We start from the raw sequence: 95,225 nt of genomic DNA, 5'->3' as shown, positions 1-95,225 counted from the left end.
GGACGGGACACAGGGTTACGGCGGTCACAGCGTGGGGGAAACGCCCGGTCCCATCCCGAACCCGGAAGCTAAGACCCACAGCGCCGATGGTACTGCACCCGCGAGGGTGTGGGAGAGTAGGACACCGCCGGACAACACCACCAGGTCGAGCCCCCCAGCACCCGCCGGGGGGCTCCCTGCATTTAACGACACCCCACCAGAAGCCCCGCCCACAAAGGCGAACCTCCGGAGAAGAAGAGAGGGCCCCGGAGCGCACAATTGGGGGGGTATGCGCTCCGAGGCGGTTCTCTGGTGCCGCTCGCACTCCTAAGGTTCCGAAGGAAACTGAGTGTGCGCTGGCACATAAAAAACACTACATGGCAGAACTGGCCTTGGCCAGCATTCGTGCGCCCAGCGCGCCCCAACCTGCGTGCCGCGCACCCGCCGCCGGTGCGGAGAGCGCCGCCCGTCCTTGTCGGCGTCGTACGCGGGTGCTCGAATAGGCGCATGGACTCTCCCCGATACCTTCTGGCCATCGGCACGAAAAAGGGCCTGTGGCTCGCCACGAGCCAGGACCGGACGACCTGGGCCGTCGGCGCACCGCAGTTCCTCATGCAGGAGATCCCCTCCGTCGGGATCGACACGCGCGGCGGCCGTACCCGGCTGCTGGTCGGCGTCCGTTCAGAGCACTTCGGCCCGACGGTTGCACATTCCGATGACCTCGGAGCGACGTGGACGGAGCCCGAGGCGGGGTCGGTCGTGTTCCCCGAGGACACGGGCGCTGCCGTGGAGCGCATCTGGCAGATCCGCCCGGACAGTGAGGACCGCCCTGGGGTCGTCTGGGTGGGCGCCGAGCCGATCTCGGTGTGGAAGTCGACGGACGGCGGCGAGACGTTCGAGCTCAACCGCCCGCTCTGGGAGCACCCCGACAGGGACAGGTGGGGTCCGGGGGCCGGCGGCGCTGCCGTCCACACCGTGGTGCCCGATCCCGCTGACGATGACCGGATCCATCTCGCGATCAGCGCCGGCGGGGTGTACCGGAGCACCGACGGCGGAGCGAGCTGGTCGGCGCGGAACCACGGCATCTCCGCGTACTTCCTTCCCGATCCCGAGCCAGAGGTCGGCCAGTGCGTGCACAAGATCGCGAGGGATGCAGACGGCCGCCTCTACGCCCAGAACCACCGGGGCGTGTACCGCAGCGACGATGCGGGGGACACCTGGACCTCGATTGCCGACGGCCTCCCGGCGGACTTCGGCTTCGTCATGCTGACGCACCCCCGCCGCAGCGGGACTGCGTGGGTCGTGCCGCTGGTCTCCGACTGGGAGCGCGTGGCGCCCGAGGGCCGCCTCGCAGTCCACCGCACCGACGACGCCGGCTCCACATGGCGCCGGCTGGACGCAGGCCTGCCCGAGTACGACTGGAACACCGTGCTCCGCGACGCCGCGTGCGTCGACGCCGCCGACCCGGTCGGCGTCTACTTCGGCACCCGCGGCGGCTCAGTCTATGCGAGCGCCGACGAGGGCGAGAGCTTCCGTGAGGTCGTCTCGAGGCTCCCCGATGTGCTCTGCGTGCGGGCGGCCGTGCTCGACGGCGGGCAGGGCGTCTGAGCGTGGCGGTCACCGTCGTCGTGCCCTCCGTCCTCGCGGACCTGGCCGGAGGCCGCACCGAGTTCGAGGTTCCGGACGCCGAGGCGACCACCGTGCGCGCGGCCCTCGACGCCGTCGCGGTCCAGTTTCCGGTGCTCGCCCGGAGGCTGCGGGATGAACGGGGGTCGCTGCGCCGGCACGTGAACGTCTACCTCGGCGGGGAGAGCGTCCGTTCCCTCCAGGGCTTGGAGACCCGCGTGGCCGCGGGCGAGGAGGTGCTGGTCATCCAGTCGATCGCCGGCGGATGACCAGCTCGGTCCTCGTGCGACGGCGGCGGACGCTCAGGCAGCCTGCTCGCGCACGTGCCACAGGGTGAAGTCCTCGGACTGCACCGCGCGGCGCGCGTGGCTCACCTCGAGCCTGATCCAGACGAGCCCCACCCCGGGTGCCGTGTCGTAGACCGTTCCCCGCAGGATGGTCTGCCCGCTGCGGGCCTCGATGAGTTCGCCCCGACGGATGTCGGTGAGGCGGCGGATCCGGCTGTGGGTATCGGCGGTCATCGTCTGCCCCTTCTCGAACATGTGCGCTGGTGAGACCAGTGTCCCGGGGACCGGTTTCCATGCTGTTTCCGGCCCGTAATCGGGCCGTAAGCAGATCTCGGCGGCTCCGTTTCACGGTTCCCTCGGCTACGGCGGGGCGTCGAGAAAAGTCACGTACTCAGTGGTAAGGCGAAATTTCGCATTCCTGTGGCTAGTCTCGGATGCGCAGATGTCATGCGCGTCACACGCGTATGGGCCGAGAATGCAGGAGGTTGTCTGCTCATGGCAGCAAGGTTTGAAGTACGTCGCGGCGGCAAGGGTGCCGGCGCCTATCTGGTCCAGCTCTGCACCGGTGATGGTCGGGTCGTCGCTGATCTGGGGGGATTCCCGAGCCTCGACGAGGTCAAGAGGGCCATCGCGTTCCTCCGCGAGGGGGCGGCTCAGGGCCACGTCGTCGACCTGACAGGCACTGCATGACCGGCCTCGGCTGAGGGCCCGTCAGGATCGCCTGCTGGGGCGTGGAACGGGGGACCATGCCGATGCAACGTGCATGCAACCTCCGCCCACGGACGATCCGGGGGCGACCGCGATACACTTGTGAGCCACGGCACACATGAAGGGGTGGGTGGACGTGCGCACACAGGACCCAGTGGACGCCCCGGAGCGGCCCGTCGTCGCTGACTCATGGCGTCGGTCCCTCGCTGCGCACCCGCGCCGCGAGGACGCGGTCGTCACAGACGTCCTCGACGACGACGAGCTGGCCTCCTACCGGGAGAGCCACGCACTCGCGCGGGTCATGCCCGTGATCGAGGAACTCCTCGTGCAGCCCGCGCGCGACTCCGGCATCCTCGTGGCGGTCGGGGACGCCGACAGCAGGCTCCTGTGGCTCGGGGGCGACGCCTCGGTGCGCCGCCGCGCCGAGGGCATGGCGTTCCTCGAGGGCGCCGACTGGTCCGAGTCCAGCATCGGGACGTCTGCCCCCGGCACGGCGCTGGCCACCGGCGGTGCGGTCCAGATCCGCGGAGCAGAGCACTTCAGCCCCCTCGCGGAGGCCTTCTCGTGCACCGCGGTCCCGATCCGCGATCCCCGCACCGGGGACCCGATCGGCGTCGTCGACATCACGGGCGGCGAGCAGGCCGCCGCCGGACATGCGCTCCCGTGGCTCCGCGCCGCCGTCGCCGCGGCCGAGGAGAGGCTGCGCGGCCTCGCCAAGGCGGCACCGCGCACGACGCCGGGCCCTCGGGGCGGTGGCAACCGCGCCGGCGCTGGGCCCTCGGCAGGGCCAGCCGTCCTGTCGGTCACCGGTCGGGACCAGGGGATCCTCCGCGCGGGCGCACGGGAGCTGAGCCTGAGCGTGCGCCACTCCGAGATCCTCGTGCTGCTCGCCGGCAATCCGCGCGGGCTCACGGCCGAGGAGCTCGCCGAGCGCCTCTACACCCAGGCCGTGCCGCCCGTGACGCTGCGGGCCGAGCTCGTGCGGCTGCGCAAGGCGCTCGACGCCTCGGGAACCGGCGTCCGGCTCCTCTCGCGGCCATACCGCGTGGAGGGGCTCGAGGTCGACTCGATGCATGCGCTGGCCCTGCTCGAGCGGGGGTCGCACCGCCAGGCCCTCGGGTCCTACGGCGGGCAGCTCCTGCCGCGCTCGGAGGCGCCCGCCATCACCGAACTCCGCGAGGAGCTGTCCGCGACGCTGCGGGAGGCAGTGGTCGGCAGCGCCGCGGTCGACGTCGTGCTGCACTACCTGCGCCTGCCGGAGGCCGCCGACGACCTCGAGGCGTGGCGCACCGCCCTCCGGCTCCTCCCTCCGCGCTCGCCCAGGCGGGCCGCGGTGGTCGCACACCTCGAGCGCCTCGCGGGCTGAGGCGGGCGCGACCTGCCGGGGGTTCAAAGTGTCGGTCCCCGGGCGTAGGCTCACGCTCGTCAGCGAGGATCTGCGACGCAAGGAGCGACTGTGACAGCGACACTGAACCCCTACATCAGCTTCAAGGACACCACACGCGACGCCATGACGTTCTACCAGTCGGTGCTCGGCGGTGACCTCACCATCTCCACCTTCGCGGACCTCCATGCGGCCCAGGATCCCTCCGAGGCGGATCTGGTGATGCACTCCCTGCTCACGACGCCGAGCGGCTTCACGCTGATGGCCTCGGACACGCCAGCACGCATGGAGTATGCGCCCGGGAACAACTTCTCGATCTCGCTCAGCGGCGACTCCGAATCGGAGGATGAGCTCCGTGGCTACTGGGACCGGCTCTCCGACGGGGCCACCGTCTCGATGCCGCTCGAGAAGGCCATCTGGGGCGACACCTTCGGCATGCTCACGGACCGATTCGGCATCGCGTGGCTCGTGAACATCGCGGGCGACGACACGCCGACCGGTCACTCGTAGCCACCACGTCCGCCCTCGCCACTTCTGCGGAAGGATCCATCGTGCCCACGCTCCTCAATCCCTACCTCAGCTTCACGGGAGAAGCCCGCGAGGCCCTCACGTTCTACCAGTCGGTCTTCGGCGGCGACCTCACCATCAGCACGTTCGGGGAGTTCCAGCCCCCCGCGGACGCGGGCGGGGACGCCCCCGGCCTGCCGGCGTCTGAGGCGGACAAGGTCATGCACGGCATGCTCGTCACCCCCAACGGACTCGTCCTCATGGGCTCGGACACGCCCGAAGGCATGCCCCACACCGAGGGCAGCAGCGTCTCCCTCTCACTCTCCGGCGACGACGAGTCCCAGCTGCGCGGCTACTGGGACAGACTGGCTGAGGGCGGCAGGGTCACCGTGCCCATGGAGCGCGCGCCATGGGGCGACGTGTTCGGCATGCTGACGGACAGATACGGCATGGCATGGCTGATCAACGTGAACTCGGGCCAGCAAGGAGGGGCGGCGCAGGGCTGACGGCCGCCGGGGCGCCGCCCGGCGCGTCGTCCCTGAATCTGCTCCCTGCTGCAGGGGGGCCTGGCACATAGACTCGGCTCACGGGCGGCAGCGGGGCCGCCGGAGCGGAGGATGCGCGCGTGAAGGTCGGGATTGCGAGGGAACGTCTTGCCGGGGAGCAGCGCGTCGCGGCCACGCCCGAATCCGTGCGGCAGCTCGTGGGCCTCGGGCTACAGGTCATCGTCGAGTCGGGTGCGGGGACGGCGGCCGGCCACTCCGACGCCTCCTACACCGAGGCGGGGGCGGAGGTTGCCTCCTCGCTGGACCCGGCTGCCGTCGACGTTGTGGCCCACGTCCGCGCCCTCGCGCCGGGCACGGCCGCGCGGCTCAAGCCCGGTGCCGTGACCGTCGGGCTAGCGTCGCCCTCGACTGACCTTCCCACGGTCCGGGCGCTCGCCGACGCGCGGGTCACCGCGTTCGCACTCGAGCTCGTCCCGCGCATCTCCCGGGCGCAGTCGATGGACGCGCTCACCTCCCAGGCCCTCGTGACCGGCTACCGGTGCGTGCTCGAGGCCGCGATCCGCCTGCCGCGCTTCTTCCCGCTCTACATGACGGCTGCCGGGACCGTCCCGCCGGCGAAGGTCCTCGTCCTGGGCGCCGGGGTCGCCGGCCTGCAGGCCATCGGCACGGCGAAGAGGCTCGGCGCGCGCGTCTCCGCGAACGACATCCGGCCAGCTTCCGCGGACGAGGTCGCCTCCATGGGCGGCACCTTCATTCGGCTCGACGTCGAAGGGGAGGCCGCCGGCGGGTACGCTCGCGAGCTCACCGCCGACAGGGGGGCGCTCCAGCGCGAGCTCCTCGCCCCCCACGTCGCCGACGCCGACGTCCTCATCACGACCGCCGCCGTCCCCGGCCGCCGGGCCCCGCTCCTCGTCACCCGGGACATGGTCGCCCGGATGCGCCCAGGATCCGTCGTCGTGGACATGGCCGCGGAGTCGGGCGGCAACGTCGAGGGCTCCGTTCCCGGCCAGGACCTCCGCGTCCCGACGGCCGACGGCGCCGGGGAAGTCACCGTCGTCGGGCTCAAGGACGCGGCCTCCGCGATGGCCGCCGACGCCTCGCGGCTGTACGCGAAGAACGTCGCGAACTTCATCGCCCTGCTCGTGCCCGGGGCGGACGGCACGGTGGCGCCCGACTTCAGCGACGAGGTGGTCGCCGGCGCGTGCCTGACGCGCGACGGCGAGGTGCGGCACGAGCCCACGGCCGAGGCGCTCGCGGCGCTCGCCTCGGCCGAGGCCCCGCCGGGCGAGATCGACGAGACCGAGGAAGGAGCAGGCTGATGGGCGGCATCGAACTGCTGACGATCACGGTGCTGGCGGTGTTCGTCGGCTTCGAGGTGGTCTCAAAGGTCTCGAGCATCCTGCACACCCCCCTGATGTCGGGGGCGAACGCGATCCACGGCATCATCCTCGTGGGCGCGATCACCGTGGCCGGGCAGGCGGCCGACGCGTGGGTGCTCGCGGTGGCGCTGCTCGCCGTCGTGCTCGCCACGGCGAACCTCGTGGGCGGGTTCGTCGTGACGGACCGCATGCTCGAGATGTTCCGTGGACGGAATGCGCCAGCCGCCGGGGAGCCGGGCACGGGGAGCCGGGAGGCGGCCAGGTGACCCCCGTTCTGGACGCGACGTGGACGGCGCTGCTGTACCTGGTCGCGGCCGTGTGCTTCATCCTCGCCCTCAAAGGCCTGTCCTCGCCGAAGCATGCGCGGCGCGGCAACCTCGTCGGGGCGTTCGGCGCGCTCGTGGCCCTCGTGACGGTGTTCCTCTCGAGCCGGCTCGGCAACATCCCGTGGATCCTCGCGGCGATCGCGGTGGGCGCGGCCATCGCCGCACCCGTCGCGCGCCGGGTCCAGATGACCCAGATGCCTCAGCTTGTGGCCCTCTTCAACGGTGTGGGCGGCGGCGCCGCGGCGCTCGTGGCGCTGCTCGAGCTCCCGCACGCAGACGATGCGTGGGTACGCCTCGCGATCGTGTTCACCCTCCTGGTCGGGGCCGTCTCGTTCGCGGGCTCTGCCGTGACGTTCGCGAAGCTCCAGGAGCTCATGACCACCCGGCCGATCGCTTTCCCGGGCCTTCCGACGCTCATGGGCGCCGTGCTCCTCGCCGCCGTCGTCGCCGCGGGCTTCGTGGTCGTGCTGCCGCTGTCCGCCGGGTCCACCGTGGTCGCCGTCGTGCTCCTCGCGCTGGGCCTCGTGGCCGGCGTCCTGCTGGTGCTGCCCGTGGGAGGGGCAGACGTGCCGATCGTCATCTCGCTGCTCAACGCCTTCACGGGCCTGGCGGTGGCGGCGTCGGGCCTCGTCCTCGGCAACGTGCTGCTCGTCGTCGCGGGCACGCTTGTGGGAGCCTCCGGCACGATCCTGACTCGGCTCATGGCCGCGGCGATGGGCCGCAGCGTCTCCCACATCATGTTCGGCGCATTCCGGGGAGGCTCGACGGCGGGCTCCACCGCCGTCTCCGAGCGTCCGGTGCGCTCGAGCACCGCGGAAGACGTCGCGATCCTGCTCGGGTACGCGCAGAAGGTCATCATCGTGCCCGGGTACGGGCTCGCCGTCGCACAGGGCCAGCACACCGCCGCCGAGCTCGCGCAGGCCCTCGAGGCGCGCGGCACCGACGTGGAGTTCGCGATCCATCCCGTCGCCGGGCGCATGCCGGGGCACATGAACGTCCTCCTCGCCGAGGCGAACGTCCCCTACGAGTCGCTCAAGGAGATGGCGGAGGTCAACGGCGACTTCCGGCAGGCCGACGTCGCGCTCGTGGTGGGCGCGAACGACGTCGTGAATCCCGCGGCGAAGTCCACCCTCGGCTCCCCGATCTACGGCATGCCGATCCTCGAGGTCGCGGACGCGAAGCAGGTCGTGTTCCTCAAGCGGTCCATGCGGCCGGGCTTCGCCGGGATCGAGAACGAGCTCCTGTACGAGCCGCAGACCACGCTGCTCTTCGGGGACGCGAAGGATTCGCTCACGAAGGTGCTCACGGCGGTGAAGGCGCTGTGATTGCAGGCGCTGTGACGGTCACGGGAGGACTGGCATGACGGACAGGACCATCGCGGTGGTCGGCACCGGCCTCATCGGCGCGAGCTGGGCGGCGTACTACCTCGCGCGCGGGTTCCGGGTGGTCGCGAGCGATCCGGCTGGGGGCGCCGAGGAGGCGCTGCGCGAGCGGATTGACGGCTTCTGGCCCACGCTCGAGACGCTCGGACTCGACGAGGGCGCGTCCAGAGACCGGCTGGAGTTCACGCCGTCGATCGCAGACGCGGCCCGAGGAGCTGACTTCGTGCAGGAGAACGGCCCGGAACGCCTCGACATCAAGCGCTCCATCCTCGCCGAGATCGAACAAGGCGTGGGCGAGGACGTGCTGATCGCGACATCGTCCTCCGGGCTGCTCGTGTCCGAGGCGCAGAAGGGCATGCGCCACCCGCAGCGGCTCGTGCTCGGGCACCCGTTCAACCCGCCGCACCTGATCCCGCTCGTGGAGGTGCTCGGCGGGGAGCAGACCTCCCCGGAGAACGTCGAGCGGGCCGTCGCCTTCTACGCCGGGATCGGGAAGAAGCCGATCCGGATCAACCGGGAGGTGCCGGGCCACGTGGCGAACCGGCTCCAGGACGCGCTGTGGCGGGAGATGTTCCACCTCGTCAGCACCGGGGTCGCGAGCGTGGCGGACATCGACACCGCGATCTCCTACGGGCCCGGCCTCCGCTGGGCGCTCATGGGTCCCTTCCTCACGATGCACGCGGGCGGCGGCGACGGCGGGATCACCCACTTCCTCGAGCACCTCGGCCCGGCCATGCGGGACTGGGCGAGGGACCTCGGCGAGTACCCGGAGACCGACGAGTACGTCAGCACCATGGCCGAGGGCGTCGAGGACGAGCTCGCGGGACACGACTGGGCCGCGGCGCTCGCGGCACGGGACCGGCTCCTCCTGGGCCTCCTCGCGGCCAAGGCCGAGGCGCCGGAGATCCCCTGACTACCTCGGCCCGGGCCGGATCGGCACGCAGGTCGCGCAGGCCTTCGCTTCCGCTGGATCGGCCAGGGCGTCGCGCTCGAGCTTGAGCCGCGCTGACAGTGCGGCGGCCATGAGCACGACGGCGGCGACCCCCACCGCGGGCTGGACTCCCCAGTGGATCGCGTCCAGGGGCAGGCCGGCGAACATCTGCATGAGCAGGCCCGACCGGCTCTGCGTGGTAGCCAGCAGCAGCCCGATCGCACCGAACAGCGGGCCGCGGAGGTCACAGAAGGTCGCCTCGGCGCCGATCGGGGATCTCACGAGGCTGGCGATGAGCAGCCCGAGCACCCCCGAGCCGGCGAGGACGAGTGCTCTGGTCCACGCGGCACCCGGGAGGACGGCGGCGTCGAACGCCGCGCCGATGCCCCGGCGGGCCGCCGTCCACGTCGCGGCGCCCGGGCCAGCGGCCGGTCACCGGAAGGAGAGCAGCTTGTTGATGAAGCTCGCGTTGGACCCGGTGCCGGAGTCGTGGCCGGGGCAGCGGCGGTCCTGGGGGACGTTCGCGAAGACCTGGTCGATGTGCTGGCCGCAGCCAGCCCAAGTCACCTTGCCGCAGGTCGAGCACGTCGCGGGGCTGCACATGGGATTTCTCCTTCTTGTCGCTTGGATACCCATGGGGGTATTTCCAGAATAGCCGTGAGCGGCCCTTCGGGCAAGGGACGAGCCGTGCGGCCGTGCCGGTGCGAGAACCGACACGCGCCGGAGGTGCGCCGCTGAGCAGCCCTGATGTGGATACCCTTCGCGTAATCGGGGGGCCCAATTCGTTCTCTGGCAGGAGGGGACAGCCAAGGGCCTGAAGCTCCCCCGGCACGAGTGCCGGGGCATCCAGAGAGGGGGGCCAATGCCGGCCCACAGGAAGATCTCCGCCGTCGCGGCGCTGTCCGTCTCCGTACTCCTTGCGCTCACCGCGTGCAACCCGGCGGCGAACTCCGGCGGCTCGGCGGCTCCGAGCAGCTCCGGCGGCTCGGGCGCCTTCAGCAAGGACCAGTCGGGAACGCTCAAGACGAGCGGCTACAACCCCTCCGACGAGGTCGGCAAGGCCCGTTCGGACCTCGCCACCCAGGCGGTCGCGCCCGCCGAGGTGTCCATGGACACGACGAACTTCGACGCCCAGAAGTTCGCGGCGCAGGCGGCCTCCGGCCAGGTCCCCGACCTCATCCAGGTGGACCGCAGCATGGTTCCGACCCTGGCCGACAAGGGCCTGATCCAGCCGCTCGACGCGTGCTTCTCGCTCTGGGGAGTCACCCCCAACGACCAGTACTACCCGGCCGCGATCAAGAGCGTCACCTACAAGGACAAGGTGTATGCGGTTCCGCAGTTCTTCCAGACCTCCATGCTCATCGCGGACAAGACCGTCATGCAGGCCGCCGGCGTGACCGAGGACCAGCTCGACACCTCCAAGCCGGACCAGATCATCGCGGCCGCCCAGAAGATGTACAAGGCCTCGGGCGGCAAGCCCTCCGTGATCGGGTTCGATCCCGACCTCCCGGGCTCGGCCGACCTCTGGCTCCAGGTCTTCGGGGGCAACGCGATGGACGGCGACGGCAAGCCGACGCTGGACAACGGCGACAACGTCAAGGCACTCACCTGGATGAAGCAGCTCATGGACGCCCAGGGCGGCTACGCGGCCATCAAGTCGTTCAAGGACTCGATGGACGTGTTCGGCAACCAGAACCAGTACGTGAAGCACCAGGTGGGCGCCCAGACGTGGGCCCAGTGGTACATCAACGTCCTGTCCAACACGAAGGGCGACGTCAGCGTCGTCGGCGCGCCGATCAAGACGCTCCAGGGGAAGCCGATCGGCTACGCCGGCGGCGCCTCGCTCGCGATCCCGACCGCGGCGAAGAACCCCTCGGCTGCGTGCGCTTGGGCCATCAAGGCCACCTCGGTGGACGCGTGGAAGGCCGCCGGCGACGCCCGGGCCCAGACGGTCCAGAAGAAGAACTCCATCAACACCGGCCTGTTCACCGGCTCGCCCGCCGCCGACAAGGCCGTCCGGGACGCGCACGTCACCCCGTCCGGCAATGCGGACTTCGACCAGCTGATCAAGACCTCCTACTCCACGCTCGACAACACGGCCTCGTTCGGCAGCTCCGCCGCCGGCCAGACCATCAAGGACTCGCTCGCCAACGCCGTGGCCGTGGCCCTGTCCGGGGAGAAGGACCCGACCGCCGCCCTGAAGGACGCACAGGACACCGCGATGCGCGCCTGGCAGCAGACCTCGGCCGGGCAGAATCACTGATCCCTGTGGGCACGCGCATGAGCCGGCGCACCCGGTCGAGGAAGTACAACGTCCGGGAGTCCATCGCGGGGTACCTCTTCATCTCGCCGTGGATCGCCGGACTGCTGATCTTCACCGTGATCTCGATGGGCTGGAGCCTGGTGCTCTCGTTCCAGAACTACGATCTGGCGACGGGAGCCAGCTCGCCGGCCGGATTCGAGAACTACCGCCTGCTGGCCGAGGACCCCAACGTCCTCGGCTCGCTGGGCAACACCTTCGTGTACGCACTCATGGCGGTACCGCTGGACATCGCCTTCGCGCTCCTGCTCGCCTCGCTGCTGAACGGCGTCAGGCGGGGCTCCGGGTTCTTCCGGCTGGTCTACTACCTGCCGAAGATGACCCCGGGCGTGGCGACGGCGGCGGTGTTCCTGCTCCTCCTGAACGGCAACAGCGGCGCGATCAACAACTTCCTCGGGCTGTTCGGGATCGCTGGACCGCAGTGGCTCTCGGACCCCGTCTGGATGAAGCCCTCGATCGTGCTCATGAGCCTGTGGGGCGTGGGCGGCACGACCGTCATCCTGCTCGCGGCCCTGCAGGCGGTTCCGAAGGAGCTCTACGAGGCGGCTGCGACGGACGGTGCGAGCCGGCGGCAGCAGTTCTTCTACATCACCATCCCGATGATCTCGCCGACGCTGTTCTTCCTGGTCATCGTCAACACGATCGCGGCCCTGCAGATCTTCGACCAGGCGTACCTGCTGTTCTACCGCGACGGGAACTCCAGCGTCCCCGACGCTGCCCGCTTCTACGGGGTGTACCTGTACCAGCAGGCGTTCCAGCACTTCAACTTCGGCCCCGCCGCGGCCATGGCATGGCTGCTGTTCGTGATCATCATGGTCATCACCGTGATCCAGATCAGGGTCGGGAACCGTCTGGTGCACTACGAGGGAGGTGATCGCCCGTGAGCAGTGTCAACCCCGGGCTGGAACCGGGCACGACGGCGGGGCCCGCCGCCGCGCCGGCAGGGGCACCGGCGGTGCCGCTTGCGGGAGAGGGCGCGGGCGTGGCCGACAGGGCCGGGCGGCGCCCCTCGAACCCGGCCGACGTCCAGTGGGCGGGGGAGCGCCGCAGTCGGCTGGCACGGCGGGTGGGCCAGGGCGTCCGCTGGGTGCTGCTCGTCGGCTTCGCGCTGCTGTTCATGTACCCCTTCGCGTGGCTGCTCGCCGCCTCGCTCAAGCCGCGCGGAGAGGTGTTCGACAACCGGCTCATCCCCCTGACGCCCACGCCGGAGAACTACGCCGAGGTCTGGAACCAGCTGCCGCTGCTGAGCTGGGTCTTCAACTCGGTGTTCATCGCGCTGGCCTCGGCCACCATCGTGACCCTGACGAGCTCTGCCATCGCCTTCGGCTTCGCGTACTTCCGCTTCCCCGGGCAGAAGATCCTGTTCGGCATCCTCCTGGGCACGATGATGCTCCCGGGGGCCGTCACCCTCATCCCGAACTACCTCATCTGGAAGACCCTCGGCTGGCTCGGGACGACCGTGCCGCTGTGGGGCGGGACGCTGTTCGGCTCCGCGTTCTACATCTTCCTGATGCGGCAGTTCTACCTGTCCCTGCCGCGGGACCTGTTCGAGGCGGCGCGCATCGACGGGTGCTCGTTCTTCGGGCTGTTCCGCAGGATCGCCTTCCCGCTCGCGCTGCCGAGCGCGATCATCGTGTTCATCTTCGAGTTCCAGGCGTCCTGGAACAACTTCGCGGGCCCGCTCATCTACCTCAACTTCGGCGACCCGAAGGGGTACACGGTGCCGCTCGGGGTCGCCTATGCGATGACGATGTACTCGCCGACGGCGGGCGGCCACGGCGACTACCAGTTCGTGATGGTGGCGTCCCTGCTGGTGACGCTGCCGATGATGGTCATCTTCGCCGTGGGCCAGCGCTACTTCATCGAGGGCATCGCCGCGGGCTCGCTCAAGGGGTGAGTGGTCTGGATGGGCGGCCACCCCGTTCGGTTTGGGGGGCACCGAGACGGGGCGCCGCATGCGGGCTTCCCATCCCGAAGGCGGCAGGCCAGCACAATTCGAAGGTAGGGCAACGTGTCCCGGGTGGGTTAGAGGACTTCGGCCCGGGATGAGGGCCGGGGCGCCACGAGCGGGTGAGCAACAGCTGTTGCCCGGAGTGTCGGAGGGTGTCGGATCCGGGCGGCGAGACGGCCTCGAGTGTCAGTACGAGAGCAGCCTGACGAGCTCCCCGGTCTGGTCCTCGGGGAGGCTCCGGGCGATGTCGGCCTGGGACACCATGCCGACGAGGTCGTGCCCGTCGATTACGGGCAGGCGGCGGACCTTGTGCTGCTCCATGGTTTCAATGGCTTCCTCGACACTGTCGTCGGCGCCGATCGTGACGGGCTTTCCCTCGGCGAGGCTGCCAGCCGTGGTCGTGCGCGGGTCCCCGCCTTCGGCCACGCACTTCACCACGATGTCACGGTCGGTGACCATGCCCTTGAGGCGGTTGTCCTCTCCGCAGATGGGAAGGGACCCCACATCGAGCTCCTTCATCTTCCGGGCCGCCACCTCGAGGGTCTCGTTCTCCCCGACGCACTCGGCGCCGCCGGTCATGATCTCTCGTGCCTTCGTCATCGCAACCTCCCAAGTGCTGTTCTTCCTGAAGGCTGACGCCGCACCCGACCCCCCGCTCCCGCGGAGCCTCTGTGAGGATTCCGGGTGTCGGTCGTCGTCGGCATGCCTTCCAAGCCGATGCCGTCCGGTTACCCGGCCCAGCACACCGAAAACAGCAGGTCCTCAACCGTCGTGGTCCTACTCGCCCAGCCCTGCTCCAGCCGCGGCGGGGCCGGCCCCGGGTCCAGTCCCGCGTCGGCGGCGGCGAGCAGCAGGAGCGAACGGGCCAGGCGCCGACGGCGGTGCGGCGATGCCGCTCAGGGGCCGAACCAAACGGCCAGCGCTTCCGGGAGCCCCGCATCGGCGTGCCCTCCGGCCCACGCCACGTGGCCGTCGGGCCGGATGAGGACGCCCTCGGGGGCCGGGACCTCGCCGAACACCGGAAGCCGCAACGCGCCGTCGTGCGCGGCGTCCACGAGCCGGACCCGATCCGTCCAGCGTCCGGTGCGCAGGGCGCCGGGCTCGCCGAGGTTCAGCAGCACGGGCCGGGCGTCGCGGAGGAGCCCGAACACGCGGCGAGGGCCGTCGGCCGTCACGAGGTCGAGGTCAGGCATGCGGCGCCCGAGCAGCGGATGGCCTTCGCCGGCTGGGGCGCCCAGGTCGTAGCGGATGTCGAGGCCCGACTGCATGGCGGCGTACGTCCGCCTCGGCTCCTCCATGGCGAGCAGCTCCGCCACCACGGCCCGCAGGGCGTCCATGCGGGGATCGCGGCGGGTGAGGGCCGTCTGCGCCATGGTCGCCTGCAGGACGCGCGCGCCGACGGGGTGCCGCTCCGCGTGGTAGGTGTCCAGCAGGGCCTCTGGCGCGTTGCCCCTGACCACCTGGGCGAGCTTCCAGCCGAGGTTCACGGCGTCCTGCACTCCGGTGCCCAGGCCCTGGCCGCCCACCGGGTAGTGGACGTGCGCGGCGTCGCCGGCGAGCAGCACCCGGCCCCGCCGGTAGGCCTCGGCCTGCCGCGCCGCGTCCGTGAACCGCGAGATCCACGTGGGGCTGCGGGCGCCGAAGTCGGTGCCCCAGACGGAGACGAGTGCGCGGCGGACGTCGTCGAGCGTCGGCTGCCCCTGGCCCGCGTACGTCTCGGTGACGACGACGCGCACGCGCGGACCGGTGCCGATCGGCCCGATCGCCTGGGTGCCCTCCTCCGTGTAGCGGATGCTCCGCTCGGGCTGCTCTTCCACCTCCACCTCCGCGATGAGCGAGCTGACGGACGGGTCCCAGCCCGGGAACGCGATCCCCGCCGCCTTGCGCACGAGGCTGCGGCCGCCGTCGCACCCCACGAGGTAGTCCGCCCGCAGCGACCCGCCGTCGGAGAGGCGGACGACGACGCCGCCCTCCTCCTGCTCGAGGCCCGTCACCTCGCGCTCGCGGAGGGTCGGGATGCCGAGCTCGGCGACCCAGCCCGCCAGGAGGCGTTCGATCTCCGCCTGCCTCAGCGCGAGGCTGTAGCGGTGGCGGGTGGGAAGGTCGGCCATGTCCAGCGGAATCCCGGCGAATGCCGTGATCTGGACGGTCTGCCCGGCATCGAGGAACCGCTCGACGATGCCGCGCATGTCCAGGATCTCGAGGGTCCGCGCGTGCAGGCCGCCGGCCCGCGAGCCCTCGACCTCCTGGGTGGCGCGGCGCTCGACGATCACCGCCTCGGCCCCGGCGAGGGCGAGCTCCGCCGCGAGCATCATCCCCGTGGGGCCCCCGCCGGCGATCACGACCTGATGGCTGTCCGCAGTCTCCACAGCCAGCATTGTCGGCCTGCCGGGGCCCCTTGCCGGAAGCCCCGGTGCGGCCGATAGTCTGAAAGTGAGGGGACGCCATTCCGGGCGCATCGTGTGGCCGCTGGGGTAGCCTGCAGGATGACAGCCACCCTCGGCGCCCTCGGAGTGCATCATGTCCTACACCGTGGATTTCACCACCGTCTCGCCCGTCGGGCTCGAGTCCTCGCCGGTCGCGGACGCACTGGCAGGCCTGAGGGCGAATGAGGCCCGCTACTTCAAGAACAAGTACGACCATGCCTTCACAGTGGAGCCCGCGGGCGAAGCTCGGGACGTCATCGACTGGGTCCACCGGATCCTCAAGGAGGAGCGGGACATCGTCATCTCCTCCCCGCCGCTCGAGGCCACCGCCTTCGAGGTGGACGGCATCCGGATGGCCTACGTCTTCTACGAGAGCGGGCTGTCCGTCAATGTGATGTACACGCTCGACGAGGCCGGGAAGCGGGCGGTCGGATTCAAGCTCTCGGACGGGATGGAGGTCCCAGAGGAGCTTGCCTCGAGGTTCAAGTTCGCACGGCAGAAGTCGAAGCTGGCCGGGACGATCCGCGGCTCCTTCTTCGTCATCAAGGGCGAGTACTGACGCTTCCCCCCGGGCCGCGCCACACGGGTTCGCGTCTACCGCACGGCGTGGTCGTTTCCGCGCATGCGCACCGCGACAACGATGCCTGAGAGCGCCGTGAGGCCGGCGACGGCGGCGATCGCCGTCGGAAGGCCGTAGAGATCCGCGAGGACGCCGGAGACCAGCGCTCCCACGGCGAACCCGCCGTCCCGCCAGAGGCGGTAGATGCCCACGGAGCGGGCACGCCAGGCCGGATGTGCGACGTCGCCTATCGCCGCGAGCAGCGTCGGGTACACCATCGCGGTGCCGAGCCCGAGCAGGACGGCTGCGGCGAGCCAGACTGCGAAGCCGTGCCCGGCCGCGACCATCACGAGGCCGACGGCCTGCACGAGCATCCCAGCGGTGATGAGCCACTTGCGGCCCCATCGGTCGGAGGCGGCGCCCGTGACGAGCTGGCCTGCGCCCCAGACTGCGGGGTAGGCGGCGGCGAGGATGCCGATTTCGCCCAGGCTCAGTCCTGCCGAGGCGAACAGGATCGGGAAGAGGCCCCACGCGAGGCCGTCGTTGAGGTTGTTGACCAGGCCGGCCTGGCTGACCGAGGACAGGGATCGGTCGGTGAAGCTCGTGAGCCGGAAGACCTGCCCGTTCGTGAGCCCGGCGTGGGCGCCGCCATGGGAGTCCACGTGCTGCGCCGCCTCGAGCTTGACGTGGTGGTGCGTCTCGCGCACGAACAGCGCTGACATGCCGAGGCCCACGGCGATGTACGCCGCGCCGACGAGGAAGGGGCCGGGGCGCAGGCCGTAGTGCCCAGCGATGTAGCCCGTCACGAGTGCGGTGAGTGCGACGCCGAGGTACCCAGCGGCCTCGTTGAGCCCCATCGCGAGGCCCCGCTGCTGCGGGCCGACGAGGTCCATCTTCATCACGACCGCGGTGGACCAAGTGAGTCCTTGGCTGATGCCGAGGAGAACGTTCGCCGCGACGATCCAGCCCCAATCGGGCCCGAAGATCAGCAGGAGTGGCACGGGCAGCGCCACGAACCACCCGGCGACGAGCACGGGCTTGCGTCCGAAACGGTCCGAGAGGGTTCCGGCGAAGTAGTTCATCGCCGCCTTCGAGAGTCCGAACGCGAGGATGTACGTCAGCGCGCTCGTGTAGAGGCTGAGGTCGAACTCCTTCTCAGCCAGCAGCGGCAGCACTGTGCGCTCCTGCCCGAGGGTCCCCCCTACGAGTGCGTTTACGGCCACGAGAAGCATGAACTGGGAGAGGTTCTGCCGCAGTCCGAGGACAGGCGGGGCGCTGGCGGTCTTCACGAGTGGTTCTCCAAGAAAACATGGAATAGGATTGGATTCAGTATTACATGGATCTTTGGATCTTTGGATCCTTGGACGCAGATCCTTGGACGCAGATCTTTGGACAATGAGGGGAGTGCCGATGGCGGAGCTCGACATGAGGTCATCGAAGCGGGCCGACAAGGCCGCGCTGTTCGAGGAGTTCGCGCGGGTGGGGAAGGCGCTCGCGAACGGCAAGCGGCTCGAGCTCCTGGACCTCCTGACCCAGGGGGAGCGGAGCGTCGAGGCGCTCGCGGCCGCGGCGGGTCTTGGGCTCTCCACGGCGTCGGCCCACCTGCAGACGCTCCGGCAGGCGGGGCTCGTCGCCACACGCCGCGAGGGCACCAGGATCTTCTACGACGTCGCCGGCCCGGACGTCCTGCGCCTGTACGCGCTCCTGCGCGGCGTCGCCCAGGAGCGCGTGGCCGACGTCGAGCCGCGCCGTGTGGCCTACCTGAGGCTCGCGGGAGCGCGCGCGCACGAAGAGGGGCTGACGCGCGACGAGCTCGTGGCCCGTGCGGCCCAGGGAAGCGTGACGGTGCTCGACGTGCGGCCGGAGGACGAATACCGCGCCGGCCATGTGCCGGGCGCCCGGTCCGTGCCCCTGGACGAGCTCGAGGCCCGGCTGGCAGAACTCCCCCCGGGAGCCGACTTCGTGGCGTACTGCCGAGGTGCGTACTGCGTGATGGCGTACGACGCCGTCGACCTCCTCCGCGCGCATGGGCGCCGCGCGCAGCGGCTCGAGGACGGCATGCTCGAGTGGAGGCTCGCGGGGATGGCGGTCGAGTCTGGCGCCGGCCCCCGTCCCGTCTGACTGGCAGGCTCCGGGCCCTGTGGGCGCTCGGTCAGTGGCTGTAGTCTCCGCGGCTGTACTCGAAGACCCAGCCGATGAGCCCGATGGCGCCGAATGCCGCACCGATGGGAAGGATCCAGAAGGCGATGGCCAGGCCGAGGAAGGTCACGGCGCACGCGGCGCCGAGGAAGACCGGCCACCAGCTCCAGGGGCTGAAGAATCCCTGTTCGCCCGCGCCCTCGTAGATGTGGGCATGGGGCCGATCCTCGGGTCTGCTGCCCACGCGCCGCCCAGTCAGCCAGAGGTAGGTGGCGATCATGAGCGCCAGCCCGGCCACGAGGGCGAGGGGGATCCCGCCTCCGAATTCGGCGAAGTGCGTCAGGACCGCGTAGATGGCCCCTGTGACGAGCAGGAAGACGAAGAGCACCGCGAATATGAGTGTTTCGGCCTTCATGGGCTCCTCCTGGATGGTCTGTCCCCTCGCTCGCCTTATGCGTTGAGGCCGCCCCAGGGGGGCGGGCTGTCGGCGAGCCGGCGGGAGGCTTCGAGCATGGCCGCGTGGACGAAGGCCTGCGGGAAGTTGCCCCGCAGCTGGCGCTGTTCGACGTCGTACTCCTCGGTGAACAGCCCCGGGGTCCCGCAGGCCGCCCGATTCCGTTCGAACCATCGGGCCGCCTCGAGGGGCTGGTCGCTCTGGTGCAGGGCCATGGCGAGGTCGAAGCCGCAGAGGAGGAATGCTCCCTCCGACAGGTCCAGGGGGCGGCGGTCCTGCCGGAAGCGGTAGAGGTAGCCGTTGCGGGCGAGCTCCTCGCGGACGGCCCGCAGGGTTGCGATCGAGCGCGGGTCCTGCGGTGCCACGGCGCCGCGGATCACGGGGCGGAGGAGCGCGGCGTCGACCCTGCTGTCGGTGGGGGACCGCTGCCAGCGCCCGCTGGGGTGGAGGCAGTCGTTCGTGACGTCGGCGATGAGCCCGTCCGCCTGGGAGGACCAGAGGGCGCCCTGCGGCGCGGGGGCGTGGCGGCCGATAGCCCTCAGCCCGGCGGCGCAGATGAGCCGAGAGTGGGCCCACCGCTCGTTGTCGAGCTCCCACATTCCGGCGTCGGGTTCCGTGTGCCTCTGGGCGATGGCGTCCGCGGCGACCTCGGCGGCCTTCCACTGTTCGAGGTCCAGCCGGTCGTTCTCGGCTGCGGCCGAGAAGAGGAGCAGGGCCTCGCCGAACACGTCGAGCTGGAACTGGCCGTTGACCCAGTTGCCCGCCCGGCCGGACCCGCCGGGGTAGCCCGGCAGGCCGACGTCGTGCTCGTCAGGCACCATTCCCCCGTCGACGGTGTAGGCGGGGTGCAGGTTGGGCCCGTCCTCGAGAAGCCTGGCGGCGACGAAGCCGACCGCGTCGTCCATGAGCGGAAACTCCTTGCAGGAGGCCGCGGCGACGCCTACAAAGCACTGGTCGCGGATCCACGCGTAGCGGTAGTCGTAGTTGCGCTTCTGCTGCGCGCGCTCGGGCAGGCCCATGGTGGCTGCCGCGACCATCGCACCGCCAGCGCCGGTCATGCCGCGCAGGACGGCGTACGACTGGCGCGCGTCGTCCGGGGCGATGGTGTTCCCGAACTGCGGCACCTCGCGCTGCCATCCGTACTCGGTCGCAGTCCATGTCTGGTCCGGCTGGATCAGCTCGCTGGGAAGCTCGGTGTCGGAGACCTCGAGGACGAGGTCGTAGTGCTCGCCTTCGGGGACCTTCAGCGTGAACTCGACTGCCCCGTTCTGGGCCTCCGCCCCCGACGCGCCCGTGAGCCTGATCCTCAGCGGGCCGCTGCGGGCGGTCCAGACTCCGTCGTCCCTGTGCAGGCGTCCCATCCGGTGGTGCCCGAAGCCCGCGCGGACGTCGACCATGACGCGGACCTCCGCCGCGCCCTGCACGGCGCGGATCCGGCGCAGCAGGATGGCGCGGTGGTGGTCCCCGGGGTATGCGAGGGCTTCGCGGCACTCGATGATGCCGGTACTCGTGATCCAGCGGCTGACCCAGATGAGGGTCCCGTCCTCGTACTGCCCTCCCCAGACGAAGCGGGGATCGGCCGGCGTCACCGCGAAGCAGCCCGGGCCGCCGAGGAGCGTGGAGAAGACCGCGTCGTCGTGCCACTTCGGCACGCACATCCAGGAGATGTCCCCGCGTGGGCCGATCAGGGCTGCCCGCATCCCGTCGGCGAGCATCGCGTACTCCCGGAGCACATGAGGTGCAAACTGCTCGGGCATGCCAGCAGGCTAGGGCAACTATTGCGCGAGAGCAATAGAAGGACACATCATATCTTTTGTTTCAGACTATCTGTTGCGGGAATGCACTTATTGCGTGAGGTCCGTGAGTGCGTGCACGGTCGCTCGCGGGCCTCCGCCGACGGGGGCGTCAGACAGCGAACCGACCCACAGCCGAGGGGAATGAGGCCTGGAAGGAGCAGTCCAGATGGAAACAGCACGCCGGGTTGTCGTCGTCACGGGGGCAAGTGGCGGGATCGGCCGCGCCTCGGCCATCGCCTTCGGGAGGGAGGGAGACGCGGTAGCGCTGCTCGCGCGCGGCGAAGCCGGACTCGCCGGGGCGGCCGCCGAGGTCGAGGGCGCCGGCGGGAAGGCCCTCCCCATCGCCGTCGACGTCGCGGACGCCCACGCCGTGGACGACGCCGCCGAGCGCGTGGAGCGGGAACTGGGTCCCATCGACGTGTGGGTCAACGTGGCTTTCACCTCCGTCTTCTCACGCTTCGACGAGATCGAGCCCGAGGAGTACAAGCGGGTGACTGAGGTGGCCTATCTCGGGTATGTCTACGGGACGATGTCCGCTCTGAAGCGCATGAAGGCGCGGGACCGCGGGACGATCGTGCAGGTCGGCTCTGCGCTTGCCTATCGTGGGATCCCGCTGCAGACCGCGTACTGCGGTGCCAAGCACGCGATCCAGGGGTTCAATGAGTCGCTCCGCACCGAGCTCCTGCACGAGGGCAGCGGCGTCAGGACCACGATGGTCCAGATGCCGGCGGTCAACACCCCGCAGTTCTCGTGGGTGCTCTCACGCCTGGGCCACCAGGCGCAGCCCGTTCCGCCGATCTACCAGCCCGAGGTCGCGGCCCGCGGCGTCGTGTACGCGGCGGCCCACCCGCAGCGCCGCGAGTACTGGGTAGGCGGCAGCACTGCGGCCACCCTCATCGCGAACGCCATCATGCCGGGCGTCCTGGACCGCTATCTCGCGAAGACGGGATTCCAGGCCCAGCAGACCCCGGAGCCCCGCGACCCCGACCAGCCCGCCAACCTGTGGAAGCCAGCCGATCTTTCGCGAGACTTCGGAACCCACGGGATCTTCGACAGCAAGTCCTCCGGCCGCAGCTACCAGCTCACGGCCTCGCACCACCATGGCGCGGTCGCGGCGCTGGCGGGGACCGTCCTCGTCGGGGCTGCCGCCGCGGCGACTGCCCTCCTGCGGAAGGGCCTCCGGTGAAGCCCCTCGAACTGCTGCGGGCCGCCTACGGGACCGCTGAACTCCTGGCCCCCGGGACCGTCGAGGGCCTGCTCATAGGCCGTGCGCCGGACCAGCGTGCCCGGGCCGTCATCCGCATCCTGGGTGCGCGGCACCTGCTCCAGGCCGCCGTGACAGCCCGCGGAGGGCGCACCCTCCATCGCCTCGGCGGCGGGGTCGACCTCGTCCACGCCCTCACCATGGTCGCCCTGGCCGCGTTCGACCGACGACGGCGACGCCCCGCCGTCGTCAATGCCGCCGTTGCACTGGCCTTCGCCGCAGGGGAGTGGCGGTGACCGGCTCAGCGTGCATCAGCACACGTGTCCCTTCTGAACCAGGAGCCGCATCATGAGAAAGGCCCATGAGACCCCACTGGAAGGCATCGACCGGCTGCTCGAGAACGTCGAGAAGGGCCGGTTCGAGCGGTCGCTCTCGGCGCTGACCGCCGCCGGCGCCCTCGTCACCGCCGCCGAGATCTACTTCGAGCATGACAAGGCCAGCTTCGGCAATCCGTGGATGTGGGCGCCGGTCGCGCTCGGCCCTGTCGGGGCAGCCGCGGGCGTCGCCGGGTTCTTCAGCCGGCGCATGGCCAAGACGGCCCTGCCGCTGGCCAGCGCGGCGATCGTGGCCAACGGACTCCAGGGAACGTACCTCCACGCGCGGGGCATCGCCCAGAAGCCCGGCGGGTTCTCGAATCTCCGCTACAACCTCGAGATGGGGCCGCCGCTCCTGGCGCCGCTCCTGGTGACCCTCGTCGGAGGCATGGGACTGCTCGCCTCGGTGCTCAGGAGGGAGAAGTGAGCGCGCTGCCGCTCCCGTCCGGGGAGGGCGGCGGCCGCTACCCCGGCTTCAGCAGCGCCGACCAGTCGAAGCACTGGGACCGGGTGACCCAGGGCGTGGTCCTCGCCAGGCTCGGCCGCCCTGCCGACATCCGCTTCTTCACGGTGCGCGAAGAGGCGATCGCCGGCGCCCTGTTCGACCAGCTGCTCGGGCAGCACTCCGACCCGCGGGTCCCGGTGCTGAACATGGTGGACACCCGGCTGGCCGAGGCGCAGACGGACGGCTGGCGCTATGCCGACCTTCCCGAGGACGGACAGGCGTGGCGGGACACGCTCGCGGCGTTGGACGAGGACGCCAGGGAACGCTTCGGGGACGGCTTCCCCGAGGTGGGACAGGACCATCAGGCGTCGCTCCTGCGCAGGATCCAGGAGCTCGGGACCGAGACGTGGCACGGCATGGCCGCGGCCAGGGTCTGGAGCCTGTGGACGCGGTACGCGTGCACTGCCTTCTACTCCCATCCCTGGGCATGGGACGAGATCGGCTTCCCCGGACCCGCCTACCCCCGCGGCTACAAGAACCTCGGACTCGACCGGCGGGAGCCCTTCGAGGTCCGCGATGCGAGGCCCCGCGAGGACCCGGTGGAGCGGGGGAAGGGGGGCGCGCGGTGAGCGCTCTCCGCGAACGGAACGGCTCGGCGTGGCTCCTGCCGCCGCGGCCGGGGATGAACCACGGCCTCCGCAGGGACATGCGCCGCTTCGGTGACCAGGACGAGGTGGACATCGCGATCGTCGGCTGCGGCGCCGGCGGGTCCACGCTGCTCCAACGCCTGGCCACGGCCGGGTGGAAGGCCGTGGCGTTCGACGCCGGGCCGTTCTGGGACCCGGACCGGGACTGGGTCAGCGACGAGGCCGGCTCGCACCACCTCTACTGGACCGAGCCCCGCGTGATCGACGGAACCGATCCCGTGCCGCTGGGCTCGAACAACTCCGGCCGCGGGGTAGGCGGGTCGATGGTCCACTTCGCCGGGTACACCCCACGGTTCCACCCGAGCGACTTCCACACCTACAGCCTCGACGGCGTCGGGGCGGACTGGCCGCTCGAGTACTCGGACCTCAAGGGCTTCTACGAGGACATCGAGGAGGAGCTGCCCGTCGCAGGCGAACCGTGGCCGTGGGGGGACCCGCACGAGTACACCTACCGTCCCCACCCCGTGTCCGGGAACGGGGAAGTGTTCCTGCGCGGCGCGCTCGCCCGCGGGATCACCGCGAAGGTCGGGCCGGTCGCGATCGCCAACGGACGGTTCGGCAACAGGCCGCACTGCATCTACCGCGGCTTCTGCCTCCAGGGCTGCAAGGTCAACGCCAAGGCCTCGCCGCTCATCACCCACATCCCCGACGCGCTCGCGCACGGCGCGGAGGTGCGCGCCGACTCCATGGTGACCCGCATCGGCTTCGACGAGCACAGCGGACAGGCGACCGGCGTGCGCTACGTGCGCGGCGGCGTCGAACGCTTCCAGCGCGCCCGTCTGGTCGCCGTTGCCGGGTACTCGATCGAGACCCCGCGCCTGCTGCTGAATTCCGCCAACCCGCGGTTCCCCGAGGGCATGTGCAACGACTTCGACCAGGTGGGCCGCTACCTCATGGTCCAGGGCGCGCCCCAGACCGGAGGACGCTTCGCCTCGGAGGTGCGGATGTACAAGGCGCCGCCGCCGGAGGTCAGCACCGAGGACTTCTACGAGACGGACCCCTCGAAGCCGTACAAGCGCGGATTCTCCCTCCAGACAGTCTCGCCGCTGCCCATCACCTGGGCCGAGCACGTGGCCTCGCAGGGCCATTGGGGCCAGGACCTGCGCCGCTACATGAGCGACTACCCGCACTGGTCGTGCCTCGGAGCGCTGTGCGAGTTCCTCCCGCTGGCCGAGAACCGGGTGACCCTCGCGGACGAGAAGGACCGCCACGGGCTGCCGGTCGCCAAGTTCTCCTACAGCCAGTGCGAGAACGACCGGATGCTCATGGAGGCTGCACAGACCGCCATGGAGGAGATCCTGACCGAAGCCGGCGCGGAGGAGACGATGACCGTCAAGCGCTACGCCCACCTCGTCGGCGGCGCGCGGATGGCCCGGGACGAACGGCACGGCGTCGTCGACTCCACCGGCCGCAGCTTCGCCGTCCCGAACCTCTACATCACCGACGGGAGCATCCTGCCCACGCAGGGCAGCGCCAACCCTGCCCTGACCATCATGGCCCTCGCAGCCCGCACCGCCTCGATCCTCATCAACGGCAAAGGAAACTGACATGGCATCCCAGACCGTGGCCGACTACCTGCTCTCACGCCTCCGGGAATGGGACGTGGACAAGGTCTTCGCCTTCCCGGGCGACGGCATCAACGGCGTCCTCGCCGCCTTCGGCAAGGCAGACAACCAGCCGAAGTTCATCCAGGCCCGGCACGAGGAGATGGCCGCGTTCGAGGCCGTCGGCTACGCCAAGTTCAGCGGCAGGGTCGGCGTCTGCATGGCCACCTCGGGCCCCGGCGCCATCCACCTGCTCAACGGCCTCTACGACGCGAAGCTGGACCACGTGCCCGTCGTCGCCATCGTCGGCCAGACCGCCCGCAGCGCGATGGGCGGCGCCTACCAGCAGGAAGTCGACCTCCTGACCCTGTTCAAGGACGTCGCCTCCGACTACCTCCAGATGGTCACCGTTCCCGAGCAGCTTCCCAACGTGCTCGACCGCGCCATCCGGATCGCGCTCGGCAAACGGGCCCCCACCGCGATCGTGATCCCGAGCGACGTCCAGGAACTCGAGTACAGCGCTCCGACGCACGCCTTCAAGATGGTTCCCTCGAGCCTCGGGATCCGCTGGCCCCGGACGCAGCCCGACGACGAGGCCATCCTCGGCGCCGCGGACCTGCTGAACCAGGGCGAGAAGGTCGCGATGCTCATCGGCCAGGGAGCCCGAGGAGCCGCGGCCGAGGTCCGCGAGGTCGCCGACCTCCTCGGCGCCGGCGTGGCCAAGGCGCTCCTCGGCAAGGACGTGCTCGCCGATGACCTGCCCTATGTCACGGGCTCGATCGGCCTCCTGGGCACGCGCCCGAGCTACGAGATGATGATGGAGTGCGACACGCTCCTGACCGTGGGCTCGAGCTTCCCGTACACGCAGTTCATGCCCGAGGAGGGCCAGGCCCGGGGCGTCCAGATCGACATCGACCCCGGCATGATCGGGCTGCGGTACCCGTACGAGTACAACATCGTGTCCGACGCCGCCGCGGCCCTGCGCGCGCTCATCCCACACCTGCGCCGGAAGGAGGACCGGTCCTGGCGCGACGACCTCGAGTCCAAGGTCATCCGCTGGTGGGAGACGATGCGGGCCGAGGCCATGGTGGAGGCCGACCCGGTCAACCCGATGCGCGTCTTCTCCGAGCTCTCGGACCGGCTCCCCGCCGACGCCATCGTCAGCGCCGACTCCGGCTCGTCCGCGAACTGGTATGCCCGGCAGCTGAAGTTCCACGGCACCATGAGGGGGTCACTCTCGGGCAACCTCGCCACGATGGGCCCCGGCGTCCCCTACGCCATCGGGGCCAAGTTCGCCCACCCCGGACGCCCGGTGATCGCGTTCGCCGGCGACGGGGCCATGCAGATGAACGGGCTGAACGAGCTCATCACGATCACCCGCTACTGGAGGGAATGGGACGATCCGCGGCTCATCATCGCGGTCCTGCACAACGACGACCTCAACCAGGTGACGTGGGAGATGCGCGCGATGGGCGGTGCGCCGGCGTTCCGTGAATCCCAGGACCTCCCCGACGTCGACTATGCCGCCATCGCCTCCGTCCTCGGCCTCGGCAGCATCGCCGTGGGCAGCCCCGACCAGCTCGGGCCCGCGTGGGAGAAGGCCCTCGCGGCCGACCGCCCGACCCTTCTCGACGTCCGCACCGACCCGGACATCCCTCCCATCCCGCCGCACGCCACGTTCGAGCAGGCCCTCAACAGTGCCAAGGCCATGCTCAAGGGCGACAGCAGCGCCTGGGGAGTCATCCGCGAAGGGGTGAAGACGAAGGCCCAGGAGTTCCTCCCCCACCGAAGCGAGAAGCACTGAGCAGTCAGCATCACAGCCGGTACCGCAGCGGCGCCGAGGGGTCGGGGGAGAGCGCGTCGACGGCGTCCTTCGCCGCCGCGCTCTGCCCGTTCGAGGTGAAGCGCGGGACTGACCGGCTCTCCGGGTCCGGCGGCGAGATCCTGTCGCACATCTTGTTGACGTGCAGCCAGAGGTTCGTGTCGAACCAGTAGCCCGTGTGGCTGAGGATGCGCGGCAGGGCCTGCCCATAGACGTACCTGTCCGAGGGTGGGTCGAGGAGCAGCACGTCAACGCTCCCGACGGCGACCGTCTCGTCGCCGCTGTTGGCGGGCACGTCCCAGTCCGCCTCGACGTCCCCGCCGATGTAGTCGGTGAGGTAGTACAGGTTCTTCCACCGCACGGGGGCGAGGCCGCCCTTTCCCGCGGCGAGGCACCTCAGGAGCCCGTCGCTGAACAGCGCCGGGAAGGCCCACCGGTAGAGCTTCGCGAGCGGGGCACCGAACGTGACGAGGCCGATCTCGTGGTCCTTCGTGTCCTTGCGCTCCGAGCGCCGGGCCACGGTGGCGGCGGCGATCACGCTGCCCTGCGAATGCGCGCTGAGCACCACCCGGCCGCCGTTGTCGTGGATCCACCAGATGCGGCGCGTCAGGTCGGGGACGGCCCGCTCCGCGTACGCGGGCGGGGCGAAGGGGTGGAAGGCGCGGGGGAAGAACGTCCCGACGTCGAAGGGGACCATGAGGAGCCGCCGCTTCCGCTCGTCGCGGAGCGCGTACCGCACCACGAATCCGTAGGCGACCGGCAGGACGCCCACGATGCCCATCACGGCACCGGGGAGGATCACCGGAGGATCCTGGGCCATGAACAGGACCCAGAGCGGATAGGCGAACGCCCCGACCAGGCTGGGGACCGCCACCACGATGACCAGGGCCGCGGCGAGGGCGGGCGTCCTCTCGGCGATGACCCGCACCGTGGCCGTCCTCCGGACCCAGGACGTCGGCTCGCCCCGCCCTCCGGGGTCAGGATCGAGCGCCGAGTACATCCAGGCCTCCCGGTCCTTCGCCGCGGCCGCGGCGGCGGCATCCTGGACTGCGGGGGGCGAAAGCGCGGGCTCTACGCCGTCCGAAAGGCGGTAGGCCCGGCGGAGGTCCGCGGTGAGCGTCACCGCATCCTTCCGGACGCGGGCCCACAGGCGCACCCCGGCGACCATCAGGAGCCCGACCAGGACGGCGCCGAGCGCGCACACCAGGATGGTCTGGACCGAGATGACCGCCTTGGGCACGCAGAGCACGGAACCGTCGCAGCCGTCGGCCGCGCCCACGCCGTACCTGACCGGGCCGAGGCCCAGGGCGACGAGCAGCGTGGCGGACACGAGCACTCCGTTGGCGAGCACGAGCGCCACCGCGTTGAGCACCACCGGGGCCGCCCAGGGGAAGACGCCGATCCGCGTGTGCGCCTCGCGGTCGCCCGTCGTCTCCCTCCTCCGCTCGGCCCTGCGGCGGGAGGCCCACGCCGCGATCTGCTGGACGATGAGGGGGAGCAGGAGGATGACCGAGAGCCCCCAGCCAGTATTCACCGCAGCGACGATGCCGGGCAGCACGCCGTCGGGCTGCCCGGGGTCGGCGGGCAGCAGGAGGGCGGCCGCGACCGCGGCCCCGAGCGCGGCGACCGAGGCCCCCAGGAGGACCCAGGACAGCGGCCCGCGCGCCTCGTCCCCGGCAAGGGCCACGAGCACGGCCGCGAGGACCAGCACGGCAAGGACCAGTGCCGAGACGGCGAGCACTGCGACGGCGGCCCCGCCGTCCGGCGCCCCGGCGCCCTGCCCCTGTCCCGCGCCGACAGCGGCCACGCACCAGGCCAGCATCGCCGCGGCCACGCCGATCCCGGCTGCAAGGTGGAGGTTGGAGAGGTGCGAGTGCCAGAGCCGCCCGGACCAGAAGGCGGGGCTCCGCAGGCCCCCGGGCTGGGCCGCCGCGCAGCGGGTTGAGGGCTCCGGTTGGGACTCCTTGTCCGCGGGCGGCTCCACGTTCTCGTACCGGTTCCGGGAGACCCGGGCCAGGAGGTAGAACAGGACTGCGACGGCCACAGGCGGCAGAGCGCCCCACGCCAGGCGCACGCCGAGGAGGTCCCGCGGGGCCAGGGCGTCCAGCACGCCTGTGGCCCACAGGTGCTCTCGGCAGGGGACCTGCCCGAGGCACTGGAACGCCACCGTGTCGAGGCTCGGCAGCGTCACCATCACCGCCACGCTGACCGTGAGCGCCAGGGCCGCGAGCCTGGCACACCAGCGGAACGCGCGGGTGGTCGGCGGCCTCTCGGCCTCCTCCGACCCGGACATGACGCGCCGCCGTGCCATCCAGCCGGCCATGTTCGCGAGCATCGCCGGAGTGAGCAGCGTCCACAGCACGCGGACCGGCGAATGCGAGGTCAGGCCGCCCCACGCGTACGCCTCGAGGTGGCGACCGCGCGAATCGGCAGTCCGGTAGAACCCGGCGATCCGGTCACCCCAGACCCTCGTGGGCTTGAGGTCGCCGAGGAGCTCCTCCGGGGTGAAGCCGCCCACACCGTGCACGCGGATTTCTGTGAGTCCGGCCAGGGCGGCTGGTTCCGGTACCAGGCCCCCTGACCCGTTCGAGTCTCCCGTCACGCCACAAGTTGACCACCGCGGGCAGCGCGCGGGAATACGCGGCACGATCCGATGCGCGCGACTTTTCGGGCCCGCGGATGACGCAGGGCCGGGATCCGGGGTAGCAAGGAGGCATGACGCTGACTCCCGTGCGCGCAGGGGCGAAGGTGGTGCAGTCGCTCGTGGACGAGCTGCGCCGGGCCATCGAGGGCGACGTCGACGACTCCTCGCTCGCCCGGGCGCTCTACTCCTCCGACGCCGCGAACTACCGGGTGGTGCCGGGCGCCGTCGTCCTCCCGCGCTCGCGGGAGGACGTGCTCACGGCAGTGGCCGCCGCGCGCGAGCACGGCGTCCCCGTCACGGCCCGCGGCGCGGGGACCTCGATGGCGGGCAACGCCGTCGGCCCCGGCCTCGTGCTCGACTTCTCGCGCTACCTCAACCGCATCGTCTCCATCGACCCCGGCGCGCGGACCGCGGTGGTGCAGCCCGGCGTCGTGCTCAAGGACCTCCAGGCCGCCTGCGCGCCGCACGGGCTGCGGTTCGGCCCGGATCCCGCGAGCGGATCCCGGTGCACGCTCGGCGGCATGATCGGCAACAACGCCTGCGGCGCACACGCGATGTCCTACGGCCGGACCGCGGACAACGTGCTCTCCCTGACCTGGCTCACCGGCACCGGCGAGGTGGTCACCGCCTCCTCCGGGCCCGGCGCCATCGACGCCGTTCCCGGGCTCCGCGGCCTCGCCGACGCGCACCTGGCGCTGCTCCGCACGGAGTTCGGCCGATTCAGCCGGCAGGTCTCGGGATACGCCCTCGAGCACCTCCTCCCCGAGAACGGCCGCAATGTCGCCGCCGCGCTCGTCGGCACGGAGGGCACGTGCGGGGTGCTCCTCGAGGCCACCCTCCGGCTCGTCCCGCGCGCCGAATCGCCCGCGCTCGCCGTGCTCGGCTACCCCGACCTCGCTTCCGCCGCCGACGACGTCCCCCGCCTCCTGCCCTTCCACCCCCTCGCACTCGAGGGCCTCGAGACGCGCCTGCTCGACGCGGTCCGTCGCTCCAAGGGCCCGGACGCGGTGCCCGGGCTGCCCGAGGGCGGCTGCCTCCTCCTCGCCGAGGTCCCCGGGGACTCGCCCGACGACGCCCTCGACGCTGCCCGCCGCCTCGCGGATGCGGCAGCCACCGACGAGACCCAGGTGCTCCCGGGCGGCCCCGAGTCCGCCCGGCTGTGGCGCATCCGCGAGGACGGCGCGGGGCTCGCGGGCCGGACCGAGAAGGACGACCAGGCGTGGCCCGGCTGGGAGGACTCGGCCGTCCCGCCGGAGCGGCTCGGCGACTATCTCCGCGACCTCAGGGCGCTCATGGACAGCGAGGGCCTCACCGGCATGGCGTACGGGCACCTCGGCGACGGGTGCGTGCACCTCCGCATCGACTTCCCGCTCGAGCGCGACGGTGCGCTCATGCGCCGGTTCCTCGGGCACGCTGCCGAGCTGGTCGCCGCGCACGGCGGATCCCTCTCCGGCGAGCACGGCGACGGCCGCGCACGGTCCGAGCTGCTGCCCTCGATGTACAGCGCCCAGGCCCTCGCCGCGATGGCGGAGTTCAAGGCCCTCTTCGACCCGGAGGACTTCCTCAACCCGGGGATCGTGGTCCGGCCGGCGCGCCTCGACGCGCACCTCCGCCGCCCGCGCGCGGCCGAGCTCACGGTCACCGACGGCTTCGCCTTCGCGGACGACGGCGGCAGCGTCACCAAGGCGGTCCACCGGTGCGTGGGCGTGGGGAAGTGCCGCGCGGACCCGAGGGGCGAGGGCGGCTTCATGTGCCCGTCCTTCATCGCCACGAGAGAGGAGAAGGACTCGACGCGGGGGCGGGCGCGGGCGCTCCAGGAGATGCTCAACGGGGGCGTGGTCCGGCTGGGGTGGCGGTCGCCCGAGGTGCACGCCGCCCTCGACCTGTGCCTGAGCTGCAAGGCCTGCGCGACGGACTGCCCGACAGGGATCGACATGGCGGCCTACAAGTCCCAGACCCTGTTCGAGGCCTACCGCGGCCGGATCCGCCCGCGCAGCCACTACACCCTGGGCCGGCTGCCGCAGTGGCTCCGCGTCGCGGCGCCCTTCGCACTGCTCCTCAATGCCGCCGCGCGGGTCGCGCCGCTGCGGCGGGCCGCGCTCGCGCTCATGGGGGCGGACCGCCGCCGCTCGCTCCCGCGGCTGCCCGCGGCGCCCTTCCGCTGGGACCCGGCCGCGCGGCGTCGTGCGCCCTCCCCCGCGGGGGCGCCGCGCGTGCTGCTGTGGGTGGACTCGTTCTCCGACGCGCTCGACCCGGCAGTCCCGCGCGACGCTCTCGAGGTGCTGCGGGCCGCGGGGTGCGACGTCGAGGTCGCCGGCGCCGGGGCGTGCTGCGGGCTCACGTACATCTCGACCGGGCAGCTCACCGCAGCGAAGGCGCGCCTGAGGCGGACCCTCGACGTGCTCGTGCCGCACGTGAGGGGCGGACGGACGGTGGTCGGGCTCGAGCCGAGCTGCACCGCGACCCTGCGCTCCGACCTCACGGAGCTCCTCCCGGACGATCCCCGCGCCGCCGAGCTCGCGGGGGCCGTCAAGACCGTCGCCGAGTTCCTGACCGGCATCGGGTGGGACCCGCCGCACGTGGGGGAGAGGCTGCTCGTCCAGCCGCACTGCCACCACTACTCGGTGATGGGCTACGGCGCCGACCGCGCGCTCCTCGAGGCCATGGGATGCGACGCGGAGGTCTCGGCCGGGTGCTGCGGCCTCGCGGGGAACTTCGGCATGGAAGCGGGGCACTACGAGGTGTCCGAGCGGATCGCCCGGGGCGGGATCCTCGCGAAGGCCGCGGACGCGCCGGACCGGGCCATCCTCGCCGACGGCTTCTCGTGCCGCACCCAGGTCCGCGACCTCGCCGGCCTGGAGAGCAGCCACCTCGTGCAGGTCCTCGCCCAGGCGCTGCGGGCGCGGGCCTGAGCACGCACGACGGCGGGTGGGCGACGCTGCTGCGCCGCCCACCCGCCGTCGTCCGTGCGTTGCCGCTAGCGGTCGCGCCGGCGCAGGCCCTCACCTTCGACACCCTCGGTGTCGATGTGCTCCTTCGCGACGTCCTCGCTCACGGTCTCCTTGTCGGTGACGGTCTCTGTGCCGAGCTTGACGCGCTCCACAGGGACAGTCTCCTTGTCGACCACGGGCCGCTCCTCGTGGAGGGTGACCTCGTGCTCCTCCTCGGAGAGGTTCGGGCCGTCCATCGCGGCGCCGCGGTTCTCGTCCGTGATGGGCTCGCGCTCCACGCGGACCTCTTCGCGCTGGACCGGGACCGTCTTGGTGACGTTCTCGGTCGTCACGTACTTGCGCAGGCGGGCACGGCCCGTCTCCTGCCGCTCGGTGCCGACATTGAGCCGCTCCTCCGAGCGGGTCATGGCGTCGTCGGTCGTCGGGCCGGAGGTGTCGCGACCCTCGGTGCCGGTGACCTCGTCAGCGCGGCGCGTGCCGGTGCCCTCGTCGTAGCCCGGCTCCACGCCGCCGGCTGCCCGCGCGTCGGTGCGCCCGTCGCCGCGGAGGCCGTCGCCGCCAATGCCCTCGCCGGTGCCGTAGGACGGCGCGGTGCGGCCGTAGTGGGTGTAGAGCCGGTCCTCCTCGGTGCGCTCGAGGTGCCCGTCGGGATCGACCCGGGGGGCGTCCTTCACCTGGTCCTTGGTGTAGGGCACCACGATGTCCTCGCCGCGCACGCTCGCGTCGTGCAGGGGGACAAAGGACTCGTGCGTGCCGAAGAGCCCGGTCTTGACCGTGACCCAGTTCGGGCTGTTGGTGTCGTCATCGAGGTAGAGGTCCCCGATCCGTCCGATCTTCTCGCCGTCCTGGCCGATGACGTCCCCGTTGCCGGGCGTAATGGTGTCGAACTGTTCGCGTGTGACCATCGTGATTTTCTCCTTTGGTCTGCTGGATCGTGCCATACCTTCTCCGGTACCCCCGTGTCTTGAGGGAAGTGGCTGTTCTCGCGCCAGCCGCGCCGACCGTGATCATCGGCAGCCGCTGTCCGGCGCGCGAATGACTCACCAGTACCCAAGGCTTCCCCGGCCAAAACATGGCCGCCGAGGTCACCCCGTGTGCCGCCGAGGTCATCCCGTGTGGGCGCGAGGTCATCCCGTGTGCCGCCGAGGTCATCCCGTGTGCCGCCGAGGTCACGCCGTTCAGACGAGGCACGGGGTGACGTCGCGTTCACAGGGGGTGATCTCGTGCCCACAGGGGGTGACGTCGCGTTCACAGGGGGTGATCTCGCGCCCACACGGGGTGACTTCGGGCTCACAGGGGGTGACCTCGGCGGAGTGGGGGCGGGGAGCATTGTGCGGCCGTATGGTGCCGTGCTACGTTTCGGGCGATCGTGACGCATCGGCAGGAGGTGAGACCCATGAACGCAGTATCCGCAGTGGGTGCTCCCCCGCAGTCCACGATCGCGCGATTGAGCTAGTCGCCACCGGGAGCGCCCGAGAGGCACGTTCGCGAAAGGCGACTCCCATGAACACAGCACCTTTGAACACAGCACCGTCTTCACCTCGTCACGCCCCCGATGCCCCAGCCGAGAGGGCCCTGGTCCTCGGCGGCGGCGGGTCGACGGGCAACGCCTGGCTGATCGGCGTCATCGCCGGCCTGTCCGAGGCCGGACTCGACGTCACCGACGCCGACCTGATCGTCGGAACCTCCGCGGGCTCAACCGCGGCCGCCCAGATCATCGGCGCCAGCCCCGCCGAGCTCTACGCCGCCGTCCTCGCCGCCCCCGAGCACGCAAGGCCCGCAACGCCGCAGCCTGAGGGCGGGCGCGCCGCGACCGGGAGGGTGGCCGGCCAGCTCGAGAGGACCGCGGAGATCATCGCCGCCGCCCAGGATCCCGAGGACATGCGCCGCAGGATGGGCGTGTTCGCGCTCAAGAGGGACGCAGGAATGGACGGCACGGCACACGCCCGGTGGCGCGCCGTCGTCGCCGGCCGCCTCCCGAGCCAGGGCTGGCCGGACCGGCGGCTGCTGATCACCGCCGTCGACGCCGTGACGGGGGAGCCCGCCGTGTTCGACCGCGACGCCGGAGTCGAGCTGGTGGACGCCGTCGCCGCAAGCTGCTCGAGCGGCTTCGCCTACGCCGTCGGCACCAGCCGCTACATCGACGGCGGATACCGACGGAACGAGAACGCCGATCTGGCAGCCGGATACCGGCGTGTGCTGGTGCTGTCGCCGTTCGGGGGCAGGACGCGGCATCCAATGGAGTGGCGCATGCAGCTCGCGGCACAGGTCGACGAGCTCCGTGCCGGCGGCAGCAGGGTCGAGACCGTCTTCCCGGACAGCAGCGCCGAGCACCTGTTCGGGGCCAACGCCATGGACCACACCCTGCGCCCGATGGCCGCGCGTGCCGGCCACAGCCAAGGCACGGCCCTGGCCGGCCGGCTCGCGGCGTTCTGGCGCTGACCTCGGGGAAGCCCCGCGCCGCGGAACGCAACCCCGTGGTCCGGTGTTGGCAACTCTTCGGTTCCTGTCACGCCGTCACGGACCCTTGAACCTTCGTGACAGGACGCGCAATCTTGCCGTGTCCAGCGAGTGAGGCATCTGACGAACGGAGCCAGCGATGACGCAGATCACGATCAATGGCGTGTCCCTCGACCCGGCCGCCGAGGCGGCGGCCCCCGCGGCGCACGCGCGCGAGGTGACCGATGCGGCGTCGTCGGACTACATCCTCGTCCAGACGGCCGAACCGCTCACCGAGGACCAGCGCGCCCAGCTCGAGGCGACCGGCGCCGTCGTGCACGAGTACGTCCCCGACGACACGTACCTGTGCGGCTTCGAGCCCAAGGACCTCGGGCCGGTGCGGGCGCTCCCGTTCGTCACGTGGGCAGGCGTCTACCTGCGCGGCTTCAAGGTCAATCCCGCGCTCCGCGACGAGCCGCCCGCCGTGGCACGCGAGATCGTGCCGCGGGAGGTCGGACCGCGGCCCTCGCGCAAGCCGCGGACGGTCGACGTCGTGCTGCACGACGACGTCGACCCCGCCTCGGCGGGGGTGCTCGAGCAGATCGCGGCCGCGGCCAAACTGGACCCGAGCTCGCTCGAGCCTGGGCGGCACAAGGTCCGCATCACGGTCGAGCAGGGCGTGCTCGACCGCATCGCCGCCGTGGACAAGGTGCGGCACATCGAGGAGGTCCCGCAGCGCCAGCTGTTCAACAACCACTCGCGGGTGATCCTGCACGCCGACGTGCTCGTCAATGGGACCGAGTACAAGGGCGACGGCGAGGTCGTGGCGGTCGCGGACACCGGCTTCGACAAGGGCTCGACGACGGACGTCCACCCGGCGTTCACGGGGCGGGTCGAGAAGCTGTACGCGCTCGGCCGGCCGAACCCGGCCAACGCGGACGACCCGCACGGCCACGGGACCCACGTGGCCGGCTCCGTCCTCGGGGACGGCACCTCCGCCACGATGGGCGGCGCGATCCAGGGGACGGCGCCGGCCGCGAGGCTCGTCCTGCAGTCGACGCTGGACTCCGCAGGGCAGCTCGGCGGCCTCCCTGCGGACCTCCACGACCTGTTCCGGCCGCCCTATGACACCGACGGCGCCCGGGTGCACACCAACTCGTGGGGCTCGACGACGCCGGGACTACCGTACGATTCGAGCTCCCAGGAGATCGACGACTTCGTCTGGACCCACCAGGACATGGTCATCACGTTCGCCGCCGGCAACGACGGAGCCGACAAGGACCGGGACGGACTCGTGGACGGCGGCTCGATCGGGTCCCAGTCCGCGGCGAAGAACTGCATCACGGTCGGGGCGAGCGAGGGGGACCGGCCGGCGTTCGCCCCCACCTACGGCCAGTACTGGCCGGCGGACTTCCCCAGCAACCCCGTGCGCAGCGACCGGCAGGCCAACCGCACCGACGGCATGGTCGCCTTCAGCAGCCGGGGCCCGACCAAGGAGCAGCGCATCAAGCCCGACGTCGTCGCCCCCGGGACCTGCATCCTCTCCACGCTGTCGCGGCAGGTCGCGTCGCCATCGACCGACTTCGGGACCTCCACGGACCCGCTGTGGTTCTTCGACAGCGGCACCAGCATGGCCACGCCGCTCGTGGCGGGGTGCGTTGCCGTCCTCCGGGAGACGCTCGTGAAGAACGGCACGGCGACGCCCAGCGCCGCCCTGGTGAAGGCACTGCTCATCAACGGCGCGGTCGAGCTCGCCGGGCAGTATGTCCCCACCGAGGCGGGCGCCTCGCCCAACGGCAGCTCCGGCTGGGGCAGGGTGGACCTCGCCGGGTCCGTCATCATCCCGGGCCCGAGCTCGGACGGCGGCTTCGGCGAGGGCGGCCCGCTCAAGCAGGGCGAGGAGGAGAGCTTCACGGTCGACATCCCGGGAAAGGGCGACGCCGGCGCCTCGCCTGCCGCTGCCGGTTCGGCGACGTTCAAGGTCACCCTCGTCTGGTCCGACCCGCCCGGGGCGGCCCTCCAGAACGACCTCGACCTCATCGTGCGGGCTGCGGACGGCACGGAGCGGCACGGCAACATGGGCACCTCCGACGGCTTCGACCGCCGCAACAACGTCGAGCAGGTGCTCTGGCAGAACATGCCGCCGGGGAAGGCCACGGTGGTGGTCCGCGCGTTCCGCATCACGCGGTTCCCGCAGCCGTACGCCTACGCCTGGCGGATCGGCTGAGGGGCGCTGGGTGTCTCCTTCTGCCACGGCCAGCGGCCGGTGATCTCCAGCTCGAGGGAGAAGCTCAGGAACGTCCGGATGAGGACGATCACGGCGAGCACCGCAACGCTCTGGAGGGTCGGGGTCACGGCCACCGTGCGGATGATGTCCGCCGCGACCAGGAGCTCGAGCCCGAGGAGGATCGACCTGCCCAGCAGCTGCCGGTAGGAGCGGTACACGCTCTTGCCGGCCGGACCTGGCTTCCGGAGGGCCAGGGGAATCGACACCAGCGCCCCGATGACCATCACGGTCACCCCGGCGACGTCCACGTATTGGCCAATTGCCTCGATCACTGCCCGGTAGTCCACGCGCGTCTCCTCGTCGCCGTCGTCCGCTGGGACGTTGCCCGGGGCACGCAGGGCTGAAACGCCGCACTCGGCGGCGGGACGCCGGGGGTGCGGGGGCGCGCAGGAGGGCCTCACCCTGAACGGGTGAGGCCCTCCTGCAGCACGGTGGCTGGTCGGATCAGGCCGCGATTCAGCCCTCGGCGGGGTCGAGGACGAAGTCGTACACCATCTCCTCGCCCTTGCCGTCCGCAGCGGGCTTCGGGTCGAGGATGAGCTCGGGCTTGACGGCCGAGGCGATGTCGTCGTCGTTGTGGGCGTCGCCCGGGAAGTAGAGCTGCGCGGTGATGAGCTCGTGGCCCGGAGCCGAGACCTTGACGTGGATGTGCGCCGGGCGCCACGCGTGCCAGCCGGCGGCGGCGATCAGCTTGCCGCAGGCGCCGTCGGTCGGGATCTGGTACGGGGCCGGGCGCATCGTCTGGATCTCGAAGTTGCCGTTCTCGTCGGCGAGGACGGTGCCGCGGAGGTTCCACTCGGGCAGGCCCGGGGCGTACTGCGAGTAGAAGCCCGCGGCGTCGGCGTGCCAGATCTCCACCTTGCCGGGGAGGCCGTTGCCGTCGAGGTCGCGGATCTGGCCCTTCCAGGTCAGCTCGGTGCCGGGCTCGTCGTCGCGGCGCGGCAGGCGGGCCGGGGTCTTCTGGGCGGGGGAGTCCGGCACGTAGTACGGGCCCTCGATGGTGCCCTTGGAGCCCTTGCGGTTCTCCGTCGCGACCTCCTCAACGACGTGCTCGACCCACACGTCGAGGAAGAGCGGCCACTCGCCGTCCTCGCCGACGCTGATCAGCCAGTCCTTGAGGGCGTTGTACTCGGCGTACGTGACCTTGTGCTTGCGGATGGTGGCGTAGACGGCCTCGAGCACCTCGCGGGCAAGCAGCGAGACGCGTTCCTTCGGAACGTCGAGGGCGGCGCGCTTGCCGCTGGACTTGAAGCGCTCGGTGGCCTTGTTGCCGGACTCGGCAGCCTTGGCGTCGAATTCCGTGGTGGTCTGGCTCATGGTCATCCTCCTCGATGATGGGCCGGGTGGGGGCTGGCTGATCAGCCGTCGGCGTGATGGGCGGCACAGTCGGTCGCGTTGCCCTTCACGCTAGGCCTCGGTATTGCGTGCGCACAAATACCTAGTTACATCTCATTGATATTCAGTGCGTTTGAAAAGCACCCTTGGCCGACCCTAGGCAAAAGCCCAGTGTGATCGGCCTCACGGCTTGACAGGATCTTTCACAGCCCGCGACGACGACGTCGTGGAAAGCCACAGGCAAAGGGAGACAACCAATGACGGAAACCCTGGACCACGTCCGCGCCCAGCTCTCCGACGCACTGATCGAAGACGCGTCGACCGGGACCTACCGAGCCAAGCGCAGCATCTTCACCGATGAGGAGCTGTTCGAGCTCGAGATGAAGTACATCTTCGAGGGCAACTGGGTCTACCTGGCCCACGAGAGCCAGATCCCCAACGTCGGGGACTACTTCACCACCTACATCGGCCGCCAGCCGATCGTCATCTCGCGCGGCAAGGACGAGCAGCTCCACGCCCACATCAACGCCTGCAGCCACCGCGGTGCGATGCTCTGCCGCCGCAAGACGGACAACCGCACCACCTTCACCTGCCCATTCCACGGCTGGACCTTCTCGAACAACGGCAAGCTGCTCAAGGTCAAGGACCCGAAGGGCGCCGGCTACCCCGAGCAGTTCAACAAGGAGGGCTCGCACGACCTCACGAAGGTGGCCCGCTTCGAGAGCTACCGGGGCTTCCTGTTCGGCAGCATCAACCCCGACGTCAAGCCGCTGACGGAGCACCTCGGGGAGTCCACCAAGATCATCGACATGATCGTGGACCAGTCGCCCGAGGGCCTCGAGGTGCTCCGCGGCTCCTCGACCTACACGTACGACGGCAACTGGAAGGTCCAGGCCGAGAACGGCGCCGACGGCTACCACGTCTCGGCGACCCACTGGAACTACGCCGCCACCACCGCCCGCCGCGGCACCGGCGAGTCGGCCAACGAGACCAAGGCCATGGACGCCGGCACGTGGGGCAAGCAGGGCGGCGGCTACTACTCGTTCGAGCACGGCCACCTCCTGCTGTGGATGTGGTGGGGCAACCCGCAGGACCGCCCCAACTTCGACATGAAGGACGAGTGGACCGAGAAGTTCGGCGCCGAGCGCGCGGAGTTCATGATCGGCGCCTCCCGCAACCTGTGCCTCTACCCGAACGTCTACCTCATGGACCAGTTCAGCTCGCAGATCCGCCACTTCCGGCCGATCTCCGTGGACAAGACCGAGGTCACGATCTACTGCATCGCCCCCAAGGGCGAGTCCGCCGAGGCCCGCGCCAACCGCATCCGCCAGTACGAGGACTTCTTCAATGCCACCGGCATGGCCACCCCGGACGACCTCGAGGAGTTCCGCTCCTGCCAGAAGACGTACCTCGCCTCCGCCGCCCCGTGGAACGACATGAGCCGCGGCCAGACCCACCAGATCACGGGTCCGGACGAGACTGCCAAGGGCCTGGGCCTCAACCCGATCTCGAGCGGGGTCAAGACCGAGGACGAGGGCCTGTACCCGATCCAGCACGGCTACTGGCGCGAGGCGATGCGCGCAGCGGTCGCTTCCGAGGAGCGACTCGAGGGTGCCGCGCCCGACGGTGCCGCACACCCGGACGGGCACCTGCAGTCCGCGTGTTCGCACCACGCCGAGTCCAACTGATCCAGGCACGGATCCTTCGCCAGTTCCTTCAAGGAGAGAATCCCATGACCCTCATGACCACCATCGTGCCCGGGACCATCGGGCTCGAGGACGTGCGCCAATTCCTCTACCGCGAGGCCCGCTTCCTTGATGACCGCGAGTTCGACCGCTGGGTGGACTGCTACCACCCCGAAGCCGAGTTCTGGATGCCGGCCTGGGCCGACGACCACAGCCTCACCGAGGACCCCCAGCGCGAGATCTCGCTCATCTACTACCCCAACCGAGGTGGCCTCGAGGACCGCGTCTTCCGCATCAAGACGGAGCGCTCGGGTGCGACGAGCCTGCCCGACCCGCGCACGGGCCACAACATCACCAACGTCGAGATCGTGGCCCAGAACGGCGACGTCGTGGACGTCCGTTTCAACTGGTTCACCCTCTACTACCGCTACAACACGGTCGACACGTACTTCGGCGACTCCTTCTACACGATCGACTTCTCCGGCACGCAGCCGGTGATCACCAAGAAGAAGGTCGTCCTCAAGAACGACTACATCCACCATGTGGTGGACATCTACCACATCTGAGGAGATTCCTATGACCACCGCGACCGGACACAAGGTTGCCCTCGCCTTCGAAGACGGCGTCACGCAGTTCATCACCGTTCCCCCGGGGCAGACCGTCGCCGATGCGTCCTACCGGGCCCGGATCAACATCCCTCTGGACTGCCGCGACGGCGCGTGCGGGACCTGCAAGGCCTTCTGTGAGTCGGGCACGTATGACGGCGGCGACTACATCGATGAGGCGCTGACCGAGGAGGAGGCCGACGCAGGCTTCTGCCTGCCGTGCCAGATGCAGCCCGAGAGCGACCTCGTGCTTCGGATCTCGGGCACGGCGGACATGGCGAAGAGCAGCATCGGCCAGTTCACGGCCACACTCGAGAAGCTGCACTGGTACGCCGACAACACGGCCGGCCTCACGCTCGCCGTCGACGACCGCGAGAAGCTGCACTACCTGCCGGGCCAGTACATGAACGTCAAGGTGCCCGGCACGGACGAGGAGCGCAGCTACTCGTTCTCGAGCGGCCCCGGCGCGGAGAAGCTCACCTTCCTGGTCCGCACCGCGCCCGACGGCGTCATGACCACGTACCTCAAGGAGCGCGCCGCAGAGGGAGACCGCCTCGTGCTCGAGGGGCCGATCGGCAGCTTCTTCCTGCGCGATGTCAAGCGCCCGGTCCTCATGCTGGCCGGCGGCACCGGGATCGCCCCGCAGCTGGCGATGCTCGAGAAGCTCTCGGCCTCGGGCGAGGCGCCCGCGTTCCCGATCCATCTCGCGTACGGCGCCACGTGGGACAAGGACCTCGTCGAGGTCGAGGCCCTCGAGCGCTATGCCGCCTCGATCGAGGGGTTCACGTTCGACACGATCGTGGCCGACGCCGAGTCCGAGCACCCCAAGAAGGGCTACGTCACGCAGCACCTCCTGGCAGAGCACCTCAACGACGGCGACGTGGACGTCTACCTGTGCGGTCCGCCGGCGATGGTGGACGCTGTTCGGAAGTACTTCGCGGCCGAGGGCATCACGCCGACGAACTTCTACTACGAGCGGTTCGCCGTCGGTGTGCCTCACGAGCACGCCGTGCACCCCGGGCAGGCCGCATGAGCCCGGCGCAGGCCGAGACCGAGACAGCACAGCGCCCGGCGACGTTCGCCGCCCGCTTCGCGGGCAAGGCTGTGATCGTCACCGGCGCCGCCCAGGGGATCGGCCGCGCCGTCGCCGAGCGCATCGCGGCGGAGGGCGGCGAGGTGGTCCTCGCCGACCGGGCCGAGCTCGTGCACGAGGTCGCCAGCGCGCTCCGCGAGGCCGGCGGCAAGGCGCACAGCGTTACCGCAGATCTCGAGACGTACGACGGCGCCCTGGCCGCCACCGACGGCGCGCTCGCCGCGGCGGGGCGCATCGACGTCGTCGTGAACAACGTGGGCGGGACCATCTGGGCCAAGCCGTACGAGCACTACACGCCCGAGGAGATCGAGAAGGAGGTGCGCCGCTCCCTGTTCCCGACGCTGTGGATGTGCCGGGCCGCGCTGCCGCACCTCATCGCCCAGCAGTCCGGGACGATCGTGAACGTCTCCTCGGTCGCGACCCGCGGCGTCAACCGCGTCCCGTACGCTGCGTCGAAGGGCGGCGTCCGCGCCATCACCACCGCGCTCGCGCTCGAGGCCGCCCCGCACGGCGTGCGCGTCGTCGCGACCGCGCCCGGCGGGACCGAGGCGCCGCCGCGCGCCGTCCAGCGCGGGCCGCTCCCCGCCACCGAGCAGGAGAAGGCCTGGTACCAGCAGATCGTGGACCAGACCGTGGAGTCCTCGCTCCTGAAGCGCTACGGCACCCTCGACGAGCAGGCCGCCGCGATCTGCTTCCTCGCCTCGGACGAGGCGTCCTACATCACGGGCACCATCCTGCCTGTGGCCGGAGGCGACCTCGGCTGAGGCTCCTCCCCCCTCGCGTTGCCGCCCCCGGGCCTGCCAGGCCCGGGGGCGGTTTCGGATCACCCCTGTGTGATCAGCGTCACCCAGCACCACCACCAGCAGTTGTCCAGCTCCAGATCCCAGCACAGACATCGGAGTCTTGCATGTCATCTTCAGCATTGGCTGCGCCCTCGCAGCGACAGCGCACCACCCTGGTGTGGGTCGTCGCCCTCGGTGCGGCGGCCCTCACCTTCGACGGCTATGACCTCGTCGTGTACGGCACGGTCGTCTCGGGCCTCCTCCGCGACCCGAGCCAGATCGGCCAGCTCGATCCCGCCACCGCCGGCGCCCTCGGCAGCTACGCGCTCATCGGCGTCATGGTCGGCGCGCTCGCGAGCGGAGCGATCGGCGACTTCGTGGGCCGCCGCAAGGTCATGCTCCTGGCCCTCGCCTGGTTCTCGGTCGGCATGGCCGCGACCGCCCTGACCACGAGCGTCACCCTGTTCGGCGCGTTCCGGTTCTTCACCGGCATCGGCGTGGGGGCCCTCGTGGCCACTGCCGGCGCCATCGTCGCCGAATTCGCGCCCAAGAACCGGCGCAACCTCTGCAACGCCATCGTCTACTCCGGCGTCCCCGCCGGCGGCGTGCTCGCCTCACTCCTCGCACTCGGGTTCGGCAACGGGCTCGACTGGCGCCCCCTGTTCTGGATCGGGGCCGTCCCGCTCGTCACGATCCTCCCGCTCGCGCTCGCCAAGCTGCCCGAGTCGCCCATGTGGCTGCTCTCGCGGGGCCGGCGCGAGGAGGCCGAGGAGCTCAGCCGCCGGACCGGCGTCGTGCTCCCCGAGACGAGCCGGCCGCCGGCCGCCGCCGCCGGCGCCCCGCGCGAGCGCGCCGGGTTCGCCGGGCTGGCCACGCGCCGCTTCGCCCTCCCGACGGCGCTGCTCGGGCTCATGAGCTTCGCCGGGCTCCTGCTGACGTACGGGCTCAACACGTGGCTGCCCGAGATCATGGGCCAGTACGGGTTCGGGAAGGCGTACTCGCTGACGTTCCTGCTCGTGCTCAACGCGGCCGCGATCGTGGGCGGGCTCGTCGCCGCGGCGACCGTGGACCGCACCGGGCCCAAGCGGATCATCGCCGGCACGTTCGCGCTCGCCGCCCTCGCCCTCGTGCTGCTGACGTTCCACATGCCGTTCGCGGTGCTCCTGACGGCCGTCGGTGTGGCCGGGGTCGGCACGATCGGCACGCAGGTGCTCGTGTACGGGTTCGTCTCGAACTTCTACACGACGCAGACCCGCGCGGCCGGAGTCGCGTGGTGCGCCGGGTTCGGGCGGCTCGGCGGCATCCTCGGCCCGCTGGCCGGGGGGCTTCTGCTCTCGGCGGGCGTGACCGGCCAGGCCGCATTCTGGATCTTCGCGGTCGTCGCGCTGCTCGGCGCGGTGGTCACCGCCCTCGTCCCGCGGCCGGCGGCGCACGAGGAGGCGCTCGGCGCGGCCCCGGCGCACGACGGCGAGGCGGAGCCGGCGCTGCAGTGAGCTCGCCGAAGGCGGGGCAATGATGCGCGTCACGTCGGCGGGGGATACGGTCGAGGCATGCTGAATCCCCACGACGGCGTGGTCGCGCGCGCCCAGGAGCTGTCCGAACTGGATGCGCTCCTGGGCGCTGCCGCGTCCGCGGGCCCGCAGTGCGTCATCGTCGAGGGACCGTCCGGCATCGGCAAGACCGCCCTGTGCGAGGCGTTCGCCGCGCTCCACCCCGACCTCCCGGTGCGCCGCGCGGAGGGCACGCCGTGGGAGCGGGGGCTGCGAGGCGGCATCCTTGCCCAGCTCGGGGTCGCGTCGCCGCCGGGCTCCGGCCGGCTGGATGAGGAGGGCTCCGGGGCCGAGGCGTGGGGGCCCGACGGCGACCAGCCCGCGTGGCTGCCCGCCGGCCGCGCCGCGGGGGAGTGGCTCGCGGGGCTGACGGGGGACGGCGCTCCGGCGGAAGGCGGCCCCGCCCTCATCGTGCTCGACGGCCTCGAGGACGCCGACGAGCTCTCCCTCGAAGCCCTCGCCTTCGCCCTCCGCCGGCTCCGCGGCCCCGTCCTGGTCCTCGCCGCATGCGGGCCAGCCGGGACACGCCCGGCCAGCCCCGCCGCCCAGTTCGCCGGCGCCGTCCGGGCCCGGCGCCTCCGGCTCGGCCCCCTCACGCACGAGGCCCTGCGCGAACTCGCGCTCGCGCGCGCCGGCGTGGACCTGGGACCGGATGCCGTCCAGGCGCTATGGCGCGCGACGGGCGGGAACCCGGGGCTCGCCCTCGAGGCGCTCGCGGACGGAGCGGAGGCCCTCGGGGCGGAGACGCTCGCAGCAGAGGGGCCGCGCGCCGTCGTGCGCTCTGTTGCCGAGCGTGCGGAGGCCGCGCTCGCGGGGCTCCCCGCGCCGTCGCGCGCCCTGGTCGAGGCGGTGAGCGTGCTCGGGGGCACCCCGAGCGCCGCTGCGGCCGCGCAGCTCGCGCGGCTCCCCGAAGGCGATGCGGAGGCCCTGCTCGCCGCCGCCGACGCCGCGTGGGCGGCCGGGCTGCTCGAGTGCCGCACCGTCGCCGGAAGCCTCCAGGTCACGATCCGCGACCCGCTGGTCCGCGACGCGGTGCACGCCGGCCTCGGCCCGCTGCGGCGGTCGACGCTCCACGCGCGCGCCGCCGAGCTCTCCGAATCGACCCGGGACAGGGTCCGCCACCTTGTCGCCGCTGCGGCGATGCCCGACGGCGACCTCGCCGCCGCCGTGGACGCCCTCGCCGAGGCGGAGGCGGCCAAGGGCGACTGGGGGGCCGCGGCGGATGCACTCGTCGCTGCCGCACGGCTCCACGTCGACCCGGCGCTGCGCGAGGACCGTCTTGTGCGGGCGGCGGAGGCGATGATCGGGGCCGGAGACCTGACCCGGGCCGCGCCGCTCGCCCGGCAGATCGAGTCGCTGCCGCAGGGCGCCGAGCGCGACGCCGCGCTCGCCTACCACGCCATCCACACCGGGCAGGCGCGCCGGGCCGGTGCCCTCCTCGCGCGGGCCTGGGAGACGCGGCCGCCCACGGCCCCCGCCGACCTGTCCGCACGCATCGCGCAGTACCGGGTCCTTGACGCCCTCGGGAACTGGGACGGGGAGGCCATGCTGGCCTGGACGGAGACCGCCGTGCGGATTGCCGGCCCCGACAGCACCGCCGGGATCGAGGCCCGCGCGATGCTCGGGCTCGCCCTCGGCCTCATGGGGCGCCACGAGGAGGCGCGGCGGGCGTACGACGAGCTCTCGTCCTCCGCGCACCTTGGGGGACGCGACCAGCGGCTCCGCCTCGGCCGGGGATGGGTCGCGCTCGCCGTCGACGACATGGACACGGCGCGGCTCGAGCTCCGCGCCGCGATCCCGCCGGCACGGCGCCCCGGCTCGCTGCGCATCGCGCTCTGGGCGCACGCGTGGCTCGCCCGCGCCGAGTTCGCCGTGGGCCGCTGGGACGACGCGCTCGCGACGGCGCGTGCCGGGCTCGCGCTCAACGACCCCGTGGGGATCAGCCTCGTCGAGCCCGTGCTGCGCCTGACCGCCGCCCAGGTCTGCGCCCTGAGGGGCCAGGCCGCCGAGGCCGCGGAACACAGCCAGCACGCCCAGGCGGGACCCGAGGCCTACCCCGTCATGCGGCTCAGCGGCGCGATGGCGGCCGCGGCCGTGGCCGAGAGCGCCGGAGACTACGCCGCAGTGCTGCGCGCCTTCGACCCCATCGTGCACATGGACCGTACGCCGTGGGTCGACGAGCCCGGATTCTGGCCCTGGCAGGACGTCTACGCCAACGCGCTCGTGATGGCCGGCGAGCTCGACCGCGCCGACGCCTTCCTGGCGCCGCTCGAGGAGGCCGCGCGCGGCGCCGGGCACCGCAGCACGACGGCGCGGCTCGGCTCCGTCCGCGGGCGGCTGCTCGGGGCGCAGGGCCGGCTGGACGAGGCCGTGGCGGTGTTCGAGGAGTCGCTGGCCGCGATCGAGGGGCTGCCGCTGCCCTGGGGCGCCGCAAGGGTGCGGTTCGCCTACGGGCAGACGCTGCGCCGGGCCGGGCGGCGCCGTGACGCGAGCGGCGTCCTCGCCGCGGCCAGGGACGCGTTCGCCGTCCTGGGCGCGAGCGTCTACGTGGCACGGTGCGAGCGCGAGCTGCAGGCTGCCGGGACCGGAGTGTTCCGGTCCCGTGCCGGTTCCCGTGCCGACTCCGAGGAGACGCGGGTGCATGCACCGGTTCCGGCGCCCGCGGCATTCACCGCCCAGGAGGAGGCCGTCGCCCGGCTCGTGGCAGGCGGTCGCAGCAACCGGGAGGCGGCACGCGAGCTGTTCGTGTCCGTCAAGACTGTGCAGTACCACCTCACCCGGATCTACGCGAAGCTCGGGATTGGCTCACGGTCGGAGCTCGCGGCCGTGTACCGCGGGGGAGCGGCGGAGGAGGAGGCGCTGTGAGGGGAGGGGTTGGCGAGGGGAGCGGGTCGCGCAGGAGCGTCCCCGCGGTCCGACCCGCCCCGTCACGCCAGCGGGACCCGCAGCGCCAGGCCCGGATAGATCACGTCCGGGTCGAAGAGGATGTCCCGGTTCGCGGTGAAGATGAGCCCGTACTTGCCCCCGTCGCCGTAGTACTGCTGCGCGATCCCGGAGAGGGTGTCACCGTCGGCGACAGTGTGCAGCGAGAACCCGGAGTAGGTGCCGCCCATGAGCTGCCGCCCGAAGGTCACCGGCACCGTGACGGACGCGTCGTTCTCGGCCAGGCCGCTCGGGTTGGCCCCCTGGACCGTCACGGTGCCCTCCGGCGTCGTGGGCGTGCCGAGCCCGAACGCGGCGTGGAAAAGCGAGAAGCCGTTGCCTCCGCCCAAAAGGTGCGATTCGGCGACGACGTGACCGCCGGCGTCGCGCACGATCACCGAGCCATAGACCCCCTCGAAGGCGGAGCCCAGGCCCGCCACGACCACTTGGGCGCCCAGGATGTCGAAGGGGAGGGGAGTGCGGAGGCTGATCTGCGGCAGGATCGACATGGCACCAGTGTCGGCGGTCGCCCGAACGCTGTCACCGGCTTGATCTGTCGGATGTTTCCGACGTATTGTGGGCCCATGCTCACCGACGTCTTCGGTGCCCTCGCGAACTCCGCGCGGCGCACCGTCCTCGACGCGCTCCGCGCCGGGCCGAGGACGGCGGGAGAGCTCACCGGGCTGCTCGACCTCAGCCGCTCCGCCGCCTCAGAGCACCTCGCGGTCCTCCGCGACGCCGGGCTGGTCCGAGAGGAGCGTCGCGGGCGCAATCGCGTCTACCACCTCCAGGCTGCGGGCCTCCTCGAGGTGCGGGACTGGGTGGAGCATTTCGAGCACTACTGGGGCGAGCGCCTCGACGCGCTGGCCGACCTTCTGGAAGAGGAGAGAACCCCATGACCGAGACCGCTCCCGCCGAGACCGCTCCCGCCGAGAACGCGATCCGCCTCGAGCGGCGGTTCGACCACCCGCCGGCCGCCGTGTGGGCTGCGCTCACGACGCCGGAACTCCTCGCGCGCTGGTGGGCGCCGGGAGACATCGCCCCCGTCGTCGGCCACCGCTTCACCATGGACATGGCCGAATGGGGCCAGCAGAAGTGCGAGGTCCTCGCCGTCGAGCCCGGCGTGTCCATCCGCTTCACCTTCGCCGAAGGCATGCTGGACACGATCATCACGTGGAGCCTCGAAGCGGTCGACGGCGGCACCCTCCTCACGCTCGAACACGCCGGGTTCCGCCTCGACACCCCTCTGGGCGCCCGTGCGATCGAAGGCATGGGCAACGGCTGGCCGGGCGTCCTGTCCCGGATCGACCGCGTGCTGGGCGGGCAAGCGGATTAGCGCGAGGCGTCTTCCGGCTCGCTCAGCCGGATCCGCGCACGATCCGGCCGGAAGCCGTGCTCGACGCCCCACAGGATGGCCTGTGGCCGGTTCGCCGCTCCGATCCGGCGGTAGCAGCTGCGGATGAACGTCTTGACCGAGTTGATCGATAGATGGGTGAGGTCCGCGATCTCGAGGTTGCTGAGCCCCTGCGTGATGAGCGCGAGGATCTCGGCCTCGCGCTGGGTGAGCCCTTCCTCCCGGCCGGGCCAGTCCCCGCCCACCACCTTCGCCGACCCATGGGCCGCGGCGACCGCCCCGAGCTCTCCGCGGTGCACGGCGTGCAGGGCGGTCGTGAGCTCCTTCGCGGTCAGGCCCTTGGACAGGTAGGCGCTGGCGCCGTTGGCGAGTGCGGCGGAGACCAGATCGGAGTCGAGGTTCCACGAGTAGACCACCACTTTGCCTGCCAGCGGATTCGCTGCAAGCCGCCGCACATCCTCGGCATCGCCCTGGGGCGCCGCGAAGGTGTCGTAGAGCGTGATGTCGACCGGCTGGCCCACGTCCCTGTTGAGATCCAGCTCGACGACATGCAGCGAGTCGCGATAGGACCGGAGCATGGCAGCCAACCCCTGGACGACAACCTCGTAGTCGTTGACGAGAGCAACGCGCAGAGCACCCACAGGTCTACTGTAGAACCCGCCGCCTCACCCCTCCGGGTGAAGACAGGGCTGTCTACCCACCCGTAGGCTCAAGGCATGTCCTCGACATCAGCGAAATCCGAGCGCGCCACTGTGCGGGAGCTCATCGTCCAGCTTGCCCAGGTCGAAGACGCCATGCGCCACACGGGCAGCGACGCTCCGAACGGGGCAGCGGCGGCCCTCGCCGCGCAGGAACAGGCCATCGTCCAGGCGCTGCACGAACACGGCCTGCCGTTCCACGCCCAAGGCGTGGAACACGCATGAGCCGATCCGACGTGCAGATGGTCATCGTCAGGGAGCGCGGCAATGAGATCCACGGGTATGCCGTAGCGTCCGGCGGCGGCCGCGTCTACGTTGTCTGGGAGGTCGCGTCTGGCCGACGCCGCCAGCGCGGCTTCCGTGCCGAGCATGTCTTCGTGCCGGGAACCGAGCTTCCCTGGAGGGGCCTGCCGATCCCGCCCGACCAGCTCGAGGGCCCCCACCGGATCCGCCGCTGACCGCGCTCCCTTTCGTTTCACCGAGCGAACGAAAGGGTACTTTCCCAGAGACCGTGTGGCGGGGCCATGCCCGCCGCGCCGCATCAGGGACAGGAGCTCGGACACCGTGATCACCTCAGGGGGTCAAGACCAGCAGTCTTCGGCCCACGCGCCGACGGCAGTGGGCATCGGCGGACTCCTGGCCGCGCAGGAGGAGACGCCAGAGCCTGGCGCCCATCCGGTCGCCGGCGGGGGAGGCCGGGGAGGCCCGCGGCGCCGTCGTCCGCTCCGGACCGCAGCCATCGCCATGGGCGTCGTCATAGCGCTCGTGGTAGCCGGCTCAGTTCTCGTTGCGCTGGTCCTGCGCTCCGCCCTTGGGATGGACAAGGTCGCCGACTACCCGGGCCCCGGAACCGACCCGGTCACGGTCACGGTCCAACAGGGCGATGCCCTCGCCACGGTCGCCAAGGAACTGCAGGAGCAGGGCGTGGTCGCGGACGCCGACACCTTCGTCCGCGCATTCGGAGACACCGGCGGAAAGGTCCACCCCGGCGACTTCACCTTCAAGAAGGAGATGAAGGCGTCGGACGCCGCGCAGGTCCTCGCAGGCGACGGCGCTAAGGTCATGTACTTCGCGCTGAGCGCCGGACTGCGCATCAACGAGTCGCTCGACGCGATCGCCAGGTCTGCGGGCGTCGACAGGAAGGAGCTCGACTCGCTGAACAGCCAGCCTTCCCAGTTCGGGCTCCCGTCACAGGCCAAGACCCTCGAGGGCTATCTGGCACCGGGTGAGTACCGCTTCCCAGTGGGGACGCCGGCGAAGGACATCCTCGCCTCGCTCGTCTCGGCGACCCTCGACGAGCTCAAGCAGGCCGGCGTCACCGACCCGGCGAAGCAGTACGAGGTGCTGACGGTCGCGAGCATCGTCCAGGCCGAGGGCGGCCGGGCCGACTACGGGAATGTTGCCGGAGCCATTGAGAACCGCCTCAAGCCGAACGATGAGACCAAGGGCCTCATCCAGTCCGACGCCACGGTGACGTACGGTCTCGGCACGAAGACCGTCCAGCTCACCGAGGAACAGAAGGCGGACGCGAACAACCCGTACAACACCTACGTCCACGGCGGGCTCCCGCCGGGCCCCATCGGCTCGCCGGGATCGAAGGCGGTGGCCGCGGCAGCACACCCGACGGCGAACGACTACCTGTTCTGGGTGACCGTCAACCTCGACACCGGCGAGACGAAGTTCGCGAAGACGTACGCGGAGCACCAGACCTACGTGGAGCAGTACCAGCAGTGGTGCACGGCGAATCCCGGAAAGTGCAAGTGAGGCCGCCGGCGCGGCATTCCCGCGCCCGGCCCGCGCAACGCCCGCTGTGACGCCCGCCACACCCGTGCAACCAGTCCGCAACCTCCCCGCTCCTACGCTCAGTGCAACGCCGGTCCACCGGCCACCTCGGCCGGCACCACCGGCCACAGGCACAGAGACAAGGGAGTTTCGCCATGACCGTCTACGCATTCCCGGGCACGGAAGGCAGCAAGGTCACCTTCAAGGACCGCTACGAGAACTACATCGGCGGCGAATGGGTCGCTCCGGTGGGCGGCGAGTACTTCGAGAACGTCACCCCGGTCACCGGCAAGGTGTTCTGCGAGGTCGCGCGCTCGCAGGCGGCGGACATCGAGCTCGCCCTCGACGCCGCCCACAAGGCCGCCCCGGGCTGGGGCAAGACCAGCGTCGCTGAGCGCGCGCTCATCCTGCACCGCATCGCGGACCGCATCGAGGAGAACCTCGAGACCCTCGCCGTCGCCGAGACCTGGGACAACGGCAAGCCCGTCCGCGAGACCCTGGCCGCGGACCTGCCGCTCGCCGTGGACCACTTCCGCTACTACGCCGGCGCGATCCGCGCCCAGGAGGGCTCGCTCTCCCAGATCGACGAGAACACCACCGCGTACCACTTCCACGAGCCGCTCGGCGTGGTCGGGCAGATCATCCCGTGGAACTTCCCGCTCCTGATGGCCACGTGGAAGCTGGCCCCCGCGCTCGCCGCGGGCAACGCCGTCGTGCTCAAGCCCGCCGAGCAGACGCCGGCGAGCGTCCTGGTCCTGGCCGAGATCATCGGCGACCTCCTCCCGGCCGGAGTGCTGAACATCGTCAACGGCTTCGGCGTCGAGGCCGGCAAGCCGCTCGCCTCCTCCCCGCGCATCCGCAAGATCGCCTTCACCGGCGAGACCACCACGGGCCGGCTCATCATGCAGTACGCGTCCCAGAACCTCATCCCCGTCACGCTCGAGCTCGGCGGGAAGAGCCCGAACATCTTCTTCGACGACATCGCCGCCAAGGATGACGCGTTCTACGACAAGGCGCAGGAAGGCTTCACCCTCTTCGCGCTCAACCAGGGCGAGGTCTGCACCTGCCCGTCCCGCGCCCTGGTCCAGGAGGGCATCTACGAGCGATTCCTGGGCGACGTCGTCGAACGCACCAAGAAGATCAAGCAGGGCAACCCGCTCGACACCGAGACGATGATCGGCGCGCAGGCCTCCAACGACCAGCTCGAGAAGATCCTGAGCTACATCGAGATCGGCAAGGCCGAGGGTGCCAAGGTCCTCACCGGCGGCAAGCGCGCCGAGCTGCCCGGCGAGCTCGCGGGCGGCTACTACGTCGAGCCCACGGTGTTCGAGGGCAACAACAGGATGCGCATCTTCCAGGAGGAGATCTTCGGCCCGGTCGTCTCGGTCACGAGCTTCTCGGACTACGAGGAGGCCCTCGAGATCGCCAACGACACCCTCTACGGCCTCGGCGCCGGCGTCTGGTCCCGCGACGGCAACACCGCCTACCGTGCCGGCCGCGACATCCAGGCCGGGCGCGTGTGGGTGAACAACTACCACGCGTACCCCGCGCACGCCGCGTTCGGCGGGTACAAGTCCTCCGGCATCGGCCGCGAGACCCACCTCATGATGCTCGAGCACTACCAGCAGACCAAGAACCTGCTCGTCTCCTACGCGGAGTCCAAGCTCGGCTTCTTCTAGAGCGCACGGCGGTTGAGCGGAGCCCAATCCTCCGGGGTTTCGACTCCGCTCAACCACCGGCTCCGCTCAACCACCGGCTCCGCTCAACCGCCGGTTCCGCTCAACCGCCGGCTCCGCTCAACCACCGGGGTTTCGACTCCGCTCAATCACCGGGGTTTCGACTCCGCTCAACCACCGCAACATGCAAGGGAGCATGACCATGACCACGACCAGCACCTTCAAGGCCGCCGTCGTCCACACGTTCGGCGACGAGCTCACTGTCGACGAGCTGCAGATCCCCACCCCCGGCCCCGGCCAGGCGCTCGTGAAGCTCATCTCGAGCGGCGTCTGCCACACCGACCTCCACGCGGCCCAGGGCGACTGGCCCGTCAAGCCCAAGCTGCCGCTCGTCCCGGGCCACGAGGGCGTCGGCACGGTCGTCTCCGTCGGCGAGGGCGTCACGGACGTGAAGGAGGGCGACCTCATCGGCAACGCGTGGCTGTGGAGCGCCTGCGGCACCTGCGAGTACTGCCGCACCGGCTGGGAGACGCTGTGCGAGTCGCAGCAGAACGGCGGCTACGGCGTGGACGGCTCGTTCGGCGAGTACATGCTGGTGGACACGAAGTTCGCCGCCCGCATCCCCGAGGGCTCGGACCCGTACGAGGTCGCCCCGGTCCTGTGCGCCGGCGTCACCGTGTACAAGGGTCTCAAGCAGACCGAGGTCCGCCCGGGCGAGTGGGTCGTCATCTCCGGCATCGGCGGCCTCGGGCACATCGCGGTGCAGTACGCCGTCGCGATGGGCATGCGCGTCGCGGCCGTGGACGTCGCGGACGAGAAGCTCGCGCTCGCGAAGAAGCACGGCGCCGAGGTCACCGTCAACGCGTTCGCCGAGGACCCGGCCGAGGCCATCCAGAAGGCCACCGGCGGCGCCCACGGCGTCCTCGTCACCGCCGTGCACCCGGCCGCGTTCGGCCAGGCCATCGGCATGACCCGCCGCGGCGGAACCATCGTCTTCAACGGCCTGCCCCCGGGCGACTTCCCGGCCCCGATCTTCGACATCGTGCTCAAGGGCCTCACGATCCGCGGCTCGATCGTGGGCACGCGGCAGGACCTCGAGGAGGCGCTCGACTTCTACGCCCGCGGCCTCATCCACCCCACGTTCCACACGCGGGAGCTGGAGGAGATCAACCAGGTCTTCGACGAGATGCACCACGCCAAGATCGACGGCCGCGTGGTCATCAAGTACTGATGACCGGTTCCATGGGCCACGCGCTGCAGGCCCGGCCGGTGCGCCCGGGGGAGGACTTCTCCCGGGTCGCACTGACCGAGCCGGCCCTGAACCTGCTGGAGACGCTCTGGGAGCGGCACGGGCCGCTCATGTTCCACCAGTCCGGCGGGTGCTGCGACGGGTCCGCGCCCATGTGCTACCCCGCCGGTGACTTCCTCACGGGCGACGCCGACGAGCTCCTCGGGCTCTTCGACCTCCCTGGGCGGGGCGAGCTCGGGTTCTGGATGTCGAAGGAGCAGTTCTCGTACTGGTCCCACACGCACCTCACGGTGGACGTGGTGACGGGGCGGGGGAGCGGCTTCTCCCTCGAGGCACCCGAGGGGAAGCGCTTCCTGATCCGCAGCGAGATCCTGGACGTGCCGTAGGCGCGTTCCTTCCTGCTCGCATTGACTCCCACCAGGCGGCGTGTCGTACACGACACGCCGCCTGGCCGTGCCAGCCCCCGGCCAGTGTGGGCAGGATCGCACGCGCCCTCCTTTGACACCCCTCGCGGGCCGGGCGAAGCTGGCCGCGTGAGCGAGAACCATCACGGCCTGAGCGTGCATGAGGTGGTCCTGCTCCTCGAGACCGACCCGCGCGATGGCCTCGACGATTCCGAGGTCGCCCGCCGCCGCGGGCAGTTCGGCGAGAACCGCCTCCCCGGGGCCCGGGGCAACGGGACCCTGCGGCGGGTGTGGGGCCAGGTCAACAACCCGCTGATCTACGTGCTCCTGGCCGCCGGGGCGGTGACCACGTACCTCGGCGAGGCCGTGGACGCGACGGTGATCTTCGGCGTCGTGCTCGTGAACATGGTGGTGGGATTCATCCAGGAGTCCCGCGCCGAGTCCGCGCTCGACGCCCTCCGCACCATGGTGACGACCCCCGCGACCGTGGTGCGCGCGGGCCGGCGGCAGACCGTGCCCTCCGAGGACCTCGTGCCGGGCGACCTCCTCCTGCTCGAGGCGGGGGACCGCGTGCCCGCGGACGCGCGCCTCGTGGCCCACGCCGAGCTGCGCGTCGACGAGTCGGCGCTGACGGGCGAGTCCGAGCCCGTCACCAAGAACGAGACCGTCCTGCCCATCCCCACCCCGGTGGCCGACCGCAGCAACATGGTCTACAGCGGCACCCTCGTCACCGCGGGCACGGGTGCAGCGGTCACGGTCAAGACGGGCGCCGAGACGGAGATCGGCCAGATCCACCGGCTCGTCGGCTCGGTCCGCGGCGTCGAGACCCCGCTGACGCAGAAGCTCGCCCGCTTCAGCGCGTTCCTGACCGTCGCGATCCTGGCGCTCGCGGCGCTGACGTTCGTGGTCGGAGTGGTGCGCGGCGAGCATCCCGCGGACATGTTCACGGCTGCGGTCGCGCTCGCCGTGGGCGCCATCCCCGAGGGCCTGCAGGCCGCGGTCACGGTCACGCTCGCGATCGGCGTGAGCCGGATGGCCCGCCGCCGCGCAGTGGTGCGCCGACTGCCGGTCGTCGAGACGCTCGGCAGCACCACCGTGATCTGCTCCGACAAGACCGGCACCTTCACCGAGAACCAGATGACCGTGCTCCACGTCTGGACGCCCAGCGGCTCCTACGCCGCCACCGGGACGGGCTACACCCCCGAGGGCCAGCTCCTCGACGCGTCCGGGCGGCCCGTGGACCTCGCAGCGCACGACGCCGGCGGCCCGCTCCGCGCCGCACTCGTCGCCGGGGCGGTGTGCGGCGACGCGACGCTGGCCCTGCACGACGGCGGCTGGCGCGCCTCGGGCGACCCGACCGAGATCGCGATGGTGGTCGCGGCGGCGAAGGCGGGTGTCACGCGCGAGGAGTTCGAGGGAACCCACCCGCGCGCTGCGTCGGTGCCGTTCAGCTCAGAGCGGCAGTTCATGGCCACCGCCCACCACGACCCGGCCGGGGGCGGCGGCATCGTGTTCGCGAAGGGCTCCGTGGAGAGCATCCTGCGCCTGTGCTCGGGCCGGCTCGGGGCGGACGGCGCCGTCCAGCCGCTGGACCCGGAGGCAGTGCACGCCGTCGCCGCCGGGCGAGCAGGCGAGGGGCTGCGCGTCCTCGCGACCGCGGTGCGACGGCAGGGCGACGCCGTGCTCGATGAGGCCTTCCTGCCCGAATCCATGCTCCTGACCGGCATGGTGGCCATGCAGGACCCGCCCCGCACCGCCGTCGCCCCGGCCGTGCGCGCGTGCCGGGAGGCCGGGATCACGGTCAAGATGATCACCGGTGACCACGCGGCGACCGCGGCCGCCATCGCCCACCGGGTGGGCCTGCTCGACGGCGAGCCCGGCCATGCCGCCGGGCAGGGCCTTGTCCTCAACGGCCCCGCGCTCGAGGCGCTCGAGGGCGCGGACTACGACCGCGCCGTCGAGCGTGCCAGGGTCTTCGCCCGGGTGTCCCCCGAGCAGAAGCTCAGGCTCATCGCCTCGATGCAGTCCCAGGGGAACGTCGTGGCGATGACGGGCGACGGCGTCAACGACGCCCCCGCGCTGCGGCAGGCCGACATCGGGATCGCCATGGGACGCGGCGGGACCGAGGTGGCCAAGGAGGCCGCCGACATGGTGCTGACCGACGACGACTTCTCCACGATCGAGGCCGCGGTCGAGGAGGGCCGCGGGGTCTTCGACAACCTCACGAAGTTCATCGTGTGGACCCTCCCGACCAACATGGCGGAGGGCCTCGTGATCCTCGTGGCCATCCTGCTCGGGACCACGCTGCCGATCCTCCCGACCCAGATCCTGTGGATCAACATGACCACGGCCGTGGCCCTGGGGCTCATGCTCGCGTTCGAGCCCAAGGAGCCCGGCATCATGACGCGGCAGCCGCGCGAGCCGGACCGTCCGCTGCTGACGTGGCCGCTCCTGCGGCGCACCGGCCTCGTCTCGGCGCTCCTCCTCGCCGGAGCGTGGGCCGGGTTCCACTGGGCGCTGGGGCAGGGCGCCTCCGACGCCGAGGCCCGCACCCTCGCGGTGAACCTGTTCGTCGCGGTCGAGGCGGTCTACCTCTTCGGCTGCCGGTCGCTGCGCCGGTTCGGGCAGCCGGGCGGGCCGTTCAGCAACCGGTGGCTCATCCTCGGGGCCGCGGTGCAGGCCGTCGCGCAGCTCGCGCTGACGTACGTGCCGGCGATGAACACGCTCTTCCAGACCGCGCCGATCGGCTGGCAGGCCTGGCTCGCAATCCTCGCGGCCGCAGTGGCGACGGGCGTCGTGGTCGCCGCGGACAAGAGGGTGGGCTCGGGCGAGTTCTGAGACGTCGACGTCACGAACAACGCCAATGCTTGATGCCTCAACCAATCCGCCGTAGGATTGATTGAAGATTCAAGCATTGGAGAGTCCATGTCCCAGCCCGCCGCCCCGCACGGTTCCGCCGCCGCCGTCCGCACCCGCGTCCGCGTCCCACTGCGCTTCCCCGACGGCTACCAGACCACTGCCGACGTCTTCACGTTCCACGGCCTTGCCGACGGCAAGGAGCACCTGCTCCTCGGCCTCGGCGGCTGGGAGGCGCATGACGCCGCGGCCCCCGTCCCGCTCGTCCGCCCCCACAGCGAGTGCCTCACCGGGGACGTGTTCGGCTCCCAGCGCTGCGACTGCGGGCCCCAGCTCCGCGAGGCCGCCGAGCGCATCACCGAGGCCGGCGGCTTCCTCCTCTACCTCCGCCAGGAGGGCCGGGGGATCGGGCTGTACTCCAAGCTCGACGCCTATGCGCTCCAGGACGCCGGCCTCGACACCTACGAGGCCAACACTGCGCTCGGCCACGGCGAGGACGAGCGCGACTACACGGCCGCCGCCCAGATGCTCGCCGCGGTGGGAGTCGGGCAGATCCGCCTGCTCTCCAACAATCCGGACAAGGCTGACCAGCTCGAGCGGCTGGGCGTCGCGGTCGCGGAGCGTGTCCCCACGGGCGTCCACGTCTCGGCATCCAACGTCCGCTACCTCGCCGCGAAGCGGGACCACACTTCCCACAGCATCGACCTCGACGCAGCCTTCTCCCTGGGGGTGACCGCGTGACCGAGGTCCTGTCCCCGCCCGAGGCCGCGGCCGGCGTCGTGCGCTACAGCGAGGAGGAGGCGATGCGGCGCGCGCTGCAGCTCGCCGCGACCCCGGGCGTCCCGCTCGGCCCGAACCCGCGCGTGGGCTGCGTGCTGCTGACGCACGACGGCGAGCTGGTCGCCGAGGGCTTCCACCGCGGCGCCGGGACGGCCCACGCCGAGGCGGACGCGCTCGCACGGGCCGGCGAGGCGGCCCGCGGCACGATCGCACTCGTCACGCTCGAACCGTGCAACCACACCGGACGCACGGGACCCTGCGCCCAGGCGCTCATCGCGGCGGGCGTGGACCGCGTGGTGTACGCGCTCTCCGACCCGAACCCGCTCGCCCGGGGCGGTGCCCAGACGCTCCGCGCCGCCGGGATCGGCGTCGAGGGCGGCCTGCTCGAGGCCGAGGCGCGCCAGGTCAACGCGCGCTGGCTCGAGGGCATCCTGCACCCCGCTTCGGCCTGACTCGGCCGCGCCGCCTGCGCGGAGGCTGGGAATGCGTTTCACCGCACCCCACGCAGGGGAAGGCGTGAGCGTCCGCAAGAGGTGCGAGCGCGATCGTGTGCGAGGTGAATCTGGTGAAGGCATTGGGTGTGACGCCGGGCGTGAAGGACTCCCTGGAACTGCTCGAGATGGACGAGCCTGCGGAGTCGGAAGGGGAGGTCCTGGTCGAGACCCTCGCGGTCGGCCTCTGCGGGACGGACAAGGAGATCGTCTCCGCCCAGTACGGCGAGGCCCCCCCGGGGGCCAAACACCTGGTCCTCGGCCACGAGAACCTCGGCCGGGTCGTCTCGTCCCCCGAAGGCTCGGGCCTGGCCGAGGGAGACCTCGTCGTCGGGATCGTGCGGCGCCCCGACCCGGTGCCGTGCGAGGCCTGCGCCGCGGGGCAGTGGGACATGTGCCGCAACGGCAAGTACACCGAGCATGGCATCAAGGGGCTGAATGGGTTCGCGCGCGAACGCTACCGGGCCGACGCCGATGCGCTCGTGAAGCTGGACCGGGGCCTCGAGCAGATCGGCGTCCTCCTCGAGCCCACGACCATCGTCGCCAAGGCGTGGCAGCACGCCGAGGCCATCGGCAAGCGCGCGTTCTACGATCCGAAGGTCGCCGTGGTGACCGGCGCCGGGCCGGTTGGGCTGCTGGCCGCGCTGCTCGCCACACAGCGTGGGCTCGAGGTCCACGTCTACGACCGGGTGACCGACGGCCCCAAGCCGGACCTCGTCCGGGACCTCGGCGCGACCTACCACACGGACTCGCTCACGGATTCGGGCGTCCGCGCGGACGTGCTCATCGAGTGCACCGGCGTCCCCTCCGTGGTGATGGAGACGATCACGGAGCACGCGCTCGACGCCATCACGTGCCTCACCGGCGTCTCCTCGATCGGGAAGACGCTGCCCGTGGACGTAGGGGCGGCCAACCGGGAGGCCGTCCTGGGCAACGACGTCGTCTTCGGCTCGGTCAACGCGAACCGCAGCCACTACGAGGCCGCCGCCGCGGCCCTGGCGAAGGCCGACGCCGACTGGCTGGCTCGCCTGATCACGCGGCGGGTGCCGCTCGTCGACTTCGCGCAGGCCTTCGACCACCAGGAGCATGACGTCAAGGTGGTCCTGGACCTCAAGGCGGCCTGAGATGAGCCGGATCGAGGACTACGCGATCATCGGCGACCTCCACACGGCGGCCCTCGTGGGGAGGGACGGATCCATCGACTGGCTCTGCCTGCCCAACTTCGACTCCCCGGCCTGCTTCGCCGCGCTGCTCGCGGACCCCGAGGCCGGCCGCTGGCTGCTCGCCCCGAAGGGCGCCACGACGTGCGCGCGCCGGCAGTACCGGGACAGCACCCTCGTGCTGGAGACCGAGTGGGAGACGGACGACGGCGCGGTGCGGGTCCTGGACTTCATGCCACCGAGGGACGGGGTGGCCGACCTCGTGAGGATCGTCGAGGGCATCCGCGGCTCGGTGACGATGGCCCTCGAGCTCGTCCTGCGGTTCGACTACGGGCACATCGTGCCGTGGGTCCGCCGCAGCGACAGGGGCCTGCACGCGGTCGCGGGCCCGGACTCGGTCTATCTGGCGAGCGACGTCCCGGTCCACGGCGAGCACATGCGGACCGTCGGCGAGTTCACCGTGGGCGAGGGGGAGCGGGCGTCGTTCGTGCTCACGTGGGGGCCCAGCCACGCGCAGCAGCCCCGGACGGTGGATCCGGACAAGGTCCTGAAGGGGACCACCGACTACTGGACGGGGTGGTCGTCGAAGAGCAAGGCGGGGGGACCGCACCGCGATGCCGTCCAGCGCTCCCTCATCACCCTCAAGGCGCTCACCTACATGCCCACGGGCGGCATCGTCGCGGCGGCGACGACCTCGCTGCCGGAGCAGATCGGCGGCCCGAGGAACTGGGACTACCGGTACTGCTGGCTGCGGGACGCGACGTGGACCCTGCAGTCCCTCATGGCCGGCGGCTACACCGACGAGGCGGTGGCGTGGCGGAACTGGCTGCTCCGCGCCGTCGCCGGTGATCCCGCGGACCTCCAGATCATGTACTCGCTCCACGGGGCGCGCCGGCTGCCGGAGGCGGAGCTCGGCTGGCTCTCGGGCTACGAGGGGTCGAAGCCCGTCCGCACGGGCAACGCCGCCGCCGGCCAGTTCCAGCTCGACGTCTGGGGCGAGGTCCTGGACGGCCTCGCCCTGACCCGCAACACGCTCGTGGCTGACCACGACGAGTCGTGGGACCTGCAGACCGCGATCATGGAGCACCTCGAGAAGATCTGGGACCAGCCGGACAACGGCCTGTGGGAGATGCGCGGACCGCGGCGGCACTTCACCCATTCGAAGGTGATGGCGTGGGCGGGCGCGGACCGCATGGTGAAGGGGATCCGGAAGTCCGGCCTGCCCGGTCCCGCGGACCGGTGGGCCGAGCTGCGCGACCGGATCCACGACGACGTCATGCGCCACGGGTTCGACGAGAAGCGCAACACGTTCGTCCAGTCGTACGGCAGCGACGAGCTCGACGCGAGCCTGCTCCTGATCCCGCGCGTGGGCTTCCTGCCGAAGGACGACCCGAGGGTTGTCGGCACCATCGAGGCGGTCCAGCGGGAGCTCACCGAGGACGGGTTCGTGCTGCGCTACCGGCCCGAGGCCAGCGACGACGGCCTCCCCGGCCGCGAGGGCGTGTTCGTGGCGTGCTCGTTCTGGCTCGTCGAGGCGCTGATCGGCGCGGGGCGGCGCGACGAGGCCGGCGAGCTCTTCGAACGCCTCCTGAGCCTGCGCAACGACGTGGGACTCTTCAGCGAGGAGTGGGACCCCCAGGCGTCCCGCCAGCTGGGGAACACCCCGCAGGCCTTCAGCCACTTCGCCCTCATCACCACGGCCCTCCAGCTGCACCAGGGCGACGCCCGCGACAGCGACGCGCCCGTGAGGAAGAACCACGGGCAGCAACAGGCCTGACCCCCCAACGCAGGGAAATGACCCCTCAACGTTGTTGCGTTGAGGGGTCATTTCCCTGCCCTTGCGGAGTCGCGTCCCTGCTGTTGCGGGGTCAGGTCCCTACTTCGAGCCGCGGACCCGGTTGCCCAGCTCGTGGATCGGGGTCCGGTAGGTCTCCCGCGCCCAGAGGGCGCCGATGAGGGCCAGGACGGTCGAGCCGGCGACGATCCAGGCGGCGGGCCCCCAGTTGGCGGCAGTGCCACCGACGAGCGCGGTGCCGAGGAGCGGCGTGAAGCCGGCGCAGAGGATGCCGATCTGCAGGCCGATCGCCATGCCCGAGTAGCGGACGCGGACGTTGAACAGCTCGGCGAACCAGGCCGGGTAGATCGCATTGGACATCGCGTAGGTGCCGGCGGTGATGAGCGTGGAGACCACGAACACGAGGGGGATGTTCGCCGTCGAGATCGCCCAGAAGTAGACGAAGATCAGCGCGCCGGAGCCGATGATGCCTGCGATGAAGATCGGCCGGCGGCCGAACTTGTCCGCGAAGTAGGCGGACAGCGGCTGGGTGGCGATCGCGATGACGTTCCCGAGGATGCTCACCCACAGCATGGTCTGGGCGTTGATGCCCACGGAGACGGCGTAGGCGAGGCCGAAGGACTGCATGAACGTGTTCGTGACGGTCTCGAAGGACATCAGCGCGACCTGGAAGAACTGGGCCGGGTGCGTCTTGAGCATGTCCATGAAGGGCAGCTTCACGAGGTCCTTGTGCTGGGCCTTCTCCTCGAAGACCTCGGGCTCCTCGAGCGAGCGGCGCACGAGGTACGCGACGATGAGGACCACGAGCGAGGACCAGAACGGGATGCGCCAGCCCCATGCGAGCCGGTCGGCCTCGCTCATCGCGGCGACCGGGAGGAACACGAGGGAGGCCAGGACGATGCCGGTCGAGATGCCGCTCATCGCGAAGGACGGGAAGAACGCGCGGCGCCCGATCGGGGACTCCTCCATGGTCAGCGCGGAGGCACCTGCGGTCTCGGCGCCGGCGGAGAGGCCCTGCAGGAGGCGCAGCGCGACGAGGAGGACCGGGGCGAGGTACCCGGCGGCGTGGAAGTCCGGCAGGACGCCGATGAGGAAGGTCGCGGCCCCCATGAGGACCAGGGTCATGACGAGCGTGTTCTTGCGCCCGATCCGGTCGCCGAGGTGGCCGAACACGATCGCGCCGAACGGGCGGGCCACGTAGGCGAGGCCGAAGGTTGCGAACGCCGAGATCTGCGCCACGACCGGGTCTCCGGCCGGGAAGAAGATCTTGGAGAAGATGAGCGACGCCGCTGTCGCGTAGACGAAGAAGTCGTAGTACTCGAGGGCGCCGCCGAGGAACGCCGCGAGCGCGGCCTTCTTGGCGCGGCGGAGCCGGCGCTCCTGCTCCTCGGGGGTCTTGACGTCCGGGTCGACGATGCCGGACAGGTTGCCTGGCAGGTTGCTCATGTGCTCGCCTTTCATGCGGGGCGGGACGGAAGTGTGGAACGGAAGGGGGGTGGCCGGTCAGTCGAGCTGGGCCGGCGCGGGGCCAGTGCTGCCGCGGACCACGAGGTCCCCGGACAGGTGGACGGTGCTTGCCGGGCGGTCGGGGTCGCCGATCCGCTCGGTGAGCATGCGGAGGGCGACGGCGCCGCCCCGCTCGTACGGCGTGGTCACCGTGGTGAGGGTTGGCCGGGAGGCCGAGGCCAGCCAGATGTCGTCGAAGCCGACGACGCTGACTTCCTTGCCGACCTCGACGCCGCGGTCGATGAGCCGGTTCATGCACCCGAAGGCCATGAGGTCGTTGTGCGCGATCACTGCCGTGACCGGTTCTGCGAGGACGAGGTCCGCGCCCCGGACGCCGGCAGCGTAGGTCGGCTCTGCGTGGGTGAGCACGCGGAGCGTGACGCCGAGGTGGTCGGCCGCTTCCTCCGCGGCCGCCAGGCGGACGCGGGACGAGTAGTTGTCCTCCCGGCTCGCGAGGTAGGCGATCGCCCGGTGGCCGAGGGCCGCGAGGTGTTCGATCGCCTGCCGCGCACCCTCGGGCGCCGAGAGGATCACCGAGGGGAGGCCCTCGGTGACGTGGTTGATGAGCACGACGGGCGCGACGGCGTCGAGCGCGCGGAGGCGCCCGGCGTCGAGCCTCGGGGCGAAGACGATGGCCCCGTCGACGCGCCCGATGACCCGCTCGAGCTCCTCGGCGTCTGCCTCGGGGTCGTCCTCGCCGTCGACGACGATCAGCGAGAGCGCCTGCCGCTGGCACGCAGCCTGGATGGACTTCACGAGCGGGGGGTAGTAGGGGTTCGCGATGTCCGGGATGAACAGCGCGATGGTTCCGGTGGTCTCGGCCTTGGCGGGGGCGGGCCGGTAGCCCAGATCCGCCGCCACGGCCAGGATGCGCTCGCGGGTCTCGGCGTTGACCGAGTCGGGGCGCGTGAACGAGCGGGACACGGTGGACTTGGAGACGCCGGCGGCCTGCGCGATGTCGGCGATCGTCGCCATGCGAACCTCCTCGTTCGGTCACGTTCAGCTGTGGTCGCTGTCACAGCGACCTCCTAAGAGTGACATCATTTCTGCAACGCGTCAACGTGTTGCAGAAACACATTGCATCAATGCATCTCTGGGGAGCGGTAGCCGATCGCCGCGCTCGCCGCGAGGGCGGCGCGGGCCACCGCGGGGCCCAGCCACTCGACGTCGTGCGGGCCGATCCGCTGGAGCGGGAAGCCGACGCCGAGCACCGCGGCCAGATCGCCGAGGTGGTCGTAGACGGGGGCGCTGATCGAGCCGACGTCGCTGTTGCGCTCGCCGAACGCGGCGAAGAAGCCCTGCGAGCGGGCCAGCTCGACCTGCGCGTCCAGCTCCGCCCACGTGCCGGGGGTGTTCTCGGTGAACCGGGTCAGCTCGCTCGCCTCGATGGCCGCCCGCGCCTCCGGGTCGAAGGCGAGGAAGATCTTCCCCGGCGCGCCGGCATGGATCGGCATCACCTGGCCCACGTAGAACGGGCGGATGACGACGTGCCGGGTCTCGGCGACGGCGACGACCGTGCGGTGAGCGCCGTCGCGGACGTAGAGGCATGCCGTCTCCCCGGTCTCGTCCCGGAGCGCATGGAGGACCGGCCGGATGGCCCGCACGATGTCCAGCCCGATGGTCCCGGGCGCCGACCACTGCACGAAGCGGATCCCGATCCGGTACCGGTCCCCGTCCCGGTCCAGGAAGCCCTCGCGCACCATGTTCTGGACGAGCCGCTGGCACGTGCTCGCCGGCAGGCCGGTCCTGCGGATGATCTGCTGGAGCGTCGGCTCCGGGTCCTCGAGGGAGAAGCACTTGAGGATCGCGGCGACCTTGACGAGCACGAGGAGCGGCGCCGCCGCTGCCCCCGGTTCCTTGGCCATCGGCTGGATCCTCCTTGCGAAAAACCGTTGACAGCTGGTTTTCCAAATCCGGATTATGGGTACCGGAATCAGCATACGGGTTTGCGCTACCACGACGACGTGGGGGGCTGCCGACGGCAACCGCCACCTTCGACCCTGCGACGAGCAGCGGCCTTCTATCCGCATCGAGCACCCACATTTCAGGGCCCGGCAGGCCCCGCATCATGCCACTGGAGGTAGTGATGAGTGCACCAGCAGTAACCCGGGAACAGGCCGTACGGCGCGCCACCTACGCGAGCGTCGTCGGCACCACGATCGAGTGGTACGACTTCTTCCTCTACGGCACCGCGGCCGCCCTGGTCTTCCCGCAGCTGTTCTTCCCCGGGCAGGACAGCTTCGCCGGCGTCATCGCCGCCTTCGGCACCCAGTTCGTCGGCTTCGTGGCCCGGCCCGTCGGCGCGGCCATCTTCGGGCACTACGGCGACAGGATCGGGCGCAAGACGACGCTCATGGTCACCCTGTTCCTCATGGCCTTCGGCACGGTCCTGATCGGCCTCCTTCCGACGTACCAGAACATCGGCGTCTGGGCTCCCATCCTCCTCACGCTGCTGCGCATCATCCAGGGCATCGGCGTCGGCGGAGAATGGGGCGGCTCGGTGCTCATCGCCATGGAATGGGGCCAGCAGCACCGCCGCGGCCTCTCTGCCAGCTGGCCCCAGATGGGCGTGCCGCTCGGCCTGATCCTCTCGACTGGCCTGGTGCGCATCACGTCCGGCGCCACCGGGGCCGACTTCATCACCTACGGCTGGCGCATCCCGTTCCTGCTGAGCATCGTGCTCGTGGGCGTTGGCCTCTTCGTCCGCCTGCGCGTGGTCGAGAGCCCCGAGTTCGAAGCCGTGCAGAAGGCCGACAAGGTCGTCAAGGTCCCGCTGATCGAGGCCATCCGCCGCCAGCCCAAGGAGATCCTCCTCTCCGCCCTCGTGCGGACCTCCGAGCAGGCGCCGTTCTACCTGTTCATCACGTTCGTCATCACCTATGCGACCAGGCAGCTCAAGTTCAGCAGCGACGCGATCCTCGTCGACACGCTCATCGCCGCGTCGCTGGGGCTCATCAGCATTCCCGTCTTCGGCATCCTGTCGGACCGGTTCGGACGGAAGCTCGTCTACGGCATCGGCGTCGTCCTGACGGCGCTGTACGCCTTCCCGTACTTCGGCCTGCTCAACACGGGCGACGCCCTGCTCATCGGCGTCGCGGTGGTCGTGAGCCTCATCTTCCATGACATCCAGTACGGGCCCCAGGCCGCGCTCATCGCGGAGAGCTTCGACCCGGACATCCGGTACACCGGCGCCGGCATGGGCTACCAGCTCGCCAGCGTGATCGCGGGCGGCCCCGCGCCGCTCATCGCTGCCGCCCTGCTGCAGGGGACCGGCGGGTCCACGGCCATCTCCATCTACATCATCATCTGCGCTGCCGTGAGCATGGGCGCGCTCCTGCTGCTTCCCAAGAGGAGCACGGCGGCCGCCGAACCGGGCGAGCGCCGGAGCCACCGCGGCCGGGTGCGCCACGCATGACCCTGCGCGGCACCGACGTCCGCCCCGACGCCGCTTCTGGGGGCGGCGTCGTGGCGGCCGGCCCCCTGAGGGACCTCGTGGTCCTCGACCTGAGCCGCATCCTCTCCGGACCGTTCGCCACGATGACCCTCGCCGACCTCGGCGCGGACGTGATCAAGGTCGAGCAGCCCGGGCAGGGTGACGACACACGGCAGTGGGGGCCGCCGTTCCAAGGCGGGCAGGCGGCGTACTACCTGTCGGTGAACAGGAACAAGAGGAGCCTCGCGGTGGACCTGAAGTCGCCCGAGGGGCTCGACGCCGTGCGACGGCTCGCGCGGGAGGCCGACGTCGTCGTCGAGAACTTCCGCCCGGGCACCGCCGCCCGGCTCGGGCTCGGCTACGAGGAGCTCGCTGCCGGGAACCCCGGCCTCGTGTACGCCTCGATCAGCGGGTACGGACAGACGGGGCCCGACGCCGGCCGGGCCGGCTACGACGCGATCGCCCAGGCCCGCAGCGGGATCATGAGCGTCACGGGGGAGCCGGACGGTCCGCCCGTGCGGGTGGGGATCAGCAGCGCCGACCTCATCGCCGGGACGTGGGCCGTGATCGGGATCCTCGCCGCCCTGCACGAGAAGGAGCGCACCGGGCACGGCCAGTGGGTGGACATCAGCCTGCTCGACGGCTCGGTCGCGTGGCTCACCTACGTGGCCAGCGGGTACTTCGCGAGCGGCGAGACGCCCCGGCGCTACGGCTCGGCCCACCCGACGATCGCCCCGTACCAGGCGTTCCCGACGGCGGACGGCCACCTCATGCTCGCCGTGGGCAACGACGGGCTGTGGCGGCGCTTCGCCGAGGCGGTGGGCCGGCCGGACCTCGCCGGGGACCCCCGCTTCGCCACGAACCCGCTGCGCGTGGAGCACCGCGGCGAGCTCATCCCGCTCCTCGAGGAGATCCTCGCCGCCGAGACCACCGGTGCGTGGGTCGCGCGGCTCGACGCCGCGGGGGTGCCCGCCGGGCCGATCCAGACGGTGCCGGAGGCGCTCTCCGACCCGCAGGTCCTGGCCCGCGGCATGGTCGCCGAGCTCGACCATCCTGCCGGCCCCCTCCGGACGCTGGCCTGCCCCATCCGGCTCACGCGCACGCCGGCCACCGTGCGCACCCCGCCGCCCGGCCTGGGCGAGCACAGCGACGCGGTCCTCGCCGCCGCCGGCTACAGCCGCTCGGACATCGAGCGGCTCCGCGCCGCCGGGGCGGTGGGGTGACGGGACCTGCCGTGGAGGCCGCGGGCGGGGTGAGGGTCGACGACGACGGCTCGGTCGCCGTCGTCAGCTTCGGCACCGGGGAGCGGCTCAACGCGCTCCGGTCCGGGCAGTGGGACGAGCTCGGGGAGGCCGCGACCGCGCTCGCCGGGCGCAGCACGCTGCGCGCGGTCGTCTTCCGCGGGCGCGGCGGCGTCTTCAGCTCCGGATCGGACCTGCGCGAGTGGGATGGGGCCGGCTCCGCGGAGGTCGACCGCAGCTTCTGGCGCCTCGAGGCGGCGCTGCGGGCCATCGAGGACCTGCCGATGCCCACGCTCGCGGTCGTCGAGGGGGTGGCGGGGGTGGGGGCTGCCAGCTCGCCCTGGCCTGCGACGTCCAGCTCGCCGACGCCACCGCCCACCTCGGCATGCCGATCTCGCGGCTCGGGATCCTCGTGCCGGCATCGTTCGCGACCCGCATGTCGCTGCGCATCGGGCCCTCGCGGACCAAGGACCTCCTCTACGGAGGACGCATGCTCTCCGCCGAGGAGGCGCAGCGGATCGGCCTCGTCACCACGGTGGCCCACGAGGGCGCCCTCGACGACGAGCTGGAGGGGCTCCTCGCGAGGTGGCGGCCGCTCTCGCCGGCGTCGCTGCGGGCGGCGAAGGCCGCCGTCGACCGCGGGCTGGACCCGCTCGTGGCCCCAGTCCGCCGCGAGCCTCCGCGGCCCGCGGCGGATCCCCAGGAGTTCCCCGGCCGGCTCGCCGCGTTCCTGCGCCGCCGGAAGGCCTAGGCCCTGCCTCTCCCCGCCCCCCAACCCCGCCTTCACCCCCCGGCGCCCCAAAAGCCCCCGCGCCCTCAACCGCGCAATTGTCGGGTTGGAGCGGGTGCGGGGCCTTGTCGCCCGCGCCAAGCCGACAATTGCGCTCCGATTGATCCCGGCATGGGCAACGTCTAAAATTGAGAAACAGGATTTTAGAGTGGCAGCTCCGCGGGCCTGGCAGGAGGAGGGGTCGAGATGATGTTTCCGCCGAGGATCGAGGTCCTCTACATCGAGGACTGCCCGCAGTGGCAGGCCGCCCTTCATCTCGCCCGGTCCGCCGCCCGCATGGCAGGGGCGGCGGAGGTGGACGTGTTCGCCATCGAGGTCCGCAGCCGGCAGCAGGCGCTCCGTCTGGGCTTCGCCGGGTCGCCCACCATCCTGGTCGGGGGCAGGGACCCCTTCCCTGGGGTCCGGACGGGACGGCTGGCCTGTCGGGTCTTCCAGACGCCGCGCGGACCCGCCCCGCTGCCGGATGGCGGGCAGCTCACCGACGCCATCCGCGCCGCGCTAGCCGGGCAGCCCTTCACCCGGAGAGCGTGACGTGCGGCCGGGCCAAGCGGCCAGGGCAGTGCCGAAGGCCAGGCCTATTCCCACATCTCGGTGACCGTTGCCACATCGTGAGAACTGTGGCACCATCGAAACATGACCCCGCTCACCCCCGACGAGCCGGCGCCGAAGCCGGGCAAGACCGACATGGTCGGCAAGGCGCTGAGCCTCCTCGTCATGCTCGGAGACGCCCCAGGCGCGACGACCGCAGCGGACCTCTCCCGCCGCGCGGACCTGCCCTTCAGCACCGCCTACCGGCTGCTGCAGTCGCTCCAGCGCGCGGGCTTCGTGGACTTCGAGCCGGAGGGGAAGAAGTACAGCCTCGGCCTGCGCGTGTTCCAGCTCGGCCTCTACGTCGCCAACAGCCTCGGCTTCGCGGGCACGGCGAATCCCGTGCTGACCCGCCTCACCGAGAAGACCCAGGAGGCGAGCATCCTCGCCGTCCGCGACGAGGACAGGTTCCTCACCGTCGCGAAGGTGGACGGCCCCAAGGCCTTCCGCGTCACGAGCGACCCCGGCTACCGCGGCCATCTGCACTGCTCCGCCGTCGGCAAGGCCCTCGTCGCGTTCGCCGCTCCCGAGGACCGCGAGCACCTCGTCGAGAGCCTCGAGCTCGCGCCGGTCGCGCCCAAGTCCATCACCGACCGGGGCGCGTTCCGCGCCGAGATCGACCGCATCCGCAGCCTGGGCTACGCGCTCATGGACGAGGAGAACGAGGTGGGCATGCGCGCCGTCGCGGTCCCCGTCCTGGACGAGGCCGGCCGCGCCTTCGCAGCCATCGCCTGCTCCGCCCCGACCGTCCGCATGGGCACCGATGATCTCGTCGACCAGCTGCCCGCACTCCACGAGGCCGCCGAGGAACTCGCGGCGCGCCTGCCCCGCCACTAGACCCCACGACGGGCAATCGCCCGAAAGGAAACCATGAGCCTCACCACGGAGTCGTACCTGATCGGCCTCATCGGGGACGGTGTCACGCCGTCCCTCACCCCCTCGCTCCACGAGCGCGAGGGCGCCGAGCACGGCCTCCTCTACCTCTACCGGCCCATCGACATCGCCGCCCTCGGCCTCGCCCCCGAGTCCGTGGGGGAGCTCGTGCGCGCCGCCCGGAACCTCGGCTTCAACGGGCTCAACATCACGCACCCGTGCAAGCAGCTCGTGATCGAGCACCTCGACGAGGTCGATCCCGACGCGGGCCGCCTCGGCGCGGTCAACACCGTCGTCATCGGCGCCGACGGCCGGACCGTGGGCCACAACACCGACATGTCCGGCTTCCTCGCCGCCTTCCGTGCCGGGCTGCCCGACGCGGCGCTCGGCAGGGTCGTCCAGCTCGGCGCGGGCGGGGCCGGCTCCGCGGTCGCCTACGCGCTGCTCACCGCCGGGGTCGGGCACCTGGTGATCGTCGACGTCGACCGCTCCCGCGCCGAGGGCCGCGCCGCCGAGCTCGCCGGGCTCTTCCCGGCCGCGTCGGTCGAGGCGCGCACGACGGCGGAGCTCGCCTCGCTGCTGGAGGCCGCGGACGGCGTCGTGCACTGCACGCCGGTGGGGATGGCGGCGCACCCGGGGACCCCCTTCGATACGTCGCTGCTGACGCCGCGCCACTGGGTCGCGGACATCGTCTACCGGCCGATCGAGACGCAGCTCGTCCGCGACGCGCGCGCCGCCGGCTGCCGCGTGCTGGACGGCGGCCGCATGGCCGTGGGCCAGGCCGTCGACGCGTTCCGCATCTTCACGGGCCTCGAGCCCGACGCCGAGCGCATGCGCGCGCACTTCCTCGAGCTGATCGCGGCGGAGCAGCGCGCCGAGGCCGAGACGGCCGGCGCGACGACGGCGGGGGCCCGCTGATGCGCACTGGGATCGCCACCGTCTGCCTGTCCGGGACCCTCGAGGAGAAGCTGCGCGCAGCGGCGAAGGCCGGCTTCGGCGGGGTCGAGATCTTCGAGACGGACCTCGTGACCTCGTCCCTGAGCCCCGAGGACGTGCGGCTGCTCGCGGAGGACCTGGGCCTCGGCCTCGACCTCTACCAGCCGTTCCGCGACCTCGACTCCGTGCCCGAGGACCTGTACCGGGCGAACCTGCGCCGCGCCGAGGCGAAGTTCCGGCTCATGGGCCGCCTCGGCATCGACACGATCCTCGTGTGCTCGAACGTGGGCACCGCGAGCATCGACGACGATGCCCTGCGCACCGAGCAGCTCCACGGCCTCGCCGAGCTCGCCGCGGACCACGGCGCCAAGGTCGCCTACGAGGCCCTCGCGTGGGGCACCTACGTCAACGACTACGAGCATGCGTGGCGCCTCGTCGCCGATGCCGACCACCCCAGCCTCGGGACGTGCCTGGACACGTTCCACATCCTCTCGCGCGGCTGGGACACCGAGCCCATCGAGAAGATCCCCGGGGAGAAGATCTTCTTCGTCCAGGTCGCCGACGCCCCCAAGCTCTCCATGGACGTCCTCAACTGGAGCCGCCACTACCGCGTCTTCCCGGGCGAGGGCCAGTTCGACCTGCCCAAGTTCCTCGGCCATGTGGCACACACGGGCTACAACGGCCCGGTCTCGCTCGAGGTCTTCAACGACACGTTCCGGCAGGCCGACGTGGAGCGCACCGCCGTGGACGCGATGCGCTCGCTCATCTGGCTCGAGGAGCGCACGGCCCAGCACGTGGCGGCCCAACGCGTTGCCGCGGAGCACGACGCCGCCCTGGCCGCCCCTGCGGCGAAGCCCGCGATGCCCCTGCGCACGCTCCCCGAGGTCGCGCCGCCGTCGGGCATGAACTTCGCCGAGGTCACCGCCGAGGACACGCACCCGCTCGAGCGGCTTCTCGCCCAGCTCGGGTTCGCCTCCCAGGGCGAGCACCGCACCAAGCCCGTCTCGCTCTGGACGCTCGGGGATGCGCGGATCGTCCTGAACCGCCAGGGGGCCCGCGGCGTCGCTCCGGGGATCTCTGCGCTGGCCTTCGACGTGGACGACGCCGTCAAGGCCGTCGCGCGCGCCGCCCAGCTCAAGGCCGTCCCCGTCGCGCGCGCCTCCCAGGCCGGCGAGGAGATCCTCCAGGCCGTCCGCGCTCCCGACGGCACCGAGGTGTTCCTGTGCCAGGACGCCCGCTGGATCCGGGAGTTCGGCGGCGGGGAGGGCGAGGCGGCGCACGACGGCGACCGCTCGCCGTCGTCCGTCGGCTCCGGCGCGCGCGGTGGCCGGGCGAGGATCGACCACATCAACCTCGCCCAGCCGTGGCAGCACTACGACGAGGCCGTCCTTTTCTACTCCTCGACGCTCGCCCTGACGCCGCAGCCCTCGCAGGACGTGTCGAGCCCGAGCGGCCTCGTGCGCTCGCAGGTCATGCAGACCCCGCTCGCGGACGGGGGCCGGGCGGTGCGCCTCGCGCTGAACCTGGCCCCATGGGTCCGGGCGGACTCGGTGCGCGGGACCGTGTTCGACACGTTCGCCGAGCACATCGCGATCGAGGTCCCGGACCTGATCGCCCACGCCCAGGCCTGCCGCCGCCGCGGCCTGCCGTTCCTGCCCATCCCCGACAACTACTACGAGGACCTCGACGCACGCTTCGAGCTGCCGCCGGGCAAGCTCGCGGCGCTGCGCGAGTTCGACCTCCTCTACGACCGCGACGAGAAGGGCGAGTTCCTGCACTTCTACACGGCCACGGTGGGCAGCGTGTTCTTCGAGGTCGTCCAGCGGATCGACGGGTACGACGGCTTCGGCGCCCCGAATGCGCCCGTGCGGCACGCGGTCCAGCATGCCGTCCAGCATGCACGGCAGCGCTGACCGCCCACAACCGTCTCAGGCGGCCTTCCCGAAGAACCGCAGCGCTCGGTCTGCCACGGCCTCAGGGCAATGGTCGGGGAGGAAGTGGCCTTCGCCGGGCAGGATCTCGGCGGTGACATTGCTCCCGCGCCTGCGGCGGTGGCCCATCTCCTGCAGTGTGCCAGAGGGTTCCATCGCGCCGACGAGGACGAGGGTCGGGGTGGTGAATTCCCGTCTGGCGTGCGTGCCGACGATGATGCCCATGAAGGCCGGGAGGATGGTCCTGCGGTAGAGGGCAGAGCCTGCGTAGGCCCTGTCCGGCTGCGCCATGCCGGTGCGGTAGAGCTCGATGTCCTCCTCGGCGACTCCCCCCGGCGGTTCGAAGGCGGTGAGGAGGTGCCGCACGAGCTTCCGGCTCCGCTGGAAGCGTGGGCCAGCCGCCGGGAGCGCGAGGGCGAAGACGTGCCAGAGCTTGGGGAAGAGGGGGAGCAGCCGGGCGTTCGGCCTGATGTGCAGGTCGGGAGAGCCTGTGACCACGAGCGCCTCGACGAGATCGGGCCGTTCCATGGCGAGGAGCTGGGCGACGAGGCCGCCCCAGTCGTGGGTGAGGAACCGTGCCCGAGGGACCTCCAGGTGTTCCATGAGCCGGATGACGTCCCCGACGAGCGTGGCGGTGTTGTACCCGCGCCGAGGCGTCGGTCCAGCCGAAGCCGCGCTGGTCGACGGCGATCACGTGGAAGTTCTCGGCCAGGCGGGGGATCAGGCCGTGCCATTCCCACCAGTTCTGGGGGAAGCCGTGCAGGAGGATGAGCGGCTCGCCTTCGCCTGCCTCGGCGAGGTGCATGCTGAGCCCGCCCACGTCGACCCACCGGTGTGTGACACCGTCGAGCCGGGGCATGGCCGCTCTGCGCGGAGCCATGGAGGTGCGGCGTTCGCCCAGCACCCGGGACAGGGTCCTGAGGTTCGCGCGGAGGGAACGGCTCAGGAGCCGGTTCAGCAGCGGGGCGGGCAGTCTGCCCACGAGGCCGCCCATCTCACTTTCGAGCCGCTCGGTGACGCGGGTGCCGCCGTCGGAGGGTTCGATGGTGAAGGCCGCGGTCAGGTCCCTCTCTCCTCCGACCGTGCGCGACACCATCCGCCGGGGCGGCTCGAACTCCGTGAACTCCACGATCCAGTCGAACTCGCGGCCCATGAACCGCGTAGTTCCCCGGCCGCGGGTCCCGAGCCCCGGCGGGCCGTCGCCGATCCGGCTGGACGCAGTCACGAAGGCGTCGTAGAGCGAGAGGTTTCCGAACTCTGCCAGGAAGTCGAAGACCTCCTGCTGGGGTCGGGCAACGACCACGCTTTCTTCTACTGCAGACATCGCATCCTCCCTTTGAGGCTGACCAGCTGCTGCACCGGTGGTGGAAACAGGGTACTACTTCTTTAGTGGAAAATCACTGCATCTATAGTGGTCACCATGTCGATGCGAGAACGCGTCCTGGAGTCCGCTGCCGAACTGCTCGGCACACAGGGACTGAGAGCTCTCACGCACACCCGCGTCGATGAGGCGGCCGGGATGCCGAGGGGTTCCACGTCCAACTACTTCCGCACTCGCTCCTCGCTCCTGACCGGCGTGGTGCAGTGGCTCGCGGAGCAGGATCTGGCCGAGCTCGGGACGCCGCCGAGCCCGCCAGCCGATGTCGCCGCCTTCGTCGATCTCCTGGCCCAGGCTGTGGAGACGATCACCACCGCGTCCCGGACCCGGACCATCGCGCGCTACGTGCTCTTCCTCGAGGGCACGCACAACGAGGACGTCCGGCGCCCCCTGCTCGCAGGCCGGGTCTACTTCCGGGCCTTCGTCGAGAATGCCATGGCGCGCCTCGGAGCTCCCGATCCGGTGGCGGCGGCCACCGCGATCACGGCGATCGGCGAGGGCATGACCTTCCAGCGGATCGCGGTGGACCCGGACGCGGACGTCCGCGCGCCTCTTGAGGCGGTGGTCCGAGCGTTCGTCCCGTCTTCGGAGACCCCGCGGTGAGCGTCCGCCGCGGGCCGTCGCCTAGAATGGGTGCCCGATGACGGCATCCCCTGGACCCCAGACCAGCCCCCTGCCCGTTCTGCAGACTCCCGACCCCGGGCCCGACCCTCTGGCCGGACCCATCTTCGTCGACTCCACCGGACGCAGGCTGCGTCGGGTGCGGGCCATCTGGATCCTCGCCCTCGCCATCGTGGCCGCCTATGCCCTGCTCCTTGCCGTGGCGCTGCTCGGCGGCCCGAACGTCGCCGCCCCCTACCTTCCCCGCCAGGCCGTGGGCGCCCCCGCGCCCTCCGCCCCGCCGTCCCCGGCTCCCTCCTCGGCGGCGACCGCGGACGCGCCGGAGCCCCCTTCCGTGGCCCGGGCGCAGGCGGCCGCCCATCCCGCGGGCAACGAGCCGGCGGCGGTTCCGCAGCCCGGTGCGGTCCAGGCGCCGGCGACAGCGGCGCCCGCTCCCGCGACCACGGCGGCTCCGGCGCCCCCTGTGCAGGCAGCCGCGGCGGCTCCGGCCCCCTCCGCCGCGGCGTCGGCCGTCAACGGCAAGAGCGACACGGCTCCGGGCCAGAGCACCCGCCCGACCGCCCCCGCGCACCCGTGACGGCCCCGGCACTCGACCCGGCCACGCGGCGTCGTGCGCGGGGCAGCCGGGGCGCGCAGCCGGCCCGAGTCCGCGCGCACTGGCTCGTCCTCGCCATCACGATGCTCGCCCTGGGCCTCGCTCTCACGGTCCAGGGGTATGTGGGGCGCTCGGCCACCTATGCGGACCAGTCGACCGGCGCCGACGCCGGAGCCGCCAGCGTGCCCACCGCCGTCTCGCACGGCGGCCCGGTGATCGACGCGCGCGGCGGCGCGGTCCAGACGGCCGGCCCCGCCGACGGCACGCTCGCGCTCACGTTCGACGACGGCCCGGACCCCGTGTGGACGCCGCAGGTCCTCGACGTCCTCGCCAAGCACCACGTCCATGCGACGTTCTTCGTGGTCGGCTCGGCCGCGATCGACCACCCGGACCTCATGCGCCGCATCACGGACGAGGGGCACGAGGTCGCCGTCCATACCCTCACCCACGTGGACCTCGGCAACGCCCCCGCCTGGCGCCGAGACCTCGAGATCGAGGGCGCCCAGCAGGCCATCGCCGGCGTGACGGGGCTGTCCCCCTCGCTCCTGCGCCCCCCGTACAGCTCGGACAACGAGTCGGTCAGTGACGGCACGTGGTCCGCCATCCGCTCCGCCGCCGACCAGGGCTACCTCACCGTCCTCAGCACCCTCGACAGCAAGGACTGGCAGCGTCCCGGCGAGCAGGCGATCCTGCAGAACCTCGCCCTGCCCGGTCCGGACGCGCGGCAGCGCCCGGGCCAGGTGGTCCTCATGCACGACGGCGGCGGGGACCGTGCGCAGACCGTCGCCGCCCTCGATTCCTTCCTCACGGACGCCGCCGCCCGGGGGTACCGGGCGACGACGGCGGGCGACGCCGTCGGCGTCGAGAGCACCCGCCCGACGAGCCTGGCCCAGGAGGTGAGCGGCACGGCCTTCGTGTGGGGCGTGCGGCTGAGCGACTGCGTGGTCACCGCCATCTCCTGGGCCCTTGTGGCCGCCGGCGCCGTGACGTTCGCCCGGGCCGTGCTCGTGATCGGCTTCGCCGCCCGCCACAGCCGCGAGGCCCGGCGGAGGCGGCGGGCTGGGCGGGGCCGGCGCACGGTCGGGGTCCTGAGCCGCCCCGAGGTTACCGAACCGGTCACCGTGATCGTCCTGGCCTACAACGAGTCGGCCGGCATTGAGGCCGCCGTCCGCTCGATCGCCGCCTCCACGCACCCGGTCGAGATCATCGTGGTCGACGACGGGTCGACCGACGGCACCGCGGACCTCGTCGACGCGCTCGGGCTGCCCGGCGTCGTCGTGATCCGGAAGGAGAACGGCGGGAAGCCCTCGGCGCTGAACGAGGGCCTGCTCGCCGCGAGCCACGAGATCGTGGTGATGGTGGACGGCGACACCGTCTTCGAGCCGGACACCGTCCACGCGCTCATCCAGCCGTTCGCGGACCCGCGCATCGGTGCCATCTCCGGCAATACGAAGGTGGCCAACCGCGGCGGCATCCTCGGGGCGTGGCAGCACATCGAGTACGTCGTCGGCTTCAATCTGGACCGCCGGCTCTTCGACCTCGCCGAGTGCATGCCGACCGTGCCCGGGGCGATCGGTGCGTTCCGGCGCGACGCGCTCCTCGCCGTCGGCGGCGTCAGCGACGACACGCTCGCGGAGGACACCGACCTGACCATGGCGCTGTGCCGCCACGGCTGGCGGGTGGTGTACGAGGAGAGCGCGCGGGCCTGGACCGAGGCCCCCGCGACGCTCGGCGCGCTGTGGAAGCAGCGCTACCGCTGGTGCTACGGCACGCTGCAGGCCATGTGGAAGCACCGCGGCGCCGTCGTCCAGCGCGGGGCGGCCGGGAAGCTCGGCCGGCGGGGGCTCGGATACCTGCTCATGCTGCAGGTCCTGCTGCCGCTCTTCGCACCCATCGTCGACGTGTTCGCCGTCTACGGTCTAATCTTCCTGGACCCCTTCCGCATCGCGGCGCTGTGGCTCGTCTTCCTGCTGGTCCAGCTGCTCATGGCCGCGTACGCGTTCCGGCTCGACCGGGAGCGGCTCGGTCCGCTGTGGACGCTGCCGCTCCAGCAGTCCGTCTACCGTCAGCTCATGTACCTCGTCGTCATCCAGTCCGTCGTCACCGCCCTCGCCGGTGTCCACCTGCGCTGGCACCGCATGGAGCGCTACGGGAGCCTGACGGTCCCGCCGGCGGCGAAGGCGTAGACGTGGAGCCGCTCGCGGGCACCACGGTGGTGTGCCTGGCGGTGAACCTCCCCGGCCCGCTCGCCGCGGCGCGGCTGGCCGCTCTCGGCGCGCGCGTCGTCAAGGTCGAACCGCCGGAGGGAGACCCCCTCGCGACCGCCGCACCGGACTGGTACCGGGAGCTGGTGGCCGGCCAGGACGTCGTGGCACTGGACCTCCGGCACGACGCCGGCCGCGACCGGTTCGCGGAGATCCTCGCCGGCGCCGGGCTTCTGCTCACGGCGATGCGGCCCTCGGCCCTGGCCCGCCTCGGGATCCCGGAGGCGGTGCGGCGCCTCCGGCTCGGCCACGTGGAGATCGTGGGCTTCGAGGGCGACGACGCCGAGCGCCCCGGCCACGACCTCACCTACCAGGCCCTCCACGGGCTGCTGAGCCCGCCGTCGATGCCGCGTGTCCCGGTGGCGGACCTGCTCGGAGCCGAGCGCGCCGTGTCCGCGGCGCTGCTGGCCCTGCTCGAACGGGAGCGGGGCGGGGACGGCAGCCACGTCCGGGTGGTTCTCGACGACGCCGGCCGGGACGCGGCCGCCGCGGTACGGCACGGCCTCACTGCCCCCGGCGGCGTGCTCGCCGGTGGCCTGGCCGGCTACGGCGTCTACGCCACCCGCGACGGCTTCGTCGCCGTCGCCGCCCTCGAGCGGCCCTTCGCTGAGCGGCTCGCGGCCCACGTGGGCCTCACGCGTGAGGACCTCGTCCGGCGGTTCGCGGGGGAGACGTCCGCGCATTGGGTGCGGCTCGGCCGCGACCTCGACATCCCCATCGCGGAGGTCCGGGGCCCCGCGGGCTGAAGGTCCCTGGGGCGGCAGCGGACGGGTGCGGCGCGCGGGGAGGCTGCCGGGTGCATGATGGGCAGCACGAGAACCCACACGAGGGGAGCGGCTGTGTCCGAAGAAGACGGTGCCGACCTGGTGGCCCTGCGCCGTGAACTCCACCAGGTCCCGGAAACCGGCCTCGACCTGCCCAAGACCCAGGGCCTCATCCTCGAGGCGCTCCGCGGCCTCGACCTCGACGTCACGACGGGAACGCGCACGACGTCGGTCACAGCCGTCCTGCGCGGCGAAAACCCAGGTGACGCCCCGGCCTGCGTCTTGCTGCGCGGGGACATGGATGCCCTGCCGCTGTCCGAGAGCACCGGGCTGTCGTTCGCCTCGCGCAATGGCTCGATGCACGCCTGCGGGCACGACCTGCACATGGCCGGGCTGGTCGGTGCCGCCCGGCTCCTGCATGCCCGGCGCGCCCAGCTGCAGGGGGACGTCATCTTCATGTTCCAGCCGGGAGAAGAAGGGTTCAACGGCGCTCAGGTCATGATCGAGGAAGGCGTCCTCGACGCCGCCGGCCCCCGGCCGTCCGGCGCCTACGGCCTCCACGTCGTCTCCGACTCCGTGGCCGGGGTGTTCACCAACCGCCCCGGTCCCTACATGGCGGCCTTCGACCGGCTCGACGTCGTCATCAACGGGCGAGGCGGCCACGGCGCGCGCCCCTTCCAGGCGCTCGACCCGATCCAGGCCGGCGCCGAGATCATCGGGGCCCTCCAGACCTACATCACGCGGCGGTTCGACGTCTTCGACCCGGTCATCCTCACCGTGGGCGAATTCCACGGCGGGACCGCGCCCAACGTCATCCCGGACAGCGCCTACTTCAGGGCCGGCATCCGCTGCTTCACCCCTGAGGTCGAAGACCGTCTGGAGCGCGAGCTCCCCGAGCTGGTCACCGGGATCGCCCAAGCCCACGGGCTCACCGCGGAGGCCGAGTTCCGGCGCACCCTCCCCGCCACCATCAACGACGCGGAGCACGCCGAGTTCTGGGCATCCACCGCGCAGGACCTGTTCGGCGGGAGCCGCTTCGAGACCCTGCTCAACCCCAAAGCGGGATCCGAGGACTTCTCGAGGGTCCTCCAGGAGGTCCCAGGCTCCTACGGGCACCTCGGAGCCGGTTCACGGGACATGGACCCCGCGGACTGGGCGCCGATCCACTCCGCACGGGCGGTCTTCGAGGACAGCGTCCTTCCGGACCACGCCCTCTTCCTCGCGACCCTCGCGGAGCGGCGCCTCCGACTCGCCGCGGCGGCCTCCGCCTAGAGCGGCGAACGCGGGAGTGCTCCGGAGCCCTTGGGGGGCCCCGGAGCACTCGGTGCTGGGCGTCGGTGGGTTGCTGGGCGTCAGTGCGCGGCCACGGGGACTGCGGCGCCCTGCTTCTCCGCCTCCGTCTGTGATTGCGGCTCGGTCGCTGACTCCGTCTCAGCCTCCGTCGGCACGAAGCCCGAGCTGAGCTCGGCCCGCAGGACCTCGGTGTCCAGGGCCTTCTCCCACCGCGCCACGGCGATGCAGGAGACGATGTTGCAGATGGTGCTGGTCAGGGCGCGGGCCTCGCTCATGAAGCGGTCGATGCCGACGATGAGTGCGACGCCCGCGACCGGCAGGGTCGGCATGACGGCGAGGGTGGCCACGAGGGCGACGAAGCCGCTTCCGGTGACGCCCGCGGCGCCCTTGGAGGTCAGGAGCATCATGCCGAGCATGAGCAGGATCTGGTCCCAGCTGAGGTGGATGTCGCAGGCCTGGGCGATGAACATCGAGGCGAGCGTGAGGTACACGGCGGTGCCAGTGAGGTTGAAGGAGTAGCCGGTCGGGACCACGAGGCCTACGACGCCGCGGTTGCAGCCGATGCGCTCGAGCTTCGAGAGCAGCCGCGGGAGCACGGGCTCGCTGGACGAGGTGGCCAGGACGATGAAGATCTCGTCCTTGAAGTAGCGCAGGACCTGCCAGAGGCTGACGCCGTTCATCTTGGCGAGGATGCCCAGCCCGATCACGACGAAGGCGATGCAGGCGGCGTAGAAGGCCAGGATGAGCAGGCCGAGGTTGCCGATGGAGTGCGCGCCGTACTTGCCGACGGTGAAGGCCATGGCGCCGAAGGCCCCGATGGGGGCGACCTTCATGAGGTAGCCGAAGATGACGAACAGGAGCTTGTTGAAGCTGTTGACCACATCCAGGGCGAGCTTGCCGGCTGAGCCGAGCCGGGTGAACGCGAAGCCGCAGAGGAGAGCGATCAGGAGCACGGGCAGGACCTCGCCGTCGGCGAAGGCGCCCACGAAGGTGGTCGGGATCAGGCTCAGGAGGAAGTCCACCGGGGTGTTGTTGTGGATCTGGCTCGTGTACTTCGCCGCGACGCCGGCGTCCAGGTGGGCCGGGTCGACGTGCATGCCCGCGCCCGGCTGGAACAGCATGACCGAGGCGAGGCCGAGGGCGAGCGCCAGCGCGGTGAGGGCGTAGAAGAGCCCGAGCGAGCGCAGCAGCGTGGGGCCGATCTTCTTGGTGTCGGTCAGGGAGGTGATGCCGCTGACGATGGTGCAGAACACGATCGGGGCGATCATGAACTTCACCAGCTTCACGAACCCGTCGCCGAGCGGCTTCAGGTCTGCGCCGAGGTCGGGCCAGAGTGCGCCGACGAGGATGCCCAGCCCGACGCCGATGAGGACCTGGACGTAGAGGTGCCCGAGGATGGCTTTGATCTTCATTGAACAACTTCCTGGAGTTCTGCCCTGTCCATGATGACAGGGGGCTGGTGATGGGTGCTACGCCGTCTGGGCGAGCGGCCGTGCGACGTCGATGTCGGCGACGGCGAGCTGGCGGGCCGCCCGGTGGAGGGCGACTTCAGTGACGGCTCCGGAGCCGTCGGTGATGGCTTCGGTGGTGATGACCCCGGCCGGCGTGCCGATGCGCAGGAGCCTCGTGCTGCTTCCGGTGTCCACCGGGGACAGGGCGTCGGCAACCACCGATCCGGCCACCGCCCCCGCAAGGGAGACCGCGACAGCCGAGGTCAGGCCGATCGCGGGGTGGGGTGCGAGCATCGAGAGCATCCGCACCCGCACGTCGTGGCTGTCCGCCGCGATCCTGGTGCCGTCCGCCGCGGTGTAGTCCGCGGCAGGGGCGACGACCCCGACCTTCGGGATCGCGTTCTGCGGCGGATCCTCCGGCCTCCGCAGCCCCATGGCGACGCCGGCGGCGGCCCGGGCGGCGAGGAGCTGGGGCAGGTGGTCGGCCAGGCCGGAATCCATCCTGGACAGGTCGATCCCGGCCTCGTCCGCGCGGAGGAAGACGGCGGGAGCCCCGGCGTCGACCATGGAGGCGGTGAGTACCGTGTGGCCGACGGCGAGCCGGTCAGCCGGGCTGCCGGTGGGAAGCACCGCTCCCGTCGTCTGCCCCCACGGAGCGTGGAAGGACAGGCTGACCGGCACGCCGGGAGCGTCGCTGCCCGGCACCGTGGCCCGCCCGGAGGTCGGGATCCGACGGCCGGGGGTCGCGATCGTCCCGGTCAGGACCGCGCCGGTGTTGAGGTTGCGCATCCGGACGCGGGTGCTGCCCTCCGCGGGGGCGACAACGCCGGCCTGGACCGCGTACAGGGCGATCGCGGTCGCGCAGTTGCCGCAGTTGGACCCGAGCTCGACGGTCGGCTCCCCGATCCCCACCTGCGCGAACAGGTAGTCGAGATCGGCAGGGCCGTCCGGGGTGGCGGTGATGATCGCGGCCTTGGAGGTCGTCGAGGTGCCTCCGCCGACGCCGTCGAGCTGGCGGGCGTCCGCCGCACCGAACGCGTCGGCCAGCAGCCCGACCATCTCCTCGCGGGTGTCCGCGTGCTGGGCCATGTCCTGTGCGTCGAAGAGCCAGCACTTGCTCGTGCCGCCCCGGTACCAGTGACCGCGTAGTTGCACGGCCGTCTCCTTCGTGTCGTGGGGTGTTGCGCCTCACAGCGCCTGCTCCTTCTACGATCGGGGCGGCGAGCCTTCAGCACAATCACGAAGAATTCGACCACTGTCTATTCCTGCTAAAGTCTCGATATGGCTGACCTCGATCTGCGCCGTCTCCACCTGCTGCGCGAGGTGGCACGCCTCGGCTCCCTGACCTCCGCCGCGGCGGCGCTCTCCTTCACGACGTCGGCGGTCTCCCAGCAGATCGCCAAGCTCGAGCAGGAGATGGGCGTGGCCCTGCTCGAGAGGCGCCCCCGGGGGGTGGCCCTGACGGAGGCCGGCACGGCACTGCTGCGCTACGCCGACGACATCGACAGGACGATCGACGCCGCGCGGGCGGAGATGGACGAGTTCGCGGGACTGCGGCGCGGACAGCTCCGGATGGGCACTTTCCCCACGGTGGGCGCCTCCCTCATGCCCGACGTCGTGCTCGCGTTCCGCGCGCGCCACCCTGACGTGGCCGTCACGGTCGTCAGCGCGCGCCGCGGCGGCCTCATCGAGCGGCTGAAGAGGCGTGACATCGAGCTGACGCTCCTGTGGGACTATCCGTGGGAGCGGATTGAAGACGACGAGCTCACGGTCACGCCCCTCATGAGCGACCCCACCGTGCTCCTCGTGCCCCGCGAGCACCCGCTCGCCGACGCCGGGCCCGTGCGCGTGGCAGACCTGCGGGACCAGGAGTGGGTCGTCCGCGACGAGCACCCGGTGGCCGACGTCCTCAGCCGGGTCTGCCGCGACGCCGGCTTCGAACCGCGCATCGCCTTCGCGGCCAACGACTACCAGGAGACGCAGGGCATGGTGGCGGCGGGCATCGGGATAGCCCTCGCTCCCCAGCTTGCGCTCTCCGCCCTGCGCCCGGACATCGTCTCCGTCCCCATCGAGCGTTCCCCCAACCGCCGGATCCTCCTGGCCCACCTCGCCAACCGCCGCCTCAGCCCCGCAGGGCAGCAGGCCGCCGTGGTCTTCCGCTCGACTGCGCGGCGCGCCCAGGGCCGTAGCCGGCAGGACCTGTCGCGGCCGGTTCAGCACCCCGACGCCGGGTAAGCCTCCCGCGGACGGCGCGTCCCGGCGTCGTGCGTTCGGAAGGAGGAACTGCGGTGAAGCTGAACAGGAAGGCGTACGAGAACGCGAAGGCGCTCGTGCGCGAGGGCAAGGTGGTGCGGGACTCGCGGGACGACTGGAGCGAGCATGCGCCGTCGGCCAAGGAGCTCAGTGCGTACCTCGACAAGCACGGCGAGGACGAGTACGCGAAGTGGTTCCTCGGCGTGGACGACGACGAGGGCGGGACGAAGGGACGCTACAAGTTCCCCTTCAGCGACCTCGCGAAGGTGCACCGGTGCGCCGTGATCTCGGGGGAGAGCCGCGCCTCGCAGTACGGCCACGACGAGATCCGCGAGGCCCTCGGCGACCTGCTCAAGCGGATCGACGAGGGGTAGCGCCAGCGCGTGGTGACGGATTCTTGCAGAGTGTGTAAACTTGCAGAGTCTGCAAAGTTGCCTCGGCGAACGACTGCGCTCCCAGGCCCTCTGACTCCTGAACCCCTCTGACAGATTCGGACACCTCCATGTCTCACGCATCGGCAGGCTCCCCGGCGACAGCTGCGCCGTCGGACGCCGTCATGACCCAGCGGCAGATCATGCTGGTCATCTACGCCCTCATGGCGGGGATGTTCCTCTCGTCCCTCGACCAGACCGTGGTCGGCACCGCGATCCGCACCATCGGGGACGACCTCCACGGCCTCGACCAGCAGGCCTGGGTCACCACCGCATACCTCATCACCTCGACGATCACGACGCCGATCTACGGCAAGCTCTCGGACATCTTCGGCCGCCGCCCGCTGTACATCTTCGGCCTCGCGGTGTTCATCCTGGGCTCGTTCCTGTCCTCGTTCTCGACCTCGATGATCATGCTCGCCGGGTTCCGGGCGTTCCAGGGCATCGGCGCCGGTGCGCTCATGTCGCTGCCGCTCGCGATCATGGGCGACATCCTCGCCCCGCGCGAGCGAGCCAAGTACCAGGGCTTCTTCCTCGCAGTCTTCGGCGTCTCCTCGGTGGTGGGCCCGCTGATCGGCGGCGTCTTCGCCGACGCGAACCAGATCATGTGGATCTCCGGCTGGCGCTGGGTGTTCCTGATCAACGTGCCCATCGGCATCCTCGCGCTGCTCATGGTCCTCGCGTTCCTGCACCTGCCGAAGTTCCACAAGCACGAGGCCCCGCGGATCGACTGGTGGGGGGCCACCGCCGTCGTCGTCACGCTCGTCCCGCTGCTGCTCGTGGCGGAGCAGGGGCGCGAGTGGGGCTGGGACTCCGCGGCGTCGATCGCCTGCTACGTGATCGGCGGCGTCGGGCTCGTCGCGTTCATCGCTATCGAGCGAGCCATGGGCACGGATGCGATCATCCCCCTGCGGCTCTTCCGCTCGCGCACGTTCTCGATGGCCACCGTCCTCGGCTTCCTCGTGGGCTTCGCGATGTTCGGGGCCATGCTCACGCTCCCGCTGTACCTCCAGCTCGTCACGGGCCTCACGCCCACCGAGTCCGGCTTCGCGACGCTGCCCATGATCGGCGGCCTCATGATCGCCTCGATCGCCTCCGGCCAGATCGTCTCCCGCACCGGGAAGTACCGCATCTTCCCGGTCACGGGGACACTCCTCGTCGCGATCGGCTACCTCGTCCTGACGTCCATGACGGTCGACAAGCCGCTCTGGTACCTCATGATCGCGATGTTCCTCATCGGGCTCGGCATGGGCCAGCTCATGCAGTCGCTCATCCTGGCCTCCCAGAACTCCGTCACTCCGCGGGACATGGGCGTCGCCACGAGCTCTGCCACCTTCTTCCGGCAGATCGGCGGGACGCTCGGCACGGCCGTGCTGCTCTCCGTCCTCTTCGCGACGATGTCGACCAACATCAGCTCCGCGATGCAGAACAAGGACGACCTCACGAGCGCCCTCGACGCCGCCCTCACGCCCTCGGTCGCGTCCAATCCCGCGAACAGCGGCGTCATGGAGAAGATCTGGAACCCCATCGTGGGCCCGGTGAAGGAGCAGGTGCAGTCCGGGCTCGACCAGGGCGCCACGGCTGCCAAGCAGGCCGCTGATCAAGCGGTGACGCAGCAGGTGACCGCCGCCGTCCAGAAGCAGGTGGCCGCCGGGGTGCTCCCGGAGTCCGCCGCCCAGGGTGTCATCGACAGCCAGGTCGCCGCTGCGAAGCCGGCCGCCGAGCAGCAGGCCCTCGAGGCCGCGGCGCAGAAGGCGGGCGCCGCCGTCGAGAACGGCCGCCTCGTGGTGGACTACTCCGACCAGGCGCAGCGGTCCGCGATCGTGGACAGGCTCGTGCCGACGATGGTCGACAAGCTCAAGGACGGGTCCTCGTCCGAGGGGTCCTCGTCCTCCACCACCTCGGACACCTCCTTCCTCAAGGGCGCCGACGCACGCCTCACCCGGCCGTTCATGGTGGGCTTCAACGACTCCGCGGTGAGCATCTACTGGGTCGGGTTCGGGATCACGGTCCTCGCGTTCGTGCTCTCGTGGTTCTTCAAGGTCCCGCCGCTCCGCCAGCGCTCGGCGCTCCAGGAGCAGGCCGACGCCCGCAGCACCGCAGAGGACCTCGAGTCCGACGCCGCCCTGGCCGCCGCCGAGACCGGCTCGCCGACCGGCCCCGACACCGGCGTGATCCGGGTCCACCGGGGGTGAGCGGGATGGAGGGCGGCACGGCGCACGACGACGCGCCGGGAACCCTGCGGGAGCGCAAGAAGGAGCGGACGCGGCGGGCGATCCACGACGCCGCGTTCGCCCTCGCCGCCGAGCGCGGCCTCGCGCAGGTCACGGTCGCGGACGTCTGCGCGGAGGCGGGCATCTCCGAGCGGACGTTCTTCAACTACTTCCCCTCGAAGGCGGCCGCGACCCTGGGACTCCCCGCCACGGCGCTGTCCGAGGAGCAGGAACGCCGGTTCCTCGAGGCGCACGGCACCCTCGTGGACGACCTCTGCGAGCTCGTGGCCGGGATCGCCGGCGGCCCGGAGGGCGACATCCCGCGCATCAAGGAGCTCATGGGCTTCGAGCCGGACCTCCTCGCCGCCCTCCACCAATGGTCCTCGGGGGCGCGCAAGGGAGTGATCCGCCTCGCCGAGCAGCGCGCGACGTCAGAGACGGCGCGCCTCGCCGTCGCGCTCGTCTTCGCGGCGCTCATGCTGCACGCCGACGCCGCCTACTCCGCGGGGACGGGCCGGGCGACTCCCGCGCAGCTGCGCTCCACCGTCTCCCGGCTCTGTCAGGTCGGGGGGTCCGGCGTTTAGGATCCGACCCATGGGGGTACGCCGACTCATTGGAGTATGCCGATGAGGATCCTAAGGAGGCAGGACATGACTGACGAAGTGCCTGAGGCAGACGCAGTGGAGCAGAGCATTCCCGCAGGTCCCGTCACGCCCGACGAACCCGCCGCCGGCACCCCGCTGGAGGCCTCCGAGGCCGACTACCTCGAGCAGCGCACCTCCGCACTGCCCGGCGGGGGCGCGCCCGCTGCCAGCACGGATCCGGAGGCGAACGAGGCCGACCTGCTGGAACAGGCCGAGCCCTTGCCTGATGATGACGACGACTACCCGCCTGCGGGCAACGACGAGTACGAGGACTAGGAAGGGCGCGCGCATGGAGTACCGCACACTGGGGCGCAGCGGCGCCGCCGTCTCCGCCTTCGCCCTCGGGACCATGACGTTCGGCGCGGAAGCCGACGAGCCGACGTCGCACGCCCTGCTCGACGACTACGCCGCCGCCGGGGGGAACTTCCTCGACACGGCCGACGTCTACAGCCGGGGCACCTCGGAGGAGATCATCGGGCGCTGGCTCGCGGCCAATCCCGACCGGCGGGACCAGATGGTCATCGCGACCAAGGGGCGGTTCCCCATGGGGGAGGGGCCCAACGACCTCGGGACGTCCCGCCGCCACCTCCGCACCGCGCTCGACGCCTCGCTGCGGCGGCTCGGCGTCGACCACGTGGACCTGTACCAGATGCACGCGTGGGACCCGCACACGCCCATCGAGGAGACGCTCCGCTTCCTCGACGACGCCGTCTCGGCGGGGAAGATCGGCTACTACGGCTTCTCCAACTACCTCGGCTGGCAGATCACCAAGGCCGCCTACGAGGCCAAGGCCCACGGCTGGGCCGCTCCCGTGACGCTCCAGCCGCAGTACAGCCTGCTCGTGCGCGGCATCGAATCCGAGATCGTGCCCGCCGCGCTCGACGCCGGCCTCGGCCTCCTGCCCTGGTCTCCCCTCGGCGGGGGCTGGCTGAGCGGGAAGTACCAGCGCGACACCCAGCCAACGGGCGCGACGCGGCTGGGCGAGAACCCGCAGCGCGGCATGGAGGCGTGGGGTCCGCGGAACGCGCGGGAGAAGACGTGGGAGGTCATCGAGGCGGTCGCGTCCGTGGCGGGGGAGCACGGCGTCTCCTCGGCTCAGGTCGCGCTGCGGTGGGTGGCGGACCAGCCCGCAGTGACGTCGGTGATCCTCGGCGCCCGCACGCGGGAGCAGCTCGCGGACAACCTCAAGGCCGCCGACCTCACGCTCACCGAGGAGCAGTCCGCCGAGCTCACGAAGGTCAGCGAGCCCGAGCTCGACATCTACCCGTACGGCGGCCGGGCCATCGAGCAGCGCAGCCGCAAGATCGAGGGCGGGCGGTAGGGACCGTTCCGGGGCAGCGCACCCCCGGTTCAGGGTTGACCCGCGCGGTGACGGGTAGCTTCCGGAGGACAGACGCCCCCAGCGGAAAGGAGAACCGGGATGAGCGAAGAGCAGCCTAAGGGTCTTCACCCCGACGAGGAGCAGCCCGACGTCGAACGGCTGGACGGGTTCCAGCACGACACCGGCATCGCCTCGGACGAGAACGACGCAAAGGCCAGGGACCTTGAGGAGAAGGCCTACGGCGACGAGGACGACGCTCCCGACGTGCCGCTGCCGGGGTAGGGGCGGGACGCAAACCGGCCGCCCGACGAGTCCCGTCGGGCGGGCGGCTCCGTTATGGTTCAGCCCTGGGTCGTGCCGCTGGAGGCGCTCGGGCTGCTCGAGCCGTTCGACGACGAATCCGACCCGCCGCCGTCGTTCATGTGGCCCTGGCCGAACCCGGTGTCCGTGGTGACGGTCGCGTAGTCGGCGCTGACCTCGTACTTCACCCTGGTGCCGTTGGAGGTCGCGACAACGTCGAACGAGCCGTCGGAGTCCTTCCACGACCTCTCGATCGTCGCGCCGGCGTCCTTGGCCTTGACGGCCGCCGTGACTTTGGCGAGTTCGTCGTCGGTGAGGGCGGCCTCCTGACCGCCCATGCCCCGGCCGGCGTGGTCGTCTGCCGTGACGGTCGCGTAGTCCGCGCTGACCTCGTAGCGGACGGTGGTGCCGTTGGACGTCGCCATCGCGTCGAACGACCCGTCCTCGTCCTTCATCACCTTGGAGACCTGGGCGTTCGCGTCCTTCGCCTGGACGGCTGCTGTGACCCTGGCGGTCTCGTCGGCCGACGCGTCGGTGTGCTGGTGCCCTCCACGGCCCTGAGCCGTTCCGGAGCCGGCGGTGCCGCTCGACGACGGCGACGGGCTGGGCGTGGACGCCGCGTTCGCGACCGCGGCCCCACCCCCGATGAGCCCGGCGACGGCGACGGCCGACGCCGCGGCGTAGCCGATGCGCTGGGTGATCTTCATGGTGTGCCTCCTGTGGTCACACGCGGCGTGGTCTGCCGCGATGTCCACTCCACGATGCCCGGCGAACCTGTCATTCACCTTTCGAGGGGTTATGCCGGGCGTGAGAGTCTGCTGGGGAAGCACTGCAACGACGCTCGGCGCTCGAGCGGCTCAAGCTGTCGAGGCGGACCTTCGGCTCTGGAAAGAGTGCCGGCCGTGGACCAGACTGGGCCCCATGAGCGGCCCAGCGACGGCTAACCCTCCCCTCGAGCGCGACCTCGGCTTCAACCACGCGCTGCACCCCGACCGGCCGTGGATCCGCCTGGTCCGCGCAGCGACCGGGCTCGCGATGCTCGCCTCGCTCGCACAGGAGACCTACGACGCGACCCAGCCGGGCAACTCGGTGGACATCCCGCAGCTCTTCTCCCAGTTCACCTTCCACTCGAACCTCGTCCTCGGGATCATGTTCCTCGTCGCGGCGACGCGGCGGGGCGAGGCGCTGCCGCGCTGGTGGGACCACGTGTCCGGGGCGCTCGCGTTCTACCTCGTGATGACGGGCATCGTGTACGCCGTGCTGGTCGCCCCTCCGGGCGAGCCGTGGTGGACGCTCAACCTCTACTGGCCGTGGATGGTCACCCATAAGATCGCGCCGGCGGTCGCCGGCCTCGACTGGCTCCTCGTCACGCGCACCACCCGCGGGCCGTGGTGGCGGCCGCTCGTCTGGATGGGCTACCCCGCGGCCTTCCTCACGTTCTCGTGGATCCGCGGCGCCCTCGACGGCTGGTACCCGTACGACTTCCTCAACCCGACGCTCGACGGCGGCTGGTCGGCCGTGCTGGTGGCTGCCGCCGAGGTGCTGGCCGCCTTCCTCGTGGTCGGCGTCGTCGTGCACGCTGCGGGGAACGCCAGGGCCGCGCTCGCGGTGGGCCGCCCGCACCGCTGGGGCCCGTTCGGTCGCATGCACGGCGGGAGCAGGGCGGCCAGCAGAACGGCCTGACGCCCGGACCTTCGCCTCTGGGGCGGCCGGGCGCGGTGGCGGACACTGGCTGCATGAGCGGCCCATCGACGCTGAACCCCCCGGTCGAGCGGAACCACAGCCTCATCGGCGCACTGGACCCGGACCGGATGTGGATCCGACTGCTGCGCGCGCTGGTCGGACTCGCCCTCCTCGTGGCCCTCGTCCAGAAGACGCTGGACGCCACGCTTCCGACCAACGATGTCGACATCCCCCAGCTCTACTCCGAGTTCACCATCCAGTCCAACCTGGCGCTCGGCGTCGTGCTCATCGCCTCGGCCGCGTTCCCGCGGGCGGCGCTGCCGGCGTGGTGGGACCACCTCTTCGGGGCGCTCGTGTTCTACCTCGTCATGACGGGCATCGTGTACGTCGTGCTCGTCGCGCCCCCCGATGAGCCGTGGTGGACGCTGGACCTCTACTGGCCGCAGATGCTCCATCACCGCATCGCCCCGCTGTTCGCGCTGCTCGACTGGCTCGTCGTCAACCGGACCGTCCGCGGCCGCTGGTGGCGCCCGTTCGCATGGATGGTCTACCCGGCCGCGTTCCTGGCCTTCTCGTGGATCCGCGGCGCCATCGACGGGTGGTACGTCTACGACTTCCTCGACCCGACGCTCGACGGCGGGTGGGCGGCCGTGTTCGTCTCGACCGGCCAGGTGCTGCTCGGCTTCCTCGTCGTCGCCGTGCTCGTGCACCTCGCCGGGAACCTCCGGGTGGCGCTGGGGCGGCGTGCCGAGCATCTGGGGCGCGCCCACCACGGGCGCCCCTCCTAGGATGTCCGCATGAGCTCGATCGTGGTCCAGGCGTTCATGACGCTCGACGGCGTCGTCCAGTCGGCCGGCGGCCGGGACGAGGACCGTGACGAGGGCTTCCCCTACGGCGGCTGGCAGAACGACTACGACGACGAGCTCGGCACCGAGATCGTCCGGGAGTGGGAGAGCAAAACCGAGGCGCTGCTGCTCGGGCGCGTGACATACGAGATCTTCGCCGGCTCGTGGGGCGTGTGGGACGAGGACGCACCCGGCCTGCAGGGGGAGCTCACCCGCCGGTACAACCGCATCCCCAAGTACGTCGCCTCCCGCACGCTGGCGGACGCCGCCTGGAAGAACACACAGCTCCTCGGCCCCGACGTGCCGGAGGCGGTGCGCAGGCTCCGGGCGCAGCCCGGCGGCGAGATCCGCGTCTGGGGGAGCACGCAGCTGGTCAGGACCCTGGCCGAGCACGACCTGGTCGACGAGTACCGGCTCCTCGTCTACCCGCTCGTGCTGGGCACCGGCAAGAGGCTCTTCGCCGAGGGGTTCCCCGCCTCCCGGTTCGCCCTGGCCGAGTCCCGCGCCCTGCCGTCCGGGATCGTTCTCTGCGTCTACCGCCGCGACGACCGCTGAGATGGCCAACAGCTCCACGGGCGAGTCGGTGATCCGCCGGGTCGTGCGGATCATGGACGCCTTCACCCGCGACCAGCCGGCCCTCACCCCGGCCGAGCTCGCCCGCGCAGCCGGCCTCTCGACGTCGACCGCCCATCGCCTCGCCACCGACCTCGCCGCCGAGGGCCTCCTGGCCCGGACTCCCGACGGCCGCTTCGCCGTCGGCGCCCGGCTGTGGGAGCTGGCGGCGCGCTCCACCCCGCTCGAGGAGTTCCGCCGCCGGGGCCTGCCCTTCCTCGAGGGCGTCCACGCGGCCGTGCGGCAGCACGTCTCCCTCGCCGTGCCGGATCTGGACACCGGCACGGTCCTGTACGTCGAGCGGCTCGACCAGCACGGCAATGCCGTGAAGAACCTCGGGGAGGTCGCCGCGCGCCTCTCGCTGACAGAGACCTCGCCCGGCCTCGCGATCCTCGCCTTCTCCCCGCCCAACGTGCGCGAGCGGGCGCTCGCCCCCGCGGCCCCGGCGGACTCGGGCGGGTCCGCGCACGACGCCGCGCCCGGCCTCCGCGCGGCCCTCGCCGAGGTGCGGCGCACCGGGTACTGCCGGCTGGCGGGCGTCCTCGTCGAGGAGAACGTCGGCTACGCCGTGCCCGTCTTCGGCGAGGGGAACGCCGTCGTGGGCGCGATCGCCGTGGTCATGCCGCTGGAGGACGAGCGGGCCGAGCTCGTCCTCCCGGTCCTGGTCTCCGCGGGCCGGGGGCTCTCGCGGGCGATGGGTGCCGAGCGGCGCCCGTACGGCGAGAGGGCGTGGCTGCGCCCGCGCGGAGACGGGCAGTAGGGGTCACTCGGGGACGACGCGGACGGTCTGGAGCTTCGGGTCCGCGGGGTCCGGCAGGTACAGCCCGGCCTCGAGGCCGCTGAGCAGGTAGTCCAGGATGGTCTGGCTGATGCGCTCACCCGGCAGGATCGCCGGCACCCCGGGCGGGTACGGGGTGATCTGCTCGGCGGCGATCCGGCCCGCGGCCTCGCCCACGGGGACCACCTCCACCGGGCCGAAGAAGGCCGCGCGCGGCTGCTGTGCCATCTCCGGCTCGAAGTCGGGCCCGTGCGGCAGCCTGATCTTCGGCGGCGTGGGCATCGAAGGCGCTGCACGGAGGAGCTGCTCGAGGGCCGCGAGGAGACGCTCGGCGCTCGCGTCGTCGTCGGCGGTCGTGATCACCGCCTCGACGCGGCGGTGGTCCACGAGGCTCATGTCGATGCGCTGCTCGGCGCGGAGCCAGTCCGAGGCCTGGTAGCCGCTGATCCCCAGACCGGTCACGTCGATGAGGATGTGCAGCGGGTCCAGGTCGTGGGAGGCCTCGGCCTCGAGCAGCTCGTCGTGGGGCACGTGCAGGCCCGGGAGGGCCTCGATGTCCGTGCGCAGGCGCTGGGCGAGCTGGATGGCGCGGTCCAGGAGCTCGGTCCCGTGGAGCGCCATCTGCCGGCGCCACCCGTCGATCCCCGCGTAGAGCATGACGTTCGAGCTGGTGCTCGCGAGGAGGTCGGCGCACTGCTGGAGCCGGACCGGGTCCACGAGCGATCCCTGCAGGTGGTAGACGGAGCCCTGCTCGAACCCCATGCCCATCTTGTGCACGCTCACGACGCAGATGTCGGCGCCCGCGGACATCGCCCAGGTGGGCAGGCCGTCGTGGAACGGCAGGTGGGCGCCCCAGGCTTCGTCCACGATGAGCGGTTTCCCGCGGGAATGGCAGATTTCGGTGATGGTCTCGAGGTCGGCGCACGTCCCGTAGGGGGTGGGGCTGACGATGAGCGCGGCGGCGGCGTCGGGGTGCCGCTCCCACATCTTCTCGACGGCCTCGGGCGCGGGAGGGTGGGCGAGGTGCAGGTCCTCGTCGTAGCGCACGGGGATCCACTGCGGGCGCAGCCCCGAGAAGAGGAGCCCCGCGGTGACGGACTTGTGGGCGTCGCGGCTGATGAGGATCTCCCCGTCGCCCTGGGTGACGGCCAGCATGGCGGCCTTGACCGAGAGGGAGCTGCCGCACGTGGAGAAGAAGGCCTGCTCTGCGCCGACGGCCTCGGCCATGAGCTTCTCGGCGTCGCTGAGGACGCCCCCGGAAGCCTTCCGGTCGTCGAGCCCGGCCGTGGCGAGGACGTCCGAGCGGAACGTGTCCCGGCCGAGGGCCTCGACCGTGCGGGGGTCCGCGCCGCGCCCCTGTCGGTGGCCCGGGGGCGTGAAGCCGTACCGGTCCAGCCGGTGGTACTCCTCGAGGGCCTCGAGCACCGGAGCCTTCGTCTGGTCCATCTTCTCCTGACCCATCAATGTCCCTTCGTCCGGGTGGGTGGCTGCCTGCGGGTGAGCACGACGCCGCTCCTCGGCGCCGCGGGCATGTGCCGCAGGTCGATCGTGAGGTCCTGGATGCGAGCCTCGAACTCGGGGTGCTCGCCGACCACGCGCGCCGCGGAGCTGATCAGGCTCAAGGTGGCGCCCTCGCCGGGGCAGCGGTGGCCCGTGACCACGTCGCCCCCTCCCTGGGGGATGAGGGTGTTCGGGTCGGGATTCCACCCGCGGAAGCGGTCGGGGTCGAAGCTCTCCGGGTCGTGCCACACCCGGGAGTCGTGGTTGGTCCCGTACAGGTCCAGGAGGGCCATGTCCCCGGCGTCGAACTCGTGGCCGCGCCAGGTGAACCGGCGCAAGGCCGTCCCGCCCACGAGGGGGAAGAAGGGGAAGTAGCGCCGCACCTCCTGCGAGAAGAGCAGCTCGTCCTCGGCGGAGCCTTCCGCCAGCCGAGCCCGCCAGAGCGGGCGCTGGATGAGGGCCACGACGGCGAACGCCATGAAGCGCCCGACGGCGACCACGGGCCGGAGCAGGTTGAGCAGCTCGACCGCCGCGACCGGTTCCGGCAGGAGCTGGCCGTGGTCGTCGCGGTGGAGAGCGACGGCGCCGGCTGGGCTTGCGCTGTCCTCCCCGGCACCGTCCTCGCGGAGCCCGGCGATCTGCTCGGCGGCCCAGCGCTCGGTGGTGACCCGCCGGCGTCGTGCCTTCCAGTTCGGTGGACCCAGCGATCCCGCCTTGTCCACCATGAGCCCGAATTCCTCCGAGCGCTGCTGCACGACCGCGGGCGCGGCCTCGAGGCCTGCCCAGCGGAGGGCCGCCTCCGTCAGGACGGCCCGCACCTCGGTGTCGAGCACGAAGCGCCGGCAGTCGGGCCTGCTGAGGGCTGCGTCGAAGGCAGCCGCGAACCTCTCGGCCAGGCGCTCCTCGGAGCGGTCCGTGAGCTGGTCGAGGAAGAGGCGCTTGCGGCGGTGGTGGGCCAGGCCCGTGAGGGTCTGGACGCTGCCCTCGTCCTGGAGGAGGTGCTGTGCACTGCGGGGGACCGCGTTCTCGCGGGTGAAGTTGAGCGGGTCGTAGAACGTGGCCGCCGCCTCGGCCCCGCGCAGACACACGACCGGGCGCAGCAGGAGCCGCGTGGCGAAGAGGTCCGTTCCGAGCCGGTCGCAGCGGGTGGAGATGAACGTGTAGCCCTCCCTGCGGAAGGCGAGCGTGCTGTCGGGGAGCCGTGGAGTTGCTGAGGGCGCCATGGACCCGGTCCTCCCGTCGAAGGTTGGTGTCGAGCAGGCACTACCCCGTGGGGAGGCATCCAAAAGGAGCGCGCGTGGTCGGGCCGAGCCGGTGGTTGAGCGGAGTCGAAACCACTTACGGGTTTCGACTCCGCTGCGCTCCGCTCAACCAGCGGCGCGGTCGGGCCGAGGCGGTGGTTGGGCGGAGTCGGAACCACTTGCGGGTTCCGACTCCGCCGGGCTCCGCTGAACCAGCGTGGCTAGTTGGAGGGGAAGCTGTAGGTGGCGCCGGAGGCGTGGGTGGGTTCGGGCCAGCGCTGGGTGATGACCTTGGCGCGGGTGTAGAAGGCCACGCCTTCCTCGCCGTAGATGTGCTTGTCGCCGAAGAGGGAGTTCTTCCACCCGCCGAAGGAGTGGTACGCGACCGGGACGGGGATCGGGACGTTGACCCCGATCATGCCCACGTGCACCCCGCGGTGGAACTT

88 protein-coding genes, 1 rRNA gene and 2 pseudogenes are annotated in these 95,225 nt (G+C 71.3%); 67 read left to right on the top strand and 24 right to left on the bottom strand.

The window, feature by feature from the left end:
* Positions 1 to 16 precede the first annotated feature (16 nt).
* From rrf to CGQ25_RS16760, 3 genes are all read left to right on the top strand, one after another.
* Positions 17 to 133 (top strand): 5S ribosomal RNA (gene rrf, locus CGQ25_RS16770).
* A gap of 353 nt (positions 134 to 486) precedes the next feature.
* Positions 487 to 1,587 (top strand): sialidase family protein, encoded by a 1,101-nt coding sequence (locus CGQ25_RS16765; RefSeq protein WP_208710956.1) that lies wholly within the window; start codon positions 487 to 489, stop codon positions 1,585 to 1,587.
* Positions 1,588 to 1,589: 2 nt separating this feature from the next.
* A complete protein-coding gene (locus CGQ25_RS16760) occupies positions 1,590 to 1,874 on the top strand; it encodes a MoaD/ThiS family protein (RefSeq protein ID WP_208710955.1) in 285 nt (94 codons plus the stop codon).
* A 33-nt stretch (positions 1,875 to 1,907) separates the two neighbouring features.
* On the opposite strand, the gene CGQ25_RS16755 is transcribed toward CGQ25_RS16760, so the two are convergent.
* Positions 1,908 to 2,126: a hypothetical protein gene (locus tag CGQ25_RS16755; protein ID WP_255405396.1), complete on the bottom strand. Its 219-nt coding sequence runs from the start codon at positions 2,124 to 2,126 to the stop codon at positions 1,908 to 1,910.
* A gap of 261 nt (positions 2,127 to 2,387) precedes the next feature.
* Here CGQ25_RS16755 and CGQ25_RS16750 point away from each other — a divergent pair, with 261 nt between their 5' ends.
* The 8 genes from CGQ25_RS16750 to CGQ25_RS16715 all read left to right on the top strand — a co-directional run bounded on the left by CGQ25_RS16750 (position 2,388) and on the right by CGQ25_RS16715 (position 8,997).
* On the top strand, positions 2,388 to 2,582 hold the full coding sequence (locus CGQ25_RS16750; protein WP_208710953.1) for a hypothetical protein: 195 nt from the start codon (positions 2,388 to 2,390) through the stop codon (positions 2,580 to 2,582).
* 148 nt (positions 2,583 to 2,730) lie between these two features.
* Complete coding sequence (locus tag CGQ25_RS16745; RefSeq protein WP_208710952.1) at positions 2,731 to 3,966, top strand: GAF domain-containing protein; 1,236 nt, start codon at positions 2,731 to 2,733, stop codon at positions 3,964 to 3,966.
* Between the two features lie 90 nt (positions 3,967 to 4,056).
* Positions 4,057 to 4,494, top strand: a complete 438-nt coding sequence (locus tag CGQ25_RS16740; RefSeq protein WP_208710951.1) for a VOC family protein — start codon at positions 4,057 to 4,059, stop codon at positions 4,492 to 4,494.
* 41 nt (positions 4,495 to 4,535) lie between these two features.
* Positions 4,536 to 4,997, top strand: a complete 462-nt coding sequence (locus CGQ25_RS16735; RefSeq protein WP_208710950.1) for a VOC family protein — start codon at positions 4,536 to 4,538, stop codon at positions 4,995 to 4,997.
* 119 nt (positions 4,998 to 5,116) lie between these two features.
* Complete coding sequence (locus CGQ25_RS16730; protein ID WP_208710949.1) at positions 5,117 to 6,316, top strand: Re/Si-specific NAD(P)(+) transhydrogenase subunit alpha; 1,200 nt, start codon at positions 5,117 to 5,119, stop codon at positions 6,314 to 6,316.
* A complete protein-coding gene (locus CGQ25_RS16725) occupies positions 6,316 to 6,642 on the top strand; it encodes an NAD(P) transhydrogenase subunit alpha (protein WP_208710948.1) in 327 nt (108 codons plus the stop codon). Before CGQ25_RS16730 ends, CGQ25_RS16725 begins: the two co-directional genes overlap by 1 nt.
* Positions 6,639 to 8,027 (top strand): NAD(P)(+) transhydrogenase (Re/Si-specific) subunit beta, encoded by a 1,389-nt coding sequence (locus CGQ25_RS16720; RefSeq protein WP_222703673.1) that lies wholly within the window; start codon positions 6,639 to 6,641, stop codon positions 8,025 to 8,027. Before CGQ25_RS16725 ends, CGQ25_RS16720 begins: the two co-directional genes overlap by 4 nt.
* 34 nt (positions 8,028 to 8,061) lie before the next feature.
* Positions 8,062 to 8,997 carry a 3-hydroxyacyl-CoA dehydrogenase NAD-binding domain-containing protein gene (locus tag CGQ25_RS16715; protein ID WP_208710947.1) on the top strand — a complete coding sequence of 312 codons (936 nt, stop codon included), beginning with the start codon at positions 8,062 to 8,064 and terminating at the stop codon, positions 8,995 to 8,997.
* Here the strand turns inward: CGQ25_RS16715 and CGQ25_RS16710 are convergent, their stop codons facing one another.
* Together CGQ25_RS16710 and CGQ25_RS16705 are read right to left on the bottom strand one after the other, a co-directional pair.
* On the bottom strand, positions 8,998 to 9,297 hold the full coding sequence (locus tag CGQ25_RS16710) for a hypothetical protein (protein ID WP_208710946.1): 300 nt from the start codon (positions 9,295 to 9,297) through the stop codon (positions 8,998 to 9,000).
* A gap of 150 nt (positions 9,298 to 9,447) precedes the next feature.
* Entirely contained in the window at positions 9,448 to 9,618 is a 171-nt protein-coding gene (locus CGQ25_RS16705) for a hypothetical protein (RefSeq protein ID WP_208710945.1), read from the bottom strand.
* A 259-nt stretch (positions 9,619 to 9,877) separates the two neighbouring features.
* Here CGQ25_RS16705 and CGQ25_RS16700 point away from each other — a divergent pair, with 259 nt between their 5' ends.
* From CGQ25_RS16700 to CGQ25_RS16690, 3 genes are read left to right on the top strand one after another with little or no spacing between them, the layout of a single operon-like run.
* Positions 9,878 to 11,278 carry an extracellular solute-binding protein gene (locus CGQ25_RS16700; RefSeq protein WP_208710944.1) on the top strand — a complete coding sequence of 467 codons (1,401 nt, stop codon included), beginning with the start codon at positions 9,878 to 9,880 and terminating at the stop codon, positions 11,276 to 11,278.
* Between the two features lie 17 nt (positions 11,279 to 11,295).
* A complete protein-coding gene (locus tag CGQ25_RS16695; RefSeq protein WP_208710943.1) occupies positions 11,296 to 12,219 on the top strand; it encodes a carbohydrate ABC transporter permease in 924 nt (307 codons plus the stop codon).
* Positions 12,216 to 13,232, top strand: coding sequence for a carbohydrate ABC transporter permease (locus CGQ25_RS16690; RefSeq protein ID WP_369802250.1), 1,017 nt, complete (start codon positions 12,216 to 12,218; stop codon positions 13,230 to 13,232). The genes CGQ25_RS16695 and CGQ25_RS16690 overlap by 4 nt, the downstream gene beginning before the upstream one ends.
* A gap of 240 nt (positions 13,233 to 13,472) precedes the next feature.
* Here the strand turns inward: CGQ25_RS16690 and CGQ25_RS16685 are convergent, their stop codons facing one another.
* Positions 13,473 to 13,886, bottom strand: coding sequence for a CBS domain-containing protein (locus CGQ25_RS16685; protein WP_208710942.1), 414 nt, complete (start codon positions 13,884 to 13,886; stop codon positions 13,473 to 13,475).
* Positions 13,887 to 14,182: 296 nt separating this feature from the next.
* Positions 14,183 to 15,655: an FAD-dependent monooxygenase gene (locus CGQ25_RS16680; RefSeq protein ID WP_255405395.1), complete on the bottom strand. Its 1,473-nt coding sequence runs from the start codon at positions 15,653 to 15,655 to the stop codon at positions 14,183 to 14,185.
* Between the two features lie 151 nt (positions 15,656 to 15,806).
* Here CGQ25_RS16680 and CGQ25_RS16675 point away from each other — a divergent pair, with 151 nt between their 5' ends.
* A complete protein-coding gene (locus CGQ25_RS16675; RefSeq protein ID WP_208710940.1) occupies positions 15,807 to 16,271 on the top strand; it encodes a phage tail protein in 465 nt (154 codons plus the stop codon).
* Positions 16,272 to 16,306: 35 nt separating this feature from the next.
* On the opposite strand, the gene CGQ25_RS16670 is transcribed toward CGQ25_RS16675, so the two are convergent.
* A complete protein-coding gene (locus CGQ25_RS16670; RefSeq protein WP_208713144.1) occupies positions 16,307 to 17,503 on the bottom strand; it encodes an MFS transporter in 1,197 nt (398 codons plus the stop codon).
* A 193-nt stretch (positions 17,504 to 17,696) separates the two neighbouring features.
* Here CGQ25_RS16670 and CGQ25_RS16665 point away from each other — a divergent pair, with 193 nt between their 5' ends.
* The gene (locus CGQ25_RS16665) at positions 17,697 to 18,392 is read left to right on the top strand and encodes a metalloregulator ArsR/SmtB family transcription factor (RefSeq protein ID WP_208710939.1); all 696 of its coding nucleotides are present in this window, start codon (positions 17,697 to 17,699) and stop codon (positions 18,390 to 18,392) included.
* Between the two features lie 31 nt (positions 18,393 to 18,423).
* Here the strand turns inward: CGQ25_RS16665 and CGQ25_RS16660 are convergent, their stop codons facing one another.
* Together CGQ25_RS16660 and CGQ25_RS16655 are read right to left on the bottom strand one after the other, a co-directional pair.
* A complete protein-coding gene (locus tag CGQ25_RS16660; RefSeq protein WP_208710938.1) occupies positions 18,424 to 18,825 on the bottom strand; it encodes a cytochrome c oxidase subunit 4 in 402 nt (133 codons plus the stop codon).
* Between the two features lie 35 nt (positions 18,826 to 18,860).
* Positions 18,861 to 20,621: a glycoside hydrolase family 15 protein gene (locus tag CGQ25_RS16655; RefSeq protein ID WP_208710937.1), complete on the bottom strand. Its 1,761-nt coding sequence runs from the start codon at positions 20,619 to 20,621 to the stop codon at positions 18,861 to 18,863.
* A 205-nt stretch (positions 20,622 to 20,826) separates the two neighbouring features.
* On the opposite strand from CGQ25_RS16655, the gene CGQ25_RS16650 reads away from it, so the two are divergent.
* From CGQ25_RS16650 to CGQ25_RS16625, 6 genes are read left to right on the top strand one after another with little or no spacing between them, the layout of a single operon-like run.
* On the top strand, positions 20,827 to 21,846 hold the full coding sequence (locus CGQ25_RS16650) for an SDR family oxidoreductase (RefSeq protein WP_208710936.1): 1,020 nt from the start codon (positions 20,827 to 20,829) through the stop codon (positions 21,844 to 21,846).
* Entirely contained in the window at positions 21,843 to 22,160 is a 318-nt protein-coding gene (locus tag CGQ25_RS16645; protein WP_208710935.1) for a hypothetical protein, read from the top strand. The genes CGQ25_RS16650 and CGQ25_RS16645 overlap by 4 nt, the downstream gene beginning before the upstream one ends.
* A 52-nt stretch (positions 22,161 to 22,212) precedes the next feature.
* Positions 22,213 to 22,665, top strand: a complete 453-nt coding sequence (locus tag CGQ25_RS16640; RefSeq protein ID WP_208710934.1) for a hypothetical protein — start codon at positions 22,213 to 22,215, stop codon at positions 22,663 to 22,665.
* The gene (locus CGQ25_RS16635) at positions 22,662 to 23,312 is read left to right on the top strand and encodes a gluconate 2-dehydrogenase subunit 3 family protein (protein WP_208710933.1); all 651 of its coding nucleotides are present in this window, start codon (positions 22,662 to 22,664) and stop codon (positions 23,310 to 23,312) included. The genes CGQ25_RS16640 and CGQ25_RS16635 overlap by 4 nt, the downstream gene beginning before the upstream one ends.
* Positions 23,309 to 24,937 carry a GMC family oxidoreductase gene (locus CGQ25_RS16630; RefSeq protein ID WP_222703672.1) on the top strand — a complete coding sequence of 543 codons (1,629 nt, stop codon included), beginning with the start codon at positions 23,309 to 23,311 and terminating at the stop codon, positions 24,935 to 24,937. Before CGQ25_RS16635 ends, CGQ25_RS16630 begins: the two co-directional genes overlap by 4 nt.
* Position 24,938: 1 nt before the next feature.
* On the top strand, positions 24,939 to 26,738 hold the full coding sequence (locus CGQ25_RS16625) for a thiamine pyrophosphate-requiring protein (protein ID WP_208710932.1): 1,800 nt from the start codon (positions 24,939 to 24,941) through the stop codon (positions 26,736 to 26,738).
* Between the two features lie 10 nt (positions 26,739 to 26,748).
* Here CGQ25_RS16625 and CGQ25_RS16620 read toward each other — a convergent pair whose 3' ends face one another.
* Positions 26,749 to 29,283 carry a hypothetical protein gene (locus CGQ25_RS16620; RefSeq protein WP_208710931.1) on the bottom strand — a complete coding sequence of 845 codons (2,535 nt, stop codon included), beginning with the start codon at positions 29,281 to 29,283 and terminating at the stop codon, positions 26,749 to 26,751.
* 188 nt (positions 29,284 to 29,471) lie between these two features.
* Between CGQ25_RS16620 and CGQ25_RS16615 the strand changes: the two genes are divergently transcribed.
* On the top strand, positions 29,472 to 32,312 hold the full coding sequence (locus CGQ25_RS16615) for an FAD-binding and (Fe-S)-binding domain-containing protein (protein WP_208710930.1): 2,841 nt from the start codon (positions 29,472 to 29,474) through the stop codon (positions 32,310 to 32,312).
* A 65-nt stretch (positions 32,313 to 32,377) separates the two neighbouring features.
* Here the strand turns inward: CGQ25_RS16615 and CGQ25_RS16610 are convergent, their stop codons facing one another.
* Entirely contained in the window at positions 32,378 to 33,256 is an 879-nt protein-coding gene (locus CGQ25_RS16610; protein WP_208710929.1) for a DUF2382 domain-containing protein, read from the bottom strand.
* A 598-nt stretch (positions 33,257 to 33,854) separates the two neighbouring features.
* On the opposite strand from CGQ25_RS16610, the gene CGQ25_RS16605 reads away from it, so the two are divergent.
* Together CGQ25_RS16605 and CGQ25_RS16600 are read left to right on the top strand one after the other, a co-directional pair.
* Complete coding sequence (locus CGQ25_RS16605) at positions 33,855 to 34,793, top strand: patatin-like phospholipase family protein (RefSeq protein ID WP_255405394.1); 939 nt, start codon at positions 33,855 to 33,857, stop codon at positions 34,791 to 34,793.
* 157 nt (positions 34,794 to 34,950) lie between these two features.
* Complete coding sequence (locus CGQ25_RS16600) at positions 34,951 to 37,017, top strand: S8 family serine peptidase (protein ID WP_208710928.1); 2,067 nt, start codon at positions 34,951 to 34,953, stop codon at positions 37,015 to 37,017.
* Here CGQ25_RS16600 and CGQ25_RS16595 read toward each other — a convergent pair.
* Positions 36,996 to 37,364 (bottom strand): DUF1622 domain-containing protein, encoded by a 369-nt coding sequence (locus CGQ25_RS16595; protein ID WP_208710927.1) that lies wholly within the window; start codon positions 37,362 to 37,364, stop codon positions 36,996 to 36,998. The two genes, CGQ25_RS16600 and CGQ25_RS16595, sit on opposite strands and share 22 nt — an antisense overlap.
* 169 nt (positions 37,365 to 37,533) lie before the next feature.
* Complete coding sequence (gene catA / locus CGQ25_RS16590) at positions 37,534 to 38,394, bottom strand: catechol 1,2-dioxygenase (RefSeq protein WP_369802249.1); 861 nt, start codon at positions 38,392 to 38,394, stop codon at positions 37,534 to 37,536.
* A gap of 275 nt (positions 38,395 to 38,669) precedes the next feature.
* Between catA and benA the strand changes: the two genes are divergently transcribed.
* The 6 genes from benA to CGQ25_RS16560 all read left to right on the top strand — a co-directional run bounded on the left by benA (position 38,670) and on the right by CGQ25_RS16560 (position 46,992).
* Positions 38,670 to 40,100 (top strand): benzoate 1,2-dioxygenase large subunit, encoded by a 1,431-nt coding sequence (gene benA / locus CGQ25_RS16585; protein WP_208710925.1) that lies wholly within the window; start codon positions 38,670 to 38,672, stop codon positions 40,098 to 40,100.
* Positions 40,101 to 40,144: 44 nt separating this feature from the next.
* Positions 40,145 to 40,663, top strand: a complete 519-nt coding sequence (benB, locus tag CGQ25_RS16580; protein WP_304442224.1) for a benzoate 1,2-dioxygenase small subunit — start codon at positions 40,145 to 40,147, stop codon at positions 40,661 to 40,663.
* A gap of 10 nt (positions 40,664 to 40,673) precedes the next feature.
* Entirely contained in the window at positions 40,674 to 41,735 is a 1,062-nt protein-coding gene (benC, locus tag CGQ25_RS16575) for a benzoate 1,2-dioxygenase electron transfer component BenC (RefSeq protein ID WP_208710924.1), read from the top strand.
* Entirely contained in the window at positions 41,732 to 42,559 is an 828-nt protein-coding gene (locus tag CGQ25_RS16570; protein WP_208710923.1) for a 1,6-dihydroxycyclohexa-2,4-diene-1-carboxylate dehydrogenase, read from the top strand. The genes benC and CGQ25_RS16570 overlap by 4 nt, the downstream gene beginning before the upstream one ends.
* 143 nt (positions 42,560 to 42,702) lie before the next feature.
* The gene (locus CGQ25_RS16565) at positions 42,703 to 44,070 is read left to right on the top strand and encodes an MFS transporter (protein ID WP_208710922.1); all 1,368 of its coding nucleotides are present in this window, start codon (positions 42,703 to 42,705) and stop codon (positions 44,068 to 44,070) included.
* Between the two features lie 57 nt (positions 44,071 to 44,127).
* Positions 44,128 to 46,992 carry a LuxR family transcriptional regulator gene (locus CGQ25_RS16560; RefSeq protein WP_208710921.1) on the top strand — a complete coding sequence of 955 codons (2,865 nt, stop codon included), beginning with the start codon at positions 44,128 to 44,130 and terminating at the stop codon, positions 46,990 to 46,992.
* Between the two features lie 62 nt (positions 46,993 to 47,054).
* On the opposite strand, the gene CGQ25_RS16555 is transcribed toward CGQ25_RS16560, so the two are convergent.
* A complete protein-coding gene (locus tag CGQ25_RS16555; RefSeq protein ID WP_208710920.1) occupies positions 47,055 to 47,558 on the bottom strand; it encodes a Gmad2 immunoglobulin-like domain-containing protein in 504 nt (167 codons plus the stop codon).
* Positions 47,559 to 47,633: 75 nt separating this feature from the next.
* Here CGQ25_RS16555 and CGQ25_RS16550 point away from each other — a divergent pair, with 75 nt between their 5' ends.
* Positions 47,634 to 47,948, top strand: a complete 315-nt coding sequence (locus tag CGQ25_RS16550) for a helix-turn-helix transcriptional regulator (protein ID WP_208710919.1) — start codon at positions 47,634 to 47,636, stop codon at positions 47,946 to 47,948.
* The gene (locus CGQ25_RS16545; RefSeq protein WP_208710918.1) at positions 47,945 to 48,385 is read left to right on the top strand and encodes an SRPBCC domain-containing protein; all 441 of its coding nucleotides are present in this window, start codon (positions 47,945 to 47,947) and stop codon (positions 48,383 to 48,385) included. The genes CGQ25_RS16550 and CGQ25_RS16545 overlap by 4 nt, the downstream gene beginning before the upstream one ends.
* Here CGQ25_RS16545 and CGQ25_RS16540 read toward each other — a convergent pair.
* Positions 48,382 to 49,044, bottom strand: a complete 663-nt coding sequence (locus CGQ25_RS16540; RefSeq protein ID WP_208710917.1) for a response regulator transcription factor — start codon at positions 49,042 to 49,044, stop codon at positions 48,382 to 48,384. The genes CGQ25_RS16545 and CGQ25_RS16540 overlap by 4 nt on opposite strands.
* A gap of 75 nt (positions 49,045 to 49,119) precedes the next feature.
* Between CGQ25_RS16540 and CGQ25_RS16535 the strand changes: the two genes are divergently transcribed.
* The 11 genes from CGQ25_RS16535 to CGQ25_RS16485 all read left to right on the top strand — a co-directional run bounded on the left by CGQ25_RS16535 (position 49,120) and on the right by CGQ25_RS16485 (position 61,276).
* Entirely contained in the window at positions 49,120 to 49,326 is a 207-nt protein-coding gene (locus CGQ25_RS16535; RefSeq protein WP_208710916.1) for a hypothetical protein, read from the top strand.
* Complete coding sequence (locus CGQ25_RS16530; RefSeq protein ID WP_208710915.1) at positions 49,323 to 49,559, top strand: hypothetical protein; 237 nt, start codon at positions 49,323 to 49,325, stop codon at positions 49,557 to 49,559. Before CGQ25_RS16535 ends, CGQ25_RS16530 begins: the two co-directional genes overlap by 4 nt.
* 106 nt (positions 49,560 to 49,665) lie before the next feature.
* Positions 49,666 to 50,865, top strand: coding sequence for an endolytic transglycosylase MltG (gene mltG, locus CGQ25_RS16525; RefSeq protein ID WP_369802248.1), 1,200 nt, complete (start codon positions 49,666 to 49,668; stop codon positions 50,863 to 50,865).
* Positions 50,866 to 51,038: 173 nt separating this feature from the next.
* Positions 51,039 to 52,562 carry an aldehyde dehydrogenase gene (gene adh / locus CGQ25_RS16520; RefSeq protein ID WP_208710913.1) on the top strand — a complete coding sequence of 508 codons (1,524 nt, stop codon included), beginning with the start codon at positions 51,039 to 51,041 and terminating at the stop codon, positions 52,560 to 52,562.
* A 199-nt stretch (positions 52,563 to 52,761) separates the two neighbouring features.
* Positions 52,762 to 53,790, top strand: coding sequence for an alcohol dehydrogenase AdhP (gene adhP / locus CGQ25_RS16515; RefSeq protein WP_208710912.1), 1,029 nt, complete (start codon positions 52,762 to 52,764; stop codon positions 53,788 to 53,790).
* Entirely contained in the window at positions 53,790 to 54,194 is a 405-nt protein-coding gene (locus tag CGQ25_RS16510) for a DUF779 domain-containing protein (protein WP_369802247.1), read from the top strand. Before adhP ends, CGQ25_RS16510 begins: the two co-directional genes overlap by 1 nt.
* 147 nt (positions 54,195 to 54,341) lie before the next feature.
* Positions 54,342 to 57,050 (top strand): HAD-IC family P-type ATPase, encoded by a 2,709-nt coding sequence (locus CGQ25_RS16505; RefSeq protein WP_208710911.1) that lies wholly within the window; start codon positions 54,342 to 54,344, stop codon positions 57,048 to 57,050.
* An 87-nt stretch (positions 57,051 to 57,137) separates the two neighbouring features.
* A complete protein-coding gene (gene ribA / locus CGQ25_RS16500) occupies positions 57,138 to 57,809 on the top strand; it encodes a GTP cyclohydrolase II (protein ID WP_208710910.1) in 672 nt (223 codons plus the stop codon).
* Positions 57,806 to 58,300, top strand: a complete 495-nt coding sequence (gene ribD / locus CGQ25_RS16495) for a bifunctional diaminohydroxyphosphoribosylaminopyrimidine deaminase/5-amino-6-(5-phosphoribosylamino)uracil reductase RibD (protein ID WP_369802246.1) — start codon at positions 57,806 to 57,808, stop codon at positions 58,298 to 58,300. Before ribA ends, ribD begins: the two co-directional genes overlap by 4 nt.
* A 113-nt stretch (positions 58,301 to 58,413) precedes the next feature.
* Positions 58,414 to 59,463: a glucose 1-dehydrogenase gene (locus CGQ25_RS16490; protein ID WP_208710909.1), complete on the top strand. Its 1,050-nt coding sequence runs from the start codon at positions 58,414 to 58,416 to the stop codon at positions 59,461 to 59,463.
* 1 nt (position 59,464) lies between these two features.
* The gene (locus tag CGQ25_RS16485) at positions 59,465 to 61,276 is read left to right on the top strand and encodes a glycoside hydrolase family 15 protein (protein WP_208710908.1); all 1,812 of its coding nucleotides are present in this window, start codon (positions 59,465 to 59,467) and stop codon (positions 61,274 to 61,276) included.
* A gap of 99 nt (positions 61,277 to 61,375) precedes the next feature.
* On the opposite strand, the gene CGQ25_RS16480 is transcribed toward CGQ25_RS16485, so the two are convergent.
* The 3 genes from CGQ25_RS16480 to CGQ25_RS16470 form a co-directional block, all read right to left on the bottom strand.
* Positions 61,376 to 62,740, bottom strand: coding sequence for an MFS transporter (locus tag CGQ25_RS16480; protein ID WP_208710907.1), 1,365 nt, complete (start codon positions 62,738 to 62,740; stop codon positions 61,376 to 61,378).
* A 57-nt stretch (positions 62,741 to 62,797) separates the two neighbouring features.
* Entirely contained in the window at positions 62,798 to 63,775 is a 978-nt protein-coding gene (locus CGQ25_RS16475) for a LacI family DNA-binding transcriptional regulator (RefSeq protein ID WP_208710906.1), read from the bottom strand.
* Between the two features lie 107 nt (positions 63,776 to 63,882).
* Positions 63,883 to 64,665 carry an IclR family transcriptional regulator gene (locus CGQ25_RS16470; RefSeq protein ID WP_208710905.1) on the bottom strand — a complete coding sequence of 261 codons (783 nt, stop codon included), beginning with the start codon at positions 64,663 to 64,665 and terminating at the stop codon, positions 63,883 to 63,885.
* Positions 64,666 to 64,886: 221 nt separating this feature from the next.
* Between CGQ25_RS16470 and CGQ25_RS16465 the strand changes: the two genes are divergently transcribed.
* From CGQ25_RS16465 to CGQ25_RS16435, 7 genes and pseudogenes are all read left to right on the top strand, one after another.
* The gene (locus CGQ25_RS16465; protein ID WP_208710904.1) at positions 64,887 to 66,215 is read left to right on the top strand and encodes an MFS transporter; all 1,329 of its coding nucleotides are present in this window, start codon (positions 64,887 to 64,889) and stop codon (positions 66,213 to 66,215) included.
* On the top strand, positions 66,212 to 67,456 hold the full coding sequence (locus tag CGQ25_RS16460) for a CaiB/BaiF CoA-transferase family protein (RefSeq protein ID WP_208710903.1): 1,245 nt from the start codon (positions 66,212 to 66,214) through the stop codon (positions 67,454 to 67,456). The genes CGQ25_RS16465 and CGQ25_RS16460 overlap by 4 nt, the downstream gene beginning before the upstream one ends.
* Positions 67,453 to 68,225, top strand: a pseudogene (locus CGQ25_RS16455) (enoyl-CoA hydratase/isomerase family protein). Before CGQ25_RS16460 ends, CGQ25_RS16455 begins: the two are co-directional and overlap by 4 nt.
* 225 nt (positions 68,226 to 68,450) lie before the next feature.
* Entirely contained in the window at positions 68,451 to 68,795 is a 345-nt protein-coding gene (locus tag CGQ25_RS16450; protein ID WP_208710901.1) for a hypothetical protein, read from the top strand.
* Between the two features lie 102 nt (positions 68,796 to 68,897).
* Entirely contained in the window at positions 68,898 to 69,689 is a 792-nt protein-coding gene (locus CGQ25_RS16445) for an IclR family transcriptional regulator (RefSeq protein WP_255405393.1), read from the top strand.
* 33 nt (positions 69,690 to 69,722) lie between these two features.
* The gene (locus CGQ25_RS16440) at positions 69,723 to 70,643 is read left to right on the top strand and encodes a shikimate dehydrogenase (RefSeq protein WP_208710900.1); all 921 of its coding nucleotides are present in this window, start codon (positions 69,723 to 69,725) and stop codon (positions 70,641 to 70,643) included.
* A complete protein-coding gene (locus tag CGQ25_RS16435) occupies positions 70,643 to 72,574 on the top strand; it encodes a bifunctional sugar phosphate isomerase/epimerase/4-hydroxyphenylpyruvate dioxygenase family protein (RefSeq protein WP_208710899.1) in 1,932 nt (643 codons plus the stop codon). The genes CGQ25_RS16440 and CGQ25_RS16435 overlap by 1 nt, the downstream gene beginning before the upstream one ends.
* A 15-nt stretch (positions 72,575 to 72,589) precedes the next feature.
* On the opposite strand, the pseudogene CGQ25_RS18575 reads toward CGQ25_RS16435, so the two are convergent.
* Positions 72,590 to 73,916 (bottom strand): annotated as a pseudogene (locus tag CGQ25_RS18575) (alpha/beta fold hydrolase).
* Between the two features lie 96 nt (positions 73,917 to 74,012).
* Here CGQ25_RS18575 and CGQ25_RS16420 point away from each other — a divergent pair.
* The 5 genes from CGQ25_RS16420 (at position 74,013) to CGQ25_RS16400 (ending at position 79,486) form a co-directional block, all read left to right on the top strand.
* Positions 74,013 to 74,573: a TetR/AcrR family transcriptional regulator gene (locus tag CGQ25_RS16420; protein ID WP_208710898.1), complete on the top strand. Its 561-nt coding sequence runs from the start codon at positions 74,013 to 74,015 to the stop codon at positions 74,571 to 74,573.
* Between the two features lie 37 nt (positions 74,574 to 74,610).
* Positions 74,611 to 75,168: a hypothetical protein gene (locus CGQ25_RS16415; RefSeq protein WP_208710897.1), complete on the top strand. Its 558-nt coding sequence runs from the start codon at positions 74,611 to 74,613 to the stop codon at positions 75,166 to 75,168.
* Positions 75,165 to 77,372, top strand: a complete 2,208-nt coding sequence (locus CGQ25_RS16410; protein WP_255405392.1) for a bifunctional polysaccharide deacetylase/glycosyltransferase family 2 protein — start codon at positions 75,165 to 75,167, stop codon at positions 77,370 to 77,372. Before CGQ25_RS16415 ends, CGQ25_RS16410 begins: the two co-directional genes overlap by 4 nt.
* A gap of 2 nt (positions 77,373 to 77,374) precedes the next feature.
* Positions 77,375 to 78,196, top strand: a complete 822-nt coding sequence (locus CGQ25_RS16405) for a CoA transferase (protein WP_208710896.1) — start codon at positions 77,375 to 77,377, stop codon at positions 78,194 to 78,196.
* Between the two features lie 93 nt (positions 78,197 to 78,289).
* The gene (locus CGQ25_RS16400) at positions 78,290 to 79,486 is read left to right on the top strand and encodes a M20 family metallopeptidase (protein ID WP_255405391.1); all 1,197 of its coding nucleotides are present in this window, start codon (positions 78,290 to 78,292) and stop codon (positions 79,484 to 79,486) included.
* 80 nt (positions 79,487 to 79,566) lie between these two features.
* Here CGQ25_RS16400 and dctA read toward each other — a convergent pair whose 3' ends face one another.
* Complete coding sequence (gene dctA / locus CGQ25_RS16395; RefSeq protein ID WP_208710895.1) at positions 79,567 to 80,919, bottom strand: C4-dicarboxylate transporter DctA; 1,353 nt, start codon at positions 80,917 to 80,919, stop codon at positions 79,567 to 79,569.
* Between the two features lie 57 nt (positions 80,920 to 80,976).
* Positions 80,977 to 82,113: a PrpF domain-containing protein gene (locus CGQ25_RS16390; RefSeq protein ID WP_208710894.1), complete on the bottom strand. Its 1,137-nt coding sequence runs from the start codon at positions 82,111 to 82,113 to the stop codon at positions 80,977 to 80,979.
* Between the two features lie 126 nt (positions 82,114 to 82,239).
* Between CGQ25_RS16390 and CGQ25_RS16385 the strand changes: the two genes are divergently transcribed.
* The 7 genes from CGQ25_RS16385 to CGQ25_RS16355 all read left to right on the top strand — a co-directional run bounded on the left by CGQ25_RS16385 (position 82,240) and on the right by CGQ25_RS16355 (position 88,102).
* Entirely contained in the window at positions 82,240 to 83,193 is a 954-nt protein-coding gene (locus CGQ25_RS16385; protein WP_208710893.1) for a LysR family transcriptional regulator, read from the top strand.
* A 53-nt stretch (positions 83,194 to 83,246) separates the two neighbouring features.
* Positions 83,247 to 83,585 (top strand): hypothetical protein, encoded by a 339-nt coding sequence (locus CGQ25_RS16380; protein WP_255405390.1) that lies wholly within the window; start codon positions 83,247 to 83,249, stop codon positions 83,583 to 83,585.
* A gap of 128 nt (positions 83,586 to 83,713) precedes the next feature.
* Positions 83,714 to 85,837: an MDR family MFS transporter gene (locus tag CGQ25_RS16375; protein WP_255405389.1), complete on the top strand. Its 2,124-nt coding sequence runs from the start codon at positions 83,714 to 83,716 to the stop codon at positions 85,835 to 85,837.
* 5 nt (positions 85,838 to 85,842) lie between these two features.
* Positions 85,843 to 86,439 carry a TetR/AcrR family transcriptional regulator gene (locus CGQ25_RS16370; RefSeq protein ID WP_208710891.1) on the top strand — a complete coding sequence of 199 codons (597 nt, stop codon included), beginning with the start codon at positions 85,843 to 85,845 and terminating at the stop codon, positions 86,437 to 86,439.
* A 66-nt stretch (positions 86,440 to 86,505) separates the two neighbouring features.
* Positions 86,506 to 86,775 (top strand): hypothetical protein, encoded by a 270-nt coding sequence (locus CGQ25_RS16365; protein WP_222703669.1) that lies wholly within the window; start codon positions 86,506 to 86,508, stop codon positions 86,773 to 86,775.
* Between the two features lie 13 nt (positions 86,776 to 86,788).
* Positions 86,789 to 87,820 (top strand): aldo/keto reductase, encoded by a 1,032-nt coding sequence (locus CGQ25_RS16360; RefSeq protein WP_208710890.1) that lies wholly within the window; start codon positions 86,789 to 86,791, stop codon positions 87,818 to 87,820.
* 99 nt (positions 87,821 to 87,919) lie between these two features.
* Positions 87,920 to 88,102 carry a hypothetical protein gene (locus tag CGQ25_RS16355; protein WP_208710889.1) on the top strand — a complete coding sequence of 61 codons (183 nt, stop codon included), beginning with the start codon at positions 87,920 to 87,922 and terminating at the stop codon, positions 88,100 to 88,102.
* 59 nt (positions 88,103 to 88,161) lie between these two features.
* Here the strand turns inward: CGQ25_RS16355 and CGQ25_RS16350 are convergent, their stop codons facing one another.
* A complete protein-coding gene (locus CGQ25_RS16350) occupies positions 88,162 to 88,827 on the bottom strand; it encodes a hypothetical protein (protein ID WP_208710888.1) in 666 nt (221 codons plus the stop codon).
* A gap of 214 nt (positions 88,828 to 89,041) precedes the next feature.
* On the opposite strand from CGQ25_RS16350, the gene CGQ25_RS16345 reads away from it, so the two are divergent.
* Genes CGQ25_RS16345 through CGQ25_RS16330 form a run of 4 tightly spaced genes read left to right on the top strand, consistent with a single transcriptional unit; the run spans position 89,042 to position 92,020 of the window.
* Positions 89,042 to 89,803, top strand: a complete 762-nt coding sequence (locus CGQ25_RS16345; protein WP_208710887.1) for a Pr6Pr family membrane protein — start codon at positions 89,042 to 89,044, stop codon at positions 89,801 to 89,803.
* A 53-nt stretch (positions 89,804 to 89,856) separates the two neighbouring features.
* Positions 89,857 to 90,591, top strand: coding sequence for a Pr6Pr family membrane protein (locus tag CGQ25_RS16340; protein ID WP_208710886.1), 735 nt, complete (start codon positions 89,857 to 89,859; stop codon positions 90,589 to 90,591).
* A gap of 9 nt (positions 90,592 to 90,600) precedes the next feature.
* The gene (locus CGQ25_RS16335) at positions 90,601 to 91,203 is read left to right on the top strand and encodes a dihydrofolate reductase family protein (RefSeq protein ID WP_208710885.1); all 603 of its coding nucleotides are present in this window, start codon (positions 90,601 to 90,603) and stop codon (positions 91,201 to 91,203) included.
* Between the two features lies 1 nt (position 91,204).
* On the top strand, positions 91,205 to 92,020 hold the full coding sequence (locus CGQ25_RS16330) for an IclR family transcriptional regulator (RefSeq protein WP_208710884.1): 816 nt from the start codon (positions 91,205 to 91,207) through the stop codon (positions 92,018 to 92,020).
* Positions 92,021 to 92,023: 3 nt separating this feature from the next.
* On the opposite strand, the gene CGQ25_RS16325 is transcribed toward CGQ25_RS16330, so the two are convergent.
* The 3 genes from CGQ25_RS16325 to CGQ25_RS16315 form a co-directional block, all read right to left on the bottom strand.
* Complete coding sequence (locus CGQ25_RS16325) at positions 92,024 to 93,499, bottom strand: aminotransferase class I/II-fold pyridoxal phosphate-dependent enzyme (RefSeq protein ID WP_255405388.1); 1,476 nt, start codon at positions 93,497 to 93,499, stop codon at positions 92,024 to 92,026.
* Positions 93,499 to 94,761 carry a cytochrome P450 gene (locus CGQ25_RS16320; protein ID WP_208710883.1) on the bottom strand — a complete coding sequence of 421 codons (1,263 nt, stop codon included), beginning with the start codon at positions 94,759 to 94,761 and terminating at the stop codon, positions 93,499 to 93,501. The genes CGQ25_RS16325 and CGQ25_RS16320 overlap by 1 nt, the downstream gene beginning before the upstream one ends.
* 239 nt (positions 94,762 to 95,000) lie before the next feature.
* Positions 95,001 to 95,225: aldehyde dehydrogenase family protein (locus CGQ25_RS16315; protein ID WP_208710882.1), on the bottom strand; the 225-nt coding region annotated here is incomplete at its 5' end.

Source organism: Sinomonas sp. R1AF57, assembly GCF_002224485.1.
GTDB classification, from domain to species: domain Bacteria; phylum Actinomycetota; class Actinomycetes; order Actinomycetales; family Micrococcaceae; genus Sinomonas; species Sinomonas flava.
This window is presented reverse-complemented; position numbering and strand designations above follow the sequence as displayed.

What these genes read in the sequence shown, in the direction of transcription:
- CGQ25_RS16765 (WP_208710956.1), top strand. Translation starts at nt 487, where the DNA reads ATGGACTCTCCCCGATACCTTCTGGCCATCGGCACGAAAAAGGGCCTG.
- CGQ25_RS16755 (WP_255405396.1), bottom strand. Translation starts at nt 2,126, where the DNA reads ATGACCGCCGATACCCACAGCCGGATCCGCCGCCTCACCGACATCCGT.
- CGQ25_RS16750 (WP_208710953.1), top strand. Translation starts at nt 2,388, where the DNA reads ATGGCAGCAAGGTTTGAAGTACGTCGCGGCGGCAAGGGTGCCGGCGCC.
- CGQ25_RS16725 (WP_208710948.1), top strand. Translation starts at nt 6,316, where the DNA reads ATGGGCGGCATCGAACTGCTGACGATCACGGTGCTGGCGGTGTTCGTC.
- CGQ25_RS16715 (WP_208710947.1), top strand. Translation starts at nt 8,062, where the DNA reads ATGACGGACAGGACCATCGCGGTGGTCGGCACCGGCCTCATCGGCGCG.
- CGQ25_RS16705 (WP_208710945.1), bottom strand. Translation starts at nt 9,618, where the DNA reads ATGTGCAGCCCCGCGACGTGCTCGACCTGCGGCAAGGTGACTTGGGCT.
- CGQ25_RS16700 (WP_208710944.1), top strand. Translation starts at nt 9,878, where the DNA reads ATGCCGGCCCACAGGAAGATCTCCGCCGTCGCGGCGCTGTCCGTCTCC.
- CGQ25_RS16695 (WP_208710943.1), top strand. Translation starts at nt 11,296, where the DNA reads ATGAGCCGGCGCACCCGGTCGAGGAAGTACAACGTCCGGGAGTCCATC.
- CGQ25_RS16685 (WP_208710942.1), bottom strand. Translation starts at nt 13,886, where the DNA reads ATGACGAAGGCACGAGAGATCATGACCGGCGGCGCCGAGTGCGTCGGG.
- CGQ25_RS16675 (WP_208710940.1), top strand. Translation starts at nt 15,807, where the DNA reads ATGTCCTACACCGTGGATTTCACCACCGTCTCGCCCGTCGGGCTCGAG.
- CGQ25_RS16670 (WP_208713144.1), bottom strand. Translation starts at nt 17,503, where the DNA reads ATGCTTCTCGTGGCCGTAAACGCACTCGTAGGGGGGACCCTCGGGCAG.
- CGQ25_RS16665 (WP_208710939.1), top strand. Translation starts at nt 17,697, where the DNA reads ATGAGGTCATCGAAGCGGGCCGACAAGGCCGCGCTGTTCGAGGAGTTC.
- CGQ25_RS16660 (WP_208710938.1), bottom strand. Translation starts at nt 18,825, where the DNA reads ATGAAGGCCGAAACACTCATATTCGCGGTGCTCTTCGTCTTCCTGCTC.
- CGQ25_RS16655 (WP_208710937.1), bottom strand. Translation starts at nt 20,621, where the DNA reads ATGCCCGAGCAGTTTGCACCTCATGTGCTCCGGGAGTACGCGATGCTC.
- CGQ25_RS16650 (WP_208710936.1), top strand. Translation starts at nt 20,827, where the DNA reads ATGGAAACAGCACGCCGGGTTGTCGTCGTCACGGGGGCAAGTGGCGGG.
- CGQ25_RS16640 (WP_208710934.1), top strand. Translation starts at nt 22,213, where the DNA reads ATGAGAAAGGCCCATGAGACCCCACTGGAAGGCATCGACCGGCTGCTC.
- CGQ25_RS16625 (WP_208710932.1), top strand. Translation starts at nt 24,939, where the DNA reads ATGGCATCCCAGACCGTGGCCGACTACCTGCTCTCACGCCTCCGGGAA.
- CGQ25_RS16615 (WP_208710930.1), top strand. Translation starts at nt 29,472, where the DNA reads ATGACGCTGACTCCCGTGCGCGCAGGGGCGAAGGTGGTGCAGTCGCTC.
- CGQ25_RS16610 (WP_208710929.1), bottom strand. Translation starts at nt 33,256, where the DNA reads ATGGTCACACGCGAACAGTTCGACACCATTACGCCCGGCAACGGGGAC.
- CGQ25_RS16605 (WP_255405394.1), top strand. Translation starts at nt 33,855, where the DNA reads ATGAACACAGCACCTTTGAACACAGCACCGTCTTCACCTCGTCACGCC.
- CGQ25_RS16600 (WP_208710928.1), top strand. Translation starts at nt 34,951, where the DNA reads ATGACGCAGATCACGATCAATGGCGTGTCCCTCGACCCGGCCGCCGAG.
- catA (WP_369802249.1), bottom strand. Translation starts at nt 38,394, where the DNA reads ATGAGCCAGACCACCACGGAATTCGACGCCAAGGCTGCCGAGTCCGGC.
- benA (WP_208710925.1), top strand. Translation starts at nt 38,670, where the DNA reads ATGACGGAAACCCTGGACCACGTCCGCGCCCAGCTCTCCGACGCACTG.
- benB (WP_304442224.1), top strand. Translation starts at nt 40,145, where the DNA reads ATGACCCTCATGACCACCATCGTGCCCGGGACCATCGGGCTCGAGGAC.
- benC (WP_208710924.1), top strand. Translation starts at nt 40,674, where the DNA reads ATGACCACCGCGACCGGACACAAGGTTGCCCTCGCCTTCGAAGACGGC.
- CGQ25_RS16570 (WP_208710923.1), top strand. Translation starts at nt 41,732, where the DNA reads ATGAGCCCGGCGCAGGCCGAGACCGAGACAGCACAGCGCCCGGCGACG.
- CGQ25_RS16565 (WP_208710922.1), top strand. Translation starts at nt 42,703, where the DNA reads ATGTCATCTTCAGCATTGGCTGCGCCCTCGCAGCGACAGCGCACCACC.
- CGQ25_RS16560 (WP_208710921.1), top strand. Translation starts at nt 44,128, where the DNA reads ATGCTGAATCCCCACGACGGCGTGGTCGCGCGCGCCCAGGAGCTGTCC.
- CGQ25_RS16555 (WP_208710920.1), bottom strand. Translation starts at nt 47,558, where the DNA reads ATGTCGATCCTGCCGCAGATCAGCCTCCGCACTCCCCTCCCCTTCGAC.
- CGQ25_RS16550 (WP_208710919.1), top strand. Translation starts at nt 47,634, where the DNA reads ATGCTCACCGACGTCTTCGGTGCCCTCGCGAACTCCGCGCGGCGCACC.
- CGQ25_RS16545 (WP_208710918.1), top strand. Translation starts at nt 47,945, where the DNA reads ATGACCGAGACCGCTCCCGCCGAGACCGCTCCCGCCGAGAACGCGATC.
- CGQ25_RS16535 (WP_208710916.1), top strand. Translation starts at nt 49,120, where the DNA reads ATGTCCTCGACATCAGCGAAATCCGAGCGCGCCACTGTGCGGGAGCTC.
- CGQ25_RS16530 (WP_208710915.1), top strand. Translation starts at nt 49,323, where the DNA reads ATGAGCCGATCCGACGTGCAGATGGTCATCGTCAGGGAGCGCGGCAAT.
- adh (WP_208710913.1), top strand. Translation starts at nt 51,039, where the DNA reads ATGACCGTCTACGCATTCCCGGGCACGGAAGGCAGCAAGGTCACCTTC.
- adhP (WP_208710912.1), top strand. Translation starts at nt 52,762, where the DNA reads ATGACCACGACCAGCACCTTCAAGGCCGCCGTCGTCCACACGTTCGGC.
- CGQ25_RS16510 (WP_369802247.1), top strand. Translation starts at nt 53,790, where the DNA reads ATGACCGGTTCCATGGGCCACGCGCTGCAGGCCCGGCCGGTGCGCCCG.
- ribA (WP_208710910.1), top strand. Translation starts at nt 57,138, where the DNA reads ATGTCCCAGCCCGCCGCCCCGCACGGTTCCGCCGCCGCCGTCCGCACC.
- CGQ25_RS16485 (WP_208710908.1), top strand. Translation starts at nt 59,465, where the DNA reads ATGAGCCGGATCGAGGACTACGCGATCATCGGCGACCTCCACACGGCG.
- CGQ25_RS16480 (WP_208710907.1), bottom strand. Translation starts at nt 62,740, where the DNA reads ATGAGCAACCTGCCAGGCAACCTGTCCGGCATCGTCGACCCGGACGTC.
- CGQ25_RS16475 (WP_208710906.1), bottom strand. Translation starts at nt 63,775, where the DNA reads ATGGCGACGATCGCCGACATCGCGCAGGCCGCCGGCGTCTCCAAGTCC.
- CGQ25_RS16470 (WP_208710905.1), bottom strand. Translation starts at nt 64,665, where the DNA reads ATGGCCAAGGAACCGGGGGCAGCGGCGGCGCCGCTCCTCGTGCTCGTC.
- CGQ25_RS16465 (WP_208710904.1), top strand. Translation starts at nt 64,887, where the DNA reads ATGAGTGCACCAGCAGTAACCCGGGAACAGGCCGTACGGCGCGCCACC.
- CGQ25_RS16460 (WP_208710903.1), top strand. Translation starts at nt 66,212, where the DNA reads ATGACCCTGCGCGGCACCGACGTCCGCCCCGACGCCGCTTCTGGGGGC.
- CGQ25_RS16450 (WP_208710901.1), top strand. Translation starts at nt 68,451, where the DNA reads ATGATGTTTCCGCCGAGGATCGAGGTCCTCTACATCGAGGACTGCCCG.
- CGQ25_RS16445 (WP_255405393.1), top strand. Translation starts at nt 68,898, where the DNA reads ATGACCCCGCTCACCCCCGACGAGCCGGCGCCGAAGCCGGGCAAGACC.
- CGQ25_RS16440 (WP_208710900.1), top strand. Translation starts at nt 69,723, where the DNA reads ATGAGCCTCACCACGGAGTCGTACCTGATCGGCCTCATCGGGGACGGT.
- CGQ25_RS16435 (WP_208710899.1), top strand. Translation starts at nt 70,643, where the DNA reads ATGCGCACTGGGATCGCCACCGTCTGCCTGTCCGGGACCCTCGAGGAG.
- CGQ25_RS16420 (WP_208710898.1), top strand. Translation starts at nt 74,013, where the DNA reads ATGTCGATGCGAGAACGCGTCCTGGAGTCCGCTGCCGAACTGCTCGGC.
- CGQ25_RS16415 (WP_208710897.1), top strand. Translation starts at nt 74,611, where the DNA reads ATGACGGCATCCCCTGGACCCCAGACCAGCCCCCTGCCCGTTCTGCAG.
- dctA (WP_208710895.1), bottom strand. Translation starts at nt 80,919, where the DNA reads ATGAAGATCAAAGCCATCCTCGGGCACCTCTACGTCCAGGTCCTCATC.
- CGQ25_RS16385 (WP_208710893.1), top strand. Translation starts at nt 82,240, where the DNA reads ATGGCTGACCTCGATCTGCGCCGTCTCCACCTGCTGCGCGAGGTGGCA.
- CGQ25_RS16375 (WP_255405389.1), top strand. Translation starts at nt 83,714, where the DNA reads ATGTCTCACGCATCGGCAGGCTCCCCGGCGACAGCTGCGCCGTCGGAC.
- CGQ25_RS16370 (WP_208710891.1), top strand. Translation starts at nt 85,843, where the DNA reads ATGGAGGGCGGCACGGCGCACGACGACGCGCCGGGAACCCTGCGGGAG.
- CGQ25_RS16365 (WP_222703669.1), top strand. Translation starts at nt 86,506, where the DNA reads ATGACTGACGAAGTGCCTGAGGCAGACGCAGTGGAGCAGAGCATTCCC.
- CGQ25_RS16360 (WP_208710890.1), top strand. Translation starts at nt 86,789, where the DNA reads ATGGAGTACCGCACACTGGGGCGCAGCGGCGCCGCCGTCTCCGCCTTC.
- CGQ25_RS16355 (WP_208710889.1), top strand. Translation starts at nt 87,920, where the DNA reads ATGAGCGAAGAGCAGCCTAAGGGTCTTCACCCCGACGAGGAGCAGCCC.
- CGQ25_RS16350 (WP_208710888.1), bottom strand. Translation starts at nt 88,827, where the DNA reads ATGAAGATCACCCAGCGCATCGGCTACGCCGCGGCGTCGGCCGTCGCC.
- CGQ25_RS16345 (WP_208710887.1), top strand. Translation starts at nt 89,042, where the DNA reads ATGAGCGGCCCAGCGACGGCTAACCCTCCCCTCGAGCGCGACCTCGGC.
- CGQ25_RS16340 (WP_208710886.1), top strand. Translation starts at nt 89,857, where the DNA reads ATGAGCGGCCCATCGACGCTGAACCCCCCGGTCGAGCGGAACCACAGC.
- CGQ25_RS16335 (WP_208710885.1), top strand. Translation starts at nt 90,601, where the DNA reads ATGAGCTCGATCGTGGTCCAGGCGTTCATGACGCTCGACGGCGTCGTC.
- CGQ25_RS16330 (WP_208710884.1), top strand. Translation starts at nt 91,205, where the DNA reads ATGGCCAACAGCTCCACGGGCGAGTCGGTGATCCGCCGGGTCGTGCGG.
- CGQ25_RS16325 (WP_255405388.1), bottom strand. Translation starts at nt 93,499, where the DNA reads ATGGGTCAGGAGAAGATGGACCAGACGAAGGCTCCGGTGCTCGAGGCC.
- CGQ25_RS16320 (WP_208710883.1), bottom strand. Translation starts at nt 94,761, where the DNA reads ATGGCGCCCTCAGCAACTCCACGGCTCCCCGACAGCACGCTCGCCTTC.